Below are 85,603 nucleotides of genomic sequence, written 5' to 3'. Positions count from 1 at the left end.
TTTTACAGAAAGGGTCGTACAGTGTAAGCCAGAGACGGCACACACTGTACGACCCTTTCGCCATTTCAGGGCCCTCGTCGTCGACGATGAACAGGTTTCCCGGTCGTGATCGGGGCTTCGAGCGTTCGTTCTCAGGGGAATGGGTGTTTCCCTTCCAGTAGACTGGTTCCAGAACTGAACGCCGACGGAACCGGAAGTGGGCCGCCTATGGGAGCGATGATGAGTGTCCTGCTCATCCTCGCTGTCGTATCCATCGCGACTCACCCGCTGGCTCGAGTACTCGGCCGCAACGTCTTCTTCGTAGGGGCGGCGCTCCTCGCAGCCGTTACCGGCCTCTTCGCCGTGCTCGCGGTCCAGGTGTACAGCGGTGCGCCGGTCGTGGAGTCCTTCGCCTGGGTGCCGCAGCTCGACCTCACGCTGACGTTCCGGCTCGACACGATCTCCGTGCTCTTCGCATTGCTCGTCTCGGGGGCCGGCGCGCTGGTCCTGCTCTACTGCAGTCGCTATTTCGACGCGCACGAGCCGGGGCTCGAGCGCTTCGCCGCGGTGTTCATGGGGTTCGCGACGTCGATGCTCGGCCTCGTGCTCGCGGACGATGTCTATCTGCTCTTCATCTTCTGGGAAGGGACGACGATCTTCTCGTTCCTGCTCATCGGACACCTCACCCGTCTGCGCACGTCCACGGCCGCCGCTCTCCAAGCGCTCATGGTGACGACGCTCGGCGGACTCGCCATGCTCGTGGGCCTGGTGCTTCTCGCGAATCAGGTCGGCAGCTCGCTGCTCTCGGATATCGTCGCCACGCCTCCCCAGGGTGGCGTCGGCATCACGGCGGTGTTCTTGATCCTCGCCGGAGCACTCTCGAAATCGGCGATCTTCCCGTTCCACTTCTGGCTGCCGGGCGCCATGGCGGCGCCGACGCCGGTCAGCGCGTACCTGCACGCGGCGGCCATGGTCAAAGCAGGCATCTACCTGATCGCCCGCGTCACCCCGGCGTTCGGCGACGTGCCCGGCTATCGGGAGACGCTGGTCGTTCTCGGCGCCATCACCATGATCAACGGCGGCATTCGTGCGCTTCGCCAGTTCGACCTCAAGCTCATCGTGGCTCACGGTACCGTCAGCCAGTTGGGGCTGCTGGTCATGGTGTTCGGGGTGGGCGACCCGCGGGCGACCTTCGCCGGCTTCGCGCTGCTCTTCGCGCACGCACTCGCGAAAGCGCCACTCTTCCTCTCCGTCGGCGTCATCGACCATTCGACCGGCACCCGCGATCTGCGAAAGCTCAGCGGGCTCGGGAAGAAGATGCCGGTGCTCTTCGCGATCACGGTGCTGGCGTCGGCGTCCATGGCGGGGTTCCCGCCGTTCTTCGGTTTCATCGCGAAAGAGTCTGCGTTCACGGAGCTGCTCGAGGTCGGCCAGGAGCGGCCTCTGGCGATGGCGGCATTCGTGGTCGCAGTCGTCGGCAGCGTGCTCACGGTGGCCTACATGGGTCGGTTCGTCTGGGGCGCATTCGCATCGAAGCCGCACGTCGAGACCTGCCGAGTCGCTCACGCGCCCGAGCGTTCGATCCTGATCGCTCCCGGCGTGTTCGCTGGTGCGACATTCCTGATCGGGCTGGTCGCGCCTGCAGCCGACGCGGTGCTGCTTCCACTGGTCAACGCGGAAGCCGCAGGTGTGAAGATCGAGCACCTCGCACTGTGGCACGGTGTGACGCCGGCCCTGTTCGCCTCGGCGGGGGTGCTCATCGGCGGGTCGTTGCTGGCCTGGGTGCTCAGTCGTACGACCCGGCGCATGCAGCCTCCCGTCGAGCGGTTCTCGGCATCGCACGCCTACTGGATCGTGACGCACTTCGTCGATTCGATCGCCGTGAAGCTCACGTCCATCACGCAGCGCGGCTCGCTTCCGTTCTATCTCGCGGTGATCCTGATCGTGCTCGTCGGAACGCTGGGCGGCACCGCACTCGCGACCGCCGAATGGCCCGGCGAATTCGTGCTGATCAGTTCTCCGGTGCAGATCCCGATCGCACTGGTGATGATCATCGCCGCCCTGTTCTCCCTGCGCGCACGCACGCGATTCCAATCGGTGGTGCTCGTCGGCCTGACCGGATACGGCATGGCCGCGATCTTCGCAATGCACGGGGCCCCAGATCTCGCGTTGACCCAGGCGCTCGTCGAGACCGTCACGCTCATCGCATTCGTGCTCGTCATCCGGCGCCTGCCCCAGCGGATCGGTCATCGCGCGAGCCGCCCCAAGAGGTGGCTCCGTGCGGGCATCGGCATCGGCGTCGGGCTCGTCTTCGGCATGCTGGCGGTCATCGCACTCGGATCGCGCATCGCGGAGCCGATCTCCCTGCAGCTGCCCGAGCTCGCGTACGCCGGCGGCCACGGGAGCAACGTCGTCAATGTGATGCTCGTCGACATCCGCGGTTGGGACACGATGGGCGAGCTCTCCGTGATTCTGGCTGCCGCGACCGGCGTGGCGTCGCTCGTCTTCCTCAGCACCCGTGTCGACAACCGCCCGAAGCTGAGCCGGCGGGACGCGCGGAGGGCCGCGCAGGAACACCTGCTCCGCGTCGCAGACCCCAACGATCCCGCGCGCCGCATGACCTGGCTTCTGGCGGGACGGCACCTCGATCCGGCGCGCCGCTCGATCCTGCTCGAAGTCGTGGTGCGTCTCATCTTCCACGCGCTGATCATTCTGTCGATCTACCTGCTCCTGACCGGGCACAACTCGCCGGGAGGCGGATTCGCGGGCGGGCTCGTCGCCGGGCTCGCGCTCGTCGCGCGGTACCTCGCAGGCGGCCGCCACGAATTGGGTGCTACGGTTCCGCTCGATGCCGGCCGCATTCTCGGCGCTGGGCTCGCCATCGCGGTGTCGATGGCGTTCATCCCCATGCTCTTCGGGCAATCGGCACTGGCGTCGGCGTGGGTCGATATCGATCTCGGCATCTTCGGCTCCATTCCGCTGGTGACCTCGACGCTCTTCGACATCGGCGTGTACCTGGTCGTCTTCGGATTGATTCTCGACGTGCTCCGGAGTCTCGGCGCCGAAATCGATGAGCACGAAGAGGCGGATATCGCCTCGTTCGAGGAAGAGGAGGTGAGCTCGCGATGACGATGCCACTCGTTCTGGTCGCCGTGATGGTGGTGATGTACGCCTGCGGTGTCTACCTCATGCTCGATCGGTCGTTGACGCGCCTGCTGCTCGGCTTCCTCCTCGTGGGCAATGCGACGAACCTGCTCATCTTCTTGATGTCGGGAAGCTTCGGAGCTGCGCCGATCTACGGAGAGGCGTCGGCCGAGGAGATGAGCGATCCGCTCCCGCAGGCGTTCATTCTCACGGCCATCGTCATCACATTCGGCGTCAGCGCCTTCCTGCTCGCGCTCATCTACCGGTCGTGGCGCCTCGCGCACGACCATGACGACCGCGTGCAGGACGACGATTCCGATCTGGAGCTCGCCACGACGCGCGCACTGGCAGCGACCGAGGTCACCGACGAAGACCTCGCGGAGACGCAGGAGTACGACGACGAGGACTACGCCGAATCCGGCGCAGACATCGCACCGAGCGGCAAGCCAGCCTCCGATGCATCCGAGACCGCGGGGGAGCCGAAGACATGATTCAGCTCGTTCCGCTCGCCGTGCTCATCCCGCTCGCGGGGGCCGCCTTCGCACTTGCCGTGCCCGGGCACCGCCGCTTGCAGCAGGGAATCACGCTGTTCGCCCTGAGCGCCGTCGTGCTGCTCAGCGGCGCGTTGATGTTCCTGGTGGATGCGCACGGCACGCTCGTCATGGAGGTCGGGGGCTGGGCGGCTCCGTTCGGCATCGCACTGGTCGTGGACCGGGTGTCGGCGCTCATGCTCACGGTGTCATCGATCGTGCTCCTCGGCGTCTTCCTCTTCTCGCTCGGTCAGGGCCTCGCCGACGGAGACGAAGACACGCCGGTGTCGATCTACTACCCGACGTACCTCGTGCTCGGTGCCGGCGTGTTCAACGCGTTCATCGCGGGCGACCTCTTCAACCTCTACGTCGGCTTCGAGATCCTGCTCGTGGCGAGCTACGTGCTCATCACGCTCGGAGGGACTGCGCAGCGCATTCGCGCCGGCGTGACGTACGTCATCGTGTCGCTCGTTTCGTCCGTGCTCTTCCTCGCAGCGATCGGGTTGATCTACGGCGCCACGGGCACGGTGAACATGGCGCAGCTCACGGTGCGGATCGCGGAGCTGCCGAGCGAGGTGCAACTCCTGCTCAATCTGGCACTGCTCATCGCGTTCGGCATCAAGGCCGCCGTCTTCCCACTCGCCTTCTGGCTGCCGGACTCGTACCCGACGGCCCCGGCTCCGGTCACGGCGGTGTTCGCCGGATTGCTGACGAAGGTGGGCGTGTACGCCATCATTCGGACGCAGACGAAACTGTTCCCGGATTCGAGCGTCGACCGATTGCTCCTCATCATCGCGGGACTGACGCTCCTGGTCGGCATTCTCGGCGCCGTCTCGCAACTCGACATCAAACGGCTGCTGTCGTTCACGCTCATCAGCCACATCGGGTACATGATCTTCGGAATCGGCATGGCCAATGCAGCCGGCTTCGCCGCGACGATCTACTACATCGCGCATCACATCATCGTGCAGACGACCCTCTTCCTCGCCGTCGGTCTGGTCGAACGACAAGGCGGGACCACCTCGATCTCCGGTCTCGGCGGCTTGATGCGCACTGCGCCGTTCATCGCCATCCTCTTCTTCATCCCGATGCTGAACCTCGGCGGCATCCCCCCGTTCTCAGGGTTCATCGGGAAGCTCGGGCTCTTCACGGTCGCCGCCGATGTCGCGAGCCCAGAAGCGTACTGGCTCATCGGCATCGGGGCGCTCGTCTCCCTCCTCACCCTCTATGCGTTGGCGCGCGCGTGGGTGCTCGCGTTCTGGCGAGCACCGGCGCAGCAGGGAAGCGATCCGAAATCCGCGAAGCCCACCACCACGGAAGCCGTCATGCTGCGCGAGCGCGAGCAGGCGCTCTTCGAGCGCTTGCAGGACGCGCCAGATGCGCAGCCGCAGGCCGAGCAGAAGGAGATCCCGAAGCTGATGTTCGTGGCGACCACCGGCATGGTCGCCATCAGCGTCACACTGACCATCTTCGCGGGTCCGCTCTACGCGTACGCGACCCGGGCAGGAGAAACTCTCGCCGAGCCGGGTATCGTCGTGGAACAGGTGCTCGGCGACGGCTCTGGAGCCGGCTCGGGCGGACCCGGCGGTGGGAGCGGCCAGACCACGCTCGAAGAGGGGGAATCGCATGAGTGATGCACCCACGGAGCTCGCGGGTGAATCGCCCCGCGAAGCCCGTCGACGCGAATTCGGCGTGCGGCTGCACGAACTGCCCCTCGTGATCGGTCTCGTCGTTCTCTGGATGATGCTCTGGCACGAGGTGTCACTGCTTTCGGTGCTCAGCGGTCTGGTCATCGCCGTGTTCGTCATGCGACTGTTCTACCTCCCGCCCGTGGAGCTCGCCGGTCGATTCAATGTCTGGCATGCACTGCGGTACCTGGGGTACTTCATCTGGCACCTGGCGCGCGCCTCATGGGGAGTCGCATGGCTGGCCGTGCGCCCCGGACCGGTGCCGACGACGTCGATCATCGCGGTGAAGCTCACCACGCGGTCCGACTTCATCATGACGATGGTCGCGCTCACGAACTCCTTGATCCCAGGATCTCTCGTGACCGAGATCGATCGATTCAACTCGACGCTGTACCTGCACGTGCTGAATACGCCGACGCAGCGCGAGCTGACGCAGATGCGACGCAGCGTGTACACCATCGAGCGCCTGCTGGTGATGGCAGCCGGGTCCAAGCAGGAAGTGCAGGCCCTGACATGAGCGATATCACGCAGCTCCTGCTCATCGCGGCTGGCATCGGTCTCACCGTGACCGCCCTCGCCGCCATCGTGCGCATCGTACGCGGGCCGACGATTCTGGATCGCATGATCGCCTCCGATGTGCTCCTCACGACGCTGATGCTCGCCGTCGGCGCCGACATGGTGGCCCGCGGTCACACCGACACCATCCCGCTGATGACGGTGATCGCCGCCACGGCGACGCTCGCGACGATCGTCGTCGCCCGCTTCGTGAAGCGGCGCGCGGAGCAGCCTCCCCACCAGCAGCCGAAGGAGACGGGACATGTTTGATGCCGTACTCGATCTGATCGCGGCCGTCTGCATCTTCCTCGCCGCCGTGCTCTCGGTCGCGGCGGGAGTCGGTATCATCAGGTTCCCCGACGCGCTCAGCCGTCTGCACGCGGCAACGAAGCCCCAGATCTTCGGGCTTCTGCTGACGATCACGGCGATCGCGCTCGAGGAACGGTCCGTCGCGACGCTGCTCGCCCTGGTGCCGGTCTTCGTGTTTCAATCCCTCACCGCTCCCGTGGCCGCGCACATGGTGGGTCGCGCTGCGTATCGCACGGGGCAACTCGACACGGCCACGCTCGTGGTCGACGAGTTGGCGCCGGCCATCGAGCGCAGCGAGGAGTCATTCGCGCGTCGCCCTGAACGGGAGAACGACGCTGGATCGGAGCCTTCGAAATCCGGCTGACGTGCAGCGAGCCGGGCCCGACGGGACCCGGCTCGCTGTCGACGATTCCTCGTGCGCGTCGTGGAGAGGAACTGCCTCGCTACGCGTCGACCAGGTATCGGCTGTAGGCCGGAACGGTCAGGAACGTCGGGAAGTCGTCGCCGAGCGCCACGTCGGTGAAGAGCTCCGCAGCGTCGTCGTAGCGATCGCCGTCCGCGCGTTCGAAACCGGCGACAGCCTCAGCGACGAGCTCGGCGACCCATTCCCGAGTGATCCGCGTGCCCTCGGCAGTCGACTGATCCTGATGGATCCACTGCCAGATCTGGGAACGGCTGATCTCGGCGGTCGCCGCGTCCTCCATCAGATTGTCGATGGCGACCGCGCCCAGTCCGCGGAGCCAGGCCTCGATGTACCGGATGCCGATCGAGACGTTCTCGCGCACGCCGGCCTCAGTGATATCCCGACCGATCCGCACGTCGAGCAGCTGAGCCGCGGTCACATGCACGTCATCGCGCTGCCGATCGACCTGGTTCGGGCGCTCACCGAGCACCGCATCGAACTCGGCTTCTGCGACGGGGATGAGGTCTGGGTGCGCCACCCACGTGCCGTCGAACCCGTCGCCGGCCTCACGGTGCTTGTCCGCGCGGACCTTCTCCTCCGCACGCGCTGTCACCTGCGGGTCCCGACGGTTGGGAATGAAGGCACTCATCCCGCCGATCGCGTGGGCGCCGCGCTTGTGGCAGGTCTGCACGAGCAGCTCGGTGTAGGCGCGCATGAACGGCACGGTCATGGTCACTTCACTGCGGTCCGGGAGCACGAAGCGAGCTCCGCGACCGCGGTAGTTCTTGATGATCGAGAAGATGTAGTCCCATCGCCCGGCGTTCAGTCCGGCGATGTGGTCCCGCATCACGTACAGGATCTCTTCCATCTCGAAAGCCGCTGGAAGCGTCTCGATGAGCACGGTCGCGCGAATGGTGCCGTGGGGGAGACCGAGCGCTTCCTCGGTGAAGGTGAAGACGTCGTCCCACAGTTTCGCCTCTTCGCTCGACTCGAGCTTGGCGATGTAGAAGTACGGTCCCCGTCCTCGCGATACGAGCTCGCGCGCGTTGTGGAACGCGTACAGTCCGAAGTCGACGAGGCTGCCCGACGCTGCACCGGCACGTCCATGCGTGTCCGTGAAGCGGAGGTGCTTCTCGACGAGGTGCCACCCGCGGGGCCTCATGACGATCGTCGGGGTGCGCTCGGCGGTGACCCGGTACTCCTTGCCGGCCTCGCTGGTGAAGGCGAGCTGCTCGCGAATCGCGTCGAAGAGCGAGATCTGGCCGCCGATGACGTTGCGCCACGTCGGGCTCGTCGCGTCTTCCTGATCTGCGAGCCAGACGCGAGCGCCGGAGTTCATCGCGTTGATCGTCATCTTCGGGTCGGTGGGGCCGGTGATCTCGACGCGCCGATCCTCGAGACCCGGGCCCGCGCCGGCGACGCGCCAGTTCGGATCCTCTCTGATCGCCCGAGTCTCCTCGCGGAACTTCGGATCTCGTCCGTTGCCGATCTCGTAGCGGCGTCGCTGTCGGTCGGCGAGACGTTCGTGCCGAGTGCTGGCGAAGCGGTCGTGCAGACGAGTCAGGAACTCGAGGGCATCGGGCGTGAGGATCTCTTCGCTGCGGGGGAATGGACGTCCGAGCACCTCGAACCGCGACGGCGATGTCGTGCTCTCGGATGTGCTGGTGCGTTCGGTGGTGGCGGTCTGCAGCTGCAGTCCCGCCTGGGTCGTCGTCATGATCTGCTCCTCGATATGAGTGGTGTCGGGTGAATTCGGTGGGGACCGTCGCTCAGTGGAACTGGCCCTCTTCGGTGGAGCCGACGAGTGCGAGGGTCGAGGCGTCCGGGTTGAGTGCGGTGGAGATCGCGTCGAAGTATCCGGTGCCGACCTCGCGCTGGTGCTTCGTCGCCGTGTAGCCGCGCGCCTCGTCTGCGAACTCGCGCTCCTGCAGTTCGACGTACGCCGACATCCCGTCGCGGGCGTAGCCGTGCGCCAGGTCGAACATCGACGAGTTCAGTGCGTGGAATCCCGCGAGGGTGATGAACTGGAAGGAGAAGCCCATCGCTCCGAGCTCGCGCTGGAACTTCGCGATCGTCTCGTCGTCCAGGTGCTTCTTCCAGTTGAACGAGGGAGAGCAGTTGTAGGCGAGCATCTGATCCGGGAATTCGGCCTTGACGCTTTCGGCGAACTGGCGCGCCAGCTCCAGGTCGGGGGTGCCGGTCTCCATCCAGATGAGATCGGAGCACGGTGCGTAGGCCTTCGCCCTCGCGATGCACGGCGCGAGGCCGTTCGTGACCTTGTAGAAGCCCTCCGCCGTGCGCTCTCCGGTGACGAACGGACGATCGCGCTCGTCGACGTCCGAGGTGATGAGCGTCGCGGCCTCGGCGTCGGTACGGGCGATGATGACGCTGGGCACGCCGGCGACGTCGGCCGCGAGGCGCGCGGAGTTCAGCGTGCGCACGTGCTGCTGCGTGGGGATCAGCACCTTGCCGCCGAGGTGACCGCACTTCTTCTCGCTCGCGAGCTGATCCTCCCAGTGCACGCCGGCGGCACCGGACGCGATCATCGACTTCATCAGCTCGTACGCGTTGAGGGGTCCGCCGAAGCCGGCCTCGGCATCGGCGACGATCGGAACCAGCCAGTCCTCGACGGTGCTGATGCCTTCGGAGTGCTCGATCTGGTCGGCTCGGAGGAGTGCGTTGTTGATGCGGCGCACGACCTGCGGCACCGAGTTCGCGGGGTAGAGCGACTGATCGGGGTAGGTGTGGCCCGAGATGTTGGCGTCGGCGGCCACCTGCCAGCCCGAGAGGTAGATCGCGCGCAGGCCGGCCTTCACCTGCTGCACGGCCTGGTTGCCCGTGAGTGCTCCGAGGGCGTTCGTGTAGCCGCCGGTCGGGGTCTCGCTGGTGAGCTGGCTCCACAGCTTCTCGGCGCCGCGGCGCGCCAGCGTGTGCTCCTCCTGCACGGTTCCCCTGAGCTTGACGACGTCGGCGGCGGTGTAATCGCGGGTGATTCCGTCCCAGCGCGGGTCGTTCTCCCAGTCCCAGGCGAGCTGCTCGGCGGATGAGGGGGTCTGCGATGCGTCGTTGGTCACGATGACTCCTGTGTTCGGCCCGAAGGCGTGTTTTCCGTGTAGTTCCATCCTGAGGGGTGCTCACCAGTCGGATTGGGCACTTCGGGGGGTGAAGAATTGAAGTTTTTTCACTTGCCGGAAGAAAGTGCGTCTGCGAGGATGAGCCGCATGACTCTTCTCGATATCGATCCGGCGCAGGCGACGAGCGGCGAAGCCGCGGGCGATGCGCTGCTCCTCGGGCGCCGCGTCCGCGCGCTGCGCACCTCGCGGGGCCTGACTCTGGAGCAATTGGCGCGTGCCGTCGACCGCGCACCGTCCCAGCTCTCCGCGATCGAGAACGGGAAACGGGAACCCCGGCTCCCGATGCTCAGGTCGTTGGCGGTGGCGCTCGGCGTGACGGTGGACACGCTGCTCGACACGGAGGCGCCCTCGGAGCGCGCCGCCCTCGAGATCGCGGTGGAGCGCGCGCAGCGAGGAACCGTGTTCCAGTCACTCGGTCTGCAGCCGATCCGCGTCTCCAAGGCGACGAGCGACGAGACGCTCCAGGCGATCCTCGGGCTGCATCAGGAAGTCGAACGGCTCCATCGGGAGCGCGCTGCGACGCCGGAGGAGGCTCGGCGTGCGAACACCGAACTCCGGGCGCAGATGCGCAGCGTCGGCAACTACTTCGCCGAACTCGAGGGCGCGGCCACCGGTCTCCTCGACAGCGTCGGGTACGCGGGCGGCCCGGTGTCGCAGCAGACGATCGCGAACATCTCGGAGCGCCTGGGGTTCAGTCTGCATTACGTCTCCGACATGCCGCACTCGACGCGCTCCGTGATCGATCGCCGCAACGGCAGGGTGTATCTGAGCGGCGCGGTCCCATCGCGAGATGCGCGCGCCCCGATCCTGCGAGCGCTCGCGAGTGTGGTCTGCGGGCACGAGGAGCCGAGCAGCTATGGCGAGTTCTTGCGGCAGCGCGTTGAGGCCAACTATCTCGCGGGCGCCGTGCTGCTCCCGGAGGCGGCGGCCGTTCCGCTGCTCGCCGAAGCGAAGCAGCAGCGACAGATCTCGATGGAGGATCTGCGCGATGCCTTCGGCGTCTCTTACGAGATGGCGGCCCACCGGTTCACCAATCTGGCGAGTGAGCGACTCGGGCTCGAGGTGCACTTCATGAAGGCGCACGAATCGGGGACGCTGATCAAGGCGTATGAGAACGACGGAGTGCGATTCCCGTCGGACGCGCTCGGGAACTTCGAGGGAGCAACCGTGTGCCGGAACTGGACCGCGCGGACGGTCTTCGGGCAGCCCGACCGTTTCAACCCGTGGTACCAGTACACCGACATGGCGGCGGGGGGCACCTACTGGTGCACCTCCCGGGTCGAGAAGGCGAAAGAAGGGCAGTACTCCGTGAGCGTCGGGGTGCGCTTCTCCGACGTGAAGTGGTTCCGCGGGCGGGAGACGGCCCATCGTTCTCAGTCCTTCTGCCCGGACGATCAGTGCTGCCGGCAGGCCTCGGCCGAATTGACCCGGAAGTGGGAGGCGGCTGCGTGGCCCGAGGCGGCGACGCCGACGAGCCTGCTCGCGGCGCTGCCGACGGGAACGTTTCCCGGCGTCGACGCCCACGAGGTCTACGCGTTTCTCGAATCTCACGAATAGCGGGGAAATTGCTGGACGCCACGCCGTGAGCGTCGACAAAAGTCGCCGCCGACGTGCGCCGGGAGCCTCGCCTGCGATAGCGTAGAAGTGTCGAGCCGAATGGCTTGCTGAGGCCCCGAGTGAAGAAGTGGGTGAGGACATGAGCAGCGACAATCATGCCCGTCGCGCAGAGAGTACGGAAGTGCGATCGACCCAGCAGTTCCGAGAAGATCTGGGCGCACTCATTCGCACGCGGGCGACCGATCTGACGATCGACGAGCGGGAAGCGGTGGAAGCCTTGCCCTCCGGTGCGGCGCTTCTCGTCGTGAGGCGCGGCCCCGATCAGGGCGCGCGCTTCCTCCTCGACCAGGACGTCACGGTCGCCGGTCGTCATCCGGCGGTGGATATCTTCCTCGACGACGTGACCGTATCCCGACGACATGCGGAGTTCCGCCGCAGCGGTACGACGTTCTCGGTCGCCGACCTCGGTTCGCTCAACGGCACCTTCTGCGACGGGACCCGGATCGACGGCTCGGTCGTGCTGCAGGACGGCGCAGAGGTGCAGGTCGGCAAGTTCCGCTTCACCTTCTTCGCCTCCCGATTCGATCTCGCCGAGGAGAACTAGCGTGGCGGCCTCCCAGGCCCGCCAAAACCCTTCAGGTCTCCTCAGCATCGGTCACGTGCTAGCCCGGCTGCAGGACGACTTCGCCGACCTGACCCCCTCGAAGCTGCGCTTCCTCGAGGAGCAGGGGCTCGTCACGCCTGAGCGAACAAAGTCGGGCTATCGAAAATTCTCGCAGGCGCACATCGAACGCCTGCGGTTGATTCTCACGCTGCAGCGCGATCACTACCTGCCGTTGAAAGTCATCGCGGAGGTGCTCGAGGAACTCGACGCCGGCCGTGACCCGATCATCCCCGGAGCTGCGCCGCGCAGCGCCTCGAGCATTCTGGCGCCGAAGCGCGTCCTGAGCAGTGAAGAGCTGCGGCGATTGACCGGGGCGAGCCCGCGGTTCATCGGCGAGGCGATCGCGGCTGGCCTGCTGCCAGCAGCCGAGGTGTTTCCGCACGACGCGGTCGCGCAGGTGACCGCGCTGTTGAAGCTCTCCGAGCAGGGCATCACTCCGCGTCACCTCCGGCCGCTGCGCGTCGCGGCCGAGCGCGAGGCCGAACTCATCGGCCATGCCGTCTCGACGCGGGGCGTGAAGGCGGCGTCGCCTGCTGCGGTGGAAGGGGCGCTCGAGATCGCGGATCACCTCGACACGGTGCGCGCCGGCGTGTTGCGACGGAGGATCGGCAACGCCTGACGACGCGAACTTCGGCGCGTTTTCAACCCTCAAGTTCCACTTGAGGTCGACACGCGATAATTAACCCTCAACGGTCGTTGCACCAGGGCGAAGTGCTCGATAGCGTTGGTGAAGTTCGGCGCCCATCCTTGCGCGCGCCGATGTGAAAGGAACACGATGGAGCACACTCAGCGGCCCGGCGGCGACGCGGCGAATCCGCCCGCGCACGTCGGCACGGAGTCGGATGTGGCGGCAATGGCCGAGCCGTTCACCTCGTTCTCCATCGACGCTGATGTGCTGTTCGACGACGGCCTTCCGCGCCCGAATCAGGACGGCGGATTCAAGGGCGCCACGGCAGCCCGCGCAGCCGGCATCACCTACCGCCAGCTCGACTACTGGGCTCGCACCGGCCTCGTCGAACCGACCGTGCGCAGCGCCAAGGGATCCGGCTCGCAGCGCCTCTACGGCTTCCGAGACATCCTCGTACTCAAGCTCGTGAAGCGTCTGCTCGACACCGGAATCTCACTGCAGCAGATCCGCACCGCCGTGGCTCAGCTGCACGAAGCCGGCGTCCACGACCTGTCGCAGACGACGCTCATGAGCGACGGAGCGAGCGTCTATCTCTGCACCTCGAACGACGAGGTCATCGACCTCGTGAGCCGCGGGCAAGGGGTCTTCGGCATCGCCGTCGGCAAGGTGCTCCGCGAAGTGGAGACGTCTCTGGTCGACATGGACGAGCACCGTGAGGAGACCGCGTCGGAGACGACGGGGACCGCGGTCGACGAGCTGGCAGCTCGGCGGGAGACCCGCAAGATCTCCTGACTCCAAGGAGTGGCGCGCGTCGGAGTGGCGCGCGTCCTGCGAACTCGAACGGGGGTCAGCTCCGCGACGACTCAGATTCGCGAGAGCTCAGCTCCGGGATGCCCGGTATCGAGCGCGTCGAGGCAGAGCGCTCCACGCAATGCGAGAGCTCGCTCTCAGTTCTCCACGACGGTAGCAGTGGGAGCGTTCGAAGCTCCGGCGCGCCCGGCGTCCATACCGGCAGATCGAAGAATCCGATCGAGCACCAGGTCGAAGTTCGCGGCCATCTCCTGAGAAGCTTCGCCCGGCCACATGTGCACCGGCTTCGCGGCGCCCTGCGCCTGCTGCAGCGAAAGGCGCTCAGGGAGCTGCGGGTTGAGCACCAAGGGGCCGAACATCTCGCGGAGCTCCCGAATGCGGAACTGGTGCTCCAGCGACTGGGGCTGCGTGCGATTGATGAGGATTCCGAGCGGCTGCAGACGAGGGCTGACGCCGCGCCGAATCTCTTCGATCGCGCGAAGCGCGCGGTCGGTGGCCGCGACGGCGAACAGGCTCGGTTCAGCGACGACGAGCACGCGATCGCTCGCCGCCCATGCGGTTCGGGTCAAGGCGTTCAACGAAGGTGCGCAGTCCACGAGGACGAGGTCGTACTCGGACTCGACGACCGCGAGGGCCTCTTCGAGCTTCCAGATGTCGCGTGTGGAGGGGTGGGGGCCGTCGAAGTTGATCGCCGAGGGGCTGCCGACGAGGAGGTCGATCTTGCCGCCCTCGTGGTAGTCGTTCCAGCCGCTGTGCGCGATGGCGCTCCGAACCGTCTTCTCCTTCGGGCTCTCGAGCACGTTCGCGACGTTGGCGAACCCCTCGGGGTTCACGGCCAGACCCGTCGACACGTCGGACTGCGGATCGAAGTCGACGACCAGTGTCCGCAGGCCGCGGGAAAACGCGGCTGAAGCGAGGCCGAGCGTCACGGTCGTCTTGCCGACGCCGCCCTTGAGGGAACTCACACTCAATACATGCACGTGGCAAGTTTAGTGGATTCGCCCCGTGCGTCGCCTGACTTCGTCGTGGGCGAACGGAATCGTCGACCCCGGGCCGGCGGCTCCCGCCGCAGTTCGCCATATGACCACTCGCGCGCGACCGACCATGTATCTTGATATCGAACCAGTTCGACGGTGCGAGCACCCGGCGGCGAGAACAGTAGCAAGGAGGCGGAGTGTTCCAGAAGATCTTGGTGGCGAATCGTGGTGAGATCGCGATTCGGGCGTTTCGAGCGGCGCACGAGTTGGGGGCGCAGACGGTCGCAGTGTTCCCGTACGAGGACCGCAATTCCCTGCATCGGCTGAAGGCCGACGAGGCGTACCTGATCGGCTCGGTGGGGCATCCGGTCCGCGCATACCTCGATGTCGCCGAGATCGTGCGGGTCGCCGTCGAGTCGGGCGCGGATGCGATCTACCCGGGGTACGGCTTCCTGTCGGAGAATCCGGATCTCGCGGCGGCCGCCGATGCCGCCGGCATCCGGTTCATCGGGCCGGGCAAGACCGCGCTCGAGATGGCGGGCAACAAGGTCGCCGCGAAGGAGCATGCGATCGCGGCGGGGGTTCCCGTCCTGCGATCCACCCCGCCGTCGACCGACATCGAAGCGCTGGTCGCCGGCGCCGAGGAGATCGGGTTCCCCGTGTTCGCGAAGGCGGTCGCCGGCGGCGGCGGACGAGGGATGCGGCGAGTGGAGCGGGTCGAGGATCTGCGTGACGCGCTGGCTGCGGCCATGCGCGAGGCGGAGTCCGCGTTCGGCGACGCGACGATGTTCATCGAGCAGGCCGTGCTGCGCCCGCGGCACATCGAAGTGCAGGTGCTCGCGGACTCGACCGGGGCGACGGTGCACCTGTTCGAGCGGGACTGCTCCGTGCAGCGCCGCCATCAGAAGGTCGTCGAGATCGCGCCGGCTCCGAACCTGACGGAGGAGAAGCGGGCAGAACTCACACGCGACGCGATCGCGTTCGCGGAATCGATCGGGTACGAGAACGCCGGGACCGTGGAGTTCCTCCTCGACACCGCGGGCGAGCGCGCCGGGGAGCACGTCTTCATCGAGATGAATCCGCGCATCCAGGTCGAGCACACGGTGACCGAAGAGGTCACCGATGTCGATCTGGTGCGCGCGCAGATGCGGATCGCGGCGGGGGCGACCCTGGCTGAACTCGAATTGACCCAGGATCGCATTCAGCTGCGAGGCGCAGCGCTGCAGTGCAGGATCACCACGGAGGATCCGGTCAACGGGTTCCGGCCCGACCTGGGCCGCATCACCGCGTACCGTTCGCCGGGCGGCGGCGGGGTGCGCCTCGACGGCGGCACGATCGAGGTCGGTGCGCAGATCAGCCCGCACTTCGACTCGATGCTGGCGAAGCTCACCTGCCGCGGGCGATCGTTCGAGGACGCGGTGCGCCGCGCGCAGCGGGCGCTCGCCGAGTTCCGCATTCGCGGCGTCGCGACGAACATCCCGTTCCTCCAGGCCGTTCTCGCCGACACCGATTTCCAGTCCGGCGACATCTCGACCCAGTTCATCGGCGAACGCCCGGAACTGCTCAAGATGAACGCGTCCAAGGATCGCGCGACACGGTTGCTGCAGCATGTGGCGAACGTCACCGTGAACCAGCCGCACGGCCCCCGTCCCGAACTCATCGATCCCGAGGCCAAGCTGCCCCATCTCGATCTGTCCAGGCCAGCGCCTGCGGGGAAGCGGCAGCTCCTCCTGGAGATCGGGCCGGAAGCCTACGCGCGTCAGCTGCGCGAGCAGACCGCGCTCGCGGTGACCGAGACCACGTTCCGCGACGCCCATCAGTCGCTGCTCGCGACTCGCGTGCGCACGAAGGATCTCGCGCGCGTGGCTCCTTATGTGGCGCGCATGACGCCCGAGCTGTGGTCGGTCGAGGCGTGGGGCGGTGCCACGTACGACGTCGCCCTGAGGTTCCTGGGGGAGGACCCCTGGGAGCGACTCGCGAAGCTGCGCGAGGCGCTCCCGAACGTACCGATTCAGATGCTGCTGCGCGGCCAGAACACGGTCGGGTACACCCCGTACCCCGAGCAGGTCGCACAGGCCTTCGTGCGGGAAGCGGCGTCGACCGGAGTGGACGTCTTCCGCATCTTCGACGCGCTCAACGACGTGAACCAGATGCGTGTCGCGATCGACGCGGTGCGAGAGACCGGCACAGCGGTCGCCGAGGTCGCGATGTCGTTCACCGGCAATCTGCTGAGCCCGGCGGAGGACAAGTACACCCTGGACTACTATCTGCGTCTCGCCGAGCAGATCGTCGATGCCGGCGCGCATGTGCTCGCGATCAAGGACATGGCGGGGCTGCTGCGCCCGGCTGCCGCGGCGAAGCTCGTCACCGCGCTCCGCGAGCGGTTCGATCTCCCGGTGCATCTGCATACTCACGACACTCCGGGCGGGCAGCTCGCAACGCTGCTCGCGGCGAGTGCTGCCGGGGTGGATGCGGTCGACGCCGCATCGGCGCCGATGTCGGGCACGACCAGTCAGCCGTCGTTGTCCGCACTGGTGGCGTCGCTCGCCGACACGGATCGCGATACGGGCCTCTCGCAAGACGCCGTCTTCGCGCTCGAACCGTACTGGGACGCCGTGCGCTCCGTGTACCGCCCGTTTGAATCCGGGCTCCCGAGCCCGACCGGGCGCGTGTACACGCACGAGATCCCTGGCGGGCAGCTCTCCAACCTGCGGCAGCAGGCGATCGCGCTGGGACTGGCCGACAATTTCGAGAAGATCGAGGATCTGTACGCCGCCGCCGACCGCATCCTCGGCCGCATTCCGAAGGTGACACCGTCGTCGAAGGTCGTCGGCGATCTCGCCCTGCACCTCTCGGCGGTGGACGCCGATCCGGCGGACTTCGAGTCCCACCCGGAGAAGTACGACATCCCCGACTCAGTGGTCGGGTTCCTCGCCGGAGAGCTGGGCGAGATCCCGGGCGGGTGGCCGGAACCCTTCCGCAGCAAGGTGCTCAAGGGTCGCACCGTGAACATCGATGTCGCGCCCGTTTCCGATGCGGACGCTGCGCTGCTGAACGGGTCGAGCGCTGAGCGGCGCGAGACGCTCAATCGCCTCCTCTTCCCGCAGCCGACCCAGCAGTACTCGGACGTCCGCGAGCAGTACGGCGACGTCTCGGTGCTCGATACAGCGGACTACCTCTACGGCCTGCAATCGGGCGAGGAGCGCGCGATCGATCTCGCGAAGGGCGTGCGGCTGTACGTGGGGCTGGAGGCCATCGGCGAAGCCGACGATAAGGGCCTGCGAACCGTGATGGTGCGCGTGAACGGCCAATTGCGTCAAGTCTTCGTCAAGGATGAATCCGTGAAGGTCGAGGCGGTGCTCGCGGAGAAAGCCGATCGTTCGGCGCCGGGGCACGTCGCTGCACCGTTCTCGGGCACGGTGACCGTGAAGGTCGCGGAGGGCGACGTCGTCGAGGCCGGTCAGCCGGTCGCCTCCATCGAGGCGATGAAGATGGAGGCCGCCATCACGGCGCCGATCTCCGGCCGCATCGAGCGGATCGTGTTCACGGGTACGCGCGGACTCGAATCCGGCGACCTCATCGCGGTCGTCTCCGGGGCGGAGTAGCAGCACGAGCGCCTCGTTGCAGACTCGCGCTGCAACGAGGCGCTAGGCTCGGGTGCCATGGCAATTCGTGAAATCAGGGTCTTCGGAGATCCCGTGCTCCGCACCGTGTGCGATCCGGTCGTCGAGATCGACGAGGGTGTCAGAGCCCTCGTGCAGGACCTGCTCGACACCGTCGATATGGAGGGCCGAGCCGGGCTCGCGTCCACGCAGATCGGACACACGCTCCGGGTGTTCAGCCTGCACATCGACGGCGAACTCAGCTACGTGATCAATCCGGAGATCGTCGCGCTCGAGGGGGAGCCGGTGCTGACCGGCGAAGGATGCCTCTCGGTGCCGGACCTCTGGTTCGACGTGGCGAGGTACCCTCGGGCGACCGTGCGCGGCATCGATCTCGACGGGCACGCGGTCGAGATCGCCGGTGATGGCCTGCTCGCGCAGGCGCTGCAGCACGAATGCGATCACCTCGACGGAAAGCTCTACCTCTCGCGTCTCGATCGCGATACGCGCGGCGAGGCCATGCGCCAGATCCGCACCTCGAGCTGGTTCTGATCGTTCCGGGCGCGGCCCGGTGGACCTCCGCCCGAGATGCGGCGCCGACTACCTGACGACGGAGACGTTCTCCGTCTGCGGATGCTCTCCGTAGATGTCGGCGATCTCTCCCGCGAAGTCGCGGAGGATGTTGTCCCGTCGGATGCTCATCTTCGGAGTGAGGTGACCGTTGGCCTCGATGAACTCTGTCGGCAGGATCACGAACTTCCGGATGGACTCGGCGCGGGAGACGTACGCATTGCCCTGGTCGACGGCCTGCTGCACCTCAGCGAGAACCTTCGGGTGCACTGCAGCCTCCTCGAGAGTCATCGTCGCGTCCTCGCCGTGATTGTTCAGCCACGGTGCGAGCATCTCGGGATCGAGGGTGATGAGCGCTGAGATGAACGGACGCTGATCTCCGACGACGACGACCTGACCGATGATCGTGTGCGAGCGGATGGGATCTTCGAGTGCGGCTGGGGCGACGTTCTTGCCGCCTGCCGTGACGATGATCTCTTTCTTGCGTCCGGTGATGGAGAGGTACCCGTCGTCGTCGAGCGAGCCGATGTCCCCGGTGCGGAAGAACCCGTCGTCGGTGAACGCCTCGCGGGTGGCCTCCGGGTTGTTCCAGTACTCCTTGAAGACATCGATGCCCTTGACCTCGATCTCACCGTCCTCCGCGATTCGGACCGTGTGTCCGGGAAGCGGCGGGCCGACCGTGCCGATCTTGAACTTGTTCGGGAGATTGACGGTGGCGGGCGCCGTGGTCTCGGTCAAACCGTAGCCCTCGAGGATCTTGACGCCGAGGCTGCGGTAGAAGTGGCCGAGGTAGTGGCTGAGGGGAGCGGAGCCCGAGACGGCGAAGCGCACCTTACCGCCGAGCTTCTCGCGAAGCTTGCCGTAGACCAGCTTGTCGAAGACGCGGAACTTCACGCCGAGCATGAACGGCACCTTGCCGGCATCGAGCGCCTCGGAGTGGGCGACGGCCACCTTGGCCGCGGCCCGGAAGATCTTGCCCTTGCCCTCGGCCTCGGTCTTCTGCTCCGCCGAGTTGTAGACCTTCTCGAACACCCGCGGCACGGCGAGCAGGAACGTCGGCTGGAACGAGCTGAGCGCCGGGAGCAACTGGCTGGTGTCGGCCTGGTGCCCGACGCGCACGCCAGCGTGCACCGACATGACGGAGATGAAACGGGCGAACACGTGAGCCAGGGTGACGAACAGCAGCGTCGCGGCACCGGGCTGCTGCACGACGTCGGAGAGCGCCGCGGCCGCGTTCCGCGAGAGATCGACGAAGTTCGCGTGCGTCAGCACGCACCCCTTCGGCCGCCCCGTCGATCCCGACGTGTAGATCACGGTCGCGATGTCCGCGCCCTGGGCGAGCGCGCGACGGCGATCGATCTCCGCGTCGTCGACGCCCGCGCCGGCCGCGCGAAGCTCGGCGAGCGCGCCCTGGTCGAGGCGCCACGTCAGCCCGACCGCAGGGAGATCGTCACGGATCTCCTCGAATCGCGCAGCGTGATCGTCCGTCTCGGTGATGACGGCACGGGCACCGGAATCCTCGAGCACCCAGTGCACCTGCAGCGGCGAAGAGGTCTCGTAGATCGGCACCATGACCGCGCCGACATAGTGGATCGCGAAATCGACGAGCGTCCACTCGTAGCTCGTCTTGCACATGAACGCCATGCGATCGCCGGGCTCGATGCCGGCAGCGACGAATCCCTTCGCGAGGGCCACCACGTCCGCGCGGAAAGCGGTCGCGCTGATGTCGCGCCAGCCATCGCCGGCCGGAACGGCGAACAGGGCCCGATCGGGGGTCGCCTGCGCCCGCTGCTCCAGGAGGTCCGTTATGTTGTCCTCTGGCACCGGTGGGACGAGGATCGGGGTCTCGGACTGATTCACGGCAGCTCCTTCGATACTCATGTATCCGTCATACGCGACGCGGCGTCTCGCGTCGCACCTTGCTCTGCCACCCTATATGCATACCTCCGTCGCACCCCCGGCTCCGGTAGGGTGTTCTCAGTCGAGAGGAATCGTGGGCTGTGCTCTACTGGATTTTTAAACACCTGATCATCGGGCCGATCTTGAAAACGATCTTCCGCCCGTGGCTGGAGGGTGCCGAGAACATTCCGGCGACCGGACCGGTGATCATTGTAGGAAACCACCTCTCGGTGATCGATTCCTTCTTCATGCCGACGATGATCGACCGACGCGTGTACTTCCTCGCGAAGAGCGACTACTTCACCGGGAAGGGGCTGAAGGGCTGGCTGGTGAAGTCCTTCATGACCGCGGTCGGCCAGCTTCCGATCGACCGGTCGGGGGGCAAGGCGTCGGAGGCGTCGCTGAACACCGGGCTCAGCGTGCTGGATCGCGGGGACGTGCTCGGCATCTACCCCGAGGGCACCCGCAGCCCCGACGCGCGGCTCTACCGCGGTCGGACCGGCGTCGCTCGTCTCGTGCTCGAATCGGGGGCGGTGGTGGTTCCGGTGGTGATGATCGACACGGAGAAGGCCATGCCGATCGGCGCGAAGGTCCCGAAGATCCGTCGCATCGGCACCGTCGTCGGCAAGCCCCTCGACTTCAGCCGCTTCTCGGGGATGAGCGCCGATCGGTTCGTGCTGCGCAGTGTCACGGACGAGATCATGCTCGAGATCCAGAAGCTCAGCGGGCAGACCTACGTCGACGTCTACGCGTCGAGCGTCCGCAACCGCTAGCGCCGTTCGCTGCGGGCATCGGTCGCACTTCGTGCCTGCGCCCCGTGAGGCAGTAGGCTGATACGGTCGCGGCCGATCGCCGCGATATTTCTGTACCCACTCACGTAAGGGATCGACATGACGAGCCAGATTCACGAGACTGCTGCCGAACGAGCGTTCGCGGAGCTCGACGCCTATCAGGCGCTCGAGGCCAAGCAGCAGCCCGTCTGGCCCGATCCTGACGCCGTTGCCTATTCGGCTCGCGAGCTCTCGTCGCAGCCGCCGCTCGTGTTCGCAGGGGAAGCGGACCAGCTGCGCGACCGCCTCGCGGCCGCCGCGCGCGGCGAGGCGTTCCTGCTGCAGGGCGGCGATTGCGCTGAGACGTTCTCCGCGGCGACGGCCGACCGCATCCGCGATCGCGTGAAGACGCTGCTGCAGATGGCGGTCGTCCTCACGTACGGCGCTTCGATGCCCGTGATCAAAGTCGGGCGCATGGCGGGGCAGTTCGCGAAGCCGCGCTCGAGCAACGACGAGACTCGCGAGGGCGTCACCCTGCCGGCCTACCGCGGCGATCTGGTGAACGGCTACGATTTCACCACCGAATCCCGCACGGCCGATCCCGCACGCCTGGTGCAGGGCTACCACGTCTCCGCTTCGACGCTCAACCTGATCCGCGCGTTCACGCAGGGCGGCTTCGCTGACCTGCGGCAGGTGCACGCCTGGAACCAGGGCTTCATCTCGAATCCGGCGAACCAGCGGTATGAATCGCTCGCCGGCGAGATCGACCGCGCACTCCGGTTCATGGCGGCATGCGGCGTCGACAACACGGCGCTCACTCAGACCGAGTTCTACGTCAGCCACGAGGCCCTGCTCCTCGACTACGAGCGCCCGCTGACGCGTGTCGATTCGCGCACGGGAGATCTGTACGACACCTCCGGGCACATGCTCTGGATCGGAGAGCGCACCCGCGATCTGGACGGCGCCCATGTCGAGTTCCTCTCGCACGTGCGCAATCCGATCGGCGTGAAGCTGGGACCGACGGCCACCGTCGACGACGCTCTCCGTCTCATCGACAAGCTCGATCCCGAGCGCGAGCCGGGCCGCTTGACCTTCATCACCCGAATGGGCGCCGGAAAGATCCGCGATGTCCTTCCTGGCCTGCTCGCCGGAGTGCGCGACGCGGGAGCGACACCGCTCTGGGTGACCGATCCGATGCACGGCAACGGCATGACGACGGCGACCGGGTACAAGACCCGCCGCTTCGACGACGTCATGGACGAGCTGCGAGGCTTCTTCGAGGCGCACCGTGAAGTCGGCACCTACCCCGGTGGAATCCACATCGAGCTCACGGGCGACGACGTGACGGAATGCCTGGGTGGGTCGGAGAACATCGACGAGGCGACATTGGCCACGCGGTACGAGTCGGTCTGCGATCCCCGTCTGAATCACATGCAGTCGCTGGAGCTGGCGTTCCAGGTGGCAGAAGAGCTGAAGAAGATCTCTTAGCCCGCTCGCGTTCAGGTGCCCGCGTTTCGGATCGTTTCCGGAGCGCGGGCACCGCGCGTTAGAGCGAGATCGTGCTTCTGATGCGGATCTCGGTGCCCGCTGGTACCTTCTCGCCGGAGGCCGGGTCGGTTCCCGTGGCCTTCGCGAAACTGCGCAGCGCGTCGGGTACGAGCGTGGTCGGGGTGAAGCCGGCCGCGCTCAAGGTGTCCATAGCCTCCTGCAGGTCGAGACCGGACACGTCGGGCACGGGGAAGAGTTCGGGGCCCAGCGAGATCTCGAGGCCCACGGCATCGCCGGGGCGCATCGGGTCGGTCTGGGGGAGCAGGGCGATGACGGAGCCCTGCTCGACGTCGCTGCTGTAGGACTCGCTCCCAGCTGCGGGATCAACGGTCAGCGAGCTCTCGGCGAGGCGGGCCGTCGCGGCATCCGCCGTGAGTCCCGCCACATCGGGAACGCTGCCCGCCGAGGTGATCAGGTCGATGGTTGCGCGCTCGGGATACGTGTCGCCGAGGGCGTCGCCGTTCGACCCGAGCGCCGCGAGCACGGTACCGGGCTCATCGTCGGAGAAGCGTTGTTCCAAGACCTGGCCGACGGTGAACCGCTGCTCTTCGATCAGGGATTCGGCCTCCTCGAGCGACAAGCCGACCAGGGTGGGAACGGGAAGCAGCTGCGGGCCCGTCGACTGGCAGAGCTGGATCGGCGTGCCGCGGTCGACGCGCGCACCGGACGCCGGCTCCGTCGACGAGGCATGTCCTTCTGGCACGTCCAGACTCGAGCACTCGGCGAGCGTCACGACGAGGTCGCGCTCCTCGAGCATTGCCTGCGCGGCCGCGATCTCCGCGCCGAAGACGTCGGGGATGGTCACCTGGGATCCCGGTCCTTGACCGAACCACCAGCTCAAGCCGCCGGCGGCGGCGATCAGGAGCACGGCGAGCAGAGCCGAGAGCCGGCCGCGTCGCTGACGGACGCGGCCGGCTTCCGCCGCGCGATCGATGGGAGCGGCCGTCGACGATGCAGCAGCACTGGCGTTGAGCTCGGGGGCGACTGCGGTCTCTGACGCGTCGGGGGCGCTGCCGACCGCCCACCGCTCGGACGGATCGAGCACGGACGTCGAGGGCGTCGGGGTTCCCTCATCGGAGATGCGGGGGAGGACGCGCGTCGAACCGGCGGGGGCTTCCCCCCGGGTGATCGCCCGCAGCGACTCGAGCGCTTCGCTCGCATCGCGCGGTCGCTCGTCGGGCTCGCGCCGGGTCATCCAGAGCACGAGCGCGTCGAGCGCCGGGCTCGCCTCAGCGCTCTGGAGCGATGGCGCGGGCACGTCCGAGTGGGCGTGCTGGTAGGCGATCTGCATCGGCTGCTCGCCGACGAACGGCTGCACGCCGGTGAGCATCTCGTAGAGCATGATGCCGAATGCGTAGAGGTCGCTTCGCGCATCGGCGATTCCCCGCGTGACGAGCTCGGGCGAGAGATACGCGATGGTGCCGAGCAGCGCCTGACCGGTGGTCGTGTTCGCGCTGACTGCGCGGGCAAGCCCGAAGTCGCCGAGCTTGATCCGCCCGTCGTCTGCGAGCATCACGTTCTCGGGTTTGAGGTCGCGGTGGACGATCCCCGCCCCGTGGGCGGCGGCCAGGCCCGAGAGCACCGCATCCCCGATCTCGAACGACTGCTCGGCGGTCAGGTGCCGTTGCTGCTTCAGGAGCTCCCGCAGCGTGATACTCGGCAGATACTCCATGACCAGGTAGGTGCGCCCGAGATCGTGCCCCTGGTCGAACACGTTGACCAGATTGGGATGGGAGAGGCGGGCCGCACTTCTGGCCTCCTGCTCGAAGCGGCGCGTGAAGTTCGCATCCTCCGCCAGGTGCTCGTGCATCACCTTGACGGCGACGCGGCGCTCAAGCCTCAGATCCGTTGCGAGGTACACCATCGCCATGCCGCCGCGCGCGATGCGCGACCTGATCGCGTAACGGCCGTCGAGCGTCTGCCCGATCAGCGGGTCGGAGGGCACGGTGGTCACCCGGAGAGTCTACGGAAGTTTCGATGGCCGTTTCATGATGCGCGCCGGGCTCGCGCGGATTGCGTTCACCCGTTGCCGCTGGCAGAGTGGACCCGTGGCAGAGAACACCGCTTCAGACCGTAGCCCGTTTACGACAGCTCCCATGCTCGGCGTCCCCGAACTCGTGGACCGCCTCGGCATCACTCCCGGCCGTCTCCACCGCCTCATCGAGGATCGCGTACTCGCGTCGGTGCGCATCGACGGCGTCCTGCGGGTTCCTGCAGAGTTCTTGCAGGGCGACGAGCCGCTGCCATCGCTTCGCGGCACGCTGCTCGTGCTCGACGACGCCGGTTTCTCCGAGGAGGAAGCGGTGCTCTGGATGCTCTCGGTGAACGACGAGCTGGGGGAGCGGCCGATCGATTCGCTTCAGGCCGGCCGGAAGAGCGCGGTGCGTCGCGCGACGCAGTCGCTCGCCTTCTGACCTCTCGTGCGCGTGGTTCGTGAGAACTCCGCGTCGGGCCTCGGGCGATCTCAGAACTCGCGTCGCGCCGCCCGGTCGGCGAGCCGTGTCAGCGCCTCGCTCGCGTCACGGCGGGTCGGGGAATGCTCGAGCGAGGAGATCGCTCGTTCGACATTGCGCGCGATCATCTGCTCGACTCGATCGACTGCCCCGCTCTCGCGAATGGTGCGCTGGAGGATCGCGACCTGTTCCGGCTCGAGGTCGTTGCCGAGCAGGTCGTCGAAGATGCGCCGCTGGGTTCCGGGCAGGTTCTCGCGCGCGAGCGTGACCAGGACTGTTCGCTTGCCCTCGACCAGGTCGTCGCCCGCGGGCTTGCCCGTGATCGATGCGTCGCCGAATACGCCGAGGAGGTCGTCGCGGAGCTGGAACGCGACGCCGATGGGGAGACCGTAGTCCCGCAGGGCCTGCTCCTGCTCCTCATCGGCGCCGGCGAGCGCCGCGCCGATCAGGAGCGGCGCCTCGACGCTGTACTTCGCCGATTTGTAGACGAGCACCCGGGTCGAGCGTTCCAACTGCTCGTCGTGCGCGGCGAACGCGATCTGCTGCTCCTCGAGCACGTCGAGGTACTGACCGACGGCGACCTCGCTCCGCATGCGGTTGAAGTGCGCTCGCGCGGCCTGCGCCGCGCCCGGGCTGATCGCGGCGGCGCACGCACGCTGCATGAGTTCGTCGGCCCACGACTGCAGGAGATCTCCGAGCAGAATCGCGCCGGCGATTCCGAAGTGCTCGGGGTCGCCGGCCCAGCGATGGCCGCCGTGCAGCTCGGCGAACACGCGGTGCACGGAAGGGCGGCCGCGACGGGTGTCCGATCGGTCGATGATGTCGTCGTGGATGAGTGCTGCGGCGTGGAAGAACTCCAGCGCACACGCGGCATCGAGCACCGGCGCGGCCGGGCCGTGGACGTCGTCGATGATGTCGAGCTCGCGCACGGACCGGTAGCCCAGGATCGCGAACTGCGCACGGAACCGCTTCCCGCCCATCAGGAAGCGCTTCGCCTCATCCAGCAGCGGCGCGGCGTCCGCGCCGAGCGCCGCGAGCTCGTTGCGATGCTGTTCGAGGATGTCGCCGATGCGCTCCTGAATGAGGCCTGCGAGTCGGGTCGTTTCTTGCACGCGCCTAGCCTACTCACGGCTGCGGGTCGTAGACTGATCGGTACCAAGTTTTCCCGAAGCGCAGGAGGGCCGTCATGGCGCTGTCAGAGCACGAACAGCGGTTGCTCGACGAGATGGAGCGCGGCTTCTATCAGAGCGAAGCCGACGTTCTTCAGGCTGGCTCGTCGGAACCCCGTCGACTGAACTATCGGTCGCTCGTGCTCGGCATCATCGTCGTGATCCTCGGAATCGGAGTCCTCGTCGCCGGAGTGGCGGTGCAGCTGCTGTGGCTCGGGCTCATCGGGTTCGCCGTGATGCTCGGCGGCGTGATCCTCATGCTGTCGCGTCGTTCTTCCGGGCCGCTCACCGTCGAAGACATCACCTCCGCCGGTTCGGGTCCGAAGGCCCCCCGCTCGCGGGAGTCGCTGAGCGAGCGCATGGAGCGCCGGTGGGATCAGCGCATGGAGGGTGAGCGGTAGCTCGACGAGTGCTGCGAGCAGCGATACTGCGCGCGCATCGCGTGCGCTACGGCACCAGTTGAGTGCGAGCCCGCTCCCGATGTGAAGCCCCCGCTGCGGGGGCGAACCGGATCGATCGCGTCAGGTCAATGACCTGGCGCTTTTTTCATGCCCGCTCGGCGATGCTCGCGATCTGACGCGCCGCTCGACCGCGGGTCCTGCCGGTATTCGGCGCGCGCACCCCGCGATGCACTCCACTTTGCTCCATTCGAACCTTCCGCTGGTGTCCGAACCGCGTGAAGACGGGCTTTCTCGGGAGCTTGAAGGCTCGAATCGGTCGGCGTGCTGCCCGTGACCGTGCGGGCCTCCCGTGTCGTCGCCGCGTATTCTCGCGAATTCGCTCGATTCCGCCAGCAAAGTGGAGTGTGTTTAGGAACAAGTGGAGGAAAGTGGAGTAAACTGGCGCTCGAGGACGAGTCGGCGAAAGGAGGTCCCATGTTTCTGGGAACCTTCACGCCGCGCCTGGACGAAAAAGGCCGACTGATTCTTCCCTCGAAGTTTCGGAATGAACTCGCCGACGGCCTCGTGATCACCCGCGGGCAGGAGCGCTGCCTCTACGTGTTCAGCGAAACCGAGTTCGCCGAGATGCATCAGCGACTGCGGAGCGCACCGCTCGCCTCGAAGCAGGCGCGCGACTACCTCCGCGTGTTCCTCTCAGGGGCGCACCCCGAAACACCCGACAAGCAGAGTCGCATCACCATTCCGCAGAACCTCCGCGAGTACGCCGGGCTCGATCGCGAGCTCGCCGTCATCGGCGCCGGTTCGCGCGCGGAGATCTGGGATGCGGAGGCTTGGCAGACCTACCTGGCGGCGCAGGAAGCAGCGTTCTCCGAGATCGAGGAGGAGGTGATCCCGGGCATGTTCTAGCCCGGAATCCCTATGGCACACGACAACACACGCGATCCGAGCGGTCTGCACACCCCCGTGCTGCTCGAGCGCTGCCTCGAACTGCTCGCTCCGGTGGCGCAGGGCATCGCCGAGGGCGACACGCCCGTGATCGTCGACGCGACACTCGGCATGGGCGGACACAGTGAAGCGCTCCTCGATCGCTTCCCCCGGCTCACCGTGATCGGTCTCGACCGCGACACCGAGGCACTCGAACTCGCGGGCGCTCGTCTCCGGCGATTCGGGGACCGCGCGATCCGCGTGCACGCGGTGTACGACGAAATCGCCGAGGCCGTATCCGACAGCGGCTTCTCGCGGATCGACGGCGTGCTCTTCGATCTCGGCGTCTCATCGCTGCAGCTCGACGAGGCCGACCGCGGCTTCGCCTACGCCCAGGACGCTCCGCTCGACATGCGCATGGACCAGAGCAGCGGGGAGACCGCGGCCGACGTGCTGGCTGCGGCGCCCGAGGGCCGCCTGCGCGCGATCTTCGAACGATACGGCGAAGAACCCCTCGCAGGCCGGTACGCTCGCGCGATCATCGCGGCCAGGGCGGACGCTCCGATTCTGCGAAGCGGTCAGCTCGTCGAGGTGCTGCAGGCGGCGACCCCGGCCGCGGTGCGAGACCAGCGCCACCCCGCGAAGCGCGTATTCCAGGCGCTGCGCATCGAGGTCAATTCCGAACTCTCAGTACTCGAGCGCGCGATCCCCGCTGCGCTCGATCTCCTGAAGGTCGACGGCCGTGCGGTCGTCATGTCGTACCAGTCGCTCGAAGATCGTTTCGTGAAGCGCGAATTCGCGCGTCGCACGGCGTCGACCGCGCCCGCCGGCCTGCCCGTCGAGCTCCCGGAGCATCGTCCCGAGTTCCGCCTCCTCACGCGCGGAGCCGAGCTCGCCGACGACGCCGAGCGCGCGCGCAACCCGCGCGCCATCCCCGTGCGCCTGCGCGCAGCCGAACGAATGAGGGACGCACGATGAGTACGACGCTTCCGATGGAGTTCGACGCGGCGGCGCTCCGCCTCGGCTCACCCTCTGGCACGCCGGCGCCCGCCCAGCCCGAGCGGCACCTGCGCCCGGTGCCGCACCCCGCGGCCCGGCCGGCGAAGTGCTCGCAGCGCAGCCCGCTCGCGGGAGCGCTCATCGCGGTCGGCGTCGTCCTGGCCATCTTCGCAACGCAGCTCGGTCTGAGCATCGCGATCTCTCAGGGTGCATACGAGTCCCGCGCACTCGAGGTGGAGCAGCGCGACCTCGGGCGCGTGGAACGAGTGCTGTCGCAGAACGTCGACAAGCTCGCGTCCCCGCAGAACCTCGCGGAGAATGCGGCCGCGCTCGGCATGGTGCAGAACTCGCGGCCCGCGACGCTCCGTCTGAGCGACGGCGCAGTGCTCGGGGCGCTCGACTCGGAGACGACGGAGGCCTCTGGCAACCTCATCCCGAACGCGACCCTCGAGAGCATGCCGGTGGTGGACGCCGCAGGCCTCCTCGTGCCGCGGAACTCCGGACAGGCCGCGGGCGCTCAGGCCGAAGACATCGATCCGCCGGTACGGTGGACGGGCAAGCTGCCTGCTCCCGATACGCACTAGGCAGTAGCAGAACTCCGGGAGGAATTCGGATGCTGAGACTGCGCGGATCTTCGCTTCGCCGGGCCATCGCGCTCGCCATCATCGTCGTCGCTGCGATCGTGTTTCTCGTGCGACTCGTGGACGTGCAGGTGGTTTCCGCCGCCGCCCTGAACGAGGATGCGAAAGACAAGCGCGCGGTGCCCGTCGCGATTCCGAGCGTGCGCGGCGACATCGTCGATCGCGACGGGGAAGTGCTCGCGACGACGGACGAACGCTACGACGTGCAGCTCTCGCCGAAGAACACGCGTCTGAACGACGGCGTGTTCTACCGGTTCGACACCGAGCGCGGCGTGGGCACGGTCAAGGTCACCGCAGCGCAGGCCTTCGAGGAGATCGGAGCGGTGACCGGGCAGAGCGGCGAGGAGATCCAGAAGATCGTGGATGACGCGCTGAGCGACAACCCGAAGTCGGACTTCGCCTACGTGCAGCGATCCATCGATCTGACCCAGCTGAACGCGCTCAAGGCGCTCGAGATCCCGTGGCTCACCTTCGAGAGCCAGCACACGCGCACCTACCCCAACGGCGCGGTCGGCGGCAACATCGTGGGGTTCTCCGGAGCCGACGACGTGCCGCAGGCCGGCGTCGAGCTGTCGCAGGACGCCTGCCTCACCGGGGTGGACGGCACTGAGACCTACGAGCGGAGCGAGGACGGAGTGGCGCTCCCCGGGAGCGTCGTCGTCACCAGGAAGGTGCAGGACGGCGGCACGGTGCAGCTCACGATCGACCGCGACCTGCAGTGGGAGGCCCAGCAGGCGATCAACCAGCAGGTGCAGTCCGTCGGGGCGGCGTACGGCCTGCTCACGGTGATCGACGTCCAGACCGGCGAGCTCGTCGCCGTTGCGGAGGACGGCTCGGTCGACCCGAACGACGTCGATGCCTCTGACCCGGCGAAGCGCGAAGCGCGATCCTTCACCTCGCCGTACGAGCCGGGCTCGACGTTCAAGGCGATCACCGCGGCGGCGCTCATCGACCAGGGCGTCGCGACGCCCGCGTCGCAGAACCTCACGCCCGACTACCTCGAGCCGGAGCCAGGCGTGCGCTTCGGCGACGCGTTCAACCATCCCGAGATGCCGTGGACGTTGACCGGCATCCTCACGCAGTCGTCCAACGTCGGCACCTCGATGCTCGGCGCGCAGCTCGACGCCGAGACGCGATACGACTACCTCAAGCGATTCGGCGTCGGCATCGCCACCCAGGCGGGAATGCCGGTCGAGGATTCCGGTCTGCTGTACGAGCCGGGGGACTGGGACCGCCAGACCTCGTACAACACCATGTTCGGTCAGGGCCTCTCCTCGACCGTCGTGCAGACTGCCGGCGTCTACCAGGCGATCGCGAACAAGGGCGTGCGCGTGCCGCCCAGCGTGGTGCAGGAGTGCGTGGAGGCCGACGGCACGACGACCGCGCCCGAGCACGGCGAGCCGGTCACGGCGATCTCGGAGAGCACCGCAGCCGAAATGATGGGCATGCTCGAGACCGTCACCACCGAGGGCTGGTTCAAGGACCTCATCGCGATCCCGGGGTACCGGATCGCCGGCAAGACCGGCACCGCGGAGCAGGTCGACCCGGCCACTGGCCTCTATCGCACGGACTACGTGCACTCGTTCGCGGGGATCTTCCCGGCCGACGACCCGCAGTACGTCGCGGTAGCATCGATTGCGTTCCCGACGGCGGGAGATGGTGGCGTCGCCGCACTCACCGCCTTCCGGCAGGCTGCAGAGGCGACGATCCGCACGTTCCACATCCCGCCATCCACGGGGGAGTTCCAACCACTCCCCACCGAGTATTGATCACGCCCAGGAGGCCAGCACCCGTGAGTACCGGAGATGCTTTGAGCATTCGCCCGCAGCAGCCCGTCCCCGTCCCGCTCGACGAGATCGTCGAGCGATTCGACGTGCGCGCCGCGGGCCGGTCGACAGGGCTGTTCGTCACCGGCGTCTCGCTCGACTCGCGCGATGTGCGACCCGGCGACCTCTACGTCGGCATGCCGGGCGCCCAGCGCCACGGTGCGGAGTTCGCCGCTCAGGCCGCCGCGTCCGGTGCGAGTGCGATGCTGACCGACGCGGCCGGCGCCGAGCTCGCCGCGGCAGCGGGGACGTCGCTGCCCGTGCTCGTCTCCGACGCGCACCCGCGCCTGATTCTCGGCGACGTCGCCGCGGTCGTCTACCGCACCGACGGCTTCTCCGCGCGCACCTTCGGCGTCACCGGGACGAACGGCAAGACGAGCGTCGTGTACCTCATCGCCGAGCTGCTGCGCGCGGCAGGCATCACCGCGGGGCTCAGCTCCACGGCGGAGCGCCGGATCGGCGACGAGGTGGTGGTGAGCAACCTCACCAGCCCCGAGGCCTCCGAGCTGCACGGACTGCTGGCCCGCATGGTCGAGGTCGGCGTCGAGGGCGTGGCCATCGAGGTGTCGGCCCAGGCGGTCGTTCGCCACCGTCTCGACGGCCTGCGCTTCGATGTCGTCGCGTTCAACAACTTCTCCCAGGACCACCTCGACGAATTCGGCGATCTGGAGACCTACTTCGCAGCCAAGCTCGCGCTGTTCGCGCCGGAGCACGCGGAACGCGGCGTCGTCGTCGTCGATTCGGCCTGGGGGCAGCGCATCGCGCGCGAATCGCAGATCCCGGTGACGCGCCTCGCCACCGAGTACGGGCGGGACGCGGACTGGCACCTCGCGGTCACACGCCAGACGCTCGACGGCGTGTCGTTCGTGCTGCAGGGGCCGGAGGGCGCCCACTTCCGCGGAAGCGTTCCGGTGTTCGGGCGCTTCATGGCGGAGAACGCCGCGCTCGCGCTGATCATGCTGCACGAGGCGGGGATTCCGATCGCGCAGGTCGAGGCGGGACTCGAGCAAGGTCGCATTCCGGTGTACATCCCCGGTCGTCTCGAGCAGATCACGGAGAGCGGCAGCACGGGCCCGCGCTTCTACGTCGACTACGGGCACACGCCCGGGGCATTCGAGGCGATGCTCGACGCCCTCGGAGAGGTCGCGCCGGGGAAGATCATCTTCCTGTTCGGAGCCGATGGCGACCGCGACACGACGAAGCGGGAGGAGATGGGAAGGATCGCGGCTGCGGGCGCCGACACCGTCATCATCTGCGACTACCACCCGCGCTCCGAGCCACCGGAGGCGATCCGCGCTCAGCTGCTCGCCGGAGCCCGCTCGGCCCAGCACGCCGAGGTCATCGAGGAGGGCGATCCTCGGGCTGCCGTGCGCCTCGCCATTTCACTGGCCGAACCCGGTGACGTTATCCTGTATGCCGGTCCCGGACACGAGGACCATCAAGAAGTCGCCGGGCGGTTCATCCCGTACTCGGCGCGTGACGAAGTTCGCGGTGCGCTCCGCGAGGCAGGACTGCTCCCGTGATTGCACTGACACTGGCCGAGATCGCGGCCGCCGTGAACGGCCGCCTGGTCCCCGGAGACGGCGGAGCGGGGCCGGAGACGCTCATCGACGGCGAGTCGCAGACCGACTCCCGCGAGGTCGGACCGGGGCACATCTTCTTCGCCCGACGCGGTGAGGAGACCGACGGACACCGATACGCCGCTCGAGCGGTCGACGCCGGTGCCGCTCTGCTCGTGGTGGAGCACGAGGTGGACAGCCGCGTTCCGCAGATCGTCGTCGCCGACAGCACCGATGCGCTCGGCGCCCTCGCGACCGAGGTCGTGCGACGCATTCGCGAAGCGGGCGACCTCACGATCGTCGGAATCACCGGCTCGAACGGCAAGACGACCACGAAGAACCTGGTCGCCGCAATGGCGGAACGCACCGGCCCGACCGTCGCTTCCGCGAAATCGTTCAACAACGAGGTCGGCGGGCCCGTGACGATGCTGCGCGTCGCACCGGATACGCGCACGCTCATCGCCGAGATGGGAGCGAGCGCAGAAGGCGAGATCGCACGTCTCACCGCGATGGCGCCGCCGCACATCGGGGTCGTGCTGACGGTCGGACTCGCCCATGCGGGCGAATTCGGCGGGATCGAGACCACCTTCCGCACGAAGAGCGAGATGGTGCGCGACCTGCCCGCGTCTGCGATCGCCGTGCTGAACCGCGACGATCCCCGCGTCGCGCAGATGGCCGAACTCACGCGCGCCCAGGTCCACTGGTTCGGTCTCGGCTCGGAGGCCGACGTCCGTGCGACCGATGTGGATACATCGGCGGACGGCACACGATTCGTGATCCACGCCGACGGAGCGTCCCTCCCCGTGCACTTCCGGGTACTCGGGGAGCACCACGTCATGAACGCGCTTGCGGCCGCGGCGGTGGGGCGGGCGCTCGGGATCCCGCTCGCCGAGATCGTCGAGACGCTCGAATCGGCGACCCTCGCCGCCCCGGGGCGCATGGAGGTGCTCGGCGGGCGCGACGGGGTGACGATCATCAACGATGCCTACAACGCGAGCCCGGACTCCATGAGCGCCGCGCTGCGCACGCTTGCACAGATCCGCAGACCAGCCGGGCGCTCGGTCGCCGTCCTCGGAGCGATGAGCGAGCTCGGCGAGTACTCCATCGAGGAGCACCGACGCGTCGGGCTCCAGGCGGTGCGGTTGCGGATCTCCGAACTGGTGGTCGTGGGCGCCGAGGCGCGCCAGCTGCACATCAGCGCGATCAATGAGGGCGCCTGGGACGGGGAGAGCACCTTCTTCCCCACCCAGGACGAAGCCTTCGCCTACCTCACCGAGACACTGCGCGCCGATGACACGGTGCTCGTGAAGTCCTCGAACGCCGCGGGCCTCCAGCGACTCGGAGATCGTCTCGGGGAGGCGTACGCATGATCGCGCTGCTCATCGCCGGCGGGTTCTCCCTCCTCTACTCGCTGCTCCTGACGCCGTTGTTCGTGCGCGGCTTCAACCGGCTCCGCTGGGGCCAGCCGATTCGCGTCGACGGGCCGAAAGAGCACGAGATCAAGCGCGGCACGCCCACGATGGGCGGAATCATCTTCCTCTCCGGGTCGGTAATCGCCTACTTCGTCGGCAAGCTCGTCATGGGCGAGCAGCCCTCTCCATCTGCGCTGCTCGTCATCCTGATGGCCGTCGGAGCGGGGCTCGTCGGCTTCATCGACGACTTCATGAAGACGCGGCAGCAGGCATCTGCGGGGCTCGGCGGCTGGGCGAAGATCGCAGGCCAGGTCATCATCGCAGTATCGTTCGCGGTGCTCGGCATCCAGTTCGCGAACGGCGCGGGCATCACCCCGGTGTCGACGCATGTCTCGGTCTTCCGCGACCTGCCCTTCGACTTCATGACGTTCGGCCCCATCATCGGCATCGGGCTCGTGATCGTCTGGGTCATGGTCATCGTCACGGCGACGACGAACGCCGTGAACGTGACAGACGGTCTCGACGGTCTCGCAGCGGGATCCGCCATCTTCGCGTTCGGAGCCTACCTCGTGATCGGGTTCTGGCAGTCCGCGCAGAGCTGCGTGAGCAACGCTGCGGAGCCCGGGTGCTACGAGGTGCGCGATCCGATGGATCTCGCGGTCATCGCGGCGGCATTCCTCGGCGGCGTCGGCGGGTTCCTCTGGTGGAACACGAACCCAGCGCATGTGTTCATGGGTGATACGGGATCGATGGGCATCGGCGGCGCCATCGCGGCGCTCGCGATCCTGAGCCGCACCGAGGTCCTGCTGATCCTGATCGGCGGACTGTTCATCATCGAGACCGGTTCGGTGATCCTGCAGCGCCTGTACTTCAAGGTCACGCGAGGCAGGCGCATCTTCCTGATGAGTCCGATCCATCATCACTTCGAGCTCAAAGGGTGGGCCGAGGTGACCGTGGTCGTGCGGTTCTGGATCATCGCCGCCCTCTTCGTCATCGCCGGGGTGGGCGCGTTCTACGGCGAATGGCTGCTGCAGCAGTCGTGATGGGAGCAGACATGAACAGCACTGGCGGAGACGCAGCGATCTACGCGAAGCTGGTCGCTGACCGTGTCGATGCGCTGACGAGTTGGCACCACGACTGGACCGGACTCCGCGTCGCGGTCCTCGGCCTCGGCGTGACCGGGTTCTCGGTCGCCGACACGCTCGTCGAACTGGGAGCGCGCGTGCGGGTGATCGCGGGTGCGCCGGATTCGGAGCGCGAACGACTGCTCGAGGTCATCGGGGCGGAGTACTTCCAGGCTGCTGAGGACGAGGCCCAGCTCGCCGACCTCGCCGCCTTCGACCCCGAGCTCGTGATCGTGTCTCCCGGGTACCGGCCGGACCATCCGCTCACGACCTGGGCGGTCGCCCGCGATGTGACGGTGTGGGGAGACATCGAACTCGGCTGGCGCCTCCGCGATAAGACGGGCAGGATCGCCGACTGGATCTGCATCACGGGCACGAACGGCAAGACGACGACGACCCAGTTGACGGCTCACATGCTCTCGGCCGGCGGGCTGCGGGTCACGCCGGCTGGGAACATCGGCACTCCCATCCTCGATGCACTGCGCGACCCCCAGGGATATGACGCGATCGTCGTCGAGCTGTCGAGCTTCCAGCTCGAGCGCCTGGGTGAGATCTCGCCCTACGCGAGCGCATGCCTGAACTTCGCGGACGATCATCTCGACTGGCACGGCAGCCATGACGCCTATTGGGCGGCGAAGGCGAAGGTGTATCAGCACACGCAGGTCGCCTGCGTGTACAACCGTGCAGACGCGGCGACGGAGCGCATGGTGGAGGCCGCGGATGTGGTGGAGGGCGCCCGGGCCGTGAGCTTCGGGCTCGACACCCCTCCGACCAGCGGCTTCGGCGTGGTCGAGGGGATCCTCGTCGATCGCGGCTATCACGCGGAGCGCCGCAGCGAGGCGTTCGAGCTCGTCACGATCGAGGAACTCGCAGAGCGAGGCCTCGCGGCCCCGCACATGGTGCAGAACGTGCTCGCCGCGAGCGCCCTCGCCCGGTCCCGCGGCGTGGAACCGGGCGAGATCGCGCGAGCCGTGCTCACCTTCGTGCCCGATCCGCACCGTGCGCAACAGCTCGGCGAGATCCAGGGGCTGCGCTGGATCGATGATTCGAAGGCGACGAACGCCCACGCTGCCGATGCGTCGCTGCGTGCGCTGCACGATGTCGTGTGGGTGCTGGGCGGTCTCCTGAAAGGCGTCGACATCGACGAGCTCGTGCGCACGCACGCGATCCGGTTGCGCGGCGCCGTGGTGATCGGAGTCGATCGTGAGCCGGTGCTCGCCGCACTGAGACGGCACCTGGGGGAGCGGCCCGTCGTCGAGATCGACGACGCCGGGCTCGACCCCGACGGCATTATGCGGTCCGCGGTGGCGCAGGCCCGTGCGATCGGGCACCGGGGCGACACGGTGCTGCTCTCACCCGCTGCGGCGTCCATGGATCAGTTCGCCGGCTACGCCGACCGCGGCCGACGCTTCCAAGCTGCGGTCCGAGAGCTGGAATGATGTCTGCGCGCACGAGCGAGCGCGAACCGGGTCGGGCTCCCGCCCAAGCCCTGATCCGGCTGGGCGGCATGCTGCGCATCGGTTCCGATCGCACGGTCATCGCGCTCTACACCATCACGCTGCTGCTGGTGGGCTTCGGCCTCATCATGGTGCTCTCGTCATCATCCATCACCTCGTATCTCGCCGATCAGGGCTTCTTCGGAGGGTTCTGGCGTCAGGTGATCTTCGCCGTCATCGGCATCCCCCTGATGCTCGTCGCCGCCGCAATGCCCGTGAGCTTCTGGAAGCGCTACGCCTGGGCGCTCTTCGGGCTCGGCATCCTGCTGCAGCTGCTGGTGTTCACACCGCTCGGATTCGAAGTGGCCGGCAACCGGAACTGGATTCAGCTCGGCGGCGTGACTGCGCAGCCGTCCGAGGCGTTGAAGCTCGCGCTGGTGGTCTGGGTCGGGGCCGTGATGCAGCGGAAGGAGCCGCTGTTCGGCCAGATGCGGCACGAGCTCATCCCGGTCGTCATCCCCGGGGCTCTGATCGCCCTGGGAGTCGTGCTGCTCGGCAAGGACCTGGGTACGGTGATGATCATGGCCGCCCTCGTGTTCGGCGCGATGTTCTTCGGGGGCATGAGCTGGAAGACGCTCGGGGTGACGGCCATCGGCGCGGCGCTCGCGGTCGCCTTCTTCGTGCTGTCGAGCCCGAACCGCATGGCGCGGCTGCTCAGCCACGCCGGAGGGACCGACGACTACAGCGGCATCGACTGGCAGGCGACGCACGGGTTGTGGGCCCTCGCCGGCGGCGGGCTCTTCGGCGTCGGGCTCGGCAATTCGAAGGCGAAATGGTCGTGGCTTCCCGCGGCCGACAACGACTACATCTTCGCGATCATCGGCGAGGAGCTGGGGCTCATCGGCGCACTGCTCGTCGTCGTGCTGTTCATCGCGCTGACCGTGGTGATGCTCCGCCTCATCGTGCGGGCGCGCGACCGGTTCGGGCGAGCCGTGGTCGGCGGCGTACTGGTCTGGATCGTCGGCCAGGCGTTCGTGAACATCGCGGTCGTCGTCGGCGTGCTGCCGGTGCTCGGCGTGCCGCTCCCGCTCATCAGCTCGGGCGGTACCGCCCTCATCGCGTGCCTCATCGCCATCGGCGTCGTCATCTCGATCGCCCGCGATGCCGCACGACATCAGGAAGAGATTGGACACGCATGACCACGTATCTGCTGGCGGGCGGCGGAACCGCCGGGCACGTGAACCCGCTTCTGGCGCTCGCCGACCTCATTCGACGGGAAGAACCGGGGGCCGGCATCATCGTGCTCGGCACCCGCGAAGGTCTCGAGGCGCGGCTCGTGCCGGAGCGGGGTTACGAACTGGTGCATATCGAGCGCCTCCCGTTCCCACGTCGCCCGAACGCCGCGGCGCTGCGGTTTCCGGTGCGCTTCGCGCGTGCGGTCTCGCAGGTGCGCGAGTTGATCCGCAGCCGCGGCGTCGACGTGGTGGTGGGATTCGGCGGGTATGCGTCGGCGCCGGCGTATCGTGCTGCGGCTCGTGAAGGCGTTCCCACCGTCATCCACGAGGCGAACGCGAAACCGGGCCTGGCGAACCGCTGGGGCGCCAGGAGCACGCCGCACGTGGCGGTGACGTTCGCGGGCACGCCGATCGCGGGGGCGCGGGTCACCGGAATGCCGTTGCGGCCGGAGATCACGGGACTCGACCGTGCAGCGCTCCGCGACGAGGCGCGCGCGCACTTCGGACTCGATCCGGCTCGCAGCACCCTGCTCGTCACGGGAGGTTCGCTCGGTGCGCGTGCGCTCAACAGAGGGATCGCGGGCTCGGCGCAGATGCTCGTCGACGCCGGCATCCAGGTGCTCCACGTCTGGGGCGGTCTCACCGAGCTCGAAGACCCCGGCGTGCCCGGGTACGTCGTGATTCCCTATTGCGATCGCATGGACCTCGCATTCGCGGCCTGCGACCTCGCGGTATCGCGAGCGGGCTCGACGACGGTCAGCGAACTCGCGGGCCTCGGGATTCCCGCGGTACTCGTGCCCTACGCCGTCGGCAACGGTGAGCAACGATTCAATGCTGCCGGCATGGTCGAGGCCGGGGGAGCGCTGCTCGTGGAAGACGGGGAACTCACGCCGCAGTGGGTGCACGACGTGCTCGTGCCGCTCCTGCTCGACGACGCCCGACTCGAAGCGATGTCGCGGCGCGCTCGCTCGGCCGGCGCGCTGGACGGCACTGAGCGCTTGCTCGAACTCGTGCGGGAGGCCGTGGGCGCCGCTGGAACCTGAGCGACTTCGATCGCTCAGCGGGTCCTCGGCGACGGGCGCCTCGCATCGCGGTACGCTTGACTGTCGATTCGTGCTGAGGAGGCGCCATGATCTATCCCGATCTCGAACTGGAGATCCCCGAAGACCTCGGGCAGGTCCATTTCGTCGGTATCGGCGGTTCGGGCATGAGCGGTATCGCTCGCATGATGCACCAGGCCGGTGTCACGGTCACCGGCTCTGATCGGAGCGCCAACTACTCGACGGAGGCTCTGGTCGAGCTCGGCATCCCAGTCTCCATCGGTCATGATGCGGACAACGTCGGCGATGCCGACACGCTCGTGGTCACCGGGGCGCTCTGGACGGACAATCCGGAGTACCAGCGCGCCCTCGCCCAGGGGCTCCCGGTGCTGCACCGGTCCCAGGCGCTGGCCTGGCTCGCGAGGAGCGCACGCGTCGTCGCGGTCGCCGGTGCGCACGGCAAGACGACGTCGACCGGCATGATCGTGACCGGCCTGCTCGGCGCGGGTGCGGATCCGTCGTTCGTGAACGGCGGCGTGATCGAAGCGCTCGGCGTGAGTTCCGGCACTGGCGGCGATGATCTCTTCGTGATCGAGGCGGATGAATCCGATAAGTCGTTCCTGCTCTACGACACCGCCGTCGCGCTCGTCACCAACGTCGATCCGGAGCATCTCGACTTCTACGGATCGCGGGAGGCCTTCATGCAGGCCTTCGTCGATTTCATGCGCGGCGCGCGCGAGCAGATCGTCATCTCCGCCGACGACCCGGGGGCGCGCGAAGTGCTCGCCACGCTGCAGCACCAGGGCGGGCACGCGCCGGTCCGCACGTTCGGCGAGGCCCACGGCGCCGACGTTCGCATCGTCGAGATCGATGATTCTGGCCCCGTTCGGTTCGCGGTGGAAATCGATGCGCACCGCTACGAGGCGCAGCTCGCCGCGTACGGCAAGCACAACGCCGTCAACGCGGTTGGCGCGCTCGCCGTGCTCACCGGCCTGGGGTTCGAGCCGGGCGCCGCGCTCGAGGCGATCGCCGCGTTCGGCGGCACGAAGCGCCGCTTCGAGTTCCATGCCGAGGTGCAGGGCGTGCGCGTGTACGACGACTACGCCCACCACCCCACGGAGGTCGCGGCGCTGCTCGACTCCGCCCGCGCGGTCGTCGGCGAAGGTCGGCTCATCGCGATCCACCAGCCCCACCTCTTCAGCCGCACGCGCATGTTCCATCGTGAGTTCGCCGAGGTGCTCGAGCGCGGGGCCGACCACACGGTGGTGCTCGCCGTCGACGGAGCGCGCGAGGACCCGGTCCCGGAGGTCACGGGCGCACTCGTCTCCGATGACTTCGCGGACGCGGATCGCGTGGCGTACCTGCCGGAGTGGCAGGATGCCGCGGACTACCTCGCGCGCATCGCCCGTCCGGGCGACGTCATGGTGACGATGAGCTGCGGCACGGTGTACCGCATCATTCCTCAAGTGGTTGAGGCGCTGCGCGACCGGTTCGAGCTCGAGGCCCGGTGAAGCGCCCCGGCGGTTTCGATCGGACACCCGATCAACCGCGTCCGGAGCCGGAGCCGCCCGCCGGGCGGCCTCCGGCCGAGGTCTCAGAAGCTGCGGGGCGGCCCGGGCCTCGGCTGAGCCGGGTGCCGGCGCGCGCTCACGTCCCTGAAACCGGTGTCTCGCCGACCATCGATCTGAGCGATGTGCGCGCTTCGAGACACGCGCCTCCTGAGCAGGAGGCTCCGGACTCCGCCACTCGGGCGGAGGAAGATCTCCAAGGGCGTGCTTCCGGGGCGATCGACGGTGCGCGAGCCGTCCGTCTCTCCGACGAGCACCCGACGGTCGATCTCGGATCACTGGACACCCGTGCTCGCTCCGGTCTCGATCGGTTTCGCGGAAGCGAACCGGACCCGGTGCGCGAGGCGGAGCGCCGGGTGGCAGCTGCGGCGCGCCTGCGGAAGCGGCAGGCTCGACGCGAGCGGCGACGCTTCTCGGCGGAGGCCCGCGGTCGGAGGCGCCACTGGATCATCGCGTTCGCAGCCGTCGGCGCGCTCGCGCTGTTCGTCGGTGCCGGAGTCTTCACGCCTCTGATGGCGGTGAAGACCGTCGAGGTGACCGGCGCGGAGAGCGTGAACGCCGCGGATGTGCACAGTGCACTCGAGCGGTTCGAGGGGCGGCCTCTCGCGCTGATCGACGATGCCGAGGTGCATCGCGCCCTCGAACCCTTCCCCCTGATCCAGCGCTACGCAGTGGAGCGGGTGCCGCCGCACACGCTGGTCGTGCGGATCGAAGAGCGCGTGCCCGTGATCTCGGTCGCAGGGACCGATGGCGTCGAGCTCTACGACGCCGCCGGGGTGCTGCTCGGGGCTGCGGATGCTGCACCCGCGGGCGTTCCGGTCGGCGCAGGAGCGCTCACGGACCGGGGCTCCGCGGCCTTCCGGTCGGCGTCGCGCGCGCTCCGCGACATGCCTGCGGATCTGCGTGCGCAGATCACGAGCGCCAGCGCCTCGAGCGCTCAGGATGTGACGTTCACGCTCGCGAGCGGCATCACGGTGCTCTGGGGGGATGCCGACGAGAGCCGACGCAAGGCGATGGTGCTGCAGGCGATGCTCGCCTCCCTCGCCGGGCAGCCGGTGACGCGAATCGATGTCTCAGCGACCGAAGCGCCCGTCTTCGAGTAGCGCGAGCGGTTTCTTTCGAGGGGCTCGCGGCGTGTCAGGCGTTGCCGCATGCTCCTGGCCCATACGGTGGTGCGCAGGAAATGTATACGGCAATACTAACTCTTAACCTCGAGTAAAGGTTGAAGGTTAGGGGCGGAGGAACCACGTGTCAGCGAACCAGAACTACCTTGCGGTGATCAAGGTCGTCGGCGTCGGCGGCGGCGGCGTGAACGCAGTCAACCGGATGATCGAGCTCGGACTGCGGGGCGTCGAGTTCATCGCCGTCAACACCGATGCGCAGGCGCTGCTCCTCAGCGATGCCGACGTCAAGCTCGACGTCGGCCGCGAGCTCACGCGCGGTCTCGGCGCCGGCGCCGATCCCGAGGTGGGGCGCCGTGCGGCCGAGGATCACGCCGAGGAGATCGAAGAGGCGCTCGCCGGTGCCGACATGGTATTCGTCACCGCAGGCGAGGGCGGCGGCACGGGTACGGGGGCCGCCCCGGTCGTGGCTCGCATCGCGAAGTCCATCGGCGCACTCACCATCGGCGTGGTCACGCGGCCGTTCAGCTTCGAGGGCAAGCGCCGAGCTGCTCAGGCCGACTCGGGCGTGCACACGCTGCGCGAGGCCGTCGACACGCTCATCGTGGTTCCCAACGATCGCCTGCTCGACATCAGCGAGCCCGGCATCAGCATGATCGAGGCGTTCGCCGCGGCCGACCAGGTGCTCCTCGCCGGCGTGTCGGGCATCACCGACCTCATCACGACTCCGGGTCTCATCAACCTCGACTTCGCCGATGTGAAATCGGTCATGCAGGGCGCCGGTGCCGCGCTCATGGGCATCGGCTCCGCCCGCGGAGCGGATCGCGCCATCAAAGCGGCGGAGCTCGCCGTGGCCTCGCCGCTTCTCGAAGCCTCCGTCGAAGGCGCGCACGGCGTGCTGCTGTCGATCCAAGGCTCGTCGAACCTCGCCCTGAGCGAGATCTACGAGGCCTCGACGCTGGTGCAGGATGTGGTGCACCCCGAGGCGAACATCATCTTCGGAACGGTGATCGACGACACCCTCGGAGACGAGGTGCGCGTGACCGTGATCGCTGCCGGCTTCGACGATGAGACGCCGGCTCCCGTCGCCAACTCGGAGCGGGGTCGTCGCGGCAGTCACGTCGAGAGCCTCGATGAGGTCGCAGCGCCAGCAACCGCAGTAGCAGGCGGCGGCGCAGCTGCAGGCGTCGGCGCGGGGTACGCCGGATTCTCCGCGTCAGGGGATGCCGGGTCGAAGAACCCGCCGACGGGGCAGTTCGGAGAGGTGCTCTCGAATCCGCCCGTGGAGGCGCAGATCTCCGATCCCGCCTTCGACGGCGATGACGACGACGACCTCGACATTCCCGAGTTCCTGAGGTAACCCGCATGAGTGAGGCCAGCGACCGAGGCTTCCCCGGCCTGGGCGATCGTCTGCACCAGGTGCAATCGGGAATTGCGGACGCGTGTCGCGACGCCGGGCGCAGCTCGGACGAGATCGATCTCATCGTGGTGACCAAGTTCCATCCGGTCGAGCTGGTCGCGGCACTCGCCGACCTGGGCGTGCGGGACGTCGGCGAGAATCGACACCAGGAGGCTCAGGCGAAGGCCGAGCAGCTCGCGGAACTCGATCTGCGCTGGCACTTCGTCGGACAGCTCCAGACGAAGAAGGCCCGTCAAGCAGCGAGGTATGCGCATGCGATCCACTCGATCGACCGGGAGCGCCTCGTCGATGCGATCGCCGACATGGAGCGCGAGATCGAAGTCTTCATCCAGGTGAACCTCACGGAAGACCCCGCTCGCGGCGGCGCCGCTCCTGCCGAGCTCGAACGGCTCGCTGAGCACGTGCTCCGCGCACCCGCGCTGCACCTGCGCGGAGTGATGGCGGTGGCACCGCTCGAGGAGCCGGCACCGGCCGCGTTCGAACGACTGGCCGGCTATTCGGAGCGCGTGCGCGCGGTCGCGCCGGGCGCCACCGCCATCTCCGCAGGAATGACGCACGACTATCGCGAAGCCATTGCGGCGGGCGCGACACACCTCAGAATCGGAAGCGCAATCACCGGGAAACGCCCGGAGCCCCGATAGTCTCGAACCACCGCACCGTTGGGAGAAAACATGAGCAACCCGCTGAAGAAGACCATGGTGTTCCTGGGCCTCGCCGAGGAAGACCTCGACGCCCAGAACACCGAGTCGGCGCAGCCGGCGGCCCCGCGTGCTGCGCAGACCGCACCGGCACCGAAGCCGGAGGCAGCGCGGCCCCCCGCGCAGCGCGCTGCGGTCACACCGCTGCGCCGCGTCACACCGACCCGTCAGCCGTCGAGCCAGCCGATGAACGAGATCCTGACCGTGCACCCCACGGCCTACGCCGACGCCCAGGTGATCGCCGAGAGCTTCCGCGACGGCATCCCCGTCATCGTCAACGTGTCCCGCATGACCGACGGCGACGCGAAGCGGCTGATCGACTTCGCGAGCGGACTGACCATGGGGCTCAACGGACGCATCGAGCGCGTGACGAGCAAGGTGTTTCTGCTGTCGCCCGAGCACATCGAGACCGGCAGCGACCACTCGCAGAGGAACGACAGCGGATCGTTCTTCGTAGCTCCCTCGGCCTGAGCGTGGAGATCGTCGCAGCGATCGCCTTCATTCTCCGGCTGGCACTCAGGATCTTCACATTCGTGCTCTGGGCGCGCTTCATCCTCGACTGGGTCATGGTGCTCAACCGGCAATTCCGGCCGCGAGGGTTCTGGGCCGTGCTCGTGGAGCTGGTGTACACGGTGACAGACCCGCCGATCCGTATGTTCCGCAAGGTATTCCCTCCGATTCGGCTCGGCCGGGTCGCCCTCGATCTGGGTTGGCTGCTCACGATGATCTCCTGCCTGATCCTGATCGCGATCCTCTCCGCCTGGTAGCCGCGACCGGTGCACCTGCGCGAACCCGACTTTATTTGCTAGCGTTGTTCTAGACCACGGCAGTGGTCCCGAAGCGAAAGAGACGTAACGATGGCCTTGACTCCCGAAGATGTCGTGAATCAGAAGTTCACGATCACCAAGTTCCGCGACGGATACGATCTCGATCAAGTCGATGATTTCCTGGACACGATCGTCGAGGAGCTCCGTCAGCACGAGCAGGAGAAGGCGGAGCTGCGCTCGCAGATCGAAGAGCTCACCGCCAAGCTCGCAGCCGCAGAGTCGGGCACCCGCGCCACGGAGGACTCCGACTCCGACTCAGAGGGTGCAGCGTCAGAGCAGACGATCGTCGTGGAGGCTCCGGCCCCCGCGCCGCAGCAGGCCGCGCCAGCTGCGAGCCAGGCCGTCGCCGACAACACCGCCGTCCCGCAGCCGGATGCCGTGAAGTCGAGCGCGATGCTGCAGCTCGCACTCGAGCTCCACGACAAGCACGTGCACGAGGGCGAAGCCACTCGAGACAAGCTCATCTCCGAGGCTGAGGCCAAGCGCGACCAGATGGTCCAGGACGCCGAGCGCACCGCGAAGCAGCTCGTCGACGAGGCGCAGAAGCAGCGCTCCGAGGAACTCCGCCAGCTCGGTGAAGAACGCAGCGACCTCCAGTTCAAGATCAAGGATCTTCGTCAGTTCGAGAGCGAGTACCGCTCGACGCTGCGCTCGTACATCCAGTCGCAGCTGCGCGGCCTCGACGGCTCGCCCGAGCCCGCCGGCGCACCCGACGGTCTCCAGTAACCGGGAGCGTGAGCGACGCTACTGAGCCGATCGCGAGTATCGCGTCGCGGTCACGGCGTCGAGCGCTGGTGCCGCTGCTCCTCATCGGAGTGGCGGCAGCAGTGTTCGCGGCCGACCAGCTCGTCAAGAACTGGGTGGTTGCCCATCTCGTCGAAGGGCAGACCGTGCCCGTGCTCGGCGAGTTCCTGCGCTGGCACTTCGTGAGAAATCCCGGCGCGGCCTTCTCCTTCGCAACAGGCTCGACGTGGATCTTCACGATTCTCGCGGCAATCGTCGTCGTTGTGATTCTCTGGCAGATCCGACGACTCCGGTCGATCCCCTGGGGGCTCTTCCTCGGCCTGCTGCTCGGCGGCGTACTGGGAAACCTCACGGACCGGCTGACTCGTGAGCCCGGCTTCCCGCAGGGGCACGTCATCGATTTCATATCGACCCCCTGGATGTGGCTGGGGTTCAACGAGGCGATCTACAACATCGCCGATATCGCGATCGTGTCGGGAATGGTGCTCTTCGTGATCATTTCGCTCCTCGGAGTGAACATCGACGGAAGTCCGCGCATTCGCGGGCGGGCCGCGGCCGATCAGACGTCGGAGGAGACCGATGGAGCAGCGTAGCCTGCCGGTTCCGGATGGTCTGGCGGGTGATCGCGTCGATGCGGCGCTCGCGAAACTCCTCGGCTTCTCCCGCAGTTTCGCCGCGGAGATCGCAAACGGGGGAGGCGTTCAGCTCGACGGGCGCGAACTCGGCAAATCCGATCGTCTGACGGCCGGCGGCTGGCTCGAGGTCAGCTGGGAGGAGAAGCGAGGGCCAGAAGTGGTTCCCGTCGTGCTTCCCGACCTCGGCATCGTGCACGATGACGACGACATCGTGGTGGTCGACAAACCAGCGGGAGTCGCGGCTCATCCCTCGCTCGGCTGGCAAGGGCCAACGGTGGTCGGCGCACTCGCGGGGGCCGGCTATCGCATCGCCACCTCCGGTCCGGCGGAGCGCCAGGGCGTCGTGCACCGCCTCGACGCCGGAACGAGTGGTCTGATGGTGGTGGCGAAGAGCGAGCGCGCCTACAGCGAGCTGAAACGCGCCTTCAAAGAGCGCGAAGTGGAGAAGATCTACCACGCCGTGGTGCAAGGGCACCCCGACCCGTTCGCGGGCACGATCGAGGGGCCCATCGGCCGGCATCCTGGCCACGAGTGGAAGTTCGCCGTGACGCGCGACGGGAAGCCGTCGGTCACGCACTACGAGACGATCGAAGCGTTCCCCTACGCGAGCCTGCTCGAGATTCGGCTCGAGACCGGACGCACCCATCAGATCCGAGTGCACATGTCGGCGCAGCGGCACCCATGCGTCGGCGACAGCATGTACGGTGCCGACCCGACGCTCTCAGCCCGTCTGCAGCTGAGCCGGCAGTGGCTCCACGCCAAGCGACTCGGTTTCAGGCATCCGGGAACCGGCGAGCCCGTGCAGTTCGAAAGCGCTTACCCCGCCGATCTCCAGCGCGCACTCGACGCGCTGGAGGGCTGAGCCAGGTCGGGTCACCCCCGACCGGGCACCTGCAGACTGAAGTTGCCTCGATTCGTCGCGTACGCGCGAATACCGTCGACCCGACGGTCCAGCGCCGGCGGCGCGGTTACTCGGCAGCGGTCGCCGCTCACTCGATGCGGGCCGGAGACCACCGTCCACGCGTCGACGCGCTCTCCTCGGTATCGCCGCAGGAGGTCATGCGGAAGCACGAATCGGTACCGCGGCTCGCGCGCGCGGTACGTCCCCTCGGCGGTCCGCGGCTCGGGAGGTGCCAGTCTTCCGGGCACGGCCGTGGCGCGGCCACGCTTGCGCCCGGAGAGGAGCAGCATAGCGTGCGGCCGATTCCACAGCAGGAACCGCGCGGCAAGCCGGCTCGTTCCCCGCACGAGGCGGCGGGTGACGAGCGGGCGCACCAGGCGGTAGAGGCGATCCGCGACGCGCACGCGGAGGCCTGATCCTGCCGCTCCTGCAGGTGCCTCGTCATGGTCCAGCCGAACCGTGACCGTGACCTCGATCCCACCAGGCAAGGCACGGACGCCCGAGACGAGCGCGGTGTGCTCGAGCATCGCGGCAGCCCGGATCAGCCGGTCGAGTCCTTCGACGTCACCGTCTCGGATCAGCTCCACTTTGCGGCGATCCGTTGGGTGCGTCACCTGCGCATCCGTGGAAGGCGGCAAGAGGTCGCGCAAGAACTCGCGATGCAGCGCCACCCAGTGAGCGCGCCGACCCTCGTCCATCGCGAGCCAGCGTTTCGGCGCGTAGAAGCGGAGACCTTTCCTGCCGAAGAACTGACGCACCAGCGCACGCGCATCATCGGGGTCGGCGACTCCTTCGATGAGGGTCTCCGCGATCCTGCGGCACGACGAGACGTAATTGTCAGGATCGATGCTCTGGCTCGAGATGTTCCGCCCGTCGTCGCGCAGGGCGATGAAGTACAGGGGCGAGTCCCCGCAGAACATGATGCGCCGAGCCTCGACATAGGCGCGAGTGACGAAGATCCCGTCTTCGAGGCGAACACGGCCCTCGGGGAAGCGCAATTCGAGCCGCTCGAGCATCTCGCGACGGAACAGTTTCTGGGGCGAAAGCGTCTCCATGGCTCTGGCGAGCTCGATCGGCCCTTCGGGATGCCGCTCGAACAGCGCCTGGACGTGGCGCCCGCCGGTGCCCTCGAATCGTGGAATGACGATGTCGGCGTCGTGCGCATCGGCCTGGGCGACCATTCGCGCGAGCGCATCGGGTGACATGGTGTCATCGGCGTCCATGAACAGCACGTACCTGCCGCGTGCTCGCTCGAGGCCGCGGTTGCGCGGCATTCCCGGCCACCCGCTGTTGGGCTGATGCACGACCGTGATGCGCGAGTCAGCCGCAGCGTACCGGTCGAGCTCGGTTTCAGAGCCGTCCGTCGACCCGTCATCGATGGCGATGATCTCGAACGAGTCGAGTTCCTGCGCCAGGAGGGAGTCGAGCGTTCCGGTGAGGTACGGCATCGAGTTGTACACGGGGATCACGACGCTCACGATGGGCGCGGTCTCGGTCACATTCTCTCCTCGAATTCGGGTGCGCAGGACGGGCCGGGATACGCGGGACGATCGCGCCGCGTCTCTGGTTCACCCTACTCCCGCTCGCCGTCGAGGAACCTGTCGGCCGGGCGCTCCGTGCGCGGCGCAGCATTCCCCCGATCGATTCCTGCGACCCCGGCCGAGCCGGCTTTGTTATCGTGGGTGGGCATGAGACGGCAAACGGGGAACGGTGCGCCTTCGACGCGCTCGGCCTCGAACCGCATCGAGTACTTCGACGTGCTCCGCTGCGTCGCGATCATCGCGGTCGTCATGATCCACGCCGCGATCACGGAGTGGCACGCCATTCCGCCCGATTCGGCCCGCTGGGAGCAGTTGACCTGGATCAACAGCGCACTGCGCTTCTCCGTGCCGATCTTCTTCATGATCTCGGGGGCGCTGTTCCTCGATCCGGAGAAGCGGGTATCGCGCCGTTCGCTCTTCAGGCGACGCATTCCCCGACTGCTCATCGCCTATGCGGTGTGGTCGACAGCGTACGCCGCCCTCGGCGTATACGGTCCCGGCGGCGACGGCGACGCGACCGACTTCCTGCGCGCCGCAGTCACCGGGCACTTCCATCTCTGGTTCCTGCTGGCCCTGCTCGGGTTGAACCTCGGAACGCCGATTCTGCGCACCGTCGTCGAGGACCGCCGTGTCGCCTGGTACTTCGTCGCGCTCGCCATCCCCTTCGCCGGCGTGCTTCCGCTGTTCACGGGAATCCCGGTCGCCGGAGAGCTCCTCGCCGACGTGCTCGGCTCCATGCGATTCGATCTCGTGCTCGGCTACGCGGGGTACTTCGTCCTCGGGTACCTGCTGCACACGACGACGCTCCGCGGTCGAGCGCTCGCGGTGTGGGGGTGTCTCGCGGTCGCGGGCATCGCCGTCACCATCGTCGGTACGAGCGGCGTCTCCCGCGCCGCCGGCGAGACGGACGAGCGGTTCTTCGACTTCACGACGCTCAATGTCGCGGTCGTCTCGGTCGCCGTGTTCGCCGCTGCGAAGGCCTGGGGCGATTCGCATCGGATCTCCGCTCGCTGGGATCGGGTCGTCTCGCTCGTCGCCGGTGCGTCATTCGGCATCTACCTCGTGCATCCGTTCTTCCTGTGGCTGCTGCGCAGGTTCGGCGTCACCACCGAGATCGCGCCCCCGCTGGTCGGAGTCGTCGCGGTCACCGTGCTCGCCTTCATGCTGAGTCTCGGGGCGTCGATGCTCCTGCGCATCGTTCCGCGTCTGCGCGGGGTGCTCGCCTGAAGCTGTTGCCGCGCGTTCGACACGGGAAGGAGCTGGCGGAGGCCGGTGCCGCGCCCGGCGGCGGGGAATCATCGGCGTGCGAGGGGTACGCTTGATGAGCGGCGAAAGGGGCTCTATCCGTGTCTGATTCCGACGGTTTCGTTCATCTGCATGTGCACAGCGAGTATTCGATGCTCGACGGTGCAGCGCGCGTCGGTCCGCTCATGGAAGCGGCAGCCGCTCAGAACATGCCGGCGATCGCGGTCACCGACCACGGCAACACCTTCGGCGCCTTCGACTTCTGGAAGCAAGCGAAGGACCACGGCCTCAACCCGATCATCGGCATCGAGGCGTACCTGACCCCGGGCACGCATCGTTCGGACAAGACCCGCGTGCGCTGGGGCGACGGCGGTGGCGACGACGTCTCGGGGTCGGGTGCGTACACGCACATGACCATGCTCTCCGAGACGACGCAGGGCATGCACAATCTGTTCCGCCTGTCGAGCTACGCCTCGCTCGAGGGGTACTACTTCAAGCCCCGGATGGACCGCGAACTGCTGCAGACCTACGGCGCGGGGCTGATCACGACGACGGGCTGCCCATCGGGGGAGATCCAGACGCGCCTGCGGCTCGGGCAGTACCAGGAGGCCCGGCAGGCAGCGGCGGAGTTCCAGGACATCTTCGGCAAGGAGAACTTCTTCTGCGAGCTCATGGATCATGGTCTCGAGATCGAGCGCCGGGTGCAGACCGACCTCGTGAAGATCGCTCGCGACCTGTCGATTCCGCTGGTCGCGACGAACGACCTGCACTACGTGCACGAAGCGGATGCGGAGGCGCATTCCGCGCTGCTGTGCGTGCAGTCCGGGTCCCGCTTGGACGACCCCAATCGCTTCCAGTTCAACGGGTCCGGTTACTACCTGAAGACCGCCGCAGAGATGCGCCACATCTTCCGGGATTTCCCCGAAGCGTGCGACAACACCCTGCTGATCGCTGAGCGGTGCAACGTCGAGTTCAACACGTCGGCCAACTACATGCCGCGGTACCCGGTGCCCGAGGGTGAAACCGAGGACAGCTGGTTCGTGAAAGAGGTGGAGGCCGGGCTCCAGTACCGGTACCCATCGGGCATCCCCGACGCGGTGCGCAAGCAGGCCGAGTACGAGATCGGCGTCATCACGCAGATGGGCTTCCCCGGCTACTTCCTCGTCGTCGCAGACTTCATCAACTGGTCCAAGGACAACGGCATTCGCGTCGGGCCGGGACGAGGCTCCGGCGCCGGATCGATGGTCGCCTACGCGATGCGCATCACCGACCTCGACCCGCTCCAGCACGGCCTCATCTTCGAGCGGTTCCTCAACCCAGACCGCGTCTCCATGCCCGACTTCGACGTCGACTTCGATGATCGCCGTCGCGGTGAGGTGATCAGGTACGTGACGGAGAAGTACGGCGATGAGCGCGTCGCGCAGATCGTCACCTACGGCACCATCAAGTCGAAGCAGGCGCTGAAAGACGCGTCGCGCGTTCTCGGTTTCCCGTTCGGCATGGGGGAGAAGCTCACGAAGGCGATGCCGCCTGCGGTGATGGCGAAGGACATTCCGCTGTCGGGCATCACCGATGACAAGCATCCCCGGTACAAGGAGGCCGCGGAATTCCGTGCCGTGCTGCAGGAGGACCCCGACGCGAAGACCGTGTACGACACGGCACTCGGTCTCGAGGGCTTGAAGCGCCAGTGGGGTGTGCACGCCGCGGGCGTCATCATGTCGAGCGATCCGCTCATCGATATCATCCCGCTGCAGAAGCGCGAGCAGGACGGTCAGATCGTCACGCAGTTCGACTATCCGACGTGCGAGGGCCTCGGCCTCATCAAGATGGACTTCCTGGGCCTGCGCAACCTGACGATCATCTCCGACGCGCTCGAGAACATTCGGTTGAACCGGGGCGAAGAGCTCGACCTCGAGCGGCTCGAACTCGACGACTCCGACTCTTACGAGTTGCTCGCGCGCGGCGACACGCTCGGCGTCTTCCAGCTCGACGGCGGCCCCATGCGCGGACTTCTGCGGCTCATGAAGCCCGACAACTTCGAAGACATCTCGGCAGTGCTCGCGCTGTACCGCCCCGGCCCGATGGGCGCGGATTCGCACACCAACTACGCGCTGCGCAAGAACGGCTTGCAGCCGATCACCCCCATTCACCCGGAGCTGGAAGAGCCGCTCCAGGAGATCCTCTCCACCACCTACGGGCTCATCATCTACCAGGAGCAGGTGATGTCGATCGCCCAGCGCGTCGCAGGGTTCTCGCTCGGCCAGGCCGACATTCTGCGCCGCGCCATGGGCAAGAAGAAGAAGTCCGAGCTCGACAAGCAGTACGCCGGCTTCTCCGGCGGGATGAAAGACCGCGGCTACTCCGATGCGGCGATCAAATCGCTCTGGGACATCCTGCTCCCGTTCTCGGACTACGCGTTCAATAAGGCGCACTCCGCCGCGTACGGGGTCGTGAGCTACTGGACCGCGTACCTGAAAGCGCACTACCCGGCTGAGTACATGGCGGCGCTGCTGACGAGCGTGGGGGATTCCAAGGACAAGCTCGCGATCTACCTGAACGAGTGCCGGCGCATGGGCATCAAGGTGCTGCCCCCGGCGGTCAACGAGTCGTTCGCGAACTTCTCCGCAGTGGGATCCGACATCAGGTTCGGTCTCGGGGCCATCCGCAACGTCGGCACGCACGTGGTCGACGCGGTGCGCGAGGCTCGGGAGTCGAAGGGGCGCTTCGAGTCCTTCCACGATTACCTCAAGAAGGTGTCGCTCACGGCGCTCAACAAGCGCACCACGGAGTCGCTGATCAAGGCGGGGGCGTTCGACGGGCTGGGAGGAACTCGGCGGGCTCTCGTCGAGATTCACGAGCCGGCGATCGAAAGCGCGGTGAAGGAGAAGCGCGACGCGGAGAACGGGAACGTCGGGTTCGACTTCGACAGTCTCTTCGCCGAAGCGGCGGAGGCGCAGGGTGATTCCACCGAGACCGTGTCGCAGGTCCCCGACCGACCGGAGTGGACGAAGAAGGACAAGCTCTCGTTCGAGCGCGAGATGCTGGGACTCTACGTGTCCGATCATCCGCTGCGCGGACTCGATGCGGCGCTGGCGAAGGAGGCCAGCGCGACTGTGCAGCAGATCACCAACCCGGACGCCAGCCCCAGCTTCGACGGCGAGATCGTCACGGTCGCGGGTCTCCTCACGAGCGTGCAGCATCGCACGGCGAAATCGGGCAACCTCTACGGAATGGTCACGATCGAGGACTTCACCGGTGAAGTGCAGGCGCTCTTCATGGGCAAGTCGTACCAGGAGTTCGGCAGCATGCTGCAGCCCGACAGCGTTGTGGCGCTTCGAGGCAAGTTGAATGCGCGCGACGACGGGATGTCGATGCACGCGTACGGCGTGAAGCCCATCGACGTCTCAGCGCAGGAGGATGCCTCGACGCTGACGCTGACCTTCTCCGACGCTCGCGCGACGGAGAAACTCATGGACGAGCTGAAGGACACGCTGCTGCGTCATCGCGGGGAGAGCGAGGTGCGCATCAACCTGATGACGTCCACCGCGATCCGGGTGTTCGAGCTGCCGCAACAGGTGCGCATCACCGCTGATCTCTTCGGCGAACTGAAGGGATTGCTCGGACCGCGGTGTCTCTTGCCGGTCGAGGATCTCGTCTGATTCGGAGGCGATTCTTGTAACCCTTCTGCAACGGTCGCGGAGTAGGGTGGGCGTATGAGTGAGACGCAGCAGCAGATCATCCGTGCCCTCGATGTCAGTGCCGATGTCGTTCCTGCCGAGGAAGTCGAGCGTCGAATCGAATTTCTAGTGGCGTACGCGCGCTCGGTGCCGGGCGTTCGCGGGTATGCGCTCGGAATCTCCGGCGGGCAGGACTCCTCGCTCGCCGGCCGGCTGGCCCAGCTCGCGGTGGAGCGGCTCCGCGCCGAGGGGAGGGACGCGACCTTCGTGGCCGTCCGCTTGCCGCACGGGGTGCAGCACGACGAGGACGATGCGCAGCTCGCACTGTCGTTCATCGAGCCCGATGAATCGCTGACGGTGGACATCGCCCCGGCGACCACCGCGCTGGCCGATGCGGTCGCGGCGGCCGGGCTGCCGATCACCGACTTCAACCGTGGGAACGTGAAAGCGCGGATGCGCATGACGGCCCAGTACGCTATCGCGGGGGATCGGGGCTTGCTCGTCATCGGAACGGACCACGCTGCGGAGGCGGTGACCGGTTTCTACACGAAATTCGGAGACGGCGCGGCCGACGTGGTGCCTCTCGGAGGCCTCACGAAGAGCCAGGGTGCCGCGATGCTGCGCGAACTCGGCGCGCCCGAGCGGCTGTGGAAGAAGACTCCGACAGCAGACCTTCTCGATGATGAGCCGGGCCAGTCAGACGAATCGAGTCTCGGGGTGACCTACCGGGAGATCGATGACTACCTGACCGGGAACAGTGTGGCTCCTGCGGCTGTTGAGAATCTCGAGCGCCGATACCGGTCGACCGAGCATAAGCGACGGCTTCCCGTCGCCCCCGGCGACGACTGGTGGGTATCGGCAGGAGGAGAATCATGACGACGACATACGTGCTCGCAGGGGGATGCTTCTGGTGCCTGGACGCGGCCTACCGCGCACTCAAGGGAGTGACGGAGGTCGTCTCCTGCTACACCGGAGGCGATACGGCGCAGCCGAATTACGAGCAGGTCTGCACGGGGACCACAGGCCATGCCGAGGCGGTCGCGGTGACCTTCGATCCGGAGACGATCCCGTCGGAAGTCATCCTCGATGCGTTCTTCACGATGCACGACCCGACGCAGCTCAACCGGCAGGGCAACGATGTGGGAACCCAGTACCGCTCGGCGATGTTCCCAGCCGATGACGAGCAGCGCGAGGCGTTCGAGGTCGCCCGAGCGCGCGCGGGCGACCTCTGGCCAGGAGACGTCGTGACGACGATCGAGCCGCTCGGCGAGGTCTTCCCCGCGGAGGAGTACCATCAGGACTTCTTCGCGAAGAACCCGACCCAGGGGTACTGCCTGGCCGTAGCGGTGCCCAAGGTGAACAAGGTGCGAGCCGCGTTCTCGCAGTACTTGCGTTAGGCGGCGGCGGGCAGCAGGCCGCCATCCGCTGAGGGAGTCTCGGCACCGTCGTGGGTGTCGAGGCTTTCTCTCGTCTGGGCATCTGCCGTCTCCTCGGGCCACCCCTGGGGCGGAGGCGCATCATCCGTCGACTCCGCGAACGAGTGCTGGCTCATCGCCGAGTCGGGTTCCGAAGCCGTCTGCCTGGTGAACGCCGTCACACCCCAGCGCAGGTCGTGTCCGATCGCTTCCGCTTCGATCTCCACCGACGTGCCGGACCTCTCGTCCGACTCCCAACTCCGGATGCGCAGCCGCCCGTGCACGATCACCCGTTCCCCTTTCGCGAACGACGCCCCGGCGTGCTCGGCGAGACTGCGGAACGCGTTGACGGAGAACCAGTTGGTCTCGCCGTCGACCCAGCTGTTCCGCTCGCGGTCGAATCTGCGGTCGGTGCTGGCGAGACGGAACGAGCAGAACGATGCTCGACCCGGCGAGGTGGTGGTGCGAGGGTCGGTGGCGATCGTCCCGACGACGGTGACAGTGGTGGACATGGTGCGCTCCTTCGGTGAGGCCTGAACGGCGATGCAGACGAGTGAACGGGCGGACCGTGCCGTGCGGAGTCCGATCCGCCCGTTCGCCTCCAGCCTGGGACCTGAGAGCACACGGACCGGGACGCCCATGAGCTTCTGTGGAACGCTTCTTCGTTTCGCGTCGAAGCGCGAGTTGTGAGCGAAGGTCGGTGGCCACTGGGGCACCCGCGCTGCCCGCCGCTTCCGGGGAATCGCCAGTATCGGCGCGATGTCGTTGCGTACACTGGGCGGGTGCCTGCTGCTCTGACGCCCCGTCGCCGTTCCGCTGTTCTCGCATCCATCGCGCTCGGTCTCAGCGCTGCATTGCTGTCTGGTTGCGCGCTGCTCGAAGGTCCGCAACCGGAAACGCCCGAGCGCACCGAAACGGCTGCTCCCGAGACGCCGCCCGAGTTCTTCCCGGAAGGCAGCGCGGAAGACAATCTGCCGTACTTCACGGAGGTGCTGCGTACCTTCAGCTCGGGGGAGGAGCCGGTGCAGGGCGCTCCGATCGTGCAGGCCGTCGCAGACGCCGGGTTCGATCGCACCGCGATGCAGGTGAGCTTCGATCAGAGCAAGACCAGCCTTCCGGCGGACAATATCTTCGTCTCGGTGCGCATCGGGTCGGATTGCCTCATCGGGCAGGTCATCGCTGCTGATCGCAGCTTCGTCGCGAAGAACGAACCGGCGGTCGGCCCCGCCGGCGACATCTGTTTGATCGGGCAAACGGCGCCGATCGGCTAAGCGGCGCTCCTGGCGGTAGAGTGGTGGCGATCCGCAACCCATCATTCCAATAAGGGAGTTCGGGGCGCCTCTGCGCCCGAGTGTGTATATGGCTGAGTACATTTACCAAATGGTTCGCGCGCGCAAGGCGCACGGCGACAAGGTGATTCTCGACGACGTCACGATGGCGTTCCTTCCGGGCGCGAAGATCGGTGTGGTCGGGCCGAATGGCGCCGGCAAGTCGACGATCCTGAAGATCATGGCCGGTCTCGACACCCCGTCGAACGGCGAGGCGCTGCTGACCCCGGGGTATTCCGTGGGCATCCTGATGCAGGAGCCGGAGCTCGATGAGAACGCGACGGTGCTCGCCAATGTGCAGCAGGGCGTCTCCGAGATCAAGGGAAAGCTCGACCGCTTCAACGAGATCTCGCTCGAGATGGCCGATCCCGACGCGGACTACGACAAGCTGCTCCCCGAGATGGGCGAACTGCAGGAGGCCATCGACGCCGTCGACGGCTGGGACCTCGACAACCAGCTCGAACAGGCGATGGACGCCTTGCGCTGCCCGCCGCAGGACGCCATCGTCTCGCACCTCTCGGGCGGCGAGAAGCGCCGTGTCGCGCTCTGCAAGCTCCTGCTCGAGAAGCCCGATCTGCTGCTCCTCGACGAGCCGACGAACCACCTCGACGCGGAGAGCGTGCTCTGGCTCGAGCAGCACCTTGCGAAGTACCCCGGTGCGGTCATGGCCGTGACCCACGATCGCTACTTCCTCGATCATGTCGCGACGTGGATCTGCGAGGTCGACCGCGGCCGCCTCTACGCCTACGAGGGCAACTACTCGATGTACCTCGAGCAGAAGGCCACTCGCCTCGAGGTCCAGGGCAAGAAGGATCAGAAGCTGCAGAAGCGCCTCAAAGAGGAGCTCGAGTGGGTGCGCACGAACGCCAAGGGTCGGCAGGCGAAGTCGAAAGCGCGTCTGGCGCGCTACGAGGAGATGGCGACTGAGGCGGAGCGCACGCGCAAGCTCGATTTCGAGGAGATCCAAATCCCGGCGGGCCCGCGTCTCGGCAGCATCGTGCTGGAGGCCAAGGATCTGAACAAGGGGTTCGACGGCCGCACGCTGATCGATGGTCTCTCGTTCTCGCTTCCGCGCAACGGCATCGTCGGCATCATCGGCCCCAACGGCGTCGGCAAGACCACGCTCTTCAAGACCATCGTGGGCATCGAACCGCTCGACGGCGGGGAGCTGAAGATCGGCGACACGGTCAAGTTGAGCTACGTCGACCAGTCGCGCGGCGGCATCGACCCGAAGAAGACCGTCTGGGAGGTCGTCTCCGACGGGCTCGACTACATGAAGGTGGGCAACGTCGAGATCCCCTCGCGAGCCTACGTCTCGACCTTCGGCTTCAAAGGGCCGGATCAGCAGAAGCCGGCCGGCGTGCTGTCGGGCGGCGAGCGCAACCGCCTCAACCTCGCACTCACGCTGAAACAGGGCGGCAACCTGCTGCTGCTCGACGAGCCGACCAACGACTTGGACGTCGAGACGCTCTCGAGTCTCGAGAACGCTCTGCTCGAATTCCCCGGCTGCGCCGTGGTCATCACGCACGACCGCTGGTTCTTGGACCGCATCGCGACGCATATCCTCGCGTACGAGGGCACTGAGGATCAGCCGGCGAACTGGTACTGGTACGAGGGGAACTTCGAGGCGTACGAGGCCAACAAGGTCGAGCGCCTGGGAGCGGATGCTGCGAAGCCCTCTCGCGTCACCTACCGCAAACTCACGCGCGACTAGTCGGGGACGGGGCGCGCCTCGCGAACTGAGGCGCGCCCCGTGCCGATCACGCGGTTCTGGCGAGACGAGAGGATTCGCAATGGCACGCGCTCACATCGACATGGAGCTGCGCTGGGGCGACCAGGATGCGTACGGGCACGTGAACAATGTGGCCTTCGCGCGCTTTCTCGAGGAAGCACGCGTGCGCACGTTCTGGCTCGGCTCCGGCCGCGAACGGACCGGCATGGAGCGGCACTTCCGCAGTGACGACCCGTCCGGACCGAAGATGCTGGTCGCGAGTCAGCAGATCGAGTATCTGCGCGTGCTCGAATACTCGGATCGGCCGATCCTCGTGGAGCTCTGGATCGGAAAGCTCGGCGGCTCGAGCCTCGAGGTGCACTACGAGATCGTCGACGGCGCCGCGAGCGGGCGTTCGGTCGTCGCCCGGGCGGTCTCTCACATTGTGATCGTCGACGGCGAGACGTTGCGGCCGATTCGGCTCTCGGACGCCGGGCGCGCTTCGGTAGCGGAGTGGATGGACGCGCCGCTGGAGCTGCGCCGCCCCTGAATGCGGCTCCGTTCCCCGCCGGTCAGCGCTGGTTGGGGAGGCGCATCATGCTCTCCTGCGCGACCGAGGCGACGTGCACGCCGTCGCGATCGAAGAAGCGGCCGTTGGCCAGGCCTCGACCGCCCTGGGAGGTGGGGGCGTCGAGCTCGTAGAGCAACCATTCGTCGACCCGGAACGGCCGGTGGAACCACATCGCGTGATCGAGACTCGCGGCGCGCATCCCGGGAGTGGCCCAGGGGAGACCGTGCCGTCGCGCCACCGGTTCGAGCAGCAGGTAGTCGCTGCCGAATGCGAGTGCGGCGGCGTTGAGAAGTGGAGACGCCTCGAACGGCTCACGGCTGCGCATCCACACGCGTTGCCTGGAGGTGCGTTCAGCGACCTCGAGGATGATGTCGGACTCCACGTATCGGAAGTCGAAGGGGCGATCGAGCACCCAGGATGCGCGGCCGTTGCCGGAGAGGTGGCCGTACTTCTCCCACACGGTCGGGAGCGATTCCGGGTCGGGGAGCCCGCTGAGATCGATCTGCTCCTGGTGCTCCAGCCCGGGGTCTTCGGTTTGGAAGGACGCGATCATCGACATCCGAGCCTCACCGTGCTGGTACGCCTGCACCCGACGCGTCGAGAACGAGCGTCCGTCGTGGAGGCGATCCACCTCGAACGTCATGCGCGCGTCGGCGTCGCCTGGCCTGAGGAAGTACCCGTGCATGGAGTGGATCTCGCGGTCGTTCGGCACTGTTCGGCCCGCGGCCGCGATCGCCTGGCCGAGCACCTGGCCGCCGAACGAACGGCCGTGCGGCGTGGGGAGCGGAGGGCCAGTGAGGATGTCCTCTCGCGTGCGCGCTCCGGAGTCGAGCACGGTCAGCATGTCCATGAGCCCTTGCGTCGCGGTCATTGATCCTCCGTTGTCAGCACGCGGGAAACGTTGAGACCAGTCTATGCGCGGCGGGGCCCCGGCCCGCTCCGCGTCCCGTGGCAGCCCACTAGACTCTGGCCGTATGCCCGAGACGATGCAGCTTTCCGACGCCGCCACACGCGACGACCTGCGGATATTCCTGGAACGCCTGCTGCGCGCGGGGCAGCCCGATGTGCGCATGACCTCCCGCGGTGCGGCGCTGGCGGTCTACGGATGCACGCAAGCGCCGCGCGGCATCACCGATACCGTGCCCGTCGTGCTCGTCATGCGCGCGTTCGCGCTGAGCGACGCGCCGGGGACGCCGGTCGACGTCACCGTGCCCGGTCGGGCTCTGCTCGACCGGATCGCTCGGATGGGATTCGCCGGACGCGAGCTGGAGATCCCCGTGTCGAGTCCGATGGCGGCATGGGCCGGTGTGCTGCCGCCCGCCGCCGGGTGGACCGCCGCCGGCGTGCTGGATGCTGCGTCGCTGAGTGCGGTCGCGGAGGAGGGGATCGGCCGCGTGGCGGCCTCGCTCCCGGCCGACCCGGGCGAGGCCGTCGTGCACCGTGTGCGCGCTTCGGTCTGGGGGCTGGAGGTCGCCCCCGGCATCCCGGCGGCCGCGGCCTTCGCTGCCGAGGCGATGAGTTTCTTGACGGGTGCTGACACCGCGGATGTCTCCCGATCACTGACGTGGATTCGCGTGTCCACGCCGCGCGGCCATGTCCTCGTCCGCTCGCTCATCGGGTAGTCGACCCGTGGAGTCGGGGGCGATCCAGTCTCCGACCAGCGGAGTCGGCATTCCTCAGGTAGGATAGGACGGTCAACTAGAGGAGTGTGTACATGGCCAATCCCAACGGCATCATCGACCCGCCCATCGACGATCTGCTCGAGAAGGTCGATTCGAAGTACGCCTTGGTGGTCTTCGCCTCGCAGCGTGCGCGGCAGATCAACGATTACTACACGGATCTGCACGACGGCAATCTGTTCGACAACGTCGGCCCGCTGGTCGACTCGTCGGTGGACGACAAGCCGCTTTCGATCGCGCTGCACGAGATCGTCGAGGGCAAGCTCACGATGACGCGTCGCGCCGAAGAGGCCGCCGCGTCCGACGAGCTCGAAGAAGCGTAATCTTCAGCTGCATTCGCAGCAGTGTCGGTGGCGTCGGATACCCTGAACAGGGTCCGGCGCCACTGGCGTTTCCGGCCGGGGTTTCCTCCCCGCATCCGCCCGTCATCTTGAGGAGTACCGTGTCGTTGCGCCAGTTCACGTCAGAATCAGTCACCGAGGGGCACCCCGACAAGATCTGCGATCGCATCTCCGACACGATTCTCGACGCGATGCTCGCGCAGGATCCCGGCGCTCGCGTAGCGGTGGAGACGCTCGTGACGACCGGGCTCGTGCACGTCGCGGGTGAGGTGTCGACGAGCGGATACGTCGAGATCCCGCAGCTGGTGCGCGACGCGGTTCGAGAGATCGGCTATACGAGCTCCGAGATGGGGTTCGACGCGTCGTCGTGCGGCGTCTCCGTTTCGATCGGTCAGCAGTCGCCCGACATCGCGGGTGGCGTCGACACCTCGCTCGAGGTGCGCAGCGGCTCCGATGATGCCGACGACGAGCTCAACCGGCAGGGAGCCGGCGACCAGGGAATCATGTTCGGGTTCGCGACCGATGAGACGCCGGAACTCCATCCGTTGCCGAGCTGGATCGCGCACCGGCTGGCCGAGCGCCTCACCGAAGTGCGAAAGAGCGGGGAACTTCCCGAGCTGCGCCCGGACGGCAAGACGCAGGTGACGATCGGCTACGACGGCGATCGGGCAGTGAGTGTCGAGGCGATCGTCGTGTCGACCCAGCACCACGTCGACATGACGCAACCGGCATTGAGGGATGCGGTCGAGCGTTTGGTGATCCGCCCGGTGCTCGAGCGCGTCGAACTCGCGAGCGCTCGGGCCGAGCTGTTCATCAACCCGGCCGGGCCCTTCGTCGTCGGCGGTCCGATGGGCGACGCCGGACTCACCGGACGCAAGATCATCATCGACACCTACGGCGGCGCCAGCCGTCACGGCGGCGGTGCCTTCAGCGGCAAGGATCCGTCCAAGGTCGACCGCTCCGCGGCCTACGCGATGCGCTGGGTCGCGAAGCACGTGGTGCGCGCCGGTCTCGCTGCGCGCGCGGAGCTGCAGGTCGCCTACGCGATCGGACGTGCGCATCCCGTCGGGCTGTACGTCGAGACGTTCGGCACGGAGACGGTGCCGCCCGATCGGATCGAGCGAGCCGTTCGCGACGTCTTCGACCTGCGCCCACTCGCGATCATCCGCGACCTCGAGCTGCTCCGACCGATCTATGCGCAGACGAGCGCGTACGGCCACTTCGGGCGCGAACTGCCCGAGTTCACCTGGGAGTCCACTCCTCGCGTCGCCGAGTTGCGGGCCGCCGCGGGCCTGTAGGCGAGCCGCATGCCGGCCGCGACAGCGTTCACGACGGCTGAATCAGCGCAGGGGCGACCCATCGCCCAGATCCTGCTCGATTCGGCGCTCCCGCAGCTCGACCATCTCTTCGACTACGCCGTACCGCCCGAACTCGCCGACGACATCCGCGTCGGCCAGCGCGTGCGCGTGCCCTTTCGCTCGAAGGAGCGGAAGACCTTCGGGTACGTGATCGGCTTCACCGAACGCAGCGATTTCGGCGGGGAGCTCTCGCCGATCGCCGACATCGTGACCCTCGTGCCCGTGCTCTCCACCGAGGTGTGGAGGCTCGCCCGGGCGGTCGCCGATCGGGCCGGCGGGTCAGCCGGTGACATCCTGCGGCTCGCGATCCCTACCCGCCAGGTGCGCGTCGAGAAGCAGCATCTCGCTGCGCGGGCGGCCGCGGAAGCTGACGCGACCACTCCCGACGCCGCCGAGCCGGAGGTCGAAGAGCCGGAGGTCGAAGAGCCGGGAACGCCGGAGCAGGGCATCGCCGAGCAACTGGTCGGCGGCTCCCGCCTGGCACTCACCGCTTCGCACGGGCCCGATCGGCTGCACACCGGCGAATGGGTCGGCGGCTGGGCGGTGCAACTCGCCCGCACGGCGCTCGCCGTGCACGCGCTCGGACGCAGCGCGATCCTCATCGCGCCCGATTACCGCGACCTGGACCAATTGCGCGACGCCCTCGCAGCGCTCGGGCACGAGGACGTCGTTCGCGTCGATTCCCGGCAGTCGAACGCGGAGCGCTACGCCGGCTTCCTGCGCGCTCGCGACCCGGAGCCCCGCGTCATCCTCGGCAATCGGTCCGCCGTCTACGCCCCGGCCCACGCGCTCGGGGCCATCATCATGTGGGACGACGGCGACCCTCTGCTCGCCGAGCCGCTCGCTCCGTACGTGCATGCCCGCGACGCCGCGCTCGTCAGAGCCGAGCAGGAATCGGCCGGCCTGTTCTTCGCCGCGCACGCCCGCAGTGCCGAGGTGCAGCGGCTCGTCGACCTCGGGTACGTGCACGCGCAGCGCAACCCGCCGAAGCGCGCCCGCGTGGTGCACGCGGACGCATCGCTCGCGCCCGACGCGTTCGCGGGGCGCGTTCCCGAGTTCGCGGCGAGGACGATTCGCGAGGGACTGCGCACCGGCCCCGTACTCGTGCAGGTCGCGACGCCCGGCTACGCCCCGGTTGCGGTGTGCGAAGACTGCGGCGACCTCGCGCGCTGCGGTGTCTGCAACGGGCCGATCGGCTTCCGGGTGATCGGGCGCGCCTCATGCCGGTGGTGCGGCGAGTACGCGAGCGACTGGCACTGCCGCACCTGCGACGGCAGACGACTCGTGGAGCGGGGCATGGGGTCGGGGCGCACCGTCGAGCAGTTCGAGCGTCAGTTCGAGGGCGCCAGAGTCCTGCTCAGCGACGGCGAGCATCCCCGCGAGCGCGTGGACGCTCGCCCGGCTATCGTGGTCGCCACCCGCGGGGCCGAGCCGCTGGCGGCGGGGGGATACCGCGCCGTCGTGCTGCTCGACGCCGAGCGCCTGCTCAGCATCGAGACGCTGCGTGCGGGTGAGGACTGCCTGCGCTGGTGGGAGAACGTGGCTGCGCTCACCGCCCCAGACGGCGTCTGCCTGATGGCCTCGGGCGGCGGGCCGGTGGTGCGCGCATTCGTCACCGGACGCGCGGACGAATGGTTGCACGGGGAGCTGCGCGATCGGCATGCCCTCCGCTACCCCCCTGCCGTGCGCGTGGCGAGCGTCAGCGGCGGGCCCGAGGAGGTCCAACGCGCGCTGCAGCAGCTCGAGTCGTTGCCGGGCGTCGATCATCTCGGCCCGACTCCGCTTCCCCCCGGCGGCATCGCGAAGACCCCGCAGGGGCTCGTCCGCGCGATCGTCCGATTCGATTACGGCCACGGTGCGGAGGTCGCGAGGCGATTGCGCGGTGCGCTGGTCTCAGACGCAGCCGGGTCCGCGTCCCGCACGCGGGGCCGCGCCCCCGGTCGAGCGCGGCCAGAGGCGCTCAGGCTCCGGTTCGACGATCGCGGAGTCTTCGACGGATGACGGGTGGATCTGGTGCGCGCGGCGGGAGCGGTGCGGGCGTGGGAGAATGGTCGGATGCGGATCGTCTTTGCCGGAACCCCTGAGTTCGCCGTACCCAGTCTCCACGCGCTTCGCGCCGCCGGGCACGAAGTCGTGGGAGTGGTCACCCGCGAGGATGCTCCGCTCGGGCGGAAGCGCGTGCTCACCCCGTCGCCGGTCGCGGTGGCGTCCGAAGCTCTCGGAATCCCGGTGCACCGGGCGAACCGTCTCGATGACGGGGCCACTGCCTGGGTGCGTCAGCTCGCTCCCGAGCTCGGGGTGATCGTCGCTTACGGCGGCCTCGTTCGAGAGCCGCTGCTCAGCACGCCGGAGCTCGGGTGGATCAACCTGCACTTCTCCGCGCTGCCGAAGTGGCGCGGTGCGGCTCCCGTCCAGCGCGCATTGGAGGCGGGGGAGCAGCGCCTCGGCGTGACCGTGTTCCGCCTGGTGGCAGCGCTCGACGCGGGCGACATTCTGACGACGGATTCGCGGCAGTATCCGGAAGGAACCTCTGCGGGCGCTGCGCTCTCAGATCTCGCTTCGTTCGGCACCGGCGCGCTCGTCGAAGCCGTGGAACTGCTCGGGGCGGACCCCGCGGCGGGCGCGCCTCAGGTCGGAGAGGCGAGCTACGCCGAGAAGCTCACGCGCGAAGACGGTCGCCTCGATCTCGGGCGCGGTGCCCGTGACGTTCTGGCCCAGTGGGCCGCGATGACGCCGGAGCCCGGAGCCTACGCGATGCATGACGGGGTGCCGTTGAAGGTCAGGGAACTGCGCGCCCCGTCGGGCTCCGACTCACCACCGGGCGTCGATGCGATGCAGGCCGGCGCGGTCGGCCTGCTGGAGGGAAGGGCGATGCTCGCCCTCCACGACGGGATGCTCGAGCTGGTGCGGGTGCAGCCGGCGGGAAAACCGTCGATGGACGGCGCCGCGTGGTTGCGCGGACGCGATGGACGGGCGGAACTCGCATGAGCGGAACGCAGCACGGCGCGCGCGGCCGGGGCCGCAGCGGCGGCGCACGGGGCGGAAGGCCGGACCGGCGCGAGAGCGCCGAGCGGAGCGGAGCGGCCATCTCGCCCGCTCGGCTCGTCGCTTACGATGTGCTGCGCGATGTCGAGGATCGCGAAGCCTATGCGAATCTCGCCCTCCCGGGGCGCATCCGAGAGGCGGGGCTCGATACGCGCGACGCTGCCCTCGCAACGGAGCTCGCCTCCGGCGCATTGCGGTGGCGCGGCAGGTACGACCGGATCATCGAGCTCGCGGCAGCTCGCGAGATCGAGCGCATCGATGCCAGAACGCGTAACGTCCTGCGGTTGGGCGTCCATCAGCTGCTCGGCATGCGCACCGCGCCGCACGCAGCGGTGAACGAGAGCGTCGAGCTGCAGCGGCGCGTGGGCAACCGCGCAGCGGCCGGCTTCGTGAACGGCGTGCTCAGGAGCATCGGGCGTGCATCGAATGAGGAATGGGATGCGCGGATCGCGGAGTCCGCCGCCGGGGCCGACGATGCCCGCGCCGCGCTCGCCTCGCACCCGGCGTGGGTGATTCGCGCCATGCAGGACGCGTTGCGGATCGAAGGGCGTGAAGACGAGCTCGACGCACTGCTGGTCGCCGACAACGCGGCTCCGCGCGTCAACGTCGCCATCCTGCCGGGCGCCGGGGTCACTCCGATCGAAGCTGCCGAGCGCGCTGCGGAGGCCGAGGTCGTCGTTTCGGGACCATCGCCGCTCGGCGTTGAGATCGGGGGCGGTGACCCCGCACGCGCCATCGCGGCCAGTGGAGCGCGGCGTGGATTCGCGCGTGTGCAGGATCAGGGTTCGCAACTCGCCGCGCTCGCGCTCACCCGCGCGCGGCCGGTGCGGCCCGGGGAGCGTTGGCTCGATCTGTGCGCCGGGCCCGGCGGAAAGACGGCCGTTCTGGGAGCGGAGGCGCTCATCGGGGGAGCGAGCGTGCGTGCGAACGAGGTTGCAGCGCATCGCGCGCAGCTCGTGCGGAACTCGGTCGCGGGAGTCGCGGGCGCGGTCGACGTGGTCTCGTTCGACGGCCGGGATGACGAGGCGTACGGCGGCGAACGGTTCGACCGCATCCTGGTCGACGCGCCATGCTCAGGGCTCGGCGCATTGCGGCGCCGGCCCGAAGCCCGCTGGCGGAAGCAGCCATCCGACCTCCCAGGGCTCACGCGGTTGCAGGCGGAGTTGCTGCAGGAGGCGTGCGCCCACCTCGCTCCAGGAGGAATCCTCGCCTACGTGACGTGCTCGCCTCACCTCGCGGAGACGCGGGTCACCGTGGATCGTCTGCTGCGCAGTCGATCGGATCTGGTGGAGATCGATGCGCGCGCGGTGGTCGGGGAGGTGGCACGGGAGCCCCTCGATCTGCCGGGAGACGGGTTGAGCGTCCAACTCTGGCCGCATCGACACGGTACGGACGCGATGTTCATCTCGCTCATCGAGCGCCGCGCGGTCGACTCCTGATCTGGTGGATGTCGGAGGTCGGGCTTACCCTGTGAGCATGACCCCGCATCCGGAGCCGGAGGCACCGCCGCCTTCGACCGCGCCGATGCCTCCCGAGGGAGGCATGCGCACGTTCCTGCACGTGCTCGTGAACACCGCGGTCGCCAATCTCACGACCAACTTCCTCTGGTTCGCCGTGGTCTTCTGGGTCTACCTCGAGACACGCAGCATTCTCGCGACCGGGGTGCTCGGGGCGGTCTACATGATTCTGATCGCGCTGTGCTCGATGTGGTTCGGCTCTCTCGTCGACCGGATGCGCAAGCAGCGGGTGATGCTCGTCTCTGCGGTGTCGTCGCTCGTCGCGTTCGTCACGGGGTGCGTGATCTTCTTCTTCGTTCCCGAGACCGAGCTCCTGCGTCTCGACCGCCCCTGGTTCTGGCTGTTCACGCTCATCGTGCTCGCCGGCTGCGTCGTCGAGTTGCTGCGCAACCTCGCCCTGTCCACGACCGTGACGCTCCTGGTGCCGACGGAGCGGCACGCGAATGCGAACGGCCTGGTCGGCACGGTGCAGGGGCTCGCATTCATCGCGACGAGCGTCTTCAGCGGATTGTCGGTCGGGTTCCTCGGCATGGGCGGCACGATCCTCATCGCGACGGTGCTCGTCGGCGCGCCCATCGTCCATCTGCTCGCGCTCCGCATTCCCGAGCCTGAGATCGTGCAGGACCCGACGCGCAGCGCTGTCGATTTCCGCGGCGGCATGGCGGCGATGCTCGCCGTTCCCGGCCTGATCGCACTCGTGTTCTTCTCGACGCTCAACAATCTCTCCGGCGGCGTGTTCATGGCGCTGCTCGACCCGTACGGGCTCGAACTCTTCCCCGTCGAAGTGTGGGGCATCGTGTTCGGAGTCGCCTCGACGGGATTCATCGTCGGCGGCGCCGTCGTCGCGAAATGGGGGCTGGGGAAGAACCCCATCCGCACGATTCTGATGCTCGCCGGGCTGCTGGGCGTGCTCGGCATGGTGTTCACGCTGCGCGACTGGCCCTGGCTCTTCATCTCGGGGATCTGGCTGTTCATGGCGCTGATGCCGGCGGTCGAAGCTGCAGAGCAGACGGTCATCCAACGCGTGGTCCCCTACGAGAAGCAGGGCCGCGTATTCGGTCTCGCCATGACATTCGAAGCCGCGGCAGCACCGATCACGTCACTGCTCATCGCCCCGATCGCGGAGTTCTGGATCGTTCCGTACATGGAGGAGCCCGCGGGAGCAGCCAGCTGGGGCTGGCTGCTCGGATCGGGCGAGAGCCGGGGTATCGCGCTCATCTTCGTGTGGACCGGCGCCGCCATGGTGCTCGTCGCAGTCGGTGCGTGCTTCACTCGCGCCTATCGCGTGCTTTCGCAGAGCTACGCTGCCGCTCCCGTCGCTCCTGCTGCCGCTGCCCCCGCGCCATCAGCTGCTGCCGCGCCCCCACCCGCCCCGGCGGGGCCGACGGTTACGGGCGACGGGGACGAGCCCGTGCGCACGACGCCCTAGGCTGGGGTCGTGACCGCGCAGCGCATCAACCCGAGTATTCTGTCCGCCGACTTCGTGAACCTGCAGAGCGAACTGGAGGCGATCAGCACCGCCGACCTCGTGCACGTCGACGTGATGGACAATCACTTCGTGCCGAATCTCACGATGGGACCGCCCATCGTCGAGCGCATCCAGGGAGTGTCTCCGGTACCGCTCGACGTGCACCTGATGATCTCCGACGCGGATCGCTGGGCGCCCGGATACGCGGACCTCGGCGCCTACTCGGTGACGTTCCACGCGGAGGCCGCGGAGGATCCCGTGGCACTCGCGCGGGCGCTCCGGGCACGGGGAGCGCGCGCCGGCATCGCGCTGAAGCCGGGCACCGATCCTGAGCCCTACCTCGAACTGCTGCCCGAGTTCGATCAGGTGCTCGTGATGACCGTGGAGCCCGGCTTCGGCGGGCAGTCGTTCATGCACGACATGATGCCGAAGCTCCGTCGCGTCGCCGAGGCGAGGGCTCGCTTCGGTCTCGACCTCTGGTTGCAGGTCGACGGGGGGATCACGGTCGATACGATCGGGATCGCGGCCGAAGCGGGTGCCGACACCTTCGTGGCCGGTTCGGCCGTGTATTCGGGGGTGCCGGAGGAGCGGATCGCCGAACTGCGCACGGCAGCAGCGGCGCACGCGCACTGACCGGGCGACGGTCGGCGCGATCCGCCGTCGACGCGAAACCCGCTAGGCTGTTCACGTGAAATCGTTCGAGGCGCTCTTCGCCGAACTCAGCGAAAAGGCGGCCGCCCGCCCTGAGGGGAGCGACACTGTCGCCCGCCTGGACGCCGGGGTGCATGCGATCGGGAAGAAGATCGTCGAGGAAGCCGCTGAGGTCTGGATGGCCGCGGAGTACGAATCCGACGAGGCGTGCGCGGAGGAGATCAGTCAGCTGCTCTACCACCTGCAGGTGCTCATGCTCTCGAAGGGCATGCGTCTCGAAGACGTCTACGCGCATCTGTAGCATCGACGAGCGGGTCGCTCCGCACGTCGATGCTCGCCGCTGACCGCACTCACTGGCCGGCTCCTCGGCCGCACGGAAGGACTTTCACGCATCATGCTCCGCATCGCCGTCCCCAATAAGGGGTCCCTCTCTGAAACCGCAGCCGAGATGCTGGCCGAAGCCGGCTACTCGGGTCGCCGCGACAGCCGCACGCTCGTGCACACCGATGCCCGCAACCAGGTGGAGTTCTTCTACCTGCGCCCGAAGGACATCGCGACCTACGTCGGCTCAGGAGCCTTGGATGTCGGCATCACCGGCCGCGACCTGCTGCTCGACTCCGGATCGGAATCGCGCGAGATCGCCGCACTCGAGTTCGGCGATTCGACCTTCCGCTTCGCTGCACCGGCGACGAGCGAGATCTCTGATCTCTCCGACCTCGCCGGCAAGCGCATCGCGACCAGCTACCCGAAGCTCGTCGATGACTTTCTGCGCGCGCGGGGCGTGGAGGCCGAGCACGTGAAGCTCGACGGAGCTGTCGAATCCGCCGTGCAGCTCGGCGTCGCCGACGCCGTCGCCGACGTCGTCTCGACGGGAGCGACCCTGCGCGCAGCTGGTCTGGAGATCTTCGGGCCGGTCATTCTCGAATCGACCGCGGTGCTCATCGGGGGGCCGAACGCCCACCCCGACATCGATCGACTCCTGCGTCGACTGCAGGGCGTGCTCGTGGCGCGCAAGTACGTGCTCATGGACTACGACTTGCCCGTCGAGCAGCTCGATGAAGCGTCTCGGGTTGCAGGCGGCATGGAGTCCCCGACCGTCTCGCCGCTGCAAGACGACCGCTGGGTCGCCGTCAGGGTGATGGTCCCCTCCGATGATGCCAACCAGATCATGGATCGGCTGTACGATCTCGGCGCCCGTGCCATTCTCGTGACCGCGATTCACGCGGCGCGCCTCTGAGAGGCTGCGATATGTCGATTGCGACACGCGTCATTCCCTGCCTCGACGTCTCCGGCGGGCGCGTCGTCAAAGGCGTCAACTTCCTCAACCTGCGCGATGCGGGTGATCCCGTCGAGCTCGCCGCCCGGTACGCCGCGCAGGGCGCGGACGAACTCACGTTCCTCGATGTCACGGCAACAGTGGACGATCGGTCGACCACCTACGACGTCGTGCGTCGCACCGCGGAGCAAGTGTTCATCCCGTTGACCGTCGGCGGGGGAGTGCGGGGCCCCGAGGACGTCGCGAGGCTCCTCGGCGTCGGCGCCGACAAGATCGGGATCAACAGCGGCGCGATCGCCCGTCCCGACGTGATCGGCGAGATCGCTGACCGCTTCGGCGCTCAGGTGCTGGTGCTCTCGCTCGATGTGAAGCGCAGTCCGCGCACGCCGTCGGGCTTCGTCGTGACCACGCATGGCGGAAAGCGCGAGACCGACCTCGACGCGCTCGAGTGGTGCCGCGAAGCAGTGGATCGAGGCGCTGGCGAGCTGCTCGTGAACTCGATGGACGCCGACGGCACCCTCGCCGGCTTCGACCTCGAGCTCACCGCGCTCGTGCGCGAGATCTCCGAGGTGCCGATCGTCGCGTCGGGCGGCGCGGGGCGGCTCGAGCACTTCGCGCCCGCGGTCGACGCGGGCGCCGACGCGGTGCTCGCCGCTTCGGTCTTCCACGACGGGACCTTCACCATCGGTCAGGTGAAGGCAGCGCTGGCGGCTGAGGGCCATACCGTACGCACCGCGATCTCAGGGGCTGAATGATGAGCGACATCGATCCCGTACCCAACGATCTCGTCTTCGCCCACGACGGCCTGCTGCCCGCGATCATCCAGGACGACGAGTCGGGCGATGTGCTCATGCTGGCGTGGATGGATCACGAAGCGGTGCGGCGCACGCTGACGACCGGGCGCGTGACGTTCTGGTCCCGTTCGCGTCGCGAGTACTGGAGGAAGGGCGACACCTCCGGGCATCGCCAGTACGTGCGCGGGGTGGCCATGGACTGCGACGGAGACACGCTGCTCGTGCGTGTCGTTCAGATCGGCGCCGCGTGCCATACGGGGACGCGCACCTGCTTCACCGATCGCGACGTGACCGCGCTCGTCGGCGATCCCTCAGGAGATGCCTGACGCACGGGCGCCCCGGGCGTCCGCGGTAGGCTGAAGCGGTGAGCCTGACCACCACGCGCGCCGCGTTCGACGCCGCGCGCGACTCCCATGCCGTCATTCCCGTCTGCCGCGAGATCTTCGCCGATGCCGACACGCCGGTCGGCATCTATCGCAAGGTCGCTGCCTCCCGCCCCGGCACCTTCCTGTTGGAATCGGCGGAGCAGGGAGGGGTCTGGACGCGCTTCAGTTTTGTCGGAGCCGGAAGCTTCGGCGTGCTCGGGGAGCGCGACGGAAGAGCGCACTGGGCGCAGGACCGGGCATTCGACGTCTCTGCCGAGCGGTTGCTCCCCGGGGGAGTCGACGCGCTGGCGCCGGTCGAGGCGCTCAGCGCGCTCTATGAGCGCTGGCGGTCGCCGCAGGTCGCTGGCCTTCCGCCACTCGCGAGCGGGTTCGTCGGATACCTCGGTTGGGAGACCGTGCGACAGTTCGAGAAACTCGAGCACGGGCCCTCCACGGGTTCCGGCTTGCCGACGCAGGGCCTCAGCTTCGTCTCCGAACTCGTCGTCATCGACCACCGCGAGGGCAGCGTCGTGCTGCTCGCGAATGTGCTCAACGATGCGGCGCTCGGCGATCCAGCACCGCACGGCGCCGCCGGGTCGGCCGATGCCCAGTGGGCCGACGCGCAGACCCGACTCGACGCCCTGCAGGCGGCGCTCGCGGCCCCCGAGCGCTCACCGCTGAACACCGTGGATCGCGAAGCGACCGCTGAGCCGACACGATTGACGAGCACGCCAGAGTACGTCGCTTCGGTCAAGGCGGCGAAGCGCTACATCGTCGACGGCGACATCTTCCAGGTGGTGCCGTCGCAGCGCTTCGACCAGACATGCACTGCGGACCCTCTCGATGTGTACCGAGTGCTCCGCCATCTCAACCCGAGCCCGTACCTGTACCTGCTGCAGCTCGAAGACGCAGCTGGCGAGCCGTTCTCGGTCGTCGGGTCGAGCCCGGAGGCGCTGGTCACGGTCCAGGAGGGCGGCCACGTGCTCACTCATCCGATCGCAGGCTCGCGCCCGCGCGGCGCCAGCATCGAGGAAGACCAGCAGTACGAGCGCGACCTCCTCGCCGATGAGAAGGAGCGCGCCGAGCACCTCATGCTCGTGGACCTGGCGCGCAACGATCTGCTGCGGGTGTGCGAACCGGGGTCGGTCGAGGTCACCGAATTCATGCGGATCGAGCGCTTCAGCCACATCATGCACATCGTCTCGAGCGTCGAGGGGCAGAAGCGGCCAGAGGCGAATCCGGTGGACGTCTTCCGCGCGACCTTCCCCGCTGGCACGCTGTCGGGGGCTCCCAAACCGCGCGCGCTGCAGATCATCGACGAACTCGAGCCGGTGCAGCGCGGCGTCTACGGCGGCGTCGTCGGATACTTCGGCCTCGGTGGGGCTGCCGATCTCGCCATCGCGATCCGTACGGCGACGATCAAGAACGGGATCGCGATGGTGCAGGCGGGTGCCGGCGTCGTCGCGGACTCGGTGCCGGAGACCGAGGACGCGGAGTGCCGAAGCAAGGCGGCTGCGCCGTTGCGCGCCGTCGCCATCGCGAACACGCTCCACGCACTCGGGGAGGCCGCTGATGCGTCCTAAGCTCCTCACCATCTCCGCGATCGCCCTCGTGGGAGCGCTTGGACTGCTCGCCGGATCTCAGACCTGGGTCTCGTTCATGGTCGACGGGACGCACAGCGTCGAAACGGTCGCCGGCCACGAGGTCAACGCAGCGGTGTCCCCGATCTCGATCGCCATCGTCGCCGCGGCCCTCGCGCTGACGATCGCCGGCCCCGTCTTCCGCCGCGCCCTCGGCGTCCTGGTCGCGCTGCTCGGCGCCGGGCTGACGGCGCTCACGATCAGCGTGCTGGCTGCGCCGCTCACGGCGATCACGGGAACGATCACGTCGCTCACCGGGATCTCGGGTGAAGCGACCACGGATCTCGTCGTCTGGAGCCGCCTCTCGGCCTGGATCTGGGTGTGCGTCGTCGCCGGCGTGCTCGCCGCGATCCTCGGCCTGGTCGTCGCCGTCTTCAGCGGCACCTGGGCGGCAGGCGGGCGGAAGTACGACGCCGCCCCGCGGCCGGCCGATGTCTCCACGAACACGCCGGACCGCATCTCGGACTGGGACGCGCTCTCGGGCGGAGACGATCCCAGCGACGGCGAGGCCGACGACGCGGGTCGGAAACGGTGACGTCGTGGGCGGCCGGCTCGCCGGGCGCTTGCGGCGGTGCCAGAACCCATCCCGGATTTCCGCTAGTCTGGGAACGTCGAAATCTGTTCAGAGGAGATTCATGAGTACCCAGCACGGAGACCCCGGCCACGGTGATTCGCCGGCCGCATGGACAGCGGTCGTGGTGATGCTGATCGGCATCGCCGCCGGAACCGTCTTCTTCTTCCTTCATATGCCCGTACTCGTATGGGCGTGTGTCGGAGTCGTCGTCGTCGGTGCGCTGCTCGGGTGGATCCTCTCGAAGGCCGGATACGGCGTGAACGGCCCGAAGTTCACCCCTCCAGCACACGACTGACGTGCTCGAAGATCTGCTCGCCGGCTCGCTCGAGGACGCGGCCTCGCGCCGCGAGCTCCGGTCGTACTCGGTAGTCGAATCCGATGCCCTCGCCGCTCGCCCGGCGCTCGACGCACTCGCTGCGCTCGCGCCCGCCGAGCACATGAAGGTGATCGCCGAGGTGAAGCGTGCCAGCCCATCGCGCGGCGATCTCGCCGAGATCCCGCTTCCACAGGACCTCGCGGCTCAGTACGAGGCCGGCGGTGCGAGCGCGGTGAGCGTGCTCACCGAGGAGCGGAAGTTCAAGGGATCCCTCGCCGACCTGGAAGCCGTGCGCAAAGCGATCAGCATTCCCGTGCTGCGCAAGGACTTCATCGGAGATGAGTACCAGGTGCTCGAGGCCCGTGCTGCCGGAGCCGATCTCGTGCTCCTCATCGTCGCCGCGCTCCCGCAGGACCGCCTCATCCGCCTCCACGATGTGATCCGCGAGCTCGGCATGACGCCGCTCGTCGAGGCGCACAGCGCTGAGGAGGTCGCGCGAGCCGTGGACCTCGGCGCTCAGCTCGTCGGAGTCAACGCGCGCGATCTGCGCACCTTCGAACTCGATCGAGACCTGTTCGGACGAGTCGCGGACCAGATTCCGGCCGGCGTGATCCGCGTGGCGGAATCGGCCGTGCTCAACGTCGCGGATGTGGAGCACTACCGCGAAGCGGGAGCCGACGCGGTGCTCGTCGGCGAGGCGCTCGTGACGAACGACCCCATCGCGACGCTGCAGACATACGTGAGCGTCTGAAGCGTCTCAAGCTGAAAAGGACACCAGTGACCGAATCGACGACCGGCGTCACCAGCCTGCGCGACCAGCATGGTCCGTTCTTCGGAGAGTTCGGCGGGAGGTTCATGCCGGAATCGCTGATCGCGGCGATCGACGAGCTGACCGACGCGTACGCAGAGGCGCAGGCCGACCCCGCCTTCCGCTCTGAACTGGCGGAGTTGCTGCTCTCGTACGCCGGGCGCCCATCACCCATCACCGAGGTGCCGCGCTTCGCCGAGCACGCAGGTGGGGCACGCGTGTTCCTGAAGCGCGAAGACTTGAACCACACCGGCTCGCACAAGATCAACAATGTGCTCGGTCAGGCGCTGCTCACTCGACGGTTGGGCAAGACTCGCGTGATCGCCGAGACCGGAGCCGGCCAGCACGGCGTGGCCACCGCGACGGCTGCAGCGCTCTTCGGCCTCGAATGCACCGTGTACATGGGCGAAGTCGATACCGAGCGTCAGGCATTGAACGTCGCGCGGATGCGTCTGCTCGGCGCTGAAGTCGTTCCCGTCAGGACCGGTTCTCGCACGCTCAAGGATGCGATCAACGAGGCGTATCGCGATTGGGTCGCGAGCGTCGATCGCACCAACTACATCTTCGGGACCGCCGCTGGGCCGCATCCGTTCCCGGCGATGGTGCGCGACTTCCAGAAGATCATCTCCGAAGAAGCCCGTGCTCAGCTGCTCGAGCGCATCGGCCGTCTTCCGGATGCCGTCGTCGCGTGCGTCGGGGGCGGTTCCAATGCGATCGGCATGTTCGACGCGTTCCTCGACGACGCCGATGTGCGCCTCTACGGCGTGGAAGCCGCAGGCGACGGCGTCGACACCGACCAGCATGCGGCGTCGATCGAGCGCGGGCGCCCCGGCGTGCTGCACGGCGCGAGGACGTACGTGCTGCAGGATGACGACGGGCAGACCATCGAATCTCATTCGATCTCCGCCGGCCTCGACTATCCGGGCGTCGGGCCGGAGCACGCGTGGCTCGCGGACATCGGGCGCGCGGAGTACATTCCCGCCACCGACGACGAGGCGATGCAGGCGCTTCGGCTGCTGAGCCGGACCGAGGGCATCATTCCCGCTATCGAATCGGCGCACGCCCTTGCGGGGGCGCAGCGGATCGGCACCGATCTGGGGCCGGACGGCGTCGTGCTCGTGAGCCTGTCGGGCCGCGGCGACAAAGACATGGCGACCGCAGGCCGCTACTTCGGGCTGCTCCCGGAAGACGGATCGGAGATCGACGGATGACCGAGCACGGATCCAGCGTCGCGAAAGCGATCCTCGCTGCGAACCAGGAGCGCCGGGGAGCGCTCGTGGGGTACCTGCCAGTGGGCTTCCCCGACCTGGACACCAGTGTGGAAGCCGCGATCGCGATGGCACGAAGCGGAGCCGACGTGTTGGAGTTCGGCGTACCGTACTCCGACCCCGTGATGGACGGCGCGGTGATCCAAGAGGCCACGCAGACGGCTCTCGCGGCGGGCTTCCGTCTCGCCGACGTCTTCGAGGCAGTGCGTCGCGTGCGGGATGCCGTAGACGTGCCGGTACTCGTGATGACGTACTGGAACCCCGTGATGCAGTACGGGGTGGACGCGTTCGCTCGCGACCTCGCGACTGCTGGCGGCGCCGGGCTGATCACACCAGACATCACGCCGGACTCCGCAGACGATTGGATCGCGGCGAGCGAGGCTCATGGACTCGATCGCGTGTTCCTCGCAGCTCCGAGTTCGACGGATGCGCGGCTCGCGCTCGTGAGTCGCGCGAGTACCGGGTTCGTCTACACGGTCTCGACGATGGGGATCACGGGCGAACGCGCCGAGCTCGACGCGGCAGCCCGGGGGCTCACGGCGCGGCTCCGCGAGCAGGGCGCAACGCTCGCCTGCGTCGGCATCGGTATCTCGACGGCTGAGCAGGTCGCCGGTGCGCTCGAATACGCGGACGGTGCCATCGTCGGCACCGCATTCGTGCGTGCGCTGCGCGACGGCGGCGTGCCGCAGCTCGCCGAAACCGTCGCGGGCATCGCGCGAGGCACCGCGCGCTAAGATTGACCCGTCCGCCGCGCGGCACGATCGCGCGGCATCCACCCGAGTCCTGCGGCGCGAGGCCGCCGGCGAAAGAGGAGTGAATGATTCTCCCGTTGAGCATTCCGAGCCCCGAGCTGCAGTATCTGCAGCTCGGTCCGTTCCGGATCTACTTCTACGCGCTCTGCATCATCGTCGGCATCATCATCGCCGGCATCTGGACGGCGCGACGGCTGGGACAGCGCGGCGGCGAGCGGGGAGCAGTCTTCGACTTCCTCGTGTGGTCGCTCGTGCTCGGGATCCTGGGAGCCCGGCTCTACCACGTCGTCACGCACTGGGGAGACTACTTCGGCGAGGGCAAGAACCCGTTTGAGATCTTCGCATTCTGGAACGGCGGCATCGCGATCTTCGGCGCGCTCATCGGGGGAGCGATCGGCGTGCTCATCGCGTCGCGGATCACCGGCATCCGGTTCTGGTCCTTCGCGGACGCGCTCGTGCCCGGACTGCTGATCGCGCAGGCGGTCGGTCGTCTCGGCAACTGGTTCAACCATGAGCTCTTCGGCGGCCCAACGACGCTCCCGTGGGGGCTCGAGATCGAGTCGACGAACGCGGCATTCCCCATCGGACTGCCCGAGGGCACCCTCTTCCACCCGACCTTCCTCTACGAGGCGCTGTGGAACATCCTCGGAATCGTCGTGCTGCTCGCCGTCGAGCGGAAGTGGCGTCCGCGGTGGGGCACCTTCTTCGCCCTCTACCTCATCTGGTACGGCGTCGGCCGCGCATTCACCGAGTCGCTGCGCGTCGATCCCAGCCTGCTCTTCCTCGGCGTGCGCACCAACGTGCTCGCTGCGATCCTGGCGATCGTGGTCGGCATCGCGCTGTTCATTCTGCGCCGTCATCGCCACGTCGGGCTCGAGAACACCGTGTACCTGCCCGGCCGACGCCATCCGGGAGACACCGTGCTCGCCGATACCGCCGACACGAACGAGTACTACCACGTGATCGATCGCGGCGACGGTACGTCAGTCTCGGCATCCGAGACGGAAGCGCTGCCCGATGCGTCGCTCGAGCCCGCGAGCGGCGTCGAGCCCAGCAAGACCCACTAACGAAGGAGCACGCTGCATGCGTCACGCCAAGATCGTCGCCACTTGGGGACCCGCTGTTTCCAGCTACGACCACACGCTCGCGCTGATCCAGGCCGGCGTGAACGTCGCGCGGCTCAACATGTCCCACGGCACCTACAACGTGCATGAGGGCATCTACAGGAATATTCGTCGCGCCGAGGCCGAGGTCGGTCGCCCGATCGCGGTGCTCGCGGATCTGCAGGGTCCGAAGATTCGTCTTGGCGTGTTCGAGGACGGCCCGTATGCGCTCGCTGTCGGCGACGAATTCGCGATCACGACGCGCGACGTGGTCGGGAATCGCACCGTCGGCGGAACCACGCACAAGGGACTGCCGGGTGACGTCAGCGCCGGTGACCCGTTGCTGATCGATGACGGCAAGGTCACCCTTCGCGCCGTGCGCGTGACCGAGGACACGGTGCACACCGTGGTCGAGGTGCCCGGTTCGATCTCCAACAACAAGGGGATCAACCTCCCCGGCGTTGCCGTGAACGTTCCTGCGCTCTCCGACAAGGACGAGGAAGATCTGCGATGGGCGCTCGCGCTCGGCGTCGACTACATCGCACTCTCCTTCGTGCGCGACGCCGCCGACATCACCCGCGTGCACGAGATCATGGATGAGGTCGGAGTGCGTCTGCCGGTGATCGCGAAGATCGAGAAGCCGCAGGCAGTCGAGCACCTCGAAGGCATCGTCGCTGCGTTCGACGGGATCATGGTCGCCCGCGGTGATCTCGGCGTCGAACTGCCGCTCGAGCGCGTGCCGCTGGTGCAGGCCGAGGCGGTGACGATCGCGCGTCGGAATGCGAAGCCGGTGATCGTGGCGACCCAGGTGCTGGAGTCGATGATCGAGAACCCGCGCCCCACGCGCGCGGAGGCCTCTGACTGCGCGAACGCCGTGCTGGATGGCGCCGACGCCGTCATGCTCTCCGGAGAGACGAGCGTGGGCGCCTACCCGATCGAAGCGGTGGCCACGATGGCGAAGATCATCGAGGCGACTGAGGATCACGCGCTCGACCGCATCGAGCCCCTCGGGGCGGCTCCCCGCACTCAGGGAGGCGTGCTGACGCTCGCAGCTTCTGACGTGGCCGACTTCGTCGGCGCGCGCTACATCTGCGTCTTCACGGAGTCGGGCGACACCGTGCGACGGATGTCGCGCCTGCGACGGCCGATGCCGATCATCGGGTTCACTCCGGATCCCGATACTCGTCGACGCATGGAACTGACGTGGGGCGCACGCAGCTACGAGGTGCCGCGCGTCGACAGCACGGACGAGATGTTCGTGCAGGTGGACAAAGTGCTGCTCGAGCACTCGCGCATCGAGGTCGGGGAGAAGGTCGTCATCATCGCCGGGTCGCCTCCCGGAGTCGTGGGAACGACGAATACGCTGCGGATCCATCGCATCGGTGAGGCCACCGGTCTGCTGCCCGAGGCCGGTCCGCGTAAGTTCACGAAGATCGCGGAGGACCCGCAGGCCTGATCCTCGGGCTGTGGCGGCGACGCGCCCGTGGGTCGCCGCCCGACGTGAGACACGGCCCCCCATGCGATAGGCTTGGGGAGTTCGCCGAATTGGTGGAATTGGCAGACACGGCGCACTCAAAATGCGTTGCCGAAAGGCGTGCGGGTTCAAGTCCCGCATTCGGCACGAACGACACACCCCCGGCTTCGCGCGATACTTCGCGGAAGCCGGGGGTGTCGCGGTTCAGGAGGCGCGGAGCGCTTCCGGCGTTCGGACATCGAGGGGCGACCAGGCGGAAGCCGCCAGCGTGATCGCGATGACGCCGCAGTCAGTTTCCCGGGCGAAGGTTGCCCGGATACTTGCTGCCGGTGGCCTCCGCCGCCGCGAGTTCCCCATCTTCTCCGGTGACGATGAGGCCGGTCGTGGAGCTTGCCGATTCTCCGAGGCGCAGGAGCCACTTCTTGTTGATCTCAGGCACTCGGCTTCCCACGAATTTGAAGGTGATTGTGGTTTGAGGTGACAGCCAGATGGCAGTGCGCCCGTCGCCGGTGCTCATGCTGTCTTTCCACGACATGAGAAACGACTCTTCTCGCATGAGCTTCTGGACGATGATGATCTGGAGGTGGGTGAGCAGTCGATCGTCGAAGTGCGTGGTCAGGCCCTCGTGCCGGATGGATCCCATGATGTGGTCCTTTCGTTCGCAACCTTCGTTGGCTGCTGAAGCTTCTCTCAAGCATCGCAGCTCATCGGACGCAGAGCGACCCATTCAGGCGATTGCTCCTGGGGGAGGGCTCGCCGCCCTTGCGCGGAGCGGGCGTGCGTTGCGCCGTAGGGTACGGGTGCGCCGGGGACGAGGGCTAGCCCCTGGTGGCAGAGCCCTGCTCCGCGCAGACTGGGTCCCCAACCACCTGAGGAGGACACCATGTCGATGAACAACACCAGCGCGCATCCCGACGGCGAAGAGGGGCGTGCACCGATCTCCCAGCCGAGCGGAGAGGATGATCTCCTGGTGCAGCACGGGCACCCCGAGGCGCCTGAGTTCGGGGAGGACGACACGGAAGAACCGGAGCCTGTCGCGAATCTCGAGTAGGGTCGGAAATCCACAGCGAGAATGACGTAAGCTGGTGGAGTGAATGACCAGAGCACTGCACCGAGCGCTCCGCGACGCGTTGTCGTCGCGGAAGACGAATCCCTGATCCGCCTCGATATCGTCGAGACCCTGCGCGATAACGGTTTCGAAGTGGTCGGTGAGGCGGGAGACGGCGAGACGGCGGTGAAGCTCGTCGAAGAACTGCGTCCTGACCTCGTGGTGATGGACGTGAAGATGCCGCAGCTCGACGGCATCTCGGCAGCCGAGCGGATCAACAAGACGCATCTCGCTCCCGTGGTGCTGCTCACTGCGTTCAGCCAGCGCGAGCTGGTCGAGCGCGCGAGCGAGGCCGGGGCGCTTGCCTACGTCGTGAAGCCCTTCACGCCGGCCGACCTGATCCCGGCCATCGAGATCGCGCTGTCGCGCTTCCAGCAGATCGTGGCGCTCGAGAGCGAGGTCGCCGATCTCGCGGAACGATTCGAGACGCGCAAGCTCGTCGATCGGGCCAAGGGAATCTTGAACGACAAGATGGGATTGAGCGAACCCGAGGCGTTCCGCTGGATTCAGAAGGCATCGATGGATCGCCGACTGACGATGCAGGACGTCGCGAAGACCATCATCGACCAGCTCGGGCCGAAGAAGGACTGACGCCCCCTGTCGAGACGAACGCCCCGGACCCGCTGATGCGGTCCGGGGCGTTCGTCGTTCTCAGGCTTCGGAGTCTTGCGTGATCCGCTTGTAGAAGTTGGTGATGCGAATGGTCGAGCACCGGATCCCGCGCGCATCGGAGACAACGATCTCATGCACCGCGACACTGCGTCCGAGCTTGATCGGAGTGCACACGCCGGTCACGACTCCCTCCGTGGCCGAGCCGGTGTGGGTGGCGTTGATGTCCAGCCCCACGGCGACGCAGCCATCTGGGGCGCGAAAGTTCGCGTGCATCGAGCCCAGGGTCTCGCCCAGCACCACATACGCACCGCCGTGCAGCAACATCACCGGCTGCGTGTTGCCCTCCACGGGCATCGTCGCGACCGCCCGTTCGGGCGTGAACTCGATCATCTCGATACCCATGCGGTCGGCGAGTGCGCCGAGACCGCGGTGACGAATGTACTCGATCGCGTCTTCAGGGGAGGAAGTTGCTGCGCTGGGAAGAGCGGACATCGGTGCCTTTCGTCGTGTCGATGACACGCGCGAGCCGGGGGCGACGGCGTCCGTCCTGCGGAATGTCGGCGGCGGATTGTAGGCTGGGCACGTGTCGAACACTCAGCCTACCCTCATGGTCATCGATGGCCACTCGCTTGCCTTCCGCGCGTTCTACGCGCTTCCGGTCGATAGCTTCCAGACCCAGTCCGGGCAGCACACCAACGCGATCCACGGCTTCATCGCCATGTTGATCAACCTCCTGGGCAACGAGCGACCGGATGCGCTCGCGGTGGCGTTCGACATCTCTCGGCACTCCTTCCGCACCGACGAGTATCCCGAGTACAAGGGGACCCGCGGCGAGACGCCGCCTGAGTTCAAGGGGCAGATCCCGCTGCTGCAGGATGCGCTGCACGCGATGGGTATTCGCACGATCGAGAAAGAGAACTACGAGGCCGACGACATTCTCGCGACGTTGGCGACGCGGGCGTCCGAGCACGGATATCGGGTGCTGGTGGTGAGCGGCGATCGCGACACGATTCAGCTGGTCGACGACCGTGTGACGCTCCTGTACCCGTCGAAGCAGGGTGTGAGCGAACTGACGCGCTACGACGCGGCGAAGGTCATGGAACGCTACGGGATCCGTCCCGAGCAGTACCCCGAGATCGCTGCGCTCGTCGGGGAGACGAGCGACAATCTGCCGGGCATCCCGAGAGTCGGTGAGAAGACGGCCGTGAAATGGATCAATCAGTTCGGCTCACTCGAAGAGATTCTGCGGCGCCAAGACGAGGTCGGCGGAAAAGTGGGGGAGAGCCTTCGCGAGCATGCGCATCTGGCTGAGCGCAATCGTCGCTTGAATCGTCTGGTGCGCGACGTCGAACTCAACGTCGAGCTCGATGAATTGAAGCGGGGCGAGATCGACATGGCCGCCGTGCAGGAGATCTTCGCGAAGCTCGAGTTCCGCACCCTGCTGCAACGCGTCGGCAAACTGGCCGGCGCCGCCGTGCCGGCTGGCGGCGCGACGTCCACGGTGTCGCCGTCGCTCGCTCCCGAACGGCCCGTACCGAAGAATCTCATCGACGAGGAACTCGCCGACTGGCTCGCGAAGCACGAGTCTCCCGCGGTCCTCATCCGAGAACTCGACGGCGGATTTGACGTCGGCATCGCTACCGCAGACTCATCGGTGCAGTTCGACTGGCAGCCGGCGGGGCGCGATTACGCGCTCTTCGAGCAATGGCTCGCGTCCGACGCCGCAAAGGTCTTCTACGATTCGAAGCAGCAGCTCGCCCTGGCGCGACGAGCGGGTCCGCGCATCGGCGGAATCGCCGGGGACGTGCTGCTTGCGACCTGGGTGCTTCGGCCGTCGGCTGCGGAGAAGAGCCTCGCCGACGCCGTGTTCCGGTATCTGGGGGAGCAGGTGCCGGAGGGCGACCCGAACCAGCTGGTGCCCGAGGAAGGAAGTGTCGCGGACACCGCGACACTCGCCTGGTACACGGTGCGCACGCACGCCGCAGCGGTGGAGCGTTTCGAGTCGCGCTCCGGGGAGATCTACCGCGAGATCGAGCTGCCGCTCGTCTCGGTGCTCGACGGCCTGGAGTACCGCGGCGTGCAGGTCGATGAGCCGCTGTTCGAGGCCCATCACGCAGAGCTCACGGAACGCGTCGCCCGTCTGCAGCAGGAGGCATTCGACGCCATCGGGCACGAAGTCAATCTGTCATCGCCGAAGCAGCTGCAAGAAGTGCTGTTCGACGAGCTCGACATGCCGAAGACGCGAAAGACGCAGCGCGGGTACACGACCGACGCGGCGGCTCTCGCTGAGTTGCAGGCCAAGCAGCCGCACCCCTTCCTGGACGCCCTGCTCGGGCATCGTGACGCGAACAAGCTGCGCCAGATGATCGAGACTCTCATCAAATCGGTGCAGCCGGACGGTCGTATTCACACCACCTTCGTGCAGACCGGATCGAGCACGGGTCGTCTCGCGTCGACGGACCCCAACCTGCAGAACATCCCGGTGCGCTCGGAAGAGGGGCGACGGATCCGCGAGGGGTTCATCCACAGCAGCGAGTTCGAGACCCTGATGACGGCCGATTACTCGCAGATCGAGATGCGCATCATGGCGCACCTCTCAGGCGACGCCGGTCTCATTCAGGCCTTCAACGCCGGCGAGGACCTCCATCGCTTCGTGGGCGCGCGCATCTTCGGCGTCGATCCTCAAGACGTGACCAGCGAGATGCGCTCGAAGGTCAAGGCGATGTCGTACGGATTGGCCTACGGACTCTCAGCGTTCGGACTCTCGAAGCAGCTGAACATCAGTTCGGCAGAGGCGAAACAGCTCATGACCGACTACTTCGAGCGCTTCGGCGGGGTGCGCGACTACCTCCGGTCGGTGGTCGATCAAGCGAAACGCGACATGTTCACCGAAACGATCTACGGCCGCCGTCGGCCGTTCCCCGATCTGGCGAGCCCCAACCGCGTCCTGCGCGAGAACGCCGAGCGCGCAGCCCTCAACGCACCCATCCAGGGCTCGGCCGCCGACATCATCAAGCGCGCGATGATCAGGGTCGAACTCCGGATGCGCGAGACGCAACTCGCTTCGCGCATGCTCCTGCAGATCCATGACGAACTCATGTTCGAAGTGGCCGCTGGGGAGTGGGATACGCTCGAAGCGATCGTGCGCGAAGAGATGGCCGGAGCTGCAGAGCTCTCGGTGCCGCTCGAGGTGCAGGTCGGTCACGGCGCGAATTGGAACGCCGCCGCGCACTGAGCAGGTGCGCGCCGAACCGGCAACGGCAGTCGCGGTTCCCAGCGGAACGACCCCTGAACCGCTGGGACGCGCCGGTGAATCACGCGATTGATCCCGGGCGCGCCCCGGGGTAGTATGAATTGTCACATCTGTGGCGACTCAACCATGTCCACGCGTGGGGGCACTTGCGAATCTGCGAGATTCGGCCAAGACCGGCGTGCTTCCGCCTCGATACCCTGTCCATTCTGGAGACCAATTACATGACGAACGCAACGACCGAACGCAAGCAGGTCGCAGTTAACGACATCGGCTCAGCCGAAGACTTCCTTGCAGCGGTCGAATCGACCCTGAAGTTCTTCAACGACGGCGACCTCATCGAGGGCACCGTCGTGAAGATCGACCGCGACGAGGTGCTCCTCGACGTCGGGTACAAGACCGAGGGCGTCATCCCCTCGCGCGAGCTGTCCATCAAGCACGACGTCGACCCCGGTGAGGTCGTCGAGGTCGGCGATTCCGTCGAGGCACTCGTGCTCCAGAAGGAGGACAAGGAAGGTCGCCTCATCCTGTCGAAGAAGCGTGCTCAGTACGAGCGCGCTTGGGGCGACGTGGAGAAGATCAAGGAGAACGAGGGCGTCGTCACCGGCACCGTCATCGAGGTCGTCAAGGGCGGCCTCATCGTCGACATCGGGCTCCGCGGCTTCCTCCCGGCCTCGCTCATCGAGCTGCGCCGTGTACGCGACCTGACCCCCTACCTGGGCCAGGAGATCGAGGCGAAGATCCTCGAACTCGACAAGAACCGCAACAACGTCGTGCTCTCGCGTCGTGCGCTGCTCGAAGAGACCCAGTCGGCCACGCGCTCGTCGTTCCTCGCCGAGCTCAAGCCGGGCCAGGTCCGCAAGGGCGTCATCTCGTCGATCGTCAACTTCGGCGCGTTCGTCGATCTCGGCGGCGTGGACGGCCTCGTGCACGTCTCGGAGCTCTCTTGGAAGCACATCGAGCACGCCTCCGACGTCGTCGAGGTCGGACAGGAAGTCACCGTCGAGGTGCTCTCCGTCGAGCTCGACCGCGAGCGCGTCTCGCTGTCGCTCAAGGCAACGCAGGAAGACCCGTGGCAGGTATTCGCACGCACCCACGCGATCGGTCAGATCGCCCCGGGCGTCGTCACGAAGCTCGTTCCCTTCGGCGCGTTCGTCCGCGTCGCCGATGGCATCGAGGGCCTCGTGCACATCTCCGAGCTCTCGGGTCAGCACGTCGAGCTCGCTGAGCAGGTCGTGCAGGCCGGCCAGGAGGTCTTCGTCAAGATCATCGACATCGATCTCGATCGTCGCCGCATCTCGCTCAGCCTCAAGCAGGCCAACGAGGGCGTCGACCCCGAGGGCACCGAGTTCGACCCCGCACTCTACGGCATGACCACGGAGTACGACGAGAACGGCGAGTACAAGTACCCCGAGGGCTTCGATCCTGAGACCCAGGAGTGGAAGGAAGGCTTCGAGTCGCAGCGCGAGAAGTGGGAGCAGGAGTACGCTGCCGCTCAGGAGCGTTGGGAAGCGCACAAGAAGCAGGTTGCTTCCATGCTCGCGGAGGCCGCTGCTGCGCCCGCTGCCGAGGCGCCTTCGTCGACGTTCTCGAGCGATGCGGCTTCGGCCGGCGCTCTCGCCGACGACGCTGCGCTGGCTGCACTGAAGGCTCAGCTCGAGGGCAACTAACCCTCATCGCACGCCAGAAGGCCCGGTCCCCGCTTCGGGGGCCGGGCCTTCTGGCGTCCGCGCCGCAGCTCGGGGAGGCGTGAGCATCCGCTCACACGCGCGAGCATCCGCTCACACGCGCGCGCGTCGCTCACGCAGCGCGCGCT

The 85,603-nt window shown here is 67.4% G+C and carries 78 protein-coding genes and 1 tRNA gene (1 of these 79 cut by a window edge); 67 read left to right on the top strand and 12 right to left on the bottom strand.

The window, feature by feature from the left end; all coding sequences use genetic code 11:
- Positions 1 to 216: 216 nt before the first annotated feature.
- From ABFX18_RS08570 to mnhG, 6 genes are read left to right on the top strand one after another with little or no spacing between them, the layout of a single operon-like run.
- A complete protein-coding gene (locus tag ABFX18_RS08570; RefSeq protein WP_346058004.1) occupies positions 217 to 3,108 on the top strand; it encodes a Na+/H+ antiporter subunit A in 2,892 nt (963 codons plus the stop codon).
- The gene (locus ABFX18_RS08565; protein WP_090149479.1) at positions 3,105 to 3,614 is read left to right on the top strand and encodes a Na(+)/H(+) antiporter subunit C; all 510 of its coding nucleotides are present in this window, start codon (positions 3,105 to 3,107) and stop codon (positions 3,612 to 3,614) included. Before ABFX18_RS08570 ends, ABFX18_RS08565 begins: the two co-directional genes overlap by 4 nt.
- Positions 3,611 to 5,287 (top strand): Na+/H+ antiporter subunit D, encoded by a 1,677-nt coding sequence (locus ABFX18_RS08560; RefSeq protein WP_090149475.1) that lies wholly within the window; start codon positions 3,611 to 3,613, stop codon positions 5,285 to 5,287. Before ABFX18_RS08565 ends, ABFX18_RS08560 begins: the two co-directional genes overlap by 4 nt.
- Entirely contained in the window at positions 5,280 to 5,858 is a 579-nt protein-coding gene (locus tag ABFX18_RS08555) for a Na+/H+ antiporter subunit E (protein ID WP_090149470.1), read from the top strand. Before ABFX18_RS08560 ends, ABFX18_RS08555 begins: the two co-directional genes overlap by 8 nt.
- Positions 5,855 to 6,166 (top strand): MrpF/PhaF family protein, encoded by a 312-nt coding sequence (locus ABFX18_RS08550; protein ID WP_211648533.1) that lies wholly within the window; start codon positions 5,855 to 5,857, stop codon positions 6,164 to 6,166. Before ABFX18_RS08555 ends, ABFX18_RS08550 begins: the two co-directional genes overlap by 4 nt.
- The gene (gene mnhG, locus ABFX18_RS08545; protein WP_346058003.1) at positions 6,159 to 6,569 is read left to right on the top strand and encodes a monovalent cation/H(+) antiporter subunit G; all 411 of its coding nucleotides are present in this window, start codon (positions 6,159 to 6,161) and stop codon (positions 6,567 to 6,569) included. The genes ABFX18_RS08550 and mnhG overlap by 8 nt, the downstream gene beginning before the upstream one ends.
- A 79-nt stretch (positions 6,570 to 6,648) precedes the next feature.
- Here the strand turns inward: mnhG and aceB are convergent, their stop codons facing one another.
- Together aceB and aceA are read right to left on the bottom strand one after the other, a co-directional pair.
- Positions 6,649 to 8,325 (bottom strand): malate synthase A, encoded by a 1,677-nt coding sequence (aceB, locus tag ABFX18_RS08540; RefSeq protein ID WP_346058002.1) that lies wholly within the window; start codon positions 8,323 to 8,325, stop codon positions 6,649 to 6,651.
- Positions 8,326 to 8,377: 52 nt separating this feature from the next.
- Positions 8,378 to 9,682 (bottom strand): isocitrate lyase, encoded by a 1,305-nt coding sequence (aceA, locus tag ABFX18_RS08535; protein ID WP_346058001.1) that lies wholly within the window; start codon positions 9,680 to 9,682, stop codon positions 8,378 to 8,380.
- 138 nt (positions 9,683 to 9,820) lie between these two features.
- Here aceA and ABFX18_RS08530 point away from each other — a divergent pair, with 138 nt between their 5' ends.
- The 4 genes from ABFX18_RS08530 to ABFX18_RS08515 all read left to right on the top strand — a co-directional run bounded on the left by ABFX18_RS08530 (position 9,821) and on the right by ABFX18_RS08515 (position 13,383).
- Positions 9,821 to 11,299 (top strand): helix-turn-helix domain-containing protein, encoded by a 1,479-nt coding sequence (locus ABFX18_RS08530; protein WP_090149450.1) that lies wholly within the window; start codon positions 9,821 to 9,823, stop codon positions 11,297 to 11,299.
- Positions 11,300 to 11,438: 139 nt separating this feature from the next.
- Positions 11,439 to 11,903, top strand: a complete 465-nt coding sequence (locus ABFX18_RS08525; RefSeq protein WP_090149863.1) for an FHA domain-containing protein — start codon at positions 11,439 to 11,441, stop codon at positions 11,901 to 11,903.
- 1 nt (position 11,904) lies between these two features.
- The gene (gene ftsR, locus ABFX18_RS08520; RefSeq protein ID WP_211648529.1) at positions 11,905 to 12,582 is read left to right on the top strand and encodes a transcriptional regulator FtsR; all 678 of its coding nucleotides are present in this window, start codon (positions 11,905 to 11,907) and stop codon (positions 12,580 to 12,582) included.
- Between the two features lie 234 nt (positions 12,583 to 12,816).
- Positions 12,817 to 13,383 carry a MerR family transcriptional regulator gene (locus tag ABFX18_RS08515; protein WP_249290954.1) on the top strand — a complete coding sequence of 189 codons (567 nt, stop codon included), beginning with the start codon at positions 12,817 to 12,819 and terminating at the stop codon, positions 13,381 to 13,383.
- A gap of 155 nt (positions 13,384 to 13,538) precedes the next feature.
- Here ABFX18_RS08515 and ABFX18_RS08510 read toward each other — a convergent pair whose 3' ends face one another.
- Positions 13,539 to 14,381, bottom strand: a complete 843-nt coding sequence (locus ABFX18_RS08510; protein WP_346058000.1) for a ParA family protein — start codon at positions 14,379 to 14,381, stop codon at positions 13,539 to 13,541.
- Between the two features lie 194 nt (positions 14,382 to 14,575).
- Between ABFX18_RS08510 and ABFX18_RS08505 the strand changes: the two genes are divergently transcribed.
- Together ABFX18_RS08505 and def are read left to right on the top strand one after the other, a co-directional pair.
- Positions 14,576 to 17,983, top strand: a complete 3,408-nt coding sequence (locus ABFX18_RS08505) for a pyruvate carboxylase (RefSeq protein WP_346057999.1) — start codon at positions 14,576 to 14,578, stop codon at positions 17,981 to 17,983.
- A gap of 57 nt (positions 17,984 to 18,040) precedes the next feature.
- Positions 18,041 to 18,532: a peptide deformylase gene (def, locus tag ABFX18_RS08500; RefSeq protein WP_346057998.1), complete on the top strand. Its 492-nt coding sequence runs from the start codon at positions 18,041 to 18,043 to the stop codon at positions 18,530 to 18,532.
- A gap of 48 nt (positions 18,533 to 18,580) precedes the next feature.
- Here the strand turns inward: def and ABFX18_RS08495 are convergent, their stop codons facing one another.
- Complete coding sequence (locus tag ABFX18_RS08495; RefSeq protein ID WP_428833647.1) at positions 18,581 to 20,431, bottom strand: AMP-dependent synthetase/ligase; 1,851 nt, start codon at positions 20,429 to 20,431, stop codon at positions 18,581 to 18,583.
- Positions 20,432 to 20,550: 119 nt separating this feature from the next.
- On the opposite strand from ABFX18_RS08495, the gene ABFX18_RS08490 reads away from it, so the two are divergent.
- Positions 20,551 to 21,222 (top strand): 1-acyl-sn-glycerol-3-phosphate acyltransferase, encoded by a 672-nt coding sequence (locus ABFX18_RS08490; RefSeq protein WP_200328648.1) that lies wholly within the window; start codon positions 20,551 to 20,553, stop codon positions 21,220 to 21,222.
- 117 nt (positions 21,223 to 21,339) lie between these two features.
- The gene (locus ABFX18_RS08485; RefSeq protein ID WP_090149426.1) at positions 21,340 to 22,707 is read left to right on the top strand and encodes a class II 3-deoxy-7-phosphoheptulonate synthase; all 1,368 of its coding nucleotides are present in this window, start codon (positions 21,340 to 21,342) and stop codon (positions 22,705 to 22,707) included.
- A 58-nt stretch (positions 22,708 to 22,765) separates the two neighbouring features.
- Here the strand turns inward: ABFX18_RS08485 and pknB are convergent, their stop codons facing one another.
- Positions 22,766 to 24,721: a Stk1 family PASTA domain-containing Ser/Thr kinase gene (pknB, locus tag ABFX18_RS08480; RefSeq protein ID WP_346057996.1), complete on the bottom strand. Its 1,956-nt coding sequence runs from the start codon at positions 24,719 to 24,721 to the stop codon at positions 22,766 to 22,768.
- Between the two features lie 94 nt (positions 24,722 to 24,815).
- Between pknB and ABFX18_RS08475 the strand changes: the two genes are divergently transcribed.
- Positions 24,816 to 25,181: an Rv2175c family DNA-binding protein gene (locus ABFX18_RS08475; RefSeq protein WP_428833646.1), complete on the top strand. Its 366-nt coding sequence runs from the start codon at positions 24,816 to 24,818 to the stop codon at positions 25,179 to 25,181.
- 50 nt (positions 25,182 to 25,231) lie between these two features.
- On the opposite strand, the gene ABFX18_RS08470 is transcribed toward ABFX18_RS08475, so the two are convergent.
- Entirely contained in the window at positions 25,232 to 26,332 is a 1,101-nt protein-coding gene (locus ABFX18_RS08470; protein WP_346057995.1) for a polyprenyl synthetase family protein, read from the bottom strand.
- A 74-nt stretch (positions 26,333 to 26,406) separates the two neighbouring features.
- On the opposite strand from ABFX18_RS08470, the gene ABFX18_RS08465 reads away from it, so the two are divergent.
- The 20 genes from ABFX18_RS08465 (at position 26,407) to ABFX18_RS08370 (ending at position 46,861) form a co-directional block, all read left to right on the top strand.
- Positions 26,407 to 26,790 carry a DUF3040 domain-containing protein gene (locus tag ABFX18_RS08465; RefSeq protein ID WP_200328656.1) on the top strand — a complete coding sequence of 128 codons (384 nt, stop codon included), beginning with the start codon at positions 26,407 to 26,409 and terminating at the stop codon, positions 26,788 to 26,790.
- 474 nt (positions 26,791 to 27,264) lie between these two features.
- A complete protein-coding gene (gene mraZ, locus ABFX18_RS08460; RefSeq protein WP_090149408.1) occupies positions 27,265 to 27,696 on the top strand; it encodes a division/cell wall cluster transcriptional repressor MraZ in 432 nt (143 codons plus the stop codon).
- Between the two features lie 12 nt (positions 27,697 to 27,708).
- On the top strand, positions 27,709 to 28,692 hold the full coding sequence (gene rsmH, locus ABFX18_RS08455) for a 16S rRNA (cytosine(1402)-N(4))-methyltransferase RsmH (protein ID WP_200328658.1): 984 nt from the start codon (positions 27,709 to 27,711) through the stop codon (positions 28,690 to 28,692).
- On the top strand, positions 28,689 to 29,297 hold the full coding sequence (gene ftsL, locus ABFX18_RS08450) for a cell division protein FtsL (RefSeq protein ID WP_346057994.1): 609 nt from the start codon (positions 28,689 to 28,691) through the stop codon (positions 29,295 to 29,297). The genes rsmH and ftsL overlap by 4 nt, the downstream gene beginning before the upstream one ends.
- A gap of 29 nt (positions 29,298 to 29,326) precedes the next feature.
- Complete coding sequence (locus ABFX18_RS08445; RefSeq protein WP_346057993.1) at positions 29,327 to 31,123, top strand: peptidoglycan D,D-transpeptidase FtsI family protein; 1,797 nt, start codon at positions 29,327 to 29,329, stop codon at positions 31,121 to 31,123.
- 23 nt (positions 31,124 to 31,146) lie between these two features.
- Entirely contained in the window at positions 31,147 to 32,703 is a 1,557-nt protein-coding gene (locus tag ABFX18_RS08440; RefSeq protein ID WP_346057992.1) for a Mur ligase family protein, read from the top strand.
- Entirely contained in the window at positions 32,700 to 34,109 is a 1,410-nt protein-coding gene (locus ABFX18_RS08435) for a UDP-N-acetylmuramoyl-tripeptide--D-alanyl-D-alanine ligase (protein ID WP_346057991.1), read from the top strand. The genes ABFX18_RS08440 and ABFX18_RS08435 overlap by 4 nt, the downstream gene beginning before the upstream one ends.
- A complete protein-coding gene (gene mraY / locus ABFX18_RS08430) occupies positions 34,106 to 35,194 on the top strand; it encodes a phospho-N-acetylmuramoyl-pentapeptide-transferase (protein WP_346057990.1) in 1,089 nt (362 codons plus the stop codon). The genes ABFX18_RS08435 and mraY overlap by 4 nt, the downstream gene beginning before the upstream one ends.
- 11 nt (positions 35,195 to 35,205) lie before the next feature.
- Entirely contained in the window at positions 35,206 to 36,714 is a 1,509-nt protein-coding gene (gene murD / locus ABFX18_RS08425) for a UDP-N-acetylmuramoyl-L-alanine--D-glutamate ligase (RefSeq protein WP_346057989.1), read from the top strand.
- On the top strand, positions 36,714 to 37,910 hold the full coding sequence (gene ftsW, locus ABFX18_RS08420) for a putative lipid II flippase FtsW (protein WP_090149383.1): 1,197 nt from the start codon (positions 36,714 to 36,716) through the stop codon (positions 37,908 to 37,910). Before murD ends, ftsW begins: the two co-directional genes overlap by 1 nt.
- A complete protein-coding gene (locus ABFX18_RS08415; protein WP_090149380.1) occupies positions 37,907 to 38,989 on the top strand; it encodes a glycosyltransferase in 1,083 nt (360 codons plus the stop codon). The genes ftsW and ABFX18_RS08415 overlap by 4 nt, the downstream gene beginning before the upstream one ends.
- A gap of 86 nt (positions 38,990 to 39,075) precedes the next feature.
- Positions 39,076 to 40,497: a UDP-N-acetylmuramate--L-alanine ligase gene (gene murC, locus ABFX18_RS08410; RefSeq protein ID WP_346057988.1), complete on the top strand. Its 1,422-nt coding sequence runs from the start codon at positions 39,076 to 39,078 to the stop codon at positions 40,495 to 40,497.
- A 122-nt stretch (positions 40,498 to 40,619) separates the two neighbouring features.
- Positions 40,620 to 41,657 carry a cell division protein FtsQ/DivIB gene (locus tag ABFX18_RS08405; protein ID WP_346057987.1) on the top strand — a complete coding sequence of 346 codons (1,038 nt, stop codon included), beginning with the start codon at positions 40,620 to 40,622 and terminating at the stop codon, positions 41,655 to 41,657.
- A 145-nt stretch (positions 41,658 to 41,802) separates the two neighbouring features.
- Entirely contained in the window at positions 41,803 to 43,035 is a 1,233-nt protein-coding gene (ftsZ, locus tag ABFX18_RS08400) for a cell division protein FtsZ (RefSeq protein WP_346057986.1), read from the top strand.
- Between the two features lie 5 nt (positions 43,036 to 43,040).
- The gene (locus ABFX18_RS08395; protein ID WP_336662116.1) at positions 43,041 to 43,736 is read left to right on the top strand and encodes a YggS family pyridoxal phosphate-dependent enzyme; all 696 of its coding nucleotides are present in this window, start codon (positions 43,041 to 43,043) and stop codon (positions 43,734 to 43,736) included.
- A gap of 30 nt (positions 43,737 to 43,766) precedes the next feature.
- A complete protein-coding gene (locus ABFX18_RS08390) occupies positions 43,767 to 44,264 on the top strand; it encodes a cell division protein SepF (protein WP_346057985.1) in 498 nt (165 codons plus the stop codon).
- 2 nt (positions 44,265 to 44,266) lie between these two features.
- Positions 44,267 to 44,560, top strand: a complete 294-nt coding sequence (locus ABFX18_RS08385; protein WP_200328679.1) for a YggT family protein — start codon at positions 44,267 to 44,269, stop codon at positions 44,558 to 44,560.
- A 90-nt stretch (positions 44,561 to 44,650) separates the two neighbouring features.
- Positions 44,651 to 45,346: a DivIVA domain-containing protein gene (locus tag ABFX18_RS08380; protein WP_346057984.1), complete on the top strand. Its 696-nt coding sequence runs from the start codon at positions 44,651 to 44,653 to the stop codon at positions 45,344 to 45,346.
- Between the two features lie 8 nt (positions 45,347 to 45,354).
- A complete protein-coding gene (gene lspA, locus ABFX18_RS08375) occupies positions 45,355 to 45,957 on the top strand; it encodes a signal peptidase II (RefSeq protein ID WP_346057983.1) in 603 nt (200 codons plus the stop codon).
- Positions 45,944 to 46,861, top strand: coding sequence for an RluA family pseudouridine synthase (locus tag ABFX18_RS08370; protein ID WP_090149345.1), 918 nt, complete (start codon positions 45,944 to 45,946; stop codon positions 46,859 to 46,861). Before lspA ends, ABFX18_RS08370 begins: the two co-directional genes overlap by 14 nt.
- Positions 46,862 to 46,872: 11 nt before the next feature.
- Here ABFX18_RS08370 and ABFX18_RS08365 read toward each other — a convergent pair whose 3' ends face one another.
- Positions 46,873 to 48,399 (bottom strand): glycosyltransferase family 2 protein, encoded by a 1,527-nt coding sequence (locus ABFX18_RS08365; RefSeq protein WP_346057982.1) that lies wholly within the window; start codon positions 48,397 to 48,399, stop codon positions 46,873 to 46,875.
- A 189-nt stretch (positions 48,400 to 48,588) separates the two neighbouring features.
- Here ABFX18_RS08365 and ABFX18_RS08360 point away from each other — a divergent pair, with 189 nt between their 5' ends.
- The 4 genes from ABFX18_RS08360 (at position 48,589) to msrA (ending at position 54,760) form a co-directional block, all read left to right on the top strand.
- Positions 48,589 to 49,668: an acyltransferase gene (locus tag ABFX18_RS08360; RefSeq protein WP_346057981.1), complete on the top strand. Its 1,080-nt coding sequence runs from the start codon at positions 48,589 to 48,591 to the stop codon at positions 49,666 to 49,668.
- A 170-nt stretch (positions 49,669 to 49,838) separates the two neighbouring features.
- A complete protein-coding gene (dnaE, locus tag ABFX18_RS08355) occupies positions 49,839 to 53,345 on the top strand; it encodes a DNA polymerase III subunit alpha (RefSeq protein ID WP_428833652.1) in 3,507 nt (1,168 codons plus the stop codon).
- Positions 53,346 to 53,399: 54 nt separating this feature from the next.
- Complete coding sequence (gene nadE / locus ABFX18_RS08350) at positions 53,400 to 54,239, top strand: ammonia-dependent NAD(+) synthetase (RefSeq protein WP_346057979.1); 840 nt, start codon at positions 53,400 to 53,402, stop codon at positions 54,237 to 54,239.
- Positions 54,236 to 54,760, top strand: a complete 525-nt coding sequence (gene msrA / locus ABFX18_RS08345; RefSeq protein WP_336662110.1) for a peptide-methionine (S)-S-oxide reductase MsrA — start codon at positions 54,236 to 54,238, stop codon at positions 54,758 to 54,760. The genes nadE and msrA overlap by 4 nt, the downstream gene beginning before the upstream one ends.
- Here the strand turns inward: msrA and ssb are convergent.
- Positions 54,757 to 55,290, bottom strand: coding sequence for a single-stranded DNA-binding protein (gene ssb, locus ABFX18_RS08340; RefSeq protein ID WP_336662109.1), 534 nt, complete (start codon positions 55,288 to 55,290; stop codon positions 54,757 to 54,759). The two genes, msrA and ssb, sit on opposite strands and share 4 nt — an antisense overlap.
- Positions 55,291 to 55,560: 270 nt before the next feature.
- On the opposite strand from ssb, the gene ABFX18_RS08335 reads away from it, so the two are divergent.
- The 3 genes from ABFX18_RS08335 (at position 55,561) to ABFX18_RS08325 (ending at position 58,367) form a co-directional block, all read left to right on the top strand.
- Positions 55,561 to 56,049, top strand: a complete 489-nt coding sequence (locus ABFX18_RS08335) for a DUF6993 domain-containing protein (protein WP_336662108.1) — start codon at positions 55,561 to 55,563, stop codon at positions 56,047 to 56,049.
- An 88-nt stretch (positions 56,050 to 56,137) separates the two neighbouring features.
- Positions 56,138 to 57,820, top strand: coding sequence for an energy-dependent translational throttle protein EttA (ettA, locus tag ABFX18_RS08330; protein ID WP_090149327.1), 1,683 nt, complete (start codon positions 56,138 to 56,140; stop codon positions 57,818 to 57,820).
- 79 nt (positions 57,821 to 57,899) lie between these two features.
- Complete coding sequence (locus ABFX18_RS08325) at positions 57,900 to 58,367, top strand: acyl-CoA thioesterase (RefSeq protein ID WP_090149322.1); 468 nt, start codon at positions 57,900 to 57,902, stop codon at positions 58,365 to 58,367.
- Positions 58,368 to 58,389: 22 nt separating this feature from the next.
- Here the strand turns inward: ABFX18_RS08325 and ABFX18_RS08320 are convergent, their stop codons facing one another.
- Positions 58,390 to 59,259, bottom strand: coding sequence for an acyl-CoA thioesterase (locus ABFX18_RS08320; RefSeq protein ID WP_346057978.1), 870 nt, complete (start codon positions 59,257 to 59,259; stop codon positions 58,390 to 58,392).
- Between the two features lie 103 nt (positions 59,260 to 59,362).
- On the opposite strand from ABFX18_RS08320, the gene ABFX18_RS08315 reads away from it, so the two are divergent.
- The 21 genes from ABFX18_RS08315 (at position 59,363) to ABFX18_RS08215 (ending at position 78,964) form a co-directional block, all read left to right on the top strand.
- A complete protein-coding gene (locus ABFX18_RS08315; protein ID WP_346057977.1) occupies positions 59,363 to 60,010 on the top strand; it encodes a DUF8185 domain-containing protein in 648 nt (215 codons plus the stop codon).
- Between the two features lie 92 nt (positions 60,011 to 60,102).
- Positions 60,103 to 60,390, top strand: coding sequence for a DNA-directed RNA polymerase subunit omega (gene rpoZ, locus ABFX18_RS08310; protein ID WP_090149311.1), 288 nt, complete (start codon positions 60,103 to 60,105; stop codon positions 60,388 to 60,390).
- Positions 60,391 to 60,509: 119 nt separating this feature from the next.
- On the top strand, positions 60,510 to 61,706 hold the full coding sequence (metK, locus tag ABFX18_RS08305) for a methionine adenosyltransferase (protein WP_346057976.1): 1,197 nt from the start codon (positions 60,510 to 60,512) through the stop codon (positions 61,704 to 61,706).
- Positions 61,707 to 61,715: 9 nt separating this feature from the next.
- Complete coding sequence (locus ABFX18_RS08300; RefSeq protein ID WP_346057975.1) at positions 61,716 to 63,767, top strand: primosomal protein N' family DNA-binding protein; 2,052 nt, start codon at positions 61,716 to 61,718, stop codon at positions 63,765 to 63,767.
- Positions 63,768 to 63,821: 54 nt separating this feature from the next.
- Positions 63,822 to 64,754, top strand: a complete 933-nt coding sequence (locus tag ABFX18_RS08295; protein ID WP_346057974.1) for a methionyl-tRNA formyltransferase — start codon at positions 63,822 to 63,824, stop codon at positions 64,752 to 64,754.
- The gene (locus tag ABFX18_RS08290; protein WP_346057973.1) at positions 64,751 to 66,250 is read left to right on the top strand and encodes an RsmB/NOP family class I SAM-dependent RNA methyltransferase; all 1,500 of its coding nucleotides are present in this window, start codon (positions 64,751 to 64,753) and stop codon (positions 66,248 to 66,250) included. Before ABFX18_RS08295 ends, ABFX18_RS08290 begins: the two co-directional genes overlap by 4 nt.
- A gap of 103 nt (positions 66,251 to 66,353) precedes the next feature.
- The gene (locus ABFX18_RS08285; RefSeq protein WP_346058024.1) at positions 66,354 to 67,757 is read left to right on the top strand and encodes an MFS transporter; all 1,404 of its coding nucleotides are present in this window, start codon (positions 66,354 to 66,356) and stop codon (positions 67,755 to 67,757) included.
- Positions 67,758 to 67,766: 9 nt separating this feature from the next.
- Complete coding sequence (gene rpe, locus ABFX18_RS08280) at positions 67,767 to 68,429, top strand: ribulose-phosphate 3-epimerase (RefSeq protein ID WP_090149299.1); 663 nt, start codon at positions 67,767 to 67,769, stop codon at positions 68,427 to 68,429.
- Positions 68,430 to 68,484: 55 nt separating this feature from the next.
- Complete coding sequence (locus tag ABFX18_RS08275) at positions 68,485 to 68,748, top strand: phosphoribosyl-ATP diphosphatase (RefSeq protein WP_090149295.1); 264 nt, start codon at positions 68,485 to 68,487, stop codon at positions 68,746 to 68,748.
- Positions 68,749 to 68,841: 93 nt separating this feature from the next.
- The gene (gene hisG, locus ABFX18_RS08270; RefSeq protein ID WP_346057972.1) at positions 68,842 to 69,684 is read left to right on the top strand and encodes an ATP phosphoribosyltransferase; all 843 of its coding nucleotides are present in this window, start codon (positions 68,842 to 68,844) and stop codon (positions 69,682 to 69,684) included.
- Between the two features lie 11 nt (positions 69,685 to 69,695).
- Positions 69,696 to 70,478, top strand: a complete 783-nt coding sequence (gene hisF / locus ABFX18_RS08265) for an imidazole glycerol phosphate synthase subunit HisF (protein WP_346057971.1) — start codon at positions 69,696 to 69,698, stop codon at positions 70,476 to 70,478.
- Positions 70,475 to 70,843: a phosphoribosyl-AMP cyclohydrolase gene (gene hisI, locus ABFX18_RS08260; protein WP_370567871.1), complete on the top strand. Its 369-nt coding sequence runs from the start codon at positions 70,475 to 70,477 to the stop codon at positions 70,841 to 70,843. Before hisF ends, hisI begins: the two co-directional genes overlap by 4 nt.
- A gap of 38 nt (positions 70,844 to 70,881) precedes the next feature.
- Positions 70,882 to 72,465, top strand: a complete 1,584-nt coding sequence (locus ABFX18_RS08255) for an anthranilate synthase component I (RefSeq protein ID WP_336662102.1) — start codon at positions 70,882 to 70,884, stop codon at positions 72,463 to 72,465.
- Positions 72,455 to 73,057, top strand: coding sequence for a Trp biosynthesis-associated membrane protein (locus ABFX18_RS08250; RefSeq protein WP_200328703.1), 603 nt, complete (start codon positions 72,455 to 72,457; stop codon positions 73,055 to 73,057). The genes ABFX18_RS08255 and ABFX18_RS08250 overlap by 11 nt, the downstream gene beginning before the upstream one ends.
- A gap of 100 nt (positions 73,058 to 73,157) precedes the next feature.
- Complete coding sequence (locus tag ABFX18_RS08245) at positions 73,158 to 73,391, top strand: HGxxPAAW family protein (protein ID WP_090149265.1); 234 nt, start codon at positions 73,158 to 73,160, stop codon at positions 73,389 to 73,391.
- 1 nt (position 73,392) lies between these two features.
- Entirely contained in the window at positions 73,393 to 74,163 is a 771-nt protein-coding gene (trpC, locus tag ABFX18_RS08240; RefSeq protein WP_336662100.1) for an indole-3-glycerol phosphate synthase TrpC, read from the top strand.
- Positions 74,164 to 74,267: 104 nt separating this feature from the next.
- Positions 74,268 to 75,431, top strand: a complete 1,164-nt coding sequence (trpB, locus tag ABFX18_RS08235; RefSeq protein WP_176698341.1) for a tryptophan synthase subunit beta — start codon at positions 74,268 to 74,270, stop codon at positions 75,429 to 75,431.
- Positions 75,428 to 76,222, top strand: coding sequence for a tryptophan synthase subunit alpha (gene trpA, locus ABFX18_RS08230; RefSeq protein ID WP_336662098.1), 795 nt, complete (start codon positions 75,428 to 75,430; stop codon positions 76,220 to 76,222). The genes trpB and trpA overlap by 4 nt, the downstream gene beginning before the upstream one ends.
- An 83-nt stretch (positions 76,223 to 76,305) precedes the next feature.
- Positions 76,306 to 77,307, top strand: a complete 1,002-nt coding sequence (lgt, locus tag ABFX18_RS08225) for a prolipoprotein diacylglyceryl transferase (protein ID WP_346057970.1) — start codon at positions 76,306 to 76,308, stop codon at positions 77,305 to 77,307.
- Positions 77,308 to 77,323: 16 nt separating this feature from the next.
- Positions 77,324 to 78,799, top strand: a complete 1,476-nt coding sequence (gene pyk / locus ABFX18_RS08220) for a pyruvate kinase (RefSeq protein ID WP_211648491.1) — start codon at positions 77,324 to 77,326, stop codon at positions 78,797 to 78,799.
- Positions 78,800 to 78,882: 83 nt separating this feature from the next.
- Positions 78,883 to 78,964, top strand: a tRNA-Leu gene (locus ABFX18_RS08215).
- A 142-nt stretch (positions 78,965 to 79,106) separates the two neighbouring features.
- On the opposite strand, the gene ABFX18_RS08210 is transcribed toward ABFX18_RS08215, so the two are convergent.
- Positions 79,107 to 79,460 (bottom strand): DUF7882 family protein, encoded by a 354-nt coding sequence (locus tag ABFX18_RS08210; RefSeq protein ID WP_346057969.1) that lies wholly within the window; start codon positions 79,458 to 79,460, stop codon positions 79,107 to 79,109.
- Positions 79,461 to 79,700: 240 nt separating this feature from the next.
- On the opposite strand from ABFX18_RS08210, the gene ABFX18_RS08205 reads away from it, so the two are divergent.
- A complete protein-coding gene (locus ABFX18_RS08205; RefSeq protein ID WP_176698328.1) occupies positions 79,701 to 79,868 on the top strand; it encodes a hypothetical protein in 168 nt (55 codons plus the stop codon).
- A 39-nt stretch (positions 79,869 to 79,907) separates the two neighbouring features.
- Complete coding sequence (locus tag ABFX18_RS08200; RefSeq protein WP_029608346.1) at positions 79,908 to 80,516, top strand: ANTAR domain-containing response regulator; 609 nt, start codon at positions 79,908 to 79,910, stop codon at positions 80,514 to 80,516.
- A gap of 60 nt (positions 80,517 to 80,576) precedes the next feature.
- Here ABFX18_RS08200 and ABFX18_RS08195 read toward each other — a convergent pair whose 3' ends face one another.
- On the bottom strand, positions 80,577 to 81,029 hold the full coding sequence (locus tag ABFX18_RS08195; protein ID WP_346057968.1) for a hotdog fold thioesterase: 453 nt from the start codon (positions 81,027 to 81,029) through the stop codon (positions 80,577 to 80,579).
- A gap of 115 nt (positions 81,030 to 81,144) precedes the next feature.
- Here ABFX18_RS08195 and polA point away from each other — a divergent pair, with 115 nt between their 5' ends.
- Both polA and rpsA read left to right on the top strand, forming a co-directional pair.
- Positions 81,145 to 83,772: a DNA polymerase I gene (gene polA, locus ABFX18_RS08190; RefSeq protein ID WP_346058023.1), complete on the top strand. Its 2,628-nt coding sequence runs from the start codon at positions 81,145 to 81,147 to the stop codon at positions 83,770 to 83,772.
- Between the two features lie 239 nt (positions 83,773 to 84,011).
- Positions 84,012 to 85,457 carry a 30S ribosomal protein S1 gene (rpsA, locus tag ABFX18_RS08185; RefSeq protein WP_090149227.1) on the top strand — a complete coding sequence of 482 codons (1,446 nt, stop codon included), beginning with the start codon at positions 84,012 to 84,014 and terminating at the stop codon, positions 85,455 to 85,457.
- Positions 85,458 to 85,568: 111 nt separating this feature from the next.
- Here rpsA and ABFX18_RS08180 read toward each other — a convergent pair whose 3' ends face one another.
- Positions 85,569 to 85,603 carry the final stretch of a DUF4126 domain-containing protein gene (locus ABFX18_RS08180; protein ID WP_346057967.1) on the bottom strand. 556 nt of this gene lie beyond the right edge of the window, so 35 of the gene's 591 nt are visible here — the last part of the coding sequence; the start codon falls outside the window, past its right edge — the gene reads right to left on this strand; its stop codon occupies positions 85,569 to 85,571.

This window comes from Leucobacter alluvii (genome assembly GCF_039530485.1).
Lineage (GTDB): Bacteria > Actinomycetota > Actinomycetes > Actinomycetales > Microbacteriaceae > Leucobacter > Leucobacter alluvii.
The sequence above is the reverse complement of the archived record's forward strand: the minus strand, read 5'-3'. Positions and strand labels throughout refer to the sequence as shown.

Excerpts from the sequence above, each read along its gene's own strand:
- ABFX18_RS08570 (WP_346058004.1), top strand. The coding sequence starts at position 217 with ATGATGAGTGTCCTGCTCATCCTCGCTGTCGTATCCATCGCGACTCAC.
- ABFX18_RS08565 (WP_090149479.1), top strand. The coding sequence starts at position 3,105 with ATGACGATGCCACTCGTTCTGGTCGCCGTGATGGTGGTGATGTACGCC.
- ABFX18_RS08560 (WP_090149475.1), top strand. The coding sequence starts at position 3,611 with ATGATTCAGCTCGTTCCGCTCGCCGTGCTCATCCCGCTCGCGGGGGCC.
- ABFX18_RS08555 (WP_090149470.1), top strand. The coding sequence starts at position 5,280 with ATGAGTGATGCACCCACGGAGCTCGCGGGTGAATCGCCCCGCGAAGCC.
- ABFX18_RS08550 (WP_211648533.1), top strand. The coding sequence starts at position 5,855 with ATGAGCGATATCACGCAGCTCCTGCTCATCGCGGCTGGCATCGGTCTC.
- mnhG (WP_346058003.1), top strand. The coding sequence starts at position 6,159 with ATGTTTGATGCCGTACTCGATCTGATCGCGGCCGTCTGCATCTTCCTC.
- aceB (WP_346058002.1), bottom strand. The coding sequence starts at position 8,325 with ATGACGACGACCCAGGCGGGACTGCAGCTGCAGACCGCCACCACCGAA.
- ABFX18_RS08530 (WP_090149450.1), top strand. The coding sequence starts at position 9,821 with ATGAGCCGCATGACTCTTCTCGATATCGATCCGGCGCAGGCGACGAGC.
- ABFX18_RS08525 (WP_090149863.1), top strand. The coding sequence starts at position 11,439 with ATGAGCAGCGACAATCATGCCCGTCGCGCAGAGAGTACGGAAGTGCGA.
- ABFX18_RS08515 (WP_249290954.1), top strand. The coding sequence starts at position 12,817 with ATGGCCGAGCCGTTCACCTCGTTCTCCATCGACGCTGATGTGCTGTTC.
- def (WP_346057998.1), top strand. The coding sequence starts at position 18,041 with ATGGCAATTCGTGAAATCAGGGTCTTCGGAGATCCCGTGCTCCGCACC.
- ABFX18_RS08495 (WP_428833647.1), bottom strand. The coding sequence starts at position 20,431 with ATGAGTATCGAAGGAGCTGCCGTGAATCAGTCCGAGACCCCGATCCTC.
- ABFX18_RS08485 (WP_090149426.1), top strand. The coding sequence starts at position 21,340 with ATGACGAGCCAGATTCACGAGACTGCTGCCGAACGAGCGTTCGCGGAG.
- ABFX18_RS08465 (WP_200328656.1), top strand. The coding sequence starts at position 26,407 with ATGGCGCTGTCAGAGCACGAACAGCGGTTGCTCGACGAGATGGAGCGC.
- mraZ (WP_090149408.1), top strand. The coding sequence starts at position 27,265 with ATGTTTCTGGGAACCTTCACGCCGCGCCTGGACGAAAAAGGCCGACTG.
- rsmH (WP_200328658.1), top strand. The coding sequence starts at position 27,709 with ATGGCACACGACAACACACGCGATCCGAGCGGTCTGCACACCCCCGTG.
- ftsL (WP_346057994.1), top strand. The coding sequence starts at position 28,689 with ATGAGTACGACGCTTCCGATGGAGTTCGACGCGGCGGCGCTCCGCCTC.
- ABFX18_RS08445 (WP_346057993.1), top strand. The coding sequence starts at position 29,327 with ATGCTGAGACTGCGCGGATCTTCGCTTCGCCGGGCCATCGCGCTCGCC.
- mraY (WP_346057990.1), top strand. The coding sequence starts at position 34,106 with ATGATCGCGCTGCTCATCGCCGGCGGGTTCTCCCTCCTCTACTCGCTG.
- murD (WP_346057989.1), top strand. The coding sequence starts at position 35,206 with ATGAACAGCACTGGCGGAGACGCAGCGATCTACGCGAAGCTGGTCGCT.
- ftsW (WP_090149383.1), top strand. The coding sequence starts at position 36,714 with ATGTCTGCGCGCACGAGCGAGCGCGAACCGGGTCGGGCTCCCGCCCAA.
- ABFX18_RS08415 (WP_090149380.1), top strand. The coding sequence starts at position 37,907 with ATGACCACGTATCTGCTGGCGGGCGGCGGAACCGCCGGGCACGTGAAC.
- murC (WP_346057988.1), top strand. The coding sequence starts at position 39,076 with ATGATCTATCCCGATCTCGAACTGGAGATCCCCGAAGACCTCGGGCAG.
- ABFX18_RS08395 (WP_336662116.1), top strand. The coding sequence starts at position 43,041 with ATGAGTGAGGCCAGCGACCGAGGCTTCCCCGGCCTGGGCGATCGTCTG.
- ABFX18_RS08390 (WP_346057985.1), top strand. The coding sequence starts at position 43,767 with ATGAGCAACCCGCTGAAGAAGACCATGGTGTTCCTGGGCCTCGCCGAG.
- ABFX18_RS08380 (WP_346057984.1), top strand. The coding sequence starts at position 44,651 with ATGGCCTTGACTCCCGAAGATGTCGTGAATCAGAAGTTCACGATCACC.
- ABFX18_RS08370 (WP_090149345.1), top strand. The coding sequence starts at position 45,944 with ATGGAGCAGCGTAGCCTGCCGGTTCCGGATGGTCTGGCGGGTGATCGC.
- ABFX18_RS08360 (WP_346057981.1), top strand. The coding sequence starts at position 48,589 with ATGAGACGGCAAACGGGGAACGGTGCGCCTTCGACGCGCTCGGCCTCG.
- dnaE (WP_428833652.1), top strand. The coding sequence starts at position 49,839 with ATGCTCGACGGTGCAGCGCGCGTCGGTCCGCTCATGGAAGCGGCAGCC.
- nadE (WP_346057979.1), top strand. The coding sequence starts at position 53,400 with ATGAGTGAGACGCAGCAGCAGATCATCCGTGCCCTCGATGTCAGTGCC.
- msrA (WP_336662110.1), top strand. The coding sequence starts at position 54,236 with ATGACGACGACATACGTGCTCGCAGGGGGATGCTTCTGGTGCCTGGAC.
- ssb (WP_336662109.1), bottom strand. The coding sequence starts at position 55,290 with ATGTCCACCACTGTCACCGTCGTCGGGACGATCGCCACCGACCCTCGC.
- ettA (WP_090149327.1), top strand. The coding sequence starts at position 56,138 with ATGGCTGAGTACATTTACCAAATGGTTCGCGCGCGCAAGGCGCACGGC.
- ABFX18_RS08325 (WP_090149322.1), top strand. The coding sequence starts at position 57,900 with ATGGCACGCGCTCACATCGACATGGAGCTGCGCTGGGGCGACCAGGAT.
- ABFX18_RS08320 (WP_346057978.1), bottom strand. The coding sequence starts at position 59,259 with ATGACCGCGACGCAAGGGCTCATGGACATGCTGACCGTGCTCGACTCC.
- ABFX18_RS08315 (WP_346057977.1), top strand. The coding sequence starts at position 59,363 with ATGCCCGAGACGATGCAGCTTTCCGACGCCGCCACACGCGACGACCTG.
- rpoZ (WP_090149311.1), top strand. The coding sequence starts at position 60,103 with ATGGCCAATCCCAACGGCATCATCGACCCGCCCATCGACGATCTGCTC.
- ABFX18_RS08300 (WP_346057975.1), top strand. The coding sequence starts at position 61,716 with ATGCCGGCCGCGACAGCGTTCACGACGGCTGAATCAGCGCAGGGGCGA.
- ABFX18_RS08295 (WP_346057974.1), top strand. The coding sequence starts at position 63,822 with ATGCGGATCGTCTTTGCCGGAACCCCTGAGTTCGCCGTACCCAGTCTC.
- ABFX18_RS08290 (WP_346057973.1), top strand. The coding sequence starts at position 64,751 with ATGAGCGGAACGCAGCACGGCGCGCGCGGCCGGGGCCGCAGCGGCGGC.
- ABFX18_RS08285 (WP_346058024.1), top strand. The coding sequence starts at position 66,354 with ATGCGCACGTTCCTGCACGTGCTCGTGAACACCGCGGTCGCCAATCTC.
- hisG (WP_346057972.1), top strand. The coding sequence starts at position 68,842 with ATGCTCCGCATCGCCGTCCCCAATAAGGGGTCCCTCTCTGAAACCGCA.
- hisF (WP_346057971.1), top strand. The coding sequence starts at position 69,696 with ATGTCGATTGCGACACGCGTCATTCCCTGCCTCGACGTCTCCGGCGGG.
- hisI (WP_370567871.1), top strand. The coding sequence starts at position 70,475 with ATGATGAGCGACATCGATCCCGTACCCAACGATCTCGTCTTCGCCCAC.
- ABFX18_RS08250 (WP_200328703.1), top strand. The coding sequence starts at position 72,455 with ATGCGTCCTAAGCTCCTCACCATCTCCGCGATCGCCCTCGTGGGAGCG.
- ABFX18_RS08245 (WP_090149265.1), top strand. The coding sequence starts at position 73,158 with ATGAGTACCCAGCACGGAGACCCCGGCCACGGTGATTCGCCGGCCGCA.
- trpB (WP_176698341.1), top strand. The coding sequence starts at position 74,268 with ATGCCGGAATCGCTGATCGCGGCGATCGACGAGCTGACCGACGCGTAC.
- trpA (WP_336662098.1), top strand. The coding sequence starts at position 75,428 with ATGACCGAGCACGGATCCAGCGTCGCGAAAGCGATCCTCGCTGCGAAC.
- lgt (WP_346057970.1), top strand. The coding sequence starts at position 76,306 with ATGATTCTCCCGTTGAGCATTCCGAGCCCCGAGCTGCAGTATCTGCAG.
- pyk (WP_211648491.1), top strand. The coding sequence starts at position 77,324 with ATGCGTCACGCCAAGATCGTCGCCACTTGGGGACCCGCTGTTTCCAGC.
- ABFX18_RS08210 (WP_346057969.1), bottom strand. The coding sequence starts at position 79,460 with ATGGGATCCATCCGGCACGAGGGCCTGACCACGCACTTCGACGATCGA.
- ABFX18_RS08205 (WP_176698328.1), top strand. The coding sequence starts at position 79,701 with ATGTCGATGAACAACACCAGCGCGCATCCCGACGGCGAAGAGGGGCGT.
- ABFX18_RS08195 (WP_346057968.1), bottom strand. The coding sequence starts at position 81,029 with ATGTCCGCTCTTCCCAGCGCAGCAACTTCCTCCCCTGAAGACGCGATC.
- polA (WP_346058023.1), top strand. The coding sequence starts at position 81,145 with ATGGTCATCGATGGCCACTCGCTTGCCTTCCGCGCGTTCTACGCGCTT.
- rpsA (WP_090149227.1), top strand. The coding sequence starts at position 84,012 with ATGACGAACGCAACGACCGAACGCAAGCAGGTCGCAGTTAACGACATC.